The organism is Pedobacter aquatilis (assembly GCF_032678425.1).
Classification (GTDB): domain Bacteria; phylum Bacteroidota; class Bacteroidia; order Sphingobacteriales; family Sphingobacteriaceae; genus Pedobacter; species Pedobacter aquatilis_B.
Genome location: NZ_JAVTSG010000001.1, coordinates 230,687 through 346,029 on the forward strand (window position 1 = coordinate 230,687; position 115,343 = coordinate 346,029).

At 37.5% G+C, this 115,343-nt stretch carries 97 protein-coding genes, 1 tRNA gene and 1 pseudogene (2 of these 99 running past the window's edge); 39 read left to right on the forward strand and 60 right to left on the reverse strand.

Features of this window, described 5'->3' with window-relative positions; genetic code table 11:
- From R2Q16_RS00885 to R2Q16_RS00930, 10 genes and pseudogenes are all read right to left on the reverse strand, one after another.
- Window positions 1-70: the start of a cyclopropane-fatty-acyl-phospholipid synthase family protein gene (locus tag R2Q16_RS00885; protein WP_316734591.1), read on the reverse strand. 1,169 nt of this gene lie to the left of the window's left edge; the window shows 70 of its 1,239 coding nt (coding positions 1-70); it begins with the start codon at window positions 68-70; its stop codon lies beyond the left edge, outside the window.
- Between the two features lie 19 nt (window positions 71-89).
- Window positions 90-893, reverse strand: coding sequence for a DUF1365 domain-containing protein (locus R2Q16_RS00890; protein WP_316734593.1), 804 nt, complete (start codon window positions 891-893; stop codon window positions 90-92).
- A gap of 692 nt (window positions 894-1,585) precedes the next feature.
- Window positions 1,586-2,830 carry an NAD(P)/FAD-dependent oxidoreductase gene (locus R2Q16_RS00895; protein ID WP_316734594.1) on the reverse strand — a complete coding sequence of 415 codons (1,245 nt, stop codon included), beginning with the start codon at window positions 2,828-2,830 and terminating at the stop codon, window positions 1,586-1,588.
- A 64-nt stretch (window positions 2,831-2,894) separates the two neighbouring features.
- Window positions 2,895-3,926: an SAM-dependent methyltransferase gene (locus tag R2Q16_RS00900; protein WP_316734595.1), complete on the reverse strand. Its 1,032-nt coding sequence runs from the start codon at window positions 3,924-3,926 to the stop codon at window positions 2,895-2,897.
- 101 nt (window positions 3,927-4,027) lie between these two features.
- Window positions 4,028-4,825: a DUF1295 domain-containing protein gene (locus R2Q16_RS00905; RefSeq protein WP_316734596.1), complete on the reverse strand. Its 798-nt coding sequence runs from the start codon at window positions 4,823-4,825 to the stop codon at window positions 4,028-4,030.
- Window positions 4,826-4,897: 72 nt separating this feature from the next.
- Window positions 4,898-5,230, reverse strand: a pseudogene (locus tag R2Q16_RS00910) (DUF1475 family protein); the annotation flags it as partial.
- Window positions 5,231-5,546: 316 nt separating this feature from the next.
- Window positions 5,547-6,275, reverse strand: coding sequence for an acyl-CoA desaturase (locus R2Q16_RS00915; protein WP_316734597.1), 729 nt, complete (start codon window positions 6,273-6,275; stop codon window positions 5,547-5,549).
- Window positions 6,276-6,395: 120 nt separating this feature from the next.
- Window positions 6,396-6,893: a phosphoheptose isomerase gene (locus R2Q16_RS00920; RefSeq protein ID WP_316734599.1), complete on the reverse strand. Its 498-nt coding sequence runs from the start codon at window positions 6,891-6,893 to the stop codon at window positions 6,396-6,398.
- Between the two features lie 73 nt (window positions 6,894-6,966).
- Window positions 6,967-7,521 carry a hypothetical protein gene (locus R2Q16_RS00925; protein ID WP_316734600.1) on the reverse strand — a complete coding sequence of 185 codons (555 nt, stop codon included), beginning with the start codon at window positions 7,519-7,521 and terminating at the stop codon, window positions 6,967-6,969.
- Window positions 7,522-7,627: 106 nt separating this feature from the next.
- Window positions 7,628-7,861 (reverse strand): hypothetical protein, encoded by a 234-nt coding sequence (locus tag R2Q16_RS00930; RefSeq protein WP_316734601.1) that lies wholly within the window; start codon window positions 7,859-7,861, stop codon window positions 7,628-7,630.
- A 230-nt stretch (window positions 7,862-8,091) separates the two neighbouring features.
- On the opposite strand from R2Q16_RS00930, the gene R2Q16_RS00935 reads away from it, so the two are divergent.
- On the forward strand, window positions 8,092-8,469 hold the full coding sequence (locus R2Q16_RS00935) for a hypothetical protein (protein ID WP_316734602.1): 378 nt from the start codon (window positions 8,092-8,094) through the stop codon (window positions 8,467-8,469).
- Between the two features lie 15 nt (window positions 8,470-8,484).
- On the opposite strand, the gene R2Q16_RS00940 is transcribed toward R2Q16_RS00935, so the two are convergent.
- The 4 genes from R2Q16_RS00940 to R2Q16_RS00955 form a co-directional block, all read right to left on the reverse strand.
- Window positions 8,485-8,724, reverse strand: a complete 240-nt coding sequence (locus R2Q16_RS00940; RefSeq protein ID WP_316734604.1) for a hypothetical protein — start codon at window positions 8,722-8,724, stop codon at window positions 8,485-8,487.
- Between the two features lie 166 nt (window positions 8,725-8,890).
- Complete coding sequence (locus tag R2Q16_RS00945; RefSeq protein ID WP_316734606.1) at window positions 8,891-9,958, reverse strand: phytase; 1,068 nt, start codon at window positions 9,956-9,958, stop codon at window positions 8,891-8,893.
- Between the two features lie 130 nt (window positions 9,959-10,088).
- The gene (locus R2Q16_RS00950) at window positions 10,089-11,720 is read right to left on the reverse strand and encodes a tetratricopeptide repeat protein (protein WP_316734607.1); all 1,632 of its coding nucleotides are present in this window, start codon (window positions 11,718-11,720) and stop codon (window positions 10,089-10,091) included.
- A 45-nt stretch (window positions 11,721-11,765) separates the two neighbouring features.
- Window positions 11,766-14,582, reverse strand: a complete 2,817-nt coding sequence (locus R2Q16_RS00955) for a TonB-dependent receptor (protein ID WP_316734608.1) — start codon at window positions 14,580-14,582, stop codon at window positions 11,766-11,768.
- Window positions 14,583-14,995: 413 nt separating this feature from the next.
- Between R2Q16_RS00955 and R2Q16_RS00960 the strand changes: the two genes are divergently transcribed.
- A complete protein-coding gene (locus tag R2Q16_RS00960; protein WP_316734609.1) occupies window positions 14,996-15,778 on the forward strand; it encodes a S1/P1 nuclease in 783 nt (260 codons plus the stop codon).
- A 106-nt stretch (window positions 15,779-15,884) separates the two neighbouring features.
- On the opposite strand, the gene R2Q16_RS00965 is transcribed toward R2Q16_RS00960, so the two are convergent.
- The 11 genes from R2Q16_RS00965 to R2Q16_RS01015 form a co-directional block, all read right to left on the reverse strand.
- Window positions 15,885-17,114 carry an alkaline phosphatase family protein gene (locus tag R2Q16_RS00965; RefSeq protein WP_316734611.1) on the reverse strand — a complete coding sequence of 410 codons (1,230 nt, stop codon included), beginning with the start codon at window positions 17,112-17,114 and terminating at the stop codon, window positions 15,885-15,887.
- A 131-nt stretch (window positions 17,115-17,245) separates the two neighbouring features.
- Window positions 17,246-18,703 (reverse strand): SusD/RagB family nutrient-binding outer membrane lipoprotein, encoded by a 1,458-nt coding sequence (locus tag R2Q16_RS00970; RefSeq protein ID WP_316734612.1) that lies wholly within the window; start codon window positions 18,701-18,703, stop codon window positions 17,246-17,248.
- Between the two features lie 11 nt (window positions 18,704-18,714).
- Window positions 18,715-22,140, reverse strand: a complete 3,426-nt coding sequence (locus R2Q16_RS00975; protein ID WP_316734614.1) for a SusC/RagA family TonB-linked outer membrane protein — start codon at window positions 22,138-22,140, stop codon at window positions 18,715-18,717.
- 127 nt (window positions 22,141-22,267) lie between these two features.
- A complete protein-coding gene (locus tag R2Q16_RS00980; RefSeq protein ID WP_316734617.1) occupies window positions 22,268-23,263 on the reverse strand; it encodes a FecR family protein in 996 nt (331 codons plus the stop codon).
- Window positions 23,264-23,363: 100 nt separating this feature from the next.
- Window positions 23,364-23,930, reverse strand: a complete 567-nt coding sequence (locus R2Q16_RS00985; protein WP_316734618.1) for an RNA polymerase sigma-70 factor — start codon at window positions 23,928-23,930, stop codon at window positions 23,364-23,366.
- A gap of 121 nt (window positions 23,931-24,051) precedes the next feature.
- Window positions 24,052-25,539: a glycosyltransferase family 39 protein gene (locus R2Q16_RS00990; protein WP_316734619.1), complete on the reverse strand. Its 1,488-nt coding sequence runs from the start codon at window positions 25,537-25,539 to the stop codon at window positions 24,052-24,054.
- A 46-nt stretch (window positions 25,540-25,585) separates the two neighbouring features.
- A complete protein-coding gene (locus R2Q16_RS00995) occupies window positions 25,586-26,380 on the reverse strand; it encodes a phosphatase PAP2 family protein (RefSeq protein WP_316734621.1) in 795 nt (264 codons plus the stop codon).
- A 1-nt stretch (window position 26,381) separates the two neighbouring features.
- Window positions 26,382-26,789, reverse strand: coding sequence for a hypothetical protein (locus R2Q16_RS01000; RefSeq protein ID WP_316734622.1), 408 nt, complete (start codon window positions 26,787-26,789; stop codon window positions 26,382-26,384).
- A 62-nt stretch (window positions 26,790-26,851) separates the two neighbouring features.
- Window positions 26,852-28,102: a HAMP domain-containing sensor histidine kinase gene (locus tag R2Q16_RS01005; protein ID WP_316734623.1), complete on the reverse strand. Its 1,251-nt coding sequence runs from the start codon at window positions 28,100-28,102 to the stop codon at window positions 26,852-26,854.
- Window positions 28,099-28,776, reverse strand: coding sequence for a response regulator transcription factor (locus tag R2Q16_RS01010; RefSeq protein WP_316734624.1), 678 nt, complete (start codon window positions 28,774-28,776; stop codon window positions 28,099-28,101). The genes R2Q16_RS01005 and R2Q16_RS01010 overlap by 4 nt, the downstream gene beginning before the upstream one ends.
- Window positions 28,777-28,804: 28 nt before the next feature.
- Complete coding sequence (locus tag R2Q16_RS01015) at window positions 28,805-29,485, reverse strand: HD domain-containing protein (protein ID WP_316734625.1); 681 nt, start codon at window positions 29,483-29,485, stop codon at window positions 28,805-28,807.
- A 74-nt stretch (window positions 29,486-29,559) separates the two neighbouring features.
- On the opposite strand from R2Q16_RS01015, the gene R2Q16_RS01020 reads away from it, so the two are divergent.
- Window positions 29,560-30,702, forward strand: coding sequence for a PepSY-associated TM helix domain-containing protein (locus R2Q16_RS01020; RefSeq protein WP_316734626.1), 1,143 nt, complete (start codon window positions 29,560-29,562; stop codon window positions 30,700-30,702).
- Window positions 30,703-30,752: 50 nt separating this feature from the next.
- Here the strand turns inward: R2Q16_RS01020 and R2Q16_RS01025 are convergent, their stop codons facing one another.
- Entirely contained in the window at window positions 30,753-33,146 is a 2,394-nt protein-coding gene (locus tag R2Q16_RS01025; protein ID WP_316734627.1) for a TonB-dependent receptor, read from the reverse strand.
- Between the two features lie 96 nt (window positions 33,147-33,242).
- A complete protein-coding gene (locus R2Q16_RS01030; RefSeq protein WP_316734629.1) occupies window positions 33,243-33,983 on the reverse strand; it encodes a hypothetical protein in 741 nt (246 codons plus the stop codon).
- 144 nt (window positions 33,984-34,127) lie between these two features.
- Here R2Q16_RS01030 and R2Q16_RS01035 point away from each other — a divergent pair, with 144 nt between their 5' ends.
- From R2Q16_RS01035 to R2Q16_RS01055, 5 genes are all read left to right on the forward strand, one after another.
- A complete protein-coding gene (locus tag R2Q16_RS01035; RefSeq protein ID WP_316734631.1) occupies window positions 34,128-36,596 on the forward strand; it encodes an outer membrane beta-barrel family protein in 2,469 nt (822 codons plus the stop codon).
- Between the two features lie 142 nt (window positions 36,597-36,738).
- Window positions 36,739-37,038 carry a hypothetical protein gene (locus tag R2Q16_RS01040; protein ID WP_316734632.1) on the forward strand — a complete coding sequence of 100 codons (300 nt, stop codon included), beginning with the start codon at window positions 36,739-36,741 and terminating at the stop codon, window positions 37,036-37,038.
- A 16-nt stretch (window positions 37,039-37,054) separates the two neighbouring features.
- Complete coding sequence (locus tag R2Q16_RS01045) at window positions 37,055-37,609, forward strand: hypothetical protein (RefSeq protein ID WP_316734633.1); 555 nt, start codon at window positions 37,055-37,057, stop codon at window positions 37,607-37,609.
- A 34-nt stretch (window positions 37,610-37,643) separates the two neighbouring features.
- Complete coding sequence (locus tag R2Q16_RS01050; protein ID WP_316734634.1) at window positions 37,644-38,231, forward strand: GDSL-type esterase/lipase family protein; 588 nt, start codon at window positions 37,644-37,646, stop codon at window positions 38,229-38,231.
- Between the two features lie 61 nt (window positions 38,232-38,292).
- Complete coding sequence (locus R2Q16_RS01055) at window positions 38,293-39,021, forward strand: esterase family protein (RefSeq protein ID WP_316734635.1); 729 nt, start codon at window positions 38,293-38,295, stop codon at window positions 39,019-39,021.
- A gap of 5 nt (window positions 39,022-39,026) precedes the next feature.
- Here R2Q16_RS01055 and R2Q16_RS01060 read toward each other — a convergent pair whose 3' ends face one another.
- Window positions 39,027-39,260: a hypothetical protein gene (locus R2Q16_RS01060; RefSeq protein ID WP_316734636.1), complete on the reverse strand. Its 234-nt coding sequence runs from the start codon at window positions 39,258-39,260 to the stop codon at window positions 39,027-39,029.
- A gap of 238 nt (window positions 39,261-39,498) precedes the next feature.
- Between R2Q16_RS01060 and R2Q16_RS01065 the strand changes: the two genes are divergently transcribed.
- On the forward strand, window positions 39,499-40,173 hold the full coding sequence (locus tag R2Q16_RS01065; RefSeq protein ID WP_316734638.1) for a phosphatase PAP2 family protein: 675 nt from the start codon (window positions 39,499-39,501) through the stop codon (window positions 40,171-40,173).
- Complete coding sequence (locus R2Q16_RS01070; protein ID WP_316734639.1) at window positions 40,173-41,699, forward strand: glycosyltransferase family 39 protein; 1,527 nt, start codon at window positions 40,173-40,175, stop codon at window positions 41,697-41,699. Before R2Q16_RS01065 ends, R2Q16_RS01070 begins: the two co-directional genes overlap by 1 nt.
- Window positions 41,700-41,728: 29 nt before the next feature.
- On the opposite strand, the gene R2Q16_RS01075 is transcribed toward R2Q16_RS01070, so the two are convergent.
- On the reverse strand, window positions 41,729-42,250 hold the full coding sequence (locus tag R2Q16_RS01075) for a hypothetical protein (RefSeq protein ID WP_316734640.1): 522 nt from the start codon (window positions 42,248-42,250) through the stop codon (window positions 41,729-41,731).
- A 262-nt stretch (window positions 42,251-42,512) separates the two neighbouring features.
- Between R2Q16_RS01075 and R2Q16_RS01080 the strand changes: the two genes are divergently transcribed.
- The gene (locus tag R2Q16_RS01080; protein ID WP_316734642.1) at window positions 42,513-43,784 is read left to right on the forward strand and encodes an ectonucleotide pyrophosphatase/phosphodiesterase; all 1,272 of its coding nucleotides are present in this window, start codon (window positions 42,513-42,515) and stop codon (window positions 43,782-43,784) included.
- A 422-nt stretch (window positions 43,785-44,206) separates the two neighbouring features.
- Here R2Q16_RS01080 and R2Q16_RS01085 read toward each other — a convergent pair whose 3' ends face one another.
- The 4 genes from R2Q16_RS01085 to R2Q16_RS01100 all read right to left on the reverse strand — a co-directional run bounded on the left by R2Q16_RS01085 (window position 44,207) and on the right by R2Q16_RS01100 (window position 47,117).
- Window positions 44,207-44,650 carry a Rieske 2Fe-2S domain-containing protein gene (locus R2Q16_RS01085; protein WP_316734643.1) on the reverse strand — a complete coding sequence of 148 codons (444 nt, stop codon included), beginning with the start codon at window positions 44,648-44,650 and terminating at the stop codon, window positions 44,207-44,209.
- Window positions 44,651-44,661: 11 nt separating this feature from the next.
- The gene (locus R2Q16_RS01090) at window positions 44,662-45,600 is read right to left on the reverse strand and encodes a DUF5777 family beta-barrel protein (RefSeq protein ID WP_316734644.1); all 939 of its coding nucleotides are present in this window, start codon (window positions 45,598-45,600) and stop codon (window positions 44,662-44,664) included.
- A 3-nt stretch (window positions 45,601-45,603) separates the two neighbouring features.
- A complete protein-coding gene (locus tag R2Q16_RS01095) occupies window positions 45,604-46,164 on the reverse strand; it encodes a YceI family protein (RefSeq protein WP_316734646.1) in 561 nt (186 codons plus the stop codon).
- 104 nt (window positions 46,165-46,268) lie between these two features.
- The gene (locus R2Q16_RS01100) at window positions 46,269-47,117 is read right to left on the reverse strand and encodes a hypothetical protein (RefSeq protein ID WP_316734647.1); all 849 of its coding nucleotides are present in this window, start codon (window positions 47,115-47,117) and stop codon (window positions 46,269-46,271) included.
- A 157-nt stretch (window positions 47,118-47,274) separates the two neighbouring features.
- Between R2Q16_RS01100 and R2Q16_RS01105 the strand changes: the two genes are divergently transcribed.
- The 12 genes from R2Q16_RS01105 to R2Q16_RS01160 all read left to right on the forward strand — a co-directional run bounded on the left by R2Q16_RS01105 (window position 47,275) and on the right by R2Q16_RS01160 (window position 63,662).
- Complete coding sequence (locus tag R2Q16_RS01105) at window positions 47,275-47,910, forward strand: sigma-70 family RNA polymerase sigma factor (RefSeq protein WP_316734648.1); 636 nt, start codon at window positions 47,275-47,277, stop codon at window positions 47,908-47,910.
- The gene (locus R2Q16_RS01110; RefSeq protein WP_316734649.1) at window positions 47,910-49,091 is read left to right on the forward strand and encodes a hypothetical protein; all 1,182 of its coding nucleotides are present in this window, start codon (window positions 47,910-47,912) and stop codon (window positions 49,089-49,091) included. Before R2Q16_RS01105 ends, R2Q16_RS01110 begins: the two co-directional genes overlap by 1 nt.
- A gap of 103 nt (window positions 49,092-49,194) precedes the next feature.
- A complete protein-coding gene (locus R2Q16_RS01115; protein ID WP_316734650.1) occupies window positions 49,195-49,755 on the forward strand; it encodes a sigma-70 family RNA polymerase sigma factor in 561 nt (186 codons plus the stop codon).
- A 60-nt stretch (window positions 49,756-49,815) separates the two neighbouring features.
- Window positions 49,816-50,802 (forward strand): FecR family protein, encoded by a 987-nt coding sequence (locus R2Q16_RS01120; protein ID WP_316734651.1) that lies wholly within the window; start codon window positions 49,816-49,818, stop codon window positions 50,800-50,802.
- 82 nt (window positions 50,803-50,884) lie between these two features.
- Window positions 50,885-53,980 carry a TonB-dependent receptor gene (locus R2Q16_RS01125; RefSeq protein ID WP_316734652.1) on the forward strand — a complete coding sequence of 1,032 codons (3,096 nt, stop codon included), beginning with the start codon at window positions 50,885-50,887 and terminating at the stop codon, window positions 53,978-53,980.
- Window positions 53,981-53,986: 6 nt separating this feature from the next.
- On the forward strand, window positions 53,987-55,264 hold the full coding sequence (locus R2Q16_RS01130; RefSeq protein ID WP_316734653.1) for a metallophosphoesterase family protein: 1,278 nt from the start codon (window positions 53,987-53,989) through the stop codon (window positions 55,262-55,264).
- Between the two features lie 227 nt (window positions 55,265-55,491).
- Complete coding sequence (locus R2Q16_RS01135; RefSeq protein WP_316734654.1) at window positions 55,492-56,067, forward strand: sigma-70 family RNA polymerase sigma factor; 576 nt, start codon at window positions 55,492-55,494, stop codon at window positions 56,065-56,067.
- An 86-nt stretch (window positions 56,068-56,153) separates the two neighbouring features.
- Window positions 56,154-57,197 carry a FecR family protein gene (locus R2Q16_RS01140; protein WP_316734655.1) on the forward strand — a complete coding sequence of 348 codons (1,044 nt, stop codon included), beginning with the start codon at window positions 56,154-56,156 and terminating at the stop codon, window positions 57,195-57,197.
- Window positions 57,198-57,203: 6 nt separating this feature from the next.
- On the forward strand, window positions 57,204-60,449 hold the full coding sequence (locus tag R2Q16_RS01145; RefSeq protein ID WP_316734656.1) for a SusC/RagA family TonB-linked outer membrane protein: 3,246 nt from the start codon (window positions 57,204-57,206) through the stop codon (window positions 60,447-60,449).
- A 9-nt stretch (window positions 60,450-60,458) separates the two neighbouring features.
- A complete protein-coding gene (locus R2Q16_RS01150) occupies window positions 60,459-61,880 on the forward strand; it encodes a RagB/SusD family nutrient uptake outer membrane protein (protein WP_316734658.1) in 1,422 nt (473 codons plus the stop codon).
- Window positions 61,881-61,902: 22 nt separating this feature from the next.
- Window positions 61,903-62,517, forward strand: coding sequence for a hypothetical protein (locus R2Q16_RS01155; RefSeq protein WP_316734659.1), 615 nt, complete (start codon window positions 61,903-61,905; stop codon window positions 62,515-62,517).
- Window positions 62,517-63,662, forward strand: coding sequence for a cytochrome-c peroxidase (locus R2Q16_RS01160; protein WP_316734661.1), 1,146 nt, complete (start codon window positions 62,517-62,519; stop codon window positions 63,660-63,662). The genes R2Q16_RS01155 and R2Q16_RS01160 overlap by 1 nt, the downstream gene beginning before the upstream one ends.
- A 71-nt stretch (window positions 63,663-63,733) precedes the next feature.
- On the opposite strand, the gene R2Q16_RS01165 is transcribed toward R2Q16_RS01160, so the two are convergent.
- The 12 genes from R2Q16_RS01165 to R2Q16_RS01220 form a co-directional block, all read right to left on the reverse strand.
- Complete coding sequence (locus R2Q16_RS01165) at window positions 63,734-64,966, reverse strand: DUF4374 domain-containing protein (protein ID WP_316734662.1); 1,233 nt, start codon at window positions 64,964-64,966, stop codon at window positions 63,734-63,736.
- A gap of 25 nt (window positions 64,967-64,991) precedes the next feature.
- On the reverse strand, window positions 64,992-67,334 hold the full coding sequence (locus R2Q16_RS01170; RefSeq protein WP_316734664.1) for a TonB-dependent receptor: 2,343 nt from the start codon (window positions 67,332-67,334) through the stop codon (window positions 64,992-64,994).
- Between the two features lie 152 nt (window positions 67,335-67,486).
- Complete coding sequence (locus R2Q16_RS01175) at window positions 67,487-68,668, reverse strand: PepSY-associated TM helix domain-containing protein (protein ID WP_316734666.1); 1,182 nt, start codon at window positions 68,666-68,668, stop codon at window positions 67,487-67,489.
- A 175-nt stretch (window positions 68,669-68,843) separates the two neighbouring features.
- On the reverse strand, window positions 68,844-69,068 hold the full coding sequence (locus tag R2Q16_RS01180; RefSeq protein ID WP_316734667.1) for a hypothetical protein: 225 nt from the start codon (window positions 69,066-69,068) through the stop codon (window positions 68,844-68,846).
- Window positions 69,069-69,474: 406 nt separating this feature from the next.
- A complete protein-coding gene (locus R2Q16_RS01185; protein ID WP_316734668.1) occupies window positions 69,475-71,292 on the reverse strand; it encodes a glycoside hydrolase family 2 protein in 1,818 nt (605 codons plus the stop codon).
- Between the two features lie 761 nt (window positions 71,293-72,053).
- Window positions 72,054-72,752, reverse strand: a complete 699-nt coding sequence (locus R2Q16_RS01190; protein ID WP_316734669.1) for a DUF1826 domain-containing protein — start codon at window positions 72,750-72,752, stop codon at window positions 72,054-72,056.
- A 4-nt stretch (window positions 72,753-72,756) separates the two neighbouring features.
- On the reverse strand, window positions 72,757-73,164 hold the full coding sequence (locus R2Q16_RS01195) for an antibiotic biosynthesis monooxygenase family protein (RefSeq protein ID WP_316734671.1): 408 nt from the start codon (window positions 73,162-73,164) through the stop codon (window positions 72,757-72,759).
- Between the two features lie 251 nt (window positions 73,165-73,415).
- Window positions 73,416-75,887 (reverse strand): TonB-dependent siderophore receptor, encoded by a 2,472-nt coding sequence (locus R2Q16_RS01200; RefSeq protein WP_316734673.1) that lies wholly within the window; start codon window positions 75,885-75,887, stop codon window positions 73,416-73,418.
- A 54-nt stretch (window positions 75,888-75,941) separates the two neighbouring features.
- Window positions 75,942-77,315 (reverse strand): ABC transporter permease, encoded by a 1,374-nt coding sequence (locus tag R2Q16_RS01205; protein ID WP_316734674.1) that lies wholly within the window; start codon window positions 77,313-77,315, stop codon window positions 75,942-75,944.
- Window positions 77,312-78,733 (reverse strand): DUF3526 domain-containing protein, encoded by a 1,422-nt coding sequence (locus R2Q16_RS01210; RefSeq protein WP_316734675.1) that lies wholly within the window; start codon window positions 78,731-78,733, stop codon window positions 77,312-77,314. The genes R2Q16_RS01205 and R2Q16_RS01210 overlap by 4 nt, the downstream gene beginning before the upstream one ends.
- Before the next feature lie 2 nt (window positions 78,734-78,735).
- On the reverse strand, window positions 78,736-79,446 hold the full coding sequence (locus tag R2Q16_RS01215) for an ATP-binding cassette domain-containing protein (protein ID WP_316734676.1): 711 nt from the start codon (window positions 79,444-79,446) through the stop codon (window positions 78,736-78,738).
- Between the two features lie 95 nt (window positions 79,447-79,541).
- Window positions 79,542-79,886 (reverse strand): hypothetical protein, encoded by a 345-nt coding sequence (locus R2Q16_RS01220; RefSeq protein ID WP_316734677.1) that lies wholly within the window; start codon window positions 79,884-79,886, stop codon window positions 79,542-79,544.
- Window positions 79,887-80,132: 246 nt separating this feature from the next.
- Between R2Q16_RS01220 and R2Q16_RS01225 the strand changes: the two genes are divergently transcribed.
- Entirely contained in the window at window positions 80,133-80,462 is a 330-nt protein-coding gene (locus R2Q16_RS01225) for a hypothetical protein (protein ID WP_316734679.1), read from the forward strand.
- Window positions 80,446-82,215 (forward strand): mechanosensitive ion channel family protein, encoded by a 1,770-nt coding sequence (locus R2Q16_RS01230; RefSeq protein WP_316734681.1) that lies wholly within the window; start codon window positions 80,446-80,448, stop codon window positions 82,213-82,215. Before R2Q16_RS01225 ends, R2Q16_RS01230 begins: the two co-directional genes overlap by 17 nt.
- Before the next feature lie 5 nt (window positions 82,216-82,220).
- On the opposite strand, the gene R2Q16_RS01235 is transcribed toward R2Q16_RS01230, so the two are convergent.
- The gene (locus R2Q16_RS01235) at window positions 82,221-82,607 is read right to left on the reverse strand and encodes a VOC family protein (protein WP_316734682.1); all 387 of its coding nucleotides are present in this window, start codon (window positions 82,605-82,607) and stop codon (window positions 82,221-82,223) included.
- A gap of 19 nt (window positions 82,608-82,626) precedes the next feature.
- Window positions 82,627-83,103: a DinB family protein gene (locus R2Q16_RS01240; protein ID WP_316734683.1), complete on the reverse strand. Its 477-nt coding sequence runs from the start codon at window positions 83,101-83,103 to the stop codon at window positions 82,627-82,629.
- A gap of 112 nt (window positions 83,104-83,215) precedes the next feature.
- Between R2Q16_RS01240 and R2Q16_RS01245 the strand changes: the two genes are divergently transcribed.
- The gene (locus R2Q16_RS01245; RefSeq protein WP_316734684.1) at window positions 83,216-84,286 is read left to right on the forward strand and encodes an aminotransferase class V-fold PLP-dependent enzyme; all 1,071 of its coding nucleotides are present in this window, start codon (window positions 83,216-83,218) and stop codon (window positions 84,284-84,286) included.
- Here the strand turns inward: R2Q16_RS01245 and egtD are convergent.
- The 5 genes from egtD to R2Q16_RS01270 are packed head-to-tail and all read right to left on the reverse strand — an operon-like array spanning window position 84,283 to window position 90,317.
- A complete protein-coding gene (gene egtD / locus R2Q16_RS01250; RefSeq protein WP_316734685.1) occupies window positions 84,283-85,254 on the reverse strand; it encodes an L-histidine N(alpha)-methyltransferase in 972 nt (323 codons plus the stop codon). The genes R2Q16_RS01245 and egtD overlap by 4 nt on opposite strands.
- Before the next feature lie 6 nt (window positions 85,255-85,260).
- Window positions 85,261-86,412 (reverse strand): ergothioneine biosynthesis protein EgtB, encoded by a 1,152-nt coding sequence (gene egtB, locus R2Q16_RS01255; protein WP_316734686.1) that lies wholly within the window; start codon window positions 86,410-86,412, stop codon window positions 85,261-85,263.
- The gene (locus R2Q16_RS01260; RefSeq protein ID WP_316734688.1) at window positions 86,412-87,980 is read right to left on the reverse strand and encodes an ABC transporter permease/substrate-binding protein; all 1,569 of its coding nucleotides are present in this window, start codon (window positions 87,978-87,980) and stop codon (window positions 86,412-86,414) included. Before R2Q16_RS01260 ends, egtB begins: the two co-directional genes overlap by 1 nt.
- Window positions 87,973-88,932: an ABC transporter ATP-binding protein gene (locus tag R2Q16_RS01265; RefSeq protein ID WP_316734689.1), complete on the reverse strand. Its 960-nt coding sequence runs from the start codon at window positions 88,930-88,932 to the stop codon at window positions 87,973-87,975. The genes R2Q16_RS01260 and R2Q16_RS01265 overlap by 8 nt, the downstream gene beginning before the upstream one ends.
- Complete coding sequence (locus R2Q16_RS01270; protein WP_316734690.1) at window positions 88,932-90,317, reverse strand: mercuric reductase; 1,386 nt, start codon at window positions 90,315-90,317, stop codon at window positions 88,932-88,934. The genes R2Q16_RS01265 and R2Q16_RS01270 overlap by 1 nt, the downstream gene beginning before the upstream one ends.
- Before the next feature lie 341 nt (window positions 90,318-90,658).
- Here R2Q16_RS01270 and R2Q16_RS01275 point away from each other — a divergent pair, with 341 nt between their 5' ends.
- From R2Q16_RS01275 to R2Q16_RS01300, 6 genes are all read left to right on the forward strand, one after another.
- A complete protein-coding gene (locus tag R2Q16_RS01275) occupies window positions 90,659-91,726 on the forward strand; it encodes a DUF6588 family protein (protein WP_316734691.1) in 1,068 nt (355 codons plus the stop codon).
- Window positions 91,727-92,233: 507 nt separating this feature from the next.
- On the forward strand, window positions 92,234-95,386 hold the full coding sequence (locus R2Q16_RS01280; protein ID WP_316734693.1) for a SusC/RagA family TonB-linked outer membrane protein: 3,153 nt from the start codon (window positions 92,234-92,236) through the stop codon (window positions 95,384-95,386).
- A 24-nt stretch (window positions 95,387-95,410) separates the two neighbouring features.
- Window positions 95,411-96,922, forward strand: coding sequence for a SusD/RagB family nutrient-binding outer membrane lipoprotein (locus R2Q16_RS01285; protein WP_316734695.1), 1,512 nt, complete (start codon window positions 95,411-95,413; stop codon window positions 96,920-96,922).
- A 70-nt stretch (window positions 96,923-96,992) separates the two neighbouring features.
- Window positions 96,993-98,168 carry a PepSY-associated TM helix domain-containing protein gene (locus tag R2Q16_RS01290; RefSeq protein WP_316734696.1) on the forward strand — a complete coding sequence of 392 codons (1,176 nt, stop codon included), beginning with the start codon at window positions 96,993-96,995 and terminating at the stop codon, window positions 98,166-98,168.
- Between the two features lie 11 nt (window positions 98,169-98,179).
- Window positions 98,180-98,875, forward strand: a complete 696-nt coding sequence (locus R2Q16_RS01295) for a LytTR family DNA-binding domain-containing protein (protein WP_316734698.1) — start codon at window positions 98,180-98,182, stop codon at window positions 98,873-98,875.
- 3 nt (window positions 98,876-98,878) lie between these two features.
- The gene (locus R2Q16_RS01300) at window positions 98,879-99,943 is read left to right on the forward strand and encodes a sensor histidine kinase (protein WP_316734700.1); all 1,065 of its coding nucleotides are present in this window, start codon (window positions 98,879-98,881) and stop codon (window positions 99,941-99,943) included.
- Window positions 99,944-100,343: 400 nt separating this feature from the next.
- Here R2Q16_RS01300 and R2Q16_RS01305 read toward each other — a convergent pair whose 3' ends face one another.
- Complete coding sequence (locus R2Q16_RS01305) at window positions 100,344-101,594, reverse strand: HAMP domain-containing sensor histidine kinase (RefSeq protein ID WP_316734701.1); 1,251 nt, start codon at window positions 101,592-101,594, stop codon at window positions 100,344-100,346.
- On the reverse strand, window positions 101,594-102,268 hold the full coding sequence (locus tag R2Q16_RS01310) for a response regulator transcription factor (protein WP_316734703.1): 675 nt from the start codon (window positions 102,266-102,268) through the stop codon (window positions 101,594-101,596). Before R2Q16_RS01310 ends, R2Q16_RS01305 begins: the two co-directional genes overlap by 1 nt.
- Before the next feature lie 137 nt (window positions 102,269-102,405).
- Here R2Q16_RS01310 and R2Q16_RS01315 point away from each other — a divergent pair, with 137 nt between their 5' ends.
- The 4 genes from R2Q16_RS01315 to R2Q16_RS01330 all read left to right on the forward strand — a co-directional run bounded on the left by R2Q16_RS01315 (window position 102,406) and on the right by R2Q16_RS01330 (window position 108,570).
- Window positions 102,406-103,578 carry a DUF4856 domain-containing protein gene (locus R2Q16_RS01315; RefSeq protein ID WP_316734704.1) on the forward strand — a complete coding sequence of 391 codons (1,173 nt, stop codon included), beginning with the start codon at window positions 102,406-102,408 and terminating at the stop codon, window positions 103,576-103,578.
- A 74-nt stretch (window positions 103,579-103,652) separates the two neighbouring features.
- Window positions 103,653-104,804: an imelysin family protein gene (locus R2Q16_RS01320; RefSeq protein ID WP_316734705.1), complete on the forward strand. Its 1,152-nt coding sequence runs from the start codon at window positions 103,653-103,655 to the stop codon at window positions 104,802-104,804.
- A 12-nt stretch (window positions 104,805-104,816) separates the two neighbouring features.
- The gene (locus R2Q16_RS01325; protein ID WP_316734706.1) at window positions 104,817-106,169 is read left to right on the forward strand and encodes an HTTM domain-containing protein; all 1,353 of its coding nucleotides are present in this window, start codon (window positions 104,817-104,819) and stop codon (window positions 106,167-106,169) included.
- A complete protein-coding gene (locus R2Q16_RS01330) occupies window positions 106,150-108,570 on the forward strand; it encodes a TonB-dependent receptor domain-containing protein (protein ID WP_316734707.1) in 2,421 nt (806 codons plus the stop codon). The genes R2Q16_RS01325 and R2Q16_RS01330 overlap by 20 nt, the downstream gene beginning before the upstream one ends.
- Window positions 108,571-108,879: 309 nt before the next feature.
- Here the strand turns inward: R2Q16_RS01330 and R2Q16_RS01335 are convergent.
- From R2Q16_RS01335 to R2Q16_RS01350, 4 genes are all read right to left on the reverse strand, one after another.
- Window positions 108,880-108,956 (reverse strand) — tRNA-Ala (locus R2Q16_RS01335).
- A gap of 98 nt (window positions 108,957-109,054) precedes the next feature.
- The gene (locus tag R2Q16_RS01340) at window positions 109,055-109,261 is read right to left on the reverse strand and encodes a hypothetical protein (protein ID WP_316734708.1); all 207 of its coding nucleotides are present in this window, start codon (window positions 109,259-109,261) and stop codon (window positions 109,055-109,057) included.
- 34 nt (window positions 109,262-109,295) lie between these two features.
- Window positions 109,296-109,937, reverse strand: a complete 642-nt coding sequence (locus R2Q16_RS01345; protein ID WP_316734709.1) for a chloramphenicol acetyltransferase — start codon at window positions 109,935-109,937, stop codon at window positions 109,296-109,298.
- Window positions 109,934-110,629, reverse strand: coding sequence for an HAD family hydrolase (locus R2Q16_RS01350; protein ID WP_316734710.1), 696 nt, complete (start codon window positions 110,627-110,629; stop codon window positions 109,934-109,936). Before R2Q16_RS01350 ends, R2Q16_RS01345 begins: the two co-directional genes overlap by 4 nt.
- A gap of 75 nt (window positions 110,630-110,704) precedes the next feature.
- On the opposite strand from R2Q16_RS01350, the gene R2Q16_RS01355 reads away from it, so the two are divergent.
- Both R2Q16_RS01355 and R2Q16_RS01360 read left to right on the forward strand, forming a co-directional pair.
- The gene (locus tag R2Q16_RS01355) at window positions 110,705-111,322 is read left to right on the forward strand and encodes a Crp/Fnr family transcriptional regulator (protein ID WP_316734711.1); all 618 of its coding nucleotides are present in this window, start codon (window positions 110,705-110,707) and stop codon (window positions 111,320-111,322) included.
- 150 nt (window positions 111,323-111,472) lie between these two features.
- Complete coding sequence (locus tag R2Q16_RS01360) at window positions 111,473-112,099, forward strand: carbonic anhydrase (protein ID WP_316734713.1); 627 nt, start codon at window positions 111,473-111,475, stop codon at window positions 112,097-112,099.
- A gap of 248 nt (window positions 112,100-112,347) precedes the next feature.
- Here R2Q16_RS01360 and R2Q16_RS01365 read toward each other — a convergent pair whose 3' ends face one another.
- Window positions 112,348-113,115, reverse strand: a complete 768-nt coding sequence (locus R2Q16_RS01365; protein WP_316734714.1) for an SDR family NAD(P)-dependent oxidoreductase — start codon at window positions 113,113-113,115, stop codon at window positions 112,348-112,350.
- Window positions 113,116-113,143: 28 nt separating this feature from the next.
- Entirely contained in the window at window positions 113,144-113,983 is an 840-nt protein-coding gene (kduI, locus tag R2Q16_RS01370; RefSeq protein WP_316734715.1) for a 5-dehydro-4-deoxy-D-glucuronate isomerase, read from the reverse strand.
- 227 nt (window positions 113,984-114,210) lie between these two features.
- Between kduI and R2Q16_RS01375 the strand changes: the two genes are divergently transcribed.
- A protein-coding gene (locus R2Q16_RS01375; protein ID WP_316734716.1) for a M23 family metallopeptidase crosses the window boundary here: on the forward strand, window positions 114,211-115,343 show its 5' portion. 190 nt of this gene lie beyond the right edge of the window; the window shows 1,133 of its 1,323 coding nt (coding positions 1-1,133); its start codon is at window positions 114,211-114,213; the stop codon falls past the right edge of the window.

Sequence of the window (115,343 nt, forward strand, 5' to 3'; positions counted from 1 at the left end):
TTGAAAGCGCATTAAGCACTATTTTATCAAAAAAGCCGTGTGATGTTTTTGTTGCAACTAAGGTATTCATAATTATATGAGCGTTTATTTTATGGTTTATAGGGTTTATATACGTTGCGTTGCAACTCAGGGTTTTCGGCTTTTGGGTGAAAAGGTATTTTTTTTAGCCAAAGTTTAAAAGCTTGCCAATGTATCATGCCCATTATTTGCAATGGAATTAACGGAATCGATAGAAAACACCTTAACATACTCTTATTTGATAATGTTTTCTTATCACCATGTAAAGTACTTATAAAAAAGCGATTACCATGCTTATCAATATCATCAATTTTGATTTCTAATTTATCATTCGGAATTTTCAAATTAAAATCAAATGAATCATCATGATCAATAAATGGCGAAACATAAAAATATTTTGTGGTGATTTTTTTAAAGACATTTCCATCTAATTCATCTTTTCCAAAGAAAAAAAGTTTCATTTCCCGATAGGTATTGCTGATTTCGGCAACGCAACAAATTGGTTCATCGTTTTCATTAAAGCAATAATAAAACGAAACTGGATTAAAATTATAACCCAAAACATTGAGGTTTGTAAGCAATTTAATTTTCAATTTGGTTCCATCAACGCCGTAACCTTTCAGGTAATCTTCCAAATGTTGGCGTGTATTTTTAGCCCTATTAGGATTATCTTTTGGCAATTGTAAATGTTCTGCATCTCTAAAAGAAAACAGATTAAACTTATTCCGACTAAACCAACGCAGTTTTTTTGCCAAATCATCAATTTCATCTAAATCAATATAAAACATATACACATTGTACCAAAAAGAATGCTTTTTTGGCGCAAAGCGATAGTGCATCACTTTCGCAGTATATATGGATGATTCGATTTGCATTTACTTTAACAATTTACAAAATTTATTTTATCCGTCGGCTGAAGCACGACGGCAATGAATTTGAACTTTGGCTATATAATCCAGCTTGGCCTAAGCTCTACTTCTACGTTCTACTTTAATCCGGCCTAACAAATTTTTCGGGAAAGCTTGTTATGGCCAAACCACTAACTTTAAAAGAAAAATTTTCAGCCGGCAATTTTGTTTCTTTTGTTGTCAAAAGAAAAAAGCCCGTCCGGCCAGGACAAATAAATTGCTTCGTGCCCCGCAATGACGAATTGGCTATATAATCCAGCTTGGCCTAAGCTCTACTTCTACTTTAATCCGGCCTAACAAATTTTTCGGGATAGCTTGTCATGGCCAAACCATTAACTTTAAAAGAAAAATTTTCAGCCGGCAATTTTGTTTCTTTTGTTGTCAAAAGAAAAAAGCCCGTCCGGCCAGGACAAATAAATTGCTTCGTGCCCCGCAATGACGAATTGGCTATATAATCCAGCTTGGCCTAAGCTCTACTTCTACGTTCTACTTTAATCCGGCCTAACAAATTTTTCGGGATAGCTTGTCATGGCCAAACCATTGACTTTAAAAGAAAAATTTTCAGCCGGCAATTTTGTTTCTTTTGTTGTCAAAAGAAAAAAGCCTGTCCGGCCAGGACAAATAGATTTCTCCACTACGGTCGAAATGACGACAAGAGACTAAAGCCCCTTGCACAAATCTACCGCACTCTTATAAGCATCCTCATGGAAACCATATTTAAAATAACTGCCACAATAATAAATCGGACCAGTTTCGTTTAGCTTGTATAATTCTTTTTGTGCTTGCATTGCAGGAACATCAAATAACGGATGGTGATAATCAATCTCCTTCACAATTTTGGAAGGATCTAAAGTTTCTGTTGGATTAATCGACACAAAATAATTGGTCTTTTTAGAAACACCTTGCAAGCTGTTCATCCAATAAATGGTACTTGGCAAAAGTTTTTCGCCCTTTTTTTCTACCCGATAATTCCAACTGCTCCAGGCTAATTTGGCTTTGGGCATTTGTGCTTCATCTGTATGCACAACTGCTTTATTTAACTGGTATTTAAATTTTGAAAGCAATTCAATTTCCTGCGCTGTCTTATCTTTTACAATTTCAAAAGTTTGGTCGGCATGGCTAGCCATAATTACCTTATCAAATTCAAATTTTTCCGCGTTGGAATTCTCAACCTCAACCTTGCCGTTTGCTAATCTTTTAACAGAAACAATTTTGTTATTGATTTTAATTCTATCGCGAAAAGGTGCAATTAGTTTTTCTCGGTAAGCCTGACTTCCATTTTGTAGAGTGTACCATTGATGCTGTGTATCTAAACCTAAAAAGCCATGATTTTTAAAAAACCTAATCAAAGTAACTGCCGGAAAATCTAGAATCTGCTCCATCGGTGCGCTCCAAACTGCAGCACTCATCGGAATTAAGTACTGCCAAAGCATATCATCGCTGTAGCCAAATTCCTTAAAAAACCGCCCGATAGAATAATCCTGATACTCAGGTTTGTCTAAAATTTCTATGCTTTGTTTATTAAAACGGTTAATCTGCATTAACATTCTTAAATAAGAAATATTAAATAAATTCTTCCGCTGTGCGAATAAATGATTTAAACTCGAACCGCTGTATTCTAATTTTTTAGGCAAAAACTGAACACTAAACGACATATCCGTTTTAATAACAGGCGCTTCAATTTCTGCAAACATTTCTGTTAAATTTGGATAGGTTTCATAGTTAAAAACCATAAAACCTGTATCCAGATAAATGGGTTTTCCATCTTCTTCAAGCGTAATGGTATTGGTATGGCCACCAATATAATCTGCTTCCTCGAAAACCGTTATGTCGTATTTATGTTGCAGTTTATGAGCACAACCCATTCCTGCTATACCAGAGCCAATAATGGCAAGTTTTTGCATTTTTTAAGATTAAAATTAAATATTTCGCTTTGGTCTTTCAGCTTTTTCCTTTAAGCTTTACAAGCTACGCTCTTTTTTCAAACAAATAATGACAAACCATCCACTCGTTCCCCTTATTGTAATTAAACAATTCTGCGCAACTCATATAAAATAATCGCCAGTAAACCCACCATTTAACAGCTTGATCTTTACCATAGGTTTGCTCGAAAATTGGCATAATTTCTTTTTTATGCTTATCCATATTGCTCAACCAAGCTTCTGATGTTTTGCCGTAATTAGTTCCGTTAACCACCCAATGTTTGTTAATTTTTAAATCATCATTAAAATAGAAAAACAGGTGATTAGACGGCATAATTCCGCCCGTAAAAAAGTATTTACTCATCCAATCGGTTTCATCAATTACCTCAAATTTGTAAGCTAGAGTTTTATGTGTAAAAATGTGGACGAACAATTTCCCATCAGGTTTTAAGAAACCAGCAACCTTGTTTAATAAAAATTTATAGTTACGCATGTGTTCAAACATCTCTACAGAAACAATTCTATCAAAACTATCAGCAATCGTAAATGTATTCATATCAGCGGTTAAAACGGTAAGGTTTTGAATGCCTCTTTGCTTCGCTGTTTCATCAATAAAAACTTTCTGCGTTGCTGAATTAGAAACCACCGTAAATCTGCTGTTCGGGAACTTGGCAGACATATAAAGCGACAAAGAGCCCCAACCGCAGCCCAATTCCAACACGTTTTGTCCATTCTGCAAATCGGCCCTCTTACAAGTTAATGCCAACATATCATCTTCCGAAGTATCAATATCTTTAACACCTGGCTTCCAATAGCCGCTACTGTATTTAAGGTTCTTACCCAAGCAATATTGAAAAAACTGAGTAGGCAATTCGTAATGTTGTTCATTGGCTTCACTGGTATTTACGGCAATTGGCGATTGCTTTAATTCCTCCACCAAATCCATAAATTTTTCTTGCTGCAACTCCTCATTCCCTAAAGTTTCATCATCTAATCGCTGCTTGCAAAGTTTTCTAATCCCCATACGCAAAGCGGTATCGGGAAGTTTATCGTTTTCTAAAAGTTTATCGTACCACATGTTGATGTATAATGTAAGATGGAATATGTATGATGGAAAATGAATAATTTACGATGGAAAGGAACTTATGGATTTGTCCTTCGTCCATATTACATTCTCCTTTATCCTTCCCTTTTCCCCCAAGGAAAAAAGGATGAAGTTGTTTGTTGGTATTTTTTATAAGCCACAGGCTTGCTCCTTAAATTTTGTTCTTCATTATTCGGAACGCCTGTAACTTTGGTTAATAAGTATAGAATAATTGCAGGGCTGATAATCGCCAGAATGCCCCATGGAGAGGCTAACGCAAAAACGAAGTATGCCATCCACGTTAACCATTCAAAGAAATAATTGGGGTGGCGGCTGTAATGCCACAAACCTGTATCACATACCTTTCCTTTATTTTTAGGGTCTTTTTTAAATGCCGCAAGCTGTCTGTCTGCAATCATTTCACCAAAAAAGGCTATTATCCAGATGCCAATTCCAACAAATTCCCAAATACTTAGCTCTTTTGATGGATTTGCAGTGATAATAAAGAAAGGAATCGCTAATAATACATTTGAAATGGCTTGAAATTGAAAAAAGACGAAGAAATTTCGTTCTGCTTTATCGCCCCATTCTTTACGCAATTGTTCGTAACGCCCCTCTTCTTCATCTAAATGACCTATAACACGCTGCCACAAATGCAAGCCCAATCGCAATTCAGCAACCAGAAACATGCCACAAATCAGAAGCTTACGGGTTTCAAATCCATCAGATAAAAAGAAAGTAATAATGGTAATAACAGGGAAGTTTAATGCCCAGAATACATCAACAATACCAGCGTTTTTAATCTTTTTGGCCCACAGCCAAACCAAAAACATTATGGTGCAACAAGCAATTAACGAAATTAGAGCAATAAAAAGTAGATGTTTGACGTCCATTTTAAGGTTTAGGGTTTAAGGCCAAAGGTTTAAGAAAAATGTGTATTGCCTTTAAGCTTTACCTTTCGCCTGTTACCTCTTTACCAGCAATTCATTAACACCTTCGCCATCTTTTAGTTTAAATAATTTAACCAAAATATAACCCAGAGTACCAATGCTACCTAAACATACGAATAAAATAACAATAGAGATTTTAAGAATAATGCTTTTTTCTTTATAAAACATCCACAAGGTGATGATGAAAATATTGGCATAAAAATCCCAAAGTGTAGCCCTCATCCAGGGAATACTGCCCAGGAAATCCCATTGCTCAAAAAGGTTGCTTTCTAACGATGTAGCAATAACCTTATAGCACATAAAAACAAAAAATGCGGAGAAAATGAATTTAAGAAAGTTTATCATATGGGGAGATTTATTTTCATTTGGAAAGCAAGTTACTGTTTATATCGGTTACGAAAGCCCCGCCATTCGCTTTACATCGTTACACTCCGTGCTCGCTGCTGTCGGGTTTAATTTACAAAAAACAGTGTAAGAAAAGCACCGTCAAACCTCCCAGCGCTATAATATTTCTAACCCCCGTCATTGCGAGGCACGAAGCAATCTCTTAGCAAAATAGATTGCTTCGTGCCTCGCAATGACGACTCAAACAAAGCATCTTAATCCTCATCACCAAAAACTTGATACCTGATACTAAATACTTGCTACTCGATACTAAATACCTTTAAACCTTCCTAATCTTAATAATCCTCATCCAATGCAAAACCTTCATAACCGGATAAGTTGGGTCAAACTCCCACCATTTAGTTGCAAAATTCGGACTATTCGGTTTTTTATGGTGATTATTTTGAAACAATTCGCCCATTAAAAGAAAATCCCATGGTAAAGAATTTTTGCTATGGTCATCATTGTCGTGGTTTGAATAACCATATTTATGGCCACACCAATTTACAATTGCACCATGCAATGGCCCCATCAAAAAGTGAATTGGCAATAAAAGGTACATCCACCAATAATTGGCGTACATAACGTAAAAGCCAATATAAAATAAACCACATCCAATTCTCCAAAACCACGAATCGCCAATTCTATCAACTAAAGGCCATTCCGGATAATTACCCCTAAACGCTGGCTCTGGCTCAATTTTGAAGTGTAAGTAGTTCATGTACATGTTCTTCGTTGCAATCATCATCCCGAAAACATCCTTAAAAAAATGAGGAGAATGTGGGTCTTTTTCCGTATCGCTATACGCATGGTGCATACGATGCAAAATGGCATAAGCCCTTGGGTTTAAAAAAGATGAACCTTGAGAAATTAGCAGTATGAGATAGAAAAATTTCTCCCAAAAAGGTTCCATTTTAAACATCTTATGAGATGAATAACGATGTAGAAAAAATGTTTGACTGAATAGAGATAAAAACCAGTGACAAAGAAAAAATATTAGAATAGCCATTTAATGTGTGTATGCTGTATTAACGAAATTTTGAATGTTTTAGTTTTATACAGCTTTTGGACTTACATTCAAAAAAGAGGAAAATCCTGCTCAGGGTTATGAGCAGGATGTAAAAGTATTTTATCTACCGAAATCGTCTTGAACTCTTACGATATCGCTTTCATCAGATGGATTTGAAGCATCAGTATGTTGCCAAATTTCTGCAACAACGCCCCAATCTTCCAAACCAATTAAACGGTGGCGTTCGCCCTGTTGTAATTTAATCTGATCTTTTGGTGCATAGCTTTTCACTTCACCTTCTTCATCAGTCTGGCTGGTTTTAATGCCAACTGTACCAGTTACCACTTGCCAGATTTCAGCTCTGCGGTGGTGATATTGCCAAGATAAACGGGTATTTGGAGCTACTATTAATATTTTCGGACTTAACTTACCACCTATTTTTAAGCTTTCAACATCTAAGCCATCAAAATAAGTATCGGCAAACTGTTGTGCTTGTGCTTCATCAATCACAAAAAAACCACCCCAAGGACGAGTTTCGTCGCGGTTTACTACATTAAAACCTTCAATTTTTAAACGTTGTGCTACGTTATCGAATATTTCTTTTTTGTCGTTTTCCATAATTGCCGTAAAAATAGTGCTTTGAAATTAAAAAAGCCCTTTCGGGCCTTTTATTTTTCAATTAATCAAAATCTTATTTTATTTCCGACATAACAATATCGGTTGCTTGCCCCGTACTCTGAATAATTAGCGGAAATGCAGCATTATTTAATATCCACAATTCTTGCGAAGCGTTATCATTTACGACGTGGAAAACATCAACTTCCTTCCCATTTACTTTTATCGCCGCACTTGCAGGTGTTTTAATTTTAAAATTATTTCCATTGTAAGTAAAGGCTTTTTTATCTACCAAAGTTTTAAAAACATCCTTTGAAATCACTGCAAATGTTTGTACATCGCTTAATTTGGTTACACCTAAAGCTGGCTGGGTTACCTGAACCAATTCAGTTCCGCTAGTAAATGCCTTTTCGCTCATTTCAAATGTGCCTTCGCCATAGCCATCTACAGCCCAACCTATACTGTAAGGTGCAGTAGCACTCACAATTTTTAAAGCTAAAGGAAACTCTTGCCCTCCAACTATGGCAGTAGCCGTAATTTGAGAACCAGTTTTAATTTCTGGTACGAATTTCTGCGCCTTAGCCAGATAAAACGATGTTGTTAAACAGATAATGGAGATGATTTTTTTCATGATGTTAAGTTTTATTGAAGATAAGGGTTTTTCTTGAGTAAATATTACTGCATAAAAAAAGCCTTCTGTGTTTAATCAGAAGGCTTTGTAAGATTTATAAATATTTTTAATTTTCTAAAATGTTTTCTAAAACACTCTCAATAAAAATTGATTTGCCGTTATTCCAGGTGGAGGGTGAAGACATATCTTCAATAATATGGTTAATTCTGGAGTCAGAAACGTTACCAAAGCTTTTGAATTCTGCAGCTAAACTATAAGAATTCATATCACCGTAACCCCTTAACTGTTTAACTTTGAACAGAAAAGAACTGAGAGCTGTTTTTCTATTTAGATTTTCCATATCACAAAATTAAAATTTAAGCTAATTAATAATACAGTATTTTTACCCTTTCTGTAAATTAAAATTGATTTTAGTCAAGTTAGTAGCCTAAAAACTATAAAATCGGCGATTTCGAAAACCCTCACCCCTAATTGTATCTAAAATATTACCTTAAACCTTGATTTCTAATCAGATAGAATTATTTGTAGCGTTTTAGATAAGCCAATCGTTATGTTGAAAAACCTACTCTAATGAGAAAGCTCATATTATTATTTGGCATTACATTTTCAATAATTCATTTCTCGTGCAAAAAATTAGCCAGTGACGGCCCGGGAGAAATTTATGGCAAGTGGAAACTTACAGAAACCTTAATGGATCCGGGCGATGGAAGCGGAAAATATAAAAAAGTTAAAGAGAACTTATTTCTAACTTTCGACAAATCTGGTAATGTAAATGGTGATGCTGCTCCTGAATTGCAAAAATTTAAAATCCTGGACAGTGTAAGTATCGAATTTACCTCAAAAAATTATTCAATACCACTTACCTATCGCTACAAGGTAACTGAAAGAACGCTAACCCTAAACCCACCTTGTATCGAAGGCTGTGGTTTAAAATTTATAAGGCAGTAAAAAAGCCAGGAATAACTATTTGATAAAGTCACCCACTTTTTTAACCATATCCTCCAAAATATTATATTTTAGATAAACCCAGTTTTGCCTGGTTGGCTCACTATTCAATAGTAATTTTATTCTTGGGGTTTGCAATTGAGGTGTACTTCTTAAAACGCCATAAATATCTTTGAGGTTTTCAGGCTCATAAACTACAAGCGTTTCAATCCTCATTACAAGGTTTTGTAATGATTCAAGGATAGTCTGATTTTTCATGGTTAATAGGTTTAATCAAAAATAAATCATTAACTAAAACCCCGATGCCGTAAAAACACCCTTTTTTAAATAGGGATAATACTACAGATTTAAAAAAAATTAACACAAAAAAAATGCCTGCTATGCAGACATTTTTTTTATGTTTTCGAATTGAACCTTTTAGGCCCTACTTTTTCACAGCGGCTTTAATTTTAGCTTCAACAGCTCTCCAATCATAAAAGTGAAAAGTTCTGTCAGTACTCATGGCTACGAACATACCTTTTGGAAAATTAGCTCCTAAGTTAACCGCCGTAGCATCAGCTCCGTCTGTTTCTAATGCTTTAACAGGTATTTCAGCTAACAACGGATAAACATTTGAATTTTCCAAACTTCCCTCTCTAGGGTAAACCATAAAAGTTTGCGAACCCTGGTTTGAAACCAAAATATAACCGGTTTTGGTGCCTGTTTTATAGATTGCGATACCTTCGTGGTCGGCAGAGAATCCACTTTCTCCAAAAATTGCCAATTGTTCATCATTCTTAGCATCAGGATCTGCAACATATTTTCGAACACCCGTTTGTTCATCAGAATAATAAATAAAGCCTGATTCATTGTCAACGGCAATGGCTTCAATTTCTTTTTTGCCGCTATATTTTCCAAACTTGCGTACCAGCTTTCCAGATATCACACCATTTCCAGCATCCGTTAATTGATATTGCCACAAATAACCTTCTGTTGGGCCAGATTTACGTCCAACAATCGCAAAAATTGCATTGTCTGATGAACGGGTGTACATTGCTATCCCCATCGGACCACGTTCTTGCTCGCCAACAAAAACTTCTAATCCACCATTATCAACCGCGATTAAATCAGGTAGTGTAAATATTCTTAATTTATTGGTTTCGCGTTCGGTTGTGATGGCAATATCAACCTTTTTACCGTTCAGCATAAAGCCGTAAGCAATATCAACATTATTAGGTCGCTGGATATTATCCACACGCTTAACCACTTTACCATTCAAATCAAAAGCGTACAAACCACCGTCTTTATCTTTATCCGTACCGATAATTAAACTTTTACTCGCATCAGCAGGATTAATCCAAATGGCCGGATCATCACTATCGTGCCCTACTTTTTCCGTAATAATGCTTGGCGATAAAACATCAGGGCCTTTATGTTTACTGATTAATTTTGTATTGCATGCGGTTAGGCAAGCGATTGCCACTAGTAGAAAAATATGTGTTATTCTATTCATTGAATTATTTTTTTTGTTCGTAACAAATTTCATTTTAAAGCCTTTGCAGACCAAATATTAAGCGTTACAAAAGGTTAACAAGCCTCAATTTGCCGTAATCAAATAAGCAACAGATGGCTCTGAATAAATTTTAAAGGGATTGAATGAATGCAGTTAGACTTGCACCTTGTTCTAACTTGAGTTTTTTCCTTAAACGGTACCTGGAAACACGAAGACTATCAATTGAAACACCTAATAATGCAGAAATATCTGGTGTGTTCATATTCAATTTAATCAGGGAGATAAATTTGATATCAGTAGGCGAAAGCCCCGGGTTAATTTGTTGTAATTGATGAAAGAAATCCTGATTTATCTCTTCGAAAATTCTTCTGAAATCGTCCCAGTAAGCATCTTTATTAAAGTTCTGGTTAATTTTATTTAACAAACTACGCAATTCTTTCTTATAGCTTCTTCCATCACTTTTAATCATTTCTGTCAATGCGGCTCTTATATCTTCAAGCAATTGATTTTTTTGAATGGTTTGAAGTGTATGTGCTGTGATTTCTTTAGCCTTTGTATGTAAATTTTCCTGCAACTTATCTTCCTGTAGCTTCTTATTTTGCAGTTCAGCTTCCATAAGTTGTTGCTCTGCTTCTAATATCCGTTTCTCTTTCGCCCCAATTTCTCTATCTCTTTTAATACTTTGGCGTTGGTTACGAATCACAACAAAGGCAATGGAAATTAATAGAACCGCAACAATTCCTGTAGAAATATATAACACGGTTGAAATTTTTTCCTGACGCTCCATTTCAGCAATTTGCATGTCTTTTCTATCCAAACCATAAATGACTTTTAATAAAGCTTCCTGGTTTCTGCTTTCTTCTGAATAAGAACTCAAAAAATAAGTTCTGCTCAATTCCAGATAATGAAAAGTACTATCAGTATTTTTTAGAAAATTGTAGGTTTTCCCTAAGTCGCGGTAAGCGCTACTCAGCCTGCTATAAGCTTTCGTTTTCTTTGATAATTGTTCTGCTTTTCTGGTGAATTTTAGCGCATCCTGATATTTCCCTTTCTTGCGATAAACATCGCCCAGATTGTTGTAAGTATCGATAAGCATTTCTGCATTACCAGCCATCTCAAACCAATCTAAAGCTTTATGAAAATGAAAAAAGGCTTTCTCAAATTGCTCTTTATCTTCGTAAATACTACCCAGGTTTATGTTTACAAGCGCAACGCCTTCTTCATCGCCAATGGATTCAAAAACCTCCATAGCTTTCTTTTGATAAAAATAGGCACTGTCATAATTCAACGTCTTCTCATAAAAATGCCCAATATTGGCAAAGTTTTTTGCAAGTCCTTTTTTGTTAGAAAAACGCTGATAAATTGAAAGCCCTTTAAATAGCGATTGCTTTGCATCTTGCTCTTGCTTGGTAATCAGGAAGATTAGAGCAAGTTCATTCAGGTTATTGGCTTTGAGTAATTCATCCTTACCTGCCATAAACAAGCCATTAGCTTTAATATGATAATTTAAGGATTGCGTAAAAAGCCCCATCTGGTAACAAAGCTGCCCCATTTTTTGAAGTGCTTTTGCCTGACCCATTTCATCGCCAGCAGCTTTTGCCTGTTTGTAAGCTTGATTTTGCTGAAGAAAAAGCGCATCAGAAGGCCTTGATGAGATATGCTCCAGATGATCATTTATCTCCTCAACATCAGTAATATTTTGTGCACTAAGTTTCCAAAGTGCACAAAATACCATTAAGCATATTAAAGCGGTTTTCTTCAATTTTATTATTAGCAGTTATTTGCTTGTAAATATCACAATTAGGGATTAAAAATCGAATTTAACACCGATATTATATCTTGGGCGATAATATTCTGCCTGTCTGGTTTGATTAACAAAACCTTGATAATACCTCAGCGGCTGATTGGTTAAATTCGTTGCTTCAGCAAATACTCTCGCAACTTTAGAAACTTTAACCGAAGCATTTGCATCTAAAAAGAACTGTTTATCATAATACACATCCCCAAAATTGTCAGAACCTAACTCATCTATGTAAGATGCAGTGTAATTAGCAGAAAGTCTGGCAGTGAAACGACTATTTTCCCATGATAATGAACCATTTAACATATGTGGTGCTGTACCTGGAAGCGTTACACCATCCCTGATTTCACCATCACTATTGGTGACACCTTTAGCATATGATTTTGTGAAAGTATAATTTGCATAAATTCCAAAGCCTTTAAGAAATTTACCCGGCAAGAAATCCAGCTGACGTTGAACAGCAACCTCAAAACCTAAAACATCTACACTTTCGCCATTTCTATTTTGAGTAAATGCCCATTGTTCTCCGGCAGGAATTGGATTCGCTAAACCAGGAAAATCAGCAGCAAACTTAGTGTTGGTGTAAGCTCTATCGCTGTATGTATAAATGAAATTTTTAAGCTTTTTGTAAAATGCACCACCAGAAATAATACCTACAGATTTAAAATACTGCTCTGCCATTAAATCGAAGTTGTAAGAATAAGTTGCATCCAAATCAGGATTACCTGCCGAAATTTCTTCATCGCCTGCAACCGTACCAACAAATGGTGTTAATGCATAATAGTTCGGTCTGGCTAAAGCTGTTGTAGCGGCAGCTCTTAAAACTAAATCATCATTTGCCTGATATTTAAAACTAACACTTGGCAACCAATCTGTATAAGCATTTCTCGAATTACGAACACCTGTTAAATCTTCTTCATCTTGAATAATATTTCCGGTGTAATTAATGCTGGTACGTTCCATACGTAAACCTGCAATCATCGAAAGTTTAGCGTTAAAATCTTGGTCGAAACGTAAGTAACCAGCATAAATATTTTCTTTTGCATGATAATTAAGCGCTAAATATTCGCTTGCAGCATCTTCAGCCGCAAACAATGCCGGGTTGCTCAAATTTAAGCCCGCAAGGTAAGAACGACCTGCAAATAAGCCCGGCGTATATTGAGAACCTGCCTGAAAATTATTTCCGGCATAAAAAACATTTGGAACCTGCCCTAAATTCGGCATTAAATCTTCATTTAATGGTTCGTATTCAGTAAAGCTATTATTTCTGTCTTTATCCTTAATTCTCACCCGACCACCAAAACGTAATCTACCTTTTTGTCCATCAATTATTGATAACGGAACCCTGAAGTTTAATTTAGCACCAAATTCTGATTCTTTAGTTAAATCGGTATTTTCTGAAATGGTATTTAAACCTGCATTACCAGTATTGTAAGTTGTAGTAAAATTTGGAAACTCGCTTGTTCCGGTAAAAGTTAATGGTCTTCCACCTTGTCTGAAAAGCATATAACGTTCATTCGGACGAAATTCTCTGGCTGTAGAATAACTCGCCGACCAGTCCATATCCAAACCCGAGCTAATTAAATGCTCCCCACGTAACGAATAGTTTTGAACACGTTGGTCTTCTAACCTGGTCATTTTATTTCTATCGTTATCTACACCACCTTTAGTCTGCATTCCTAAACGCCCGGTGTAACCTGTAATCGCATTGCTTGCATTGTAAATTGGTTCGATATCATCCATACGCAAACGGTATCTGTTTTCTCTATCATCACGCCAGTTATACATCGCATTGGCGAAGATGGTATTGTTATTATCAATTTTAAAATCGAATGCTGCCGCAACACTTCTTCTCACCCTTTGTACATCGTATTTACGAATGTCCATTTCCTCAACATAAGTATTTCCAAAATCATCTTTTGTCCAAACGGCTTCTACGTTATCAGAGCCATAGTTTTGATTGTTGTATGAACCACTTAGTACCATACCAATGGCATTATTCGCAAAGCGATTTCCATAAACGAAACTTCCGGTGTATAAAGCTTTATCTCGGATTGGGTTATAACCTGATGATAAAGTAGCCGAAATTCGTTCTCCATTTGGCGATGCCCTGGTTACCAAATTTACTGAACCGCCAATCGCATCGGCATCCATATCTGGTGTTAATGTTTTGTTTACTTCGATGCTCGAAATCATATCAGATGGAATTAAATCCATTTGTACTCTTCTGTTATCGCCTTCGGCAGATGGAATTCTGTCGCCATTTAACATTACAGAGTTAAGTTCTGGAGCCAAACCTCTGATGATGATGTTTCTGGCTTCGCCCTGGTCATTCTGCATTGTAATACCTGGTACACGTCTTAAAGCTTCACCAATATTCGCATCCGGAAAACGGCCAACTTGGTCAGAAGAAATAATATTGGTAATGTTGGCTTTACTTTTTTGCTGATTCAAAGCTCTTGCTTGTCCACGTAAGCGATCGCCCATTACAACAACTTGGTTCATTGTGATTGCACTATCTTCCAATGAAAAATTAACCGCAGCATTTGTACCCGATTTTACCACAACGGTTTGCTTTTGGTTTCTGTAGCCCATGTAAATAACCTCAATTTCGTAGGTTCCTTCGGGCACTTTTAAAAATTCATAATCGCCTAGCTGGCTAGAAATCGTATATCGGTTTCCATTACTAAGCTTAATGGTTGCTCCGGGTAACGAAGCTTTCGTGATTTTCTCAATTACTTTTCCCGTAATTACGCCAGTGCCTTGAGCCTGACATAGGATTACAGATAAAAATAAAATGACTGAGGTAAAGAGTGTTTTCATTTTTGGTTTTAATTGTTTGTTTTCGGATAATAATTTTTACCGCCACGAAGTTGAAAATTCTAATCCCCTTGGTTGTAGCTGAGGCCGTTACAAAAAGGAAACTGCCATAAACACACCATTAACAGAACAGCAACAACAGAAACAAAAACAAAATCAATACACTGAAAAACAATCATTTACAATGATATAAAATATCCATTAACCTTATGTTTCCTCAATAAAAACTTAATATTAACACGAATAAATTACGGCAATGTAACGCTGGAATTTTAAGGATAGCACCATAGAAGAACACAAAATTTATGTATCTAACTCAACAGGTAACAGCGAAAATACTCATCAACCACCTAGCTTAACACTTCGTTAACATTACCTTTACCTTTGGTTAAGAAATTTGAAGAAAAATAAAACACATGATAAAAAAAATACTTTTGCCATCATTAATCATCACTCTTTCATTGTTTCTAATGTCATGGGGTGTGGTTGGACACCGGGCCATCGGTCAGATTGCCGAGAATCACCTTTCTAAGAAAGCTAAAAAAGCGGTAAAGGAAATTCTTGGAAGTGAAAGCCTTGCTATGGTAAGCACCTATCCTGATGAGGTTCGTCCGTACCCTGCATTTTCTTATACTGCGCCTTGGCATTACGTTAACTTACCAGAGGGATTGAATTATGAAGCCTTCAGTACTCAGCTTAAAGCGATGGATAAGCCAAATGTTTACAAAGCGATGCTGAATTGTATAGCCGATTTGAAAGATGCTAATAAATCAAAAGCTGAGAAAGTGTTTGCACTTAAATTCCTTGTTCATTTAGTTGGAGATTTACATCAACCCATGCACACAGGTCATGCAGAAGATTCTGGTGGTAATGGCGTAAAAATTAAACTGATGAGAAGAGAAAACAACCTACACGGACTTTGGGATAGCGGATTAATTGATTACGCAGGCTTAACTTATAAAGAGCTGGCTAAAGAATGCGACCAAATTGAAAAGAGTGAAAGCAAAAGCTGGCAAAAAGATGATATGACACTTTGGGTTTTCGAATCGTATGAAATAAGCAAACAACTTTATGCTGAAGCCGCTAAGAACCCCGATTTTGATTATGATTATTACCCAAATCATGCCGACATAGTTAAAAAACGTTTAGCACAGGCAGGCATCCGTTTAGCCGCAGTATTAAACGAAATTTATAAATAAAAAAGTTTTTCGAGCTGTTCTATAAACAGCTCGAAAAAATTTACTGACAACTAACCACTGTCAACTGGTTACTGTCAACTGACGACTAATCACTGATCACTAATCCCTAATTCAAAACCACCCAACGATTGAGTACATTGTTTTTAGCCTCCAAAACTATCTTATAAAATTTAGAAGGATATTTTTCTACGTTAACCAACGCATGATTATCGCCAACCGGCACTTCTGCTAAAAGCTGATAATCATCAGCTTGACCAACCTTAAAATTATTTGTTGGGGTAACCCATAATTTAACCGTTCCTGTATTTTCTAGCGATTTCCAGCTCACATCAAGATTACCCTGAATGTAATTTGCCTGGATATCAGCTATCGAAACCTCGCCAATTAATGGAACACCATCCACTTCGTAAAGGTTAGCTTTGGGAACATCAACAGACATAAATCTTGCTATTGTTGGCATAATATCCACAATTGCAGGGTGATAATATTTGCTGTAAGTGTTAAGTTTTGGATAATTGCTTACCATCCAGGTGCTGCGTTGCCTCACTGATTGACCGCCATGATTTTTACCCGTTTTCTCATCCCGACCATGATCGGTTGTTACAACCATTAACCACTCTTCGTTAAAGCTCTTTTTACGGTAATTTATGGCATCATATACCTTCCCTAGTTGTACATCCAGTTTTTTAATGGCGGCCGTAAATTCCGGACTATCGCCGTGCATATGCCCCATATCATCGGTGTACTCCAGGTAAATCCACGATAAATCAGGTGCATCCTTTTTTAAAGTTGTAACCGCCTCGCTGATGACCTTTTCATCTATCCTACCCATAAACTCGCGGGCTTTATCGTGTTTGAAGTTTACCGTATCTAATTCATAACCATCAAAATATTGATCTACTTTTAGATTGCCTGCGGCAGGCAAATTATGGCCAAGCAATTTGGTTCTGTTATCTAACCAGCTAGAAAATATAGCGGTCTTTTTTGTTGGATATTGGCTTTTAAAGAACCTGAAAATATTCTGGTAATTGTAATTCGGGTCTTTAATATCGTTATCGGGAATATTATGCTTGTTAAACCATACACCGGTTAACAAACTGTTGTAGCCAACGGCAGAAATAGTTGGTGTTTGACTGTAACCGCCTTTTTCGCCACCAACACTCATTCTGGTATAACTACCATCTTTAATTATTCTTTTGATGTTTGGTAAATCCAGACGCTCAATCAAATCAGCCGGAATACCATCAGCAATAATAAAAACTGTCTTTTTTGTCTTTTGCGCTACTGCATTCATCGAAATGGCAAGCAAAAGCAGTATTATAGATTTTCTAATCATTTCTTTTATTTTAATCTAAAAGACTATATAATAAGTTAAAATTTGTCACATTGAGCCTGTCGAAATGCCTTTAAAAGATTCTTCGACAAGCTCAGAATGACAAAATACTAATAATGATATAGGTTTTTTAATTACGGTTTAAGTAACCACATTACCTGATTAATATCATCGCCCTGCGGATATTGCCTTGAAATTGCCACCGAAACATTTTGTTGGTTCAAACGCAACTCTGATTCAGGATACATCCAACGCTTAGGAATGCGTTTTTCATTTAACATACCTGCGCCACTTGTATCAAAAACAGGGAAACCCGTTCTACGTTGCTCATAAAATGGTTGCCATCCGCCATTCATAAATGAGGCAATATATTTTTGAGTAATGATGTTAGAAATAGGGCCAGATGCAGAAGCCAATTGCACCACAGGCTGTGCCAGATAAGTGTTAATTGTACTTTCATCGATGCCGTAGAATTGCATAGAAGCTCTTATACCTTTCTGATAAAAATCGTTTGCACTTCCGGTAATCCAACCCCTTTGCACCCCTTCTGCCAAAATAAATTGCAATTCTGCATAACCTAAAGCAATACTTGGCTCATTGGTTGGGTTATTGTAATAACGTGGTTTGATTTTCGAAACCTCGCCCGCAACAGTTCTTGCATTGTTTTCATTAACAGGGGCACTACCTTTTGCACCACCGTAAGCATTAAAATCGTTTACTAGTAGAGCAGAGAATTTAGTTGCTTTATCCGCAAAGTTAAATAAACGCACATCTCTTAATGATTTCAATAGATTTACAAAGGTTTCTTCCATGTAGTTAGTCGTTTGTATATCGTTATTATTGAAATAAGGATAACGATTTCCAGCCAAATCATAGAATTTTAATTGTGCATTATCAGCATTGCCTGTTAATACTGGATATTCTGTCGGATTACCAACAATTTCAGCAAAGCGTTTTTTAACCTCAAATCTCGTATCATTTTCCTTGATGGATAAACTCATCAAAACCCTTAATGATAAAGTATTGATTACACGTTTCCATTGTTGCATATTGCCGTTGAAAACAATATCACCCTGAATATTTGCTGTGTTGGTGGTAATTAATCCGTTTGCAGCTTTCAAATCATTTAAAATGTTCAAATAAATATCTTCCTGTTTATCATAAACTGGAGCAGATACATTTTCATCACCTTTTAAAGCCTGACTGTAAGGAATATCACCAAACATCTGAGTCAATTGCAAGAAATACCATGCCCTGAAAAACTTGGCAATTGGCAAGTATTCTGGTTTGCTTTGACTCGTTGCCGCCTGCTCCATTTTCATAACCTGGCGCAAGTTGTTAAAATTACCATAGCTACCCCTGTTCCAGCCATAATACTGGTTCAAAGAAACCGCATCGGTATAAACCATTTGGCGGGAAGCGAAAGCCACAGTAATATCGGTAGTTTGAAAAGCGGTTTGTTCTACCGTGTTCAATAATAAATCTGGTGTTGCAATTGTCGATTTATTGGGGTCTGTCTGGAATTCGCTGAATTTCTTGCAACCTACCTGTGTAAGTGCAGTAAATAATATCAGATATAATGTCTTTTTCATATTCGTGCAGATTAAAACTTAAGGTTTACATTAAAGCCAAATGAACGGGTTGATGGCGTTTGAAGATTATCTGTAGCCGGATCTGGATCTACGTTTGGCATTTTAGAGAATAGAAGCAGGTTACGTCCTACAACAGAGAAATCAAGTCCTTTGATAAAAGATTTACCTAACAACTTGCTCGGCACTTGCCAGCCAATGGTAACCTCTCTTAATTTTAAGAAAGTTTGAGAGAAGTAATTATAGTTATTGTAAGCCCCATTACTTGTATTCGTCATGTAATCGATATAGTTTACAGCTCTTGTATTAGGTGCAAAAACACGGGTATCGCTGGTGATGTTTCCATTTGCATCATAAGTAGCTGCGCCACTTACCACAACCACACCATCACCAATAAATGTAGATCTGCCTGCATTTGCATCTACACGATATTGGTTAAGTGTACCTGGATTGGTTCCACCCCACCACATTTTCTGATTGGTAGTAGAATACATCATGCCACCTAAACGTCCATCAACCAAAAACTTTAAAGTAAAAGCCTTGTAATTGAAGGTATTTTCGATACCGTAAGTCCAGTCTGGAGATTGATAACCTAAAAATCTTGAGAAAGTATCATTTAATGGGAAGCCATTGCTGCCATAAATTACTTGCCCTTGATTGTTGGTTTGATACACCGACGTAAAGATTTTATCGGTACGGTCGCCAACTCTTAAAAAGTTTAGCGTTTCTGCTCCACCATAAATTTCTTTCAGGTATCTGCGGTATTTACTTAAGTTAACAGCCATATTCCAGCTAAAATCGCTGCTTTTTAACACAGTTCCGGAAAGCACAAACTCAAAACCTTTACGTTGGAAAACGTTACCGTTGGCCAACTGGCTGTTGTAAGCACTGGTTATTGATGTTGGAATAGAAACAATATTATTAAAATCGCGTGTAGAATAATAGGTCGCCTCTAAACTTAATCTGTTGTTAAAAAATTTAGTATCTAAACCAACCTCCCAGCTATCAGATGTTTGCGGGGTAAGGTTCCCGTTTAATAAGGCATCTCCAAAGGTTAAAGATGGAACACTATTCCAAATTGTACCCTTATTAAATGATGGCAGATAACTATAAGTATAAGCGTTATCATTCAGCGTTGCACTCGAAACCCTCGACCATGAACCACGGGCTTTCAAATAACTAAACCATTTCGGTAATCTGGTCAATTGAGAAACCACTACTGAAGTACTTACCGATGGATAGAAAAAGCTGTTATTAGCCGTTGGCAAGGTCGAAATCACGTCATTCCTTCCGGTTGCAGTTAAATAAATTGCATTTAAAAACTCCAAGTCTAAAACTGCATATAAACTACTTGTACGTCTTTCTTCTACAAAGTTATTACCCTGAATCGGATTTGCCGAATTGCTAAGATTATAGAATCCCGGAATGGTTAAACCATCTGTGCTGGTCGAACCGTATTTATGGTTTCTGTAATAGTTTGCAGCACCAACCTGTGCGTGTAATTTAAATTTATCGGTAAAGGTATGGTTGTAATCACCAATTAAATCTGATACTAAATCAAAATAATTACCCGTTGCTACAGTAAATTGTCCTCTCGATTTATTACCGTAACCGATATAACTCATCGGCTCCTTGTAGGTACGGTTTAAGCCATAACCATTAAAACCATTTCTAAACTGAACACTAAAAGATGGACTTATCTTATAATTAAGATTTAATGAACCAAAAGTATTGTCTTTATCATAACCTCTTAAATACTCATAAGCCTGAAAGTATGGATTGTTATAGTAAGATGTATTGTAATTACGTTGTTGAATACCTTCTTTACCAGGCACCCAATAATCTCTTAAATCTTCTACGCTCACATCGGCACCAGTCCATAAAATTAAGTTATAAAGGTAATTTGTTGGCCCGTAACCCGTTTCAGGAAAGTTCTTTGTATACTGACGGTTGTAATTTAATCTTGCATCAACAGTGAAGTTTTCAGATAACTTATAATTACCTGAGATGTTGAAAGAACTGTTTTGCAAATCGGTGTTTGGTACAATACCGCGTTGATAAATGTGTGAAGCTGATGCCCTGAAAGAGCCCTTATCTCCACTTTGTGTAATGCTGATGTTGTTACTGGTTATTAAACCGGTTTGAAAGAAATCTTTAACATTGTTTTTTCCTCTTGATAAAAAAGGAAGTGGAACCAATTGACCAGTAACCGGATTTCTTGGGCTATTGAACTGCGGTGTTTCAAAAAAACCACTTGGCGTACTTGGGTCTGGTTGGTCTAATTTTGGTCCCCAAATCCAGCCCGAACCTTCTGGTCCACCACCTGAACCATCTACATAAGTATATTTACCTTTAAAACCTGCTCCATATTCTGTTTGTACTTCAGGGATTCTGATAAAACTAGGTTGAATTTGTGTTGAGCTATTTACATCAATGCTCAAATCCTTACCCTTACCACGTTTGGTGGTAATCATAATCGCACCGTTTTGCCCAATCGAACCATACAATGCAGAAGCATTTGCACCTTTTAAAACCGTTACCGATTCTACGTCATCCGCATTTACGCGGTATAAATCTGCCGATTGATCTGGAATACCATCAATAACAACCAACGGTTTTCTACCCCTCAATGAAATGCCCGGCTCTTGAAAAAGGTCGGTTGAGTTGGTAATGTTTAAACCAGCCACACGACCTGTAAGTGAGTTAATAATATTTGGTTCTCTGGCCTTCACTAAATTTTCGCCCTGAACTTCCTGAACAACGTAACCCAATTTAGCACGTTCCTTTTTAATACCTAATGCCGTAACCACCACTTCTGATAAGGCCTTACTATCTTCAAGCAATTCAATTTTATAGGCGTTTGCATCATCAACAGAAACTTCTTTAACCTGATAACCAATGCTTTTAAATATAAGCACTGCACCATTATCGGCTTTAATCGAGAAATCACCATCCTGGTTGGTTACTGTACCGGCGTTAGTTCCCTTTACCAATACAGAAACACCCGGAATACCCTGGTTATCTTTATCGGTAACATGACCTTTGATAATTCTCGGCGCCTCAACGCTTGTTAACTTCTCTACAGGTTTTAAAATGATTTTGTTGCTCAGCTTTGTGTAAGTAAATGGCACAGCCGATGAAATTTTCTTTAGCACTTGCTCCAAGTTGCTGTTGGTTTCATTCAAACTGATTTGTTTTTGCATAAAACCATTGCGGTCTACGCATACAAAGTTGAAGTTGGTTTGCTTCTGAATAACGTTAAAAACATTTTCCAAAGACTGGTTGTTCATCTTGATAGAGCATTTTACCTCAGCAAGACTATTTTCCGCATTCCCTTCAGGACGGGCAAAAGCAGTGTTGAAAATCGTCAACAATAGACAGGCTATTGTAAAACCTCTTTTCAACGAAATTAAAGACGTGTTGTAGATCTTTTTTTTCATAAATTAGCAAATTCGTTAGTTAAATTTTAGTGTTTATTTGGCGATTAATAGCCGGCATCTCGACCATGCCGGTTTCTTTTTCATATAACTATGCCTGGCATAGTTTGAATACTTCTTTTCTATTTCATTATTTGGCGTTTATATAAATTTTGTTTCCTTGTTTACGATAGTCTAAATTTCCGGGTGTGCAAATAATGATTAACACATCCTCCAGTTTATCGCCTTTAAATTGTGCGTAAATACGCGTATCAGCAGTAGCTTGGTCGGCAAATATTATTTTTACCCCATACATATTTTCTATTTTAACCGCTGCATCACTCAGTTTATCGTTGCTAAAAACAAGTGTTTTGCTCATCCAGCCTAACACATTTACACTGTCTAAACTGCGTTGAAATACCCGAAGGCTGTTTCTGTCAAAAGAAAGCTCCTGACCAGGTTTGAGCAAGTAAGCATCTTCTTTATCATCGTTAAGATTAACCTCAACTTTACCTTCAAGCAGGGATACGGTTGTTAAAACCTGATTTTTTTTAGCATTTACATTAAAATGCGTACCCAATACTTTTACAATTAAATCGGCTGTTTTAACGTGGAAGGGTTTGTGTGGATTTTTGCTCACCTCAAAATAAGCTTCACCATCTAATTCTATATTTCTTTCATTTCCATTAAACACAGCCGGATAACGCAAAATACTTTTTGGCCCTACCGATATTTTAGTTCCATCGGTTAAGGTTATATTTTTCATTTCGCCAGAACGTGTGCTTACCATGTGCATTTCTGTTGAAGTGGCATTAAATGGGCTAAGAAAATAATATGCGCCAAATGCGACGATTAATATTGCAGCTACACTGGCTGTGATAATCCTCCATTTAAAAGGAAATAGCCCTTTGATTACGGTGCCTTCCTCCTCCTCAGATTTTATTCTGGATTTTAACCTTGCAAGTGCATCTGCACTTTCATCAGTTTTAGGTAAGGCTGTATATTGCCAGGTGAGTTTAATCTCCTCAAAAGTTTGCTCGTTCTTTGCAGAGTCTGTAATCCAATCTGCCAGAATTTCGTTTTCTTCTGTAGTAGTTTGCTTTTGCAGGTATCGTGTAATTAATAAATAAATTTCTCTTTCTTCCAAAATCTGTGGTATTTATAAGGAAGACGAAAAAGGATAATCACATCCTTACAATATTAATTACATTTAACAAAAAGGTAATATGATTAACAATTACTTAACACTAAGAAGGAGAATTGTAATGACGAAAGTTTTCTTTCAGGAATTTTAAAGCACGATACATATGGGTTTTTACCGAGTTTAAAGAAATGCCGAGCATTTTAGAAATTTCTTCATAAGAAAGATGGTCGTGTCTGTTCATGCGAAAAACCAACTCCGTTCTTTCAGGCAACAAGGCTATCATTTGATGAATATCCAGATGCAACTCTTTGTACATCAACACCTCATCAGGAATCTGATAACTATCAATCGGTTTATCTTCAATTAAATCTACCTGAACAAAAGCACGAATCTTGTGTTTACGGAAATGATCGTAAACCTTGTTTTTAACTGAAGTGTATAAAAAAGAATTAAGCGCAGTGTGCACTGAAAGCATTTTTCGACCTTGCCAAAGCTTAAAAAAAACGTCCTGAACTAAATCCTCTGCATCGCAATCAGATGAGTGAAGCAGTGATTTGCAAAAGCGGATTAAGCCAGGATAATATTTCGTAAACAATTGATCAAATGCCTTTTCATCATCATTACTCAATTGCAATAAAAGCTCAAAATCTTCAGTTTGGTTCATGCTCATAGTTAAAACAAAGCTAAAGGTCACCTGTTAAAGTGTGATTAAAATAAAGTTAAAAAAAATAGTGATGCAAACAAGCAATGTAAAATGGAGCAGTTTAGCTTAGGACATCCATTAGTAACCTCTATTTTTTATGAAATTTATAACCCTTACACAAATACACATAAAACTTACGTACCGGACGAGAATTCTGATTAATGATGATTGGATTTAATTGTGTTACAGAATTGAAATAAGGTTTCAGTATATCACTAGCGACAGTTTCCTTTTCTCCGTTTTTAAATCCCGGGTCAGAATCTATAAAGATGGCAGCTTTTCCCTTTAATGCCGATAAATCTGTACCTATAAAATCAAAATGCAAAGCCTGCTGTCCGATAACGTTCTGGCCATAAATAAAAGAATTATTGTAGAGATTCAATTCTGCGGTTGTTTTATAGCCATCAGCAGAAAAAATAAAATCGGCCTTATATTTACTTTTAAGTGAATTTGCCTTTTCTGAAAGCGATTTCCATCCTACCCATGTGTCATCAGATTTTATTGGAAGTGGATAAAAAGCTAACTCCACTAACAAACCAATATGTACAATAAAAGAAAGGATAATTTGTATTTTAATCCACCTTTTATCAATCATACTTCCAGCCAATATTATTCCGGTGATGTATGATGGCATCATCCAGTTAATTTTAATCCAATAGATTGGAGATAACAGTAGAAAAATTAAGAATATTGGAAGAAAAAACGACAGTAAAAAAATACCTGAAGCAGTAATTTCGCTTTGCTTTGAGGCATAGTTTCTAATCAATTTAATAATAGAAAATATGATTACAATAAAAAGTACTGGCATCAATAATGCTAGTTGATGCCCTAAAAATCCAACAAATAATTGTGGTTTAAAGTTTAATGCAGCTGCATCTTGCATCCGTTTACTACTTTGAAAAGCGAAAGAGGCAAAATGGTTTTGTATGTTCCAGATGATTACCGGAGAAGACACCAAAACCATAATTAAACCACTTAGCCAGGGCCAGAATGTTAAAAGGTATTTACGATGAGCAGAAGATAAAAGCAAAAAGAGGAGCATACCTGCCGGGAGGAAAACAGCGGTATATTTACTGTCGAAAGCTAAACCCATCAAAACTCCGGCAATGAGCCAATATTTGCGCTTATGGTTAAATATTGCTTCGTAGAGTGCAATTAAAGAAACTGTCCAGAAAAAAAGTAATGGCGTATCTGGAGTAGACACCAAAGAAAGTATGCTCACCATTAACGTACTTAAAAAAAGGACCATTACCTTTTCAGTTTCATCTTTAGGAAAAATGCGGATACTTAACTTGTAAACCGCAATACAGGTTAATGCCGCTAAAAAGGAATCAGCCAATTTAATTGCAAATACATTTTTACCCAAAACGGTAGTAAATAACCATAAAAGGTATGCAATTGCCGGAGGATGATCGAAATAGGAAAGACTTGGATGCTGCGAATAAAAGAAATAGTAGGCATCCTGAGGCATTGGTCCCATTATCCAAATGGAAATAAAACGGATTAGCATAATGCCAATCAGCATATAAAATGAGCTTTTTCCAATTGAAGATTGGAGCCTGTTAAAGATATTCATCTATTGAGATTTATTTATGATGAAAACGCTGAAAATATAACACGCATTAAAGCCTGCCAGATAGCATTAAACCTGCACCACCAGGTTGATAATAAGGCATCAATGTGAATTTTGAAGTGTGTTTTTGATTAAAAACCTGTTTGATGTATGGATAAACCAGATAAGCAATTTTTGTTGAGGCTATGCCAAATCCGGCTCCGGCTACAACATCGCTAAACCAGTGTTTATTGTTGTACATTCTTAAGGTTCCAGTTGCGGTAGCCACGAAATAACCTGCATAACCAATCCAGGGATTAACATCTTTATATTCCTGATGCAAGAACTCCGCAGCCATAAAAGCAGAAGCCGTGTGACCAGAAGGAAATGAATTGTTTCCACTTTCATTTGGCCGCATTCTACCAACCCCTTGCTTAACAAAATGCGTTGATAAGCCCATTACTGCTGCTGATGTAGCGTAAAGCATAGTCGCATCGAAAAGATTGTGCTTGCCTTTGATACCAGATAAATTTAAAGCATAAACCGCCGCTGCCGGAGCAAATTGCATGTAATCATCTACATGCGCTGCAAACAATGGATGATCTTCCTGCAATTCAGCCTTTGTACTCATATCAAGCTGATGAAGTGCGCCTTTATCATAAACCGCAGCAAAACCATAACCAGCCAAAACCGCTGGCGCAATAAACGAAACAACATTAAACTTCTTTTTTTGCACAACATGCCCGGCGTACCAATTGCCAGTTGTATCAACGGTTGTTGTATTTTTTAAAGAATCAGCTTCTTGTGCTTTTGAAGATAATGTTGCCGCAAAAAGCAGCAAGATTAAGGGGACGATTTTAAGCATATTAAGGCTTTACAGGATTACCCTTGGCATCAAATAATAAATCCTTTCCTTTTACCTCCGCTTCATACTGTACCGTTCCATCAGCTTTCGTAATCTTTGCCCCTTCAGAAATTTTCACTCCTTTTAATTTGGCCATTACTGCTGCAGGAAATTCTGACGGTTTAATTGAAACTTCAGTCTCCACAAGAGAACCAGATGCTACATAAACTTCTGAAGTTTCGATACCTTTTAAGATAAATTCTGCTTCGTAGTTCTGCTTTTCCATTTCCCATTTTGCTTTTACGCCAGGATGATTTTTTGTGAAAGCAGTTTTAACTGCAGCAGGCACTTTTGCATCTGCAATTTTTTGGGCGAATGAAATGCCTACAACGCCACCCATAAGTAGAAAAACTCCAAAAATCTTTTTCATAGTCTTAATTTTTAATCAAAACTATAAGGCAAATATGTAGTAATTCTGAAGTTGAGACCTTTTTAAAAAAGAATCTTAAAAATATGTAAATCTGCTTCTTTCGAGTAAACAATCTGATAACCATACAGGTTACATACTTGCTTAGAAATCGCCAAGCCAAGGCCCATTCCTTCAGATTCGCCTGATTTAGAAAACCTATCAAAAAGCCTGTCTTTTATGTTATTGTCTTTTCCGTTGTTAGAAATGATGAGCGCAGCCTCAGTTAATTCAATGATTATTTTACCATTTGGAATGTTATGCCTTACCGCATTGCTGAAAAGATTATTTAAAAGTATATCAGCCAGGTAACGACTCATCACAACAGTTTTGTTTTCCAGTTTGGATTCAACCTTTAATCCATCCCGCTCGAAAAGCTCTTGAAATTGTCTTTTTTTCGATTCCAGAAGCTCTTTTAAATCTACTTCCTGTACATCAGGTATTAAATTATTCTCAATTTTCGCCAATAATAATAAGGATTGATGAAGCCTTGAAAGCCTACCAGTTGCCTGATAAATATCTTCTAAAAGCTGCCCCTGTTGTTCCGTAAATGCATCTGTTTGCAATAATGAATCGAGTTTAGAATTGATAACAGCCAATGGGGTCATCATTTCATGCGAAGCATTATCTGTAAAACTCTTCAACTCCTTATAATCTTTCTTTACACGCTCGGCCATTGCATTAACCGATTGATTAAGCTCAATAAATTCATCAATATTGGTTGGCTCTTGCTTAATATTTTCCATCCTGCTTACCTCAAAAGTTTTCATATGCTTAAGCACTTGGTAAAATGGTTGCCAAAGTCGGTTTAAAACAAATCGGTTTATTAAAAAAAGCGACCCAAGTAAAATTGCGGTAACGCCTAAAGTGATAAGTAAAATAACCCTCAATAAATCTTCTGATTCTACTTTAGACTTGGTAATTGTAACTTCAACAACCTGCTTATTTAAGCGAAGCGAGGTCACCAACCTACGCCCGGGTTCCAATTCATTTTCTTTTGAGTTGAGGTATTCGATGTCACTAAATTCTCTTTTTACAATGGACGCGGCAGTTAAATGCCGATATGAAATTTGCTGTTCGAGAAAAATTCCCGGAAGCGGTAGTTCTTTAAAATTCTGGGTGTATTGCTTAATCTCATTCTCCTCAACTTCCAAATCCTTATCCAGCTTATTTGTTAGAATTAAATGAATCACCAGGTAATAAATAATGCCCGTAATAATCAACACAACTACCGAAGCCGTAATATTTACCCGATTATATTTTGAGGCTAATTTCATATCGCAATAAATTTGTACCCAATACCATAAACCGACTTAACGTAATCCTTTGCGCCTGCTTCGGCCAGCTTTTTCTTTAAGTTTTTTACATGCGTGTAAATGAAATCAAAATCATCAGATAAATCCATTTCATCTCCCCAAAGGTGCTCGGCCATTGCATTCTTAGTAACCACTTTGTTTTTATTCGATAAGAAATAAACAAGCAAATCGTATTCTTTTTTTGTTAGGATAACTGGTTTTTCATTTACGGTAACCTTCATCGCGGATACATCTACGTTAATTTCTTGAAAGCGGATGATGTTGTCGCCATCAAAGTTTTTACGCCTAACAATAGCACTAACCCTGGCTTTTAATTCTGAAAGATGAAAGGGTTTAATAAGATAATCATCAGCACCCAAATCAAGTCCCGAAAGTCTGTCATCTAAAGAATGACGGGCAGAAATAATAAGCACACCATCGCGTTTATTCAGTTTCTTTAATCTGGTTAACAATTCCAATCCTTCTCCACCCGGCAATCCTAGGTCTAGCAAGATGCAATCGTAGCTGTACAGCTCGATTTTTTCACTCGCCGAATGAAAATCTGCAGCATGTTCACACAAATTTCCTTCGCCGGTAAAATAAGCTAAAATACTTTCGTATAAGGCCTGCTCATCTTCTATCACCAAAATTTTCATAATGTAAAATAGTAATTCTGTGGTTAACTTAACCTATTCTGCTCGCAAGTTTCGCTATATTTTTATCTTTATTCTTTTGAAGTACGCCTTGCCCAAACGCAGTGAAATAACTGTGACTTTCAAGAAATTTAAGGTTCAAAGCATCCCATTCTTTACTACTGAAAACTTTATCGAGCTTTAGTTCCCATTCCTGCTTAAGCTTTAATGCAAAAGCGGGATAATCAATCAATGAAAAATGATAAAAATCTGCATCACAAATTACTTGCTCCATTAAATTCTTTGGCCGTTGTGGAAATCTGGTAGCCAAAATGCAATCGATAACAACCTTTATTTTTTCCTCAGATAATCCGTTATTAGCTAAAAAATCTTTGGCTATTTCGGCACTCAACTCTTCGTGACCAATGTATTTTTCTGTGTAACCAACATCATGCAAAAAAGCGGCAAGTATGAGCAAAAATCTTCCTTCGACAGTCAAACCTGCGTCCCGCCCAATAAGCTGAACAGCCTCTACAACCAGCAAAGTATGTTCAAGATTATGAAAATGCATATCATTACCCAGGCTTTCAAAACGCTTTACAACGAAATCTTCCACTTTAGTTAACAATACATCCGAATACGCTTGCATATCAATATTTTCTACAATATTAAAAGCTAATTCTGAAGAAAAACTGTAGATGGCGATATCCAATACTAACGAACTAAGTATCACTTTCGTTATTTTAATTTATTTTAAATAAAGCTACTTTTGTTTCGATATTTATCCTGCAAATTTAAACAAACCCAGTGCCACCAAAATCTATTCCCGATAAAAAGAAAAAAGGTCAATCTACAATTAAAAAAATATTGGCATTTCTACACCTTTGGCTTGGTTTGGCTGCTGGCGCCGTGTTAATTGTTGTTGCCTTAACGGGAAGCATTTTATCTTTTGAAGATGAAATTGAAGCCATCGTTTACAAAAGGGAATTCCAGGTTAAACCCGAAGGCAATCTTTTACCGATAGATTCATTAGTTACAATTGCAAAAATGAGTTATCCAAAGAAAAAAATCTTTAGGATGATGATTTCGAAAAGCCCTGAAAGCAGTGTTAAAGCTACATTTGGCACCAAAAAGAAAGGTTACGATTATGTTTACCTGAATCCATATTCTGGGGAAATTATTTCAAAAGGAAAAGAGAGCAAACGCTTTTTTGCAATTGTGCTTAATCTTCACCGATATTTGTTGGCGGGCGATACTGGTAAAGCCATCACCGGAATTTCTTGTGCCATTACGCTTTTTATGGCGCTAAGTGGTTTGTATTTGTGGTGGCCAAAAAATAAAAACATCTTAAAACAACGCCTTGTTGTAAAATCTGGTGCATCATTTAAACGCACCAATTGGGATTTACATGCCGTTGGTGGCTTTTACTCTATGATTTTTTTGGTAGTAATTACCCTTACAGGCTTGGTTTGGAGTTATGATGCCGTTGAAAATCTAATGCTCGTTACTTTTGATGGTAAGGTTTCAAAACCTGAAGTGATTAAGCAAACCGCAGGAAAATTAAAGAAAGCAAAAGGTATTTACTCAAAAATTGTAGCCAAAACAGATAGTATCTACCCCTATAATGGCGGCATTACCCTGAATTTTCCTGATAAAAAAGATAAACCAGTTTTGGTTTCAAAAGAGAATGAAAGCGAAATCGTTAGCACTGTAAATCAGCTTTATTTTGATAACCGTACAGGAAATTTAATTACAGAGCGCACATTTGGTTCTTTAAGTACAGGAAATCAGGTTCGGAAACTAAACAAATCCATTCATACCGGAAGTATTTTTGGTTGGCCAAGCAAGTTACTGATGTTTATTGTTGCGCTGTTAACTGCATCATTCCCGATTACAGGTTTGTTAATTTATCTTGGTAAAGGAAAAAAGAAGAAAAAAGACACAATTTAAACATTAAAAAAAGGGTATTTCGTTCATCTCGAAATACCCTCTTTTATTCCTTAGAATCTCAATATAAAGTTTCCGGTGAATCTGGCTGGAGATTGTGGTGTCAACCTTACCGACCATGCTTTTTCACTGGTTAAGTTATCAACTTTAAAACCAATTCTGAATTTAGAATGGTCATAAAATATACTGGCATCAAATATTTGATAAGCCGGAATAATAAACTTTGAATTGTAAGTATTTGTATGATAAGATTTATCACCTGAATTACCTCCAAAACCTGCGCCCAAACCTTTCAGTTTCCCTTGCGGAAAACGGTAACTTACCCAAAAGTTAATCGTATTCGGCGGACCTGATTGCCCCGGACGAAGTCCGTTATTTCTGATATCACTTGCATCAGTTACTTTACTATCGTTGTAGGCATATCCGGCCACAATGTTTAACCCTGCAAAAGGATTAGCAGTTAATTCTACTTCCAGTCCTCGGCTTAATTGTGAACCATCCTGAATACTGTAGTTTGCATCAACCGGGTCAGGGCGTAAAATATTTTTTACCTTGATGTCATAGTAGCTAATTGTTCCAACAAGTTTATGGTTAAAAATATCGGCTTTTGCGCCAAATTCTAACTGATCTGCATATTCCGCTTCAAAGCCACTTCCATCTCTCTTGATACCACTTTTGTTAAAGAAACCATTCATATAGTTACCAAATAATGAAACTCTATCTTTCAAAACCTCGTAAACTAAACCAAATTTCGGCGAAAGACTGGTTTGGCTATAAGGTCCTGCCTGCACACCGCCAACACCTAAACCACCAGAAGTTAAACCTGTAGAAATGTTGTAAACGCCTTTATATTGATAACGGTTAATTCTTAAACTAGCCATTGCCGTTAACTGGTCTGTAATATTGAATACGTTTGATGCATAAGCCGCGTAAGTATTATCTCTATTGGTTTCCTTACGAAGTGTTCCTCTGGAAGTTAATGAATCTACCTTAAACTGGCTTACGCGATAACTCGCCGGAGTATTAACAAAATCAACATCCGGAAGGTTAACCGTAACACGGTCGAAATCATTAAAATTATTGTAATAATCTAAACCAACAACTAATCTGTTTCTATGTCCGGCAATCTTAAAATCGCCAATAAAATTTTGTTGTAAATCGGTCGCGATAAACTGCGTGTAACCAACAATAACATTCGGACGAATTGTGGTTTCGCTTCTACCGTTTAATGCGGTAATATCTCCGCTGATAGATGAACGTGCCCTTGATAAAATGGTTTGTGAAGTCCATTCATCAGATATTTTGTAATTGATTTGACCAAAGATATTCATCATTTGGGTTTTATAAGTCAAATCGTTGCTTAAAAAGGTTTTGTTGTAGGGGAAATTAATATCTGCAATTGAGCGTTCTACACTGGTTTGTCCGGCTGGTACAGCTACGTAAGGGTTCAAACGCACAACAGATGTTCCTTTTGCCTGACCAAATTCTACATCTAGTAACAGAGATAATCTATCAGTAATCTGATAAGAAAAACTTGGTGCAGCGCTCATGCTGTTGGTGTACCCTAAATCCTGAAAACTATGTTCCCAGGTTGTTGCACCATTTAAACGAAAAAGTGCAGTTCTATCTTCATTAATCGGGGTATTAACATCTACCGTTAATCTGTTTAAATTCCAGCTTCCTGTTGTAAAACCCACTTCGCCACCAAAACCATTATAAGGTTTTTTAGTAACACGATTGTACAAACCGCCATAACTACTGGCAATACTGTTGCCGAAAAGCGTAGCTGATGGACCCTTAATGGCTTCAATACGTTCTAAATTGGCTGGGTCGATAAAAGAAAATGCAGCTCCTGCAACACCATTTCTGGCGTTTGGCTCGGTATCGAAACCACGAGAACGGAAAGTAACCCTGCCCTGGTTGGCAATCATTGGTATGCCCGCTCCAGGTACATTTTTAGCAATGCTACCCAAATCCACAGCCATTTGCTCTTGAAATAGGGCTTTCGGAACAGAATTATAAACCTGAGGATTTTCTAAATTTTTTAAAGGCAAACGAGCGATGTAAACACTCTCCTTCTGCGTAAATTTATTCGTTGTACCTGCAACCGTTACCTCTTGCAAAGCTTGTACGTTTTCTTTTTCCAGTTTGTAATCAAGTTTCGCTGTTTCGCCTTGCGATACCGTTACAGTTAAATCTTTCTGTGGATTACCCAATAACTGAAAGCGAATGGTGTATTTGCCGGGTGCAACATTATTGAAAATGTAAGTTCCGTCTTCATCAGTTAAGGTTGATTTTCCGGTTTCCAAAACCGAAACGGATGCAGATGCGTAAGGCTGACCATCCACCAGCGTAACCTTTCCCGAAATCTTACCAGGACCTTGGGCAAAGCCAGAAATGCCCACCATAAGCAAGCATAAAGTAAATAATAAGTATAAGTGTTTCATTAAACGATTTTTTAGGATTTCTAAATATTGGCGGCAAATATAGAAACTTAATTTATAATTAGTCTAAATTAGCGCAATACACCTAAAATTTAACACTTACTCTATGAAAACGCAGTTGTTGCACCTATGGCGGATGCTTTTGTAATTTACACCTAGATAATTACCGGCCTTATTTTCTACCCAATCTAATCGGATGTTATACATTCCATCCTTATTCCCTAGAAAACTAGCCGCACCATTTTTGTCCAAAACTAATTCACGCTCCCAGTTCTCCGGATTAAAAACCCTTATTTTTGTGCCTTGATTTTCGGCAGTTCCATTGCGAAAAGCGGTAAAAGAAATTTTATTATCGTTTCTTACTGAAATAATATCCAGAAACTGCTGTGGTTTTTGCTTTAAATTAGAATCATCACCAATCTGGTATGCTCCGCAGAGGTAATCAATCGGTAAAACATTTTCACCGCCTGTAGCCGAGCGATCAACAACCGGATGTGTATCATTAATGCCAAAAATTCTATAGCTGCCGTTTTGATTTGGTGTAAAATAGGCTTCCCAACAATCTTCTTTTTTCACAAGCTTAAGTTTTTCATTTTTCCCATTGGGATAAAGAATAGAAAAGCGAAAATCACCAGCCAAATCAAGCTCTTTTCCCTTATGCCTATGCCTAATGCCAGCATCATCTATGTTGCCATAAATAACCCGTACGGTAACCTGTTCGTTTATCTTGTTCGTCCCTTTTATTTCCATCCAGTAAGCAGCAGCATTAGCCAAAAACGGACAAATAATAAGGTTTATGAACAAGCAAATTTTTAAGGCGTTAAACAGGGATGTTTTCATTTTTCAAATCTAAGCAGATAATGTGGCAAAATAAATTGACATGTAACCATCGTATACAATTATTATTAAAGTCATCAATCTCGTGTATCTTCAGAATTGCAACAGAATCTCCCGGCATCTTCGTGTTATTATTAAATAAATTTCATGAGATACATATTTTTTCTGCTATTCATCCTCACCATTAATTACACAGCAAAGGCACAAACCAGTGCAGGTAAATACAAAATAACCGGAACGGTAATAGATGCAACCACTAAAACACCTGTTGATTTTGCAACTGTAACCGTTTTTAAACCCGGTACAAAAACGGTTGTTAACGGCATTAGCTCTGATGAGAAAGGGAATTTTATCATCACAGGATTAGCATCAGGTACTTATCGAGTTACGGTTGATTTTATCGGTTACAAACAAAAAGCCTTTGAACCGGTGAACATTACAACTTCGCAAATAAATTTGGGCACTATTTTATTAGAATCTTCAGTAGATCAGTTGCAATCGGTTACGATAACGGCTAAAACACCTGTTATCGAAAATAAAATTGATAAAACTATTTACAATGCGGCCAACGACCTTACCGCACAAAATGGAGTGGCACTCGATGTACTTAAAAAAGTCCCGATGGTAAGTGTTGATATTGATGGAAACGTAGAGTTGCAAGGCAGCGGAAGCGTTCGCTTTTTAATCAATGGAAAGCCTTCGAGCATTTTTGGCGCAAGTTTGGCCGATGCACTACAGTCTATTCCAGCAAGCCAGATTAAAAGCGTTGAAGTAATTACAAGTCCGGGGGCAAAATACGATGCGAATGGCACGGGTGGTATTATCAACATCGTTTTAAAAGACAATAAATTACAGGGAATTAATTCAAATATTAATTACTCAATAGGCACAAGAATACAGAATGGTTCGGCTAGTTTAAATGTAAAGAAAGGAAATTTTGGTGCGGGTGTATTTTTTAGCGGAAACCAGCAATTTAACACCATAACGCAGAGTTCTTCGGAAAGGCTTTCGTATAATAACCGTAGAGATACCATTAATAAATTTTTTCAGGATGGCGTGAACCCACAGAAAAGAAGCAGTTATCAAGCCGGATTAAACCTAAACTGGAGCATTACACCTAAAGATGAAATTACGGCAACATTGGGTTATAATCACTTTAATAATAATACACTTGGTACAACAAATCAAATCCAGCAATACCTGTTAGTGGCGTCCGGAAATTTGATTTCCGATGTGAGAAACCAAAGGAACTCAATCAGCAATTTTAACGCAAATTCTACCGATGTGAGCCTCGCTTACAAAAAAACTTTCGCAAAAGAAGGTCACGAATTAGACTTCTTATACAACGGTAGTTTTGGAAACAACCTCGTTAATGCTTCACAGGTTTCTAATTATTTATCGGGAAATTTCCCGAATACAGGGTTAAACAGCACCAATCCAGGTAAAGAAAATGAAACCGAAATCTCTGTAAATTACACGCTTCCGATTACAGAGAAATTCACTTTAGAAAGTGGTGCAAAAGCGCTTATCGACAACCTGAACAATACTGTTATAACCGATACTTTATTGGCAAACGGCAATTACATCAACAATGCCAACCAAACTTATGGTTTCAATTACAAGCGAAATGTTTATGCGGCTTACCTCTCGGCTTCTTTTTCACTTTTTAAAGATTTTATCACCGGAAAAGCTGGTTTACGCTATGAGAGAACCGGAAAGGTTGAAAATTTCTCTGGTGCATCAATTGCAGGCTACAATACTTTTGCACCATCATTTACTCTACAGCATAAATTAGGCAACAATCAATCCATCAAACTGGCTTATACCTACCGTATTGAAAGACCCGATTACGGTGATTTGAATCCATTTTACAACATCAGCGACCCGCATAACATTAGTACAGGAAATCCATTACTGAAACCCGAAATAGGCAATAATTTTGAACTTGGCTACAGCAAAACTTTTGAAAAAGGCGCAAATATTTATTTCGCTGGATATTACAGACGAAATACAGATGATATGCAACAACTCACCACTTATTATGATGTACTCAACATTAATGGTGTAGAATATTCGGCTGTAGCATTAACGCAAAGGATGAACCTTGGTTCGCAAACCAGTATCGGCGCAAGTTTGTTTGCCTCGGTTCCGGTTACAGAAAAACTTAACCTGCGCACCAATATTCAAGCTGGTAATAGAAGCAACGTTGCTCCCGGACTTGCAAGCGTTAGCACTTTCGCTTACCGGGCAAATTTAAATGCCAGTTATCAATTTGGAGGAAATTTATTGGCAGAGGTATTTGGAAACTATAACTCACAACAAAGAAATTTTAGAAGCACCAGACCAGCCGTTTTTAACTATAGTTTAGCCATTAGAAAGCAATTTTGGAATAAAAATGCAAGCATTGGCTTAACCGCAGCAAATCCTTTTAACCGTTACCTCACTCAAACCCAAAGCAGTTTCGGTCCAAACTTTAACCAAACGAATATCAGAATGATTCCTGTACAATCCTTTGGCTTAAGTTTATCTTATAAATTCGGCAAACTCCAATTTAAAAAGGATACGAAAGAGGATAACGCTCCGCAATTACCAGATGTTGGCGGCGGCGGAAAATAAACAGAAACCCATTAACAATTAAACAACACAAGCTTAACTTCAAGAAAATACGTCATTACTAACTTGTATCAGCACTTGTCTAAGTTATTTTTTTAAAGATGACCAGACAATAAAAGATTTATTGATTTTAAAACATCAAGTTATGCGAAATCCAAAAGATTCGATAATAAAAACAATAACGACTAAATTAGATAATCTTGTTGATTTTGATTTCAGTCGTTTCAAGCTGCCGAGTTTGGTTACTAAACTTAAGCCATTGCTTTTTAAAAATAAAAATTGCTATTACGCTATACTTCCAATGGCCGATGTAGACAATATCGAAGGTTTTGGCCAATCACCTGAAGATGCTTTAATTGACTGGAATGACAGAATTAGTGCGCATTTACTTAACTCATCATCAGCTTTGCGTAATAAACTGATGGGAAATGAACCTGAACGGTAGCAAACAGAAAACGTTAATGAATCATCAATTATTTCCCGCTATAGCTATCCCTCATCATTTTGCTGCATCACATTCGATGATGGCATGCAGATTTGTGGTCAAAACACCGGCAGAATGTATGCTTTCGGAGTTATTTTATTTTTTCCTTTTGGTGAAAAAAGGCGGCAAGGTTTCAACTCAAGAGTTAACTCAAAAAATATACGGTTGCCAGCTACTTGCCTTTTGTTATCTGGGGGATAAACTGGTGGGCATTTCTGCCATCAAAATGCCAAGTAGGGCCTACATTTTACAAGTTCATGCCAAAGCTGGCATTACCCGCAATATAAATAACTATAGCTTTGAGCTTGGATATTCGTTTACTGAACCGGAGTTAAGGCAAATGGGCATCAGCAGAACCTTAAAGGAAATGCTTCAAAATAAGATTAAGCACCTGCAAGGCACAATATTTTCAACTACCGCAGTACCAACAAGTCAGCGCTACTTATTATCCCAAGGTTTTATCCCCTGCGGAAATCCTTATAATGGTATTTTTGATGATGGAATTGTATATTTTGAAAAACAGCTTTCCTGAAAAAACCAATTTTGTAACTGATATTTGAACCGGTATGTATTGGTACGAAGCTGAAGTAAAACATTTAGAGCAAATTCCTCAGGTAAGAAAAGAAATATCGAAAACCATTTTTTATGGAAGCTCGACGATAAGATTATGGCATACGTTGGAAAATGATTTCCCCGAAAGAAAGTTAATTAACCTTGCCTTTGGCGGTTCGACACTGGCGGCCTGCGTATGGTTTTTTGATAGAATTATGACTGGTTATACACCAGATTGCTTCGTTTTTTATGCTGGCGATAACGATCTTGGTGATGGCCGGCATCCCGAGGAAATATTTATTTTCTTTCTCCAATTAATGGAAAAAGTAGAATTGCGCTTTGGCTCAATCCCTTGTTACTTTATTTCGCTTAAACCCAGCATATCCCGGTGGCACATGGCAGAGCAATTTAAGTACACCAATAATTTAATCGAAAGCGAGATAATTAAACGCAATGCCAACTGGCAGTTTATTAATGTTTTCAAGAAAATGTTAGATAAATCTGGCAACCCAAATCCTAATTACTATGACCATGACGGATTACACCTTAGCAACGATGGTTACAGGCTTTGGCAAAGCATTGTTCACGAAAAATTAGGATAATCATTATCATTTCTTAATATTTAAATAACAGAGCCTAAGTAACTTCCGTAAAGTTTTTAACATGCAAAGGGAGTACCACAAGTGGTTTAGCAACCAATTACAACGTGATATGGAATTGCTCATATTTGGGCATGGAGGAAGGGCGGTTATCATGTTTCCAACCCGGATGGCGAGATTTTTCGACTATGAAAATTGGGGCATTGTAAACACGCTTTCCAATCAAATTGAAAATGGAACCTTGCAGCTCTTCTGTGTTGATAGCGTTGATGGAGAAAGCTTTTACAATCAATCTGTTTTTCCATCAGTACGTATAGACAGGCATTTGCAATATGAAAGCTACATCATTGATGAGGTGATGCCTTTAATCCGCAAAAAAAATAATTCGGATTGGATAGAAACCGCGGGCTTTAGCATGGGCGCTTATCACGCCATAAATCTATCCATGAAATATCCTCAATATTTTAAAAAAACGGTTGGTATTAGCGGCAGGTACGACCTTACCGATGCTCCGGCACCTTTTACCGACCTGCTAAATGGTTTTAGAAATGAGCTTGTGTATTACAACATGCCAGCACAATATGTACCTAATTTGCAAGATGAAAACATTATTTCAAAAATTAAGGACATGGAAATTATTCTTGCCGTTGGAGAAACCGATCCATTTCTGGATAGCAATAAAAACCTGAGCAACCAGCTTTGGGAAAAAGGAATAAGCAACCACTTTTATACCTGGGATAGTAATGCACACCGCCCCCATTACTGGCGAAAAATGGCACCGCTTTATATCTAAGATTGCTATCGCCCAATACGAAAATGCTTATTTAGGGAAGCAATATCTTCATTTCTTAAAAGATTAGGGTCTTTAAACTGCTTTTCGAGCACATCTCTCGAGACCATTAAATATCCGGTTGTTGTATTGATTAAGATTTCATCTTCTTGCTCGTTCACCGAAATAAAATCTCCAATATTGGGCACAAATTCTGTTAAACGAATGAGGATTTCGTAGTAGATATAATGAGGGAATTTCATAATGCAAAATTAAGGAATGGTTAATTACATATTAAATTATCAATACATTAAAGTTAATTAAACAATTTAACATAATCTTAACTTTAATTCGGTTAAGCAATTGATAACCAAATCATTCAAAATCAGCATCAATTATTAACAGAAAATGTTCGAAAAAGAAAGGCGAGTGACAATAAAATGACACATTCTTAACTTTCTGATTAACTTACTAAAATACATTTGCAAAAAACCAATGCAAATGTTTAAGCGAATAAAGCGTTTACGCCTTTACTTCTTTAGCCTTTTAATGATTTTGACTTGCGCCACCATTTTTCTATTCAGTACAGAAAAGGTGAACGGATTTATATTGCTCAACATTTATCACACGAAGATTTTAGATGTGTTTTTCAATATCGTAACCAATTTAGGCGATGGTATTTTAAGTCTTTTGCTTGGTATTGTATTAATAGTATTAAGAAAAAAAAAGAAAGCATCTTGTCTGCTGCTGGCTTATGCATCATCAAGTTTAATTGCGCAAATCGCAAAGCGGATATTTAATTTGCCAAGACCAAGATTACTGCTTGAGCAGTTAAATATTGCTTATGCTAATTTTGTCACGGGTGTAACGCTTCACGATCATCATTCCTTTCCTTCAGGCCATACAACATCTGCATTTGCAATGGCAACGGTATTGGTATTGGTTTTTAAAAAAAACAAAATATCTACTGCATGTATTTTATTGGCGATTGTAGTGGGTTATTCACGCATTTACCTCGCACAGCATTTTCTGCTTGATGTTTTGGCAGGTGCAATTTTAGGTACAACTTGTGCGCTACTGAGTTATCACCAGGTTTACGATTTAAAACTATTCAGATCTAGAAAAGTGGCAAAACGACTGAAGAAATTACGTGTTGCTACGGCTAATTCCAATTGATGTTAAAAGCATTCCCCAAAAAATTATGGCTCTTTGTGCTTGCAATGGCCATCGTAAAAGTGATTATTGCGGCAAGTATTGGCTTAGGCAATGATGAAGTTTATTACTGGACCTACGCACTAAAACCGGAATGGAATTATTTCGATCATCCACCGTTTATCGCGTGGCTCATCCGGGCAACCACTTTAAACCTTTCAATCCATCAGGAACTAGCAGTAAGATTCGGCGCCATCTGCTCCTCCTCGCTCTGTACTTTTATTATTTTCAAAATCGGACAAATTATTGGTAATAACCGCGTAGCCTGGTACGCTGCATTGCTCTATACTGCTTCTTTTTACTGTAGCATTATTGCCGGAACTTTTATATTGCCAGATGGTCCTCAAATGGTATTTTGGCTTTGGGCCATTTATCTGTTCATTAAGCTAAACAAATCGGTAAGCAAAGGCAGTAAACCTTTAAAAATCTGGTTATGTTTTGGAGTGGCTGTAGGCTTGTGTATGCTTTGCAAAATACACGGACTGTTTTTATGGTTTGCAGTATTATCATTTGCATTGGTAAATCGCCCAAAAATCTTACTGGACAAAGGTTTATACATCGCCATTGGAATAACCATAATTCTTTTCTCTCCGGTATTAATCTGGAATTTTCAACATCATTTTATAAGCTATACTTACCACAGCGAGCGGGTTAACCTGATTCACCCAAGCTTAAATTTACTAAGTTTATCAAGGGAAGTTGCAGGCTCACTGTTTTACAACAACCCTGTTGTTTTTATATTGATTTGGCTTTCAGTATTGAGCCCCTTTCGTAGTAAGACTTATATTCAGAGGCAAGAACGACAAATTCTGCTCTACTTTGGCTTGCCATTGGTACTTACACTGCTTTTAGTTTCCTTATTTCGCGATACACTCCCACACTGGTCTGGACCAGGCTATGCTTGCTTAATCTTACTTGCCGCCTTAAAATTGGAAGAATGGACAATGAAAAATGCCAGGCTTTGGCTGAAGATTGCATTATTTCTGTTTTTTGCTATAATTACCGCAGGTATGTTAATTATCAATTTTTACCCAGGAAGTTTATCAGCAGAAAAAAGAACCTTATTTCATGGAAAAAACGACCCGACATTGGATATGTACGGTTGGAAAGAAACTGGAAGAATTGTTGATTCTGTCTACAGGCACAATAAATGGGCTGACGAAAAAATCAGTACCATCGTTGTAAACAAATGGTTTCCGGCCGCACATCTGGATTTTAATGTCGCTCAACAAGCTGACCTCCATACGTATGGAATCGGTGAAATATTCGATTTGCACCAATATACCTTTACAAATGCGGGAAAACACAGACCAGAAAAAGGCGAAAGCTGCATTTACATAGTTCCTTCAAACCTTTTTGATGATGAAGATTTTAAGAAAATAAGCGCACATTTTGTTAATTACAACCAACCGCTGATTATCCCAATATTACGCAGGAAAGAAGTTTGTAAAAACATCTTGATTTTTAAGCTCAATGGATTCAAAAATTAAACCCATCAAGCTTAAAAAGCGAAAAAACATTATTGGTTTGCAGGCAAATAATATTGTTTTATTTTTAATGGCAAACTAAATTTAGGGTCGGCTGGCGAACCAACAACCAAATCAGCTTCAACCAACCAATTATCAGGTTTTCCATTACCTTGTGATACTCTTTTGCCTACAATTTTACCATCAACCGGAACAATGCCAATTGAATAGCAAGCAGCACAATTGTTTCTTAATTTAACCAAACCTGCGTCAAAGCTTTCTTTACCCATCACAAAACTATTCCCAGCCATTGGCGCCATTATATATAACGAATAAGAAGTTTCCTTGATACCTGTATTCGCCCAAAAAACACGATACTGCCCTTTACTCAACAACAACTGAAAACCATCCATCCCCGAATTATCGGCATAAAAATAGTTACACATTGCTCCGCCCGGACATACAGTTAAGTCTTTATCGTCGATAATAACTTCTTCAACTGAAGCGTCTTTTTTACATCCTGCAACAGAGATAAGCAGAAATATAACAATTAGAGGTTTTAGATATAGTTTCATGATTTAAATTTTATTCAAAAACGAATTGAGATGAATAAGCGCTACATATCACAATGTTATCATTATGTTAACAAGCATCCAAACAACCAATGGCTCATTTATTTAAAAAAGTCACGTTAATGATACCGTTAATTAACATTTCGATAATCTTTTATTGCCAACGCTTTCATGATATTTGCAGCAACTAAATAATTATTTAAAAAATTCAATAGAAACTATAATCCGGGTAATAAATTGGATTATTATTTTTCTAATCCTTACAATGAATAAATTTACTTTTGGTGTTGCAATATTATTAAGCCTTTCTTTTTTGTCTGTTTTCAATCCCGTTTTTGCACAAACAGATAACCTCGAGCATATTGTAAAGGGTAGAACAAACTCAGCCACACAGCAGCAAAAACCATACTTAATCTTAATTTCTGCAGATGGTTTCAGACACGATTACGCCACCAAATACCAGACCGCAAATTTGCTTAATCTTGGTAAAAAAGGTGTAATTGCAAAATCAATGATACCCAGTTTTCCCTCACTTACTTTCCCTAATCATTATAGCATCGTAACCGGAATGTACCCTTCCCATCATGGCTTAGTAAACAATAGTTTTTTGGATGAGAAAAGTGGAGAAAGATATACAATGGGTGCTAAAGCCAAGGTTAAACAAGGCAAATGGTATGGTGGCACACCGCTTTGGGTATTGGCAGAAAAGCAACAAATGATTGCGGCAAGTTTATTTTGGGTAGGCTCAGAAGCTGATATCCAAGGCATCCGCCCAACGCGTTATTTTGATTACACTGAAAAAATTTCTGTTGATAAAAGAATAGCGATTGTTAAAGATTGGTTAAGCTTACCAGAAGCTGAAAGACCACATTTTATTACTTTTTACCTCTCAGAACCTGACCACGCCAGTCATAGCTTTGGTCCTGATGCCACAGAAACTAGAGATGCTGTACAAATGGTAGATTCTGCAATTTACAAACTTACCGAAGCCATTAAGCCTTTGGGTTTACCAGTAAACTATATTTTTGTTTCAGACCACGGTATGACTGCTGTTGACCAAGAACATCCCATTAAAACACCAAAGGAAATTGATACGGCAAAATACATCATCGCTGCGTCTGGAACCATGATGGATATTCATGCTAAAAACAAGGCCGATGTGATGCCTTTGTATGAAAAATTAAAAGATCAGAACCAAGGTTACAAGGCTTACTTGAAAAGTAATATGCCCGAATATCTTCATTACAATACCAGTGATGATAAAATGAACCGCATTGGCGATATTTTACTTATACCTGAATGGCCAAGAGTATTTTCAAACCGCAAGCCAGGCATTGGCCATCACGGTTTCGACCCTCGTAAGGTAAAAGATATGCATGCAACATTTATGGCTTGGGGACCCGCATTCAAAGAAAATCAACAAATTGATTCCTTTGAAAATGTAAACATTTATCCATTAATCGCCAAAATCCTCAACCTAACTTATGATGATCAAATTGACGGAAAATTGGAGGTACTATCCGGTATTTTAAAATAATGAATCTTTTTGTACAAAATTAGCTGTATATTTAATAAATCGGTGCAAAAACTATTGCGCATCACTTTCCTCAGCCATCTTGCCTAAAAAAGAATTTCATTCTTAAAGTCCACCACAAGTCCACCTCTTATCCACCTTTAATCGACCCCCTATAGTCATTTCATTGCACCTTATAAGGACCTTTAACGGAGCTTGTTCGAGAAATGGTGCATTTTTTCGAACAAGGTGCGAACAAGGTCCGGACATGCTGCGATAAAGATAACTTTCTTGCCTTCATAAAACCTTTTTTTAGCTTAGTCTCTATATGCCAGTTCTGGGTTTTCATAAATTTAAACATTTGCTATTCCATACAAAAGCCTGATATTCAAACCAGGCTTTTATAATGCTGTTTGAGTCTGCAACAATTGCAGAAAAATGGATTATCAGCTTGCCGTTAAAGTGCTGCCATTAATGCTTAGTGCATAAACTTTTAAAGCACTGGTTGTACCGCCATCATTCGGTTGTGCAAGAATTGCTCCTCCGGTTGTATATCTGGCACTGTGCAAACTACATTGAATGTAATTACTGGCCTGTATAAAACCAAGTGAACCACCCTGATGCGGGCAAACGGCCTGAGTGGCCGCAAAGGAAGTTGCAGCATTACCAGTTGCAGTGCGGATAAATAATATTCCACTAACCACAAGTGATGCCCCAACGGTTAACAATTGGGTAGACAGGTTAACAGTAGCACCTCCGGCGGGTGGATTTCCGCCAGGAGGAGGTGGTTGCGGGTCATCACCTTTACTACCGCAGCCTGCGAAACAACTGCCCGTGCAAACCAGGGCAACCCCTAAGCCAAGGGATTTGATAAATTCGTTACGTTCCATTTTGTTAAGTTTTAGTATATGTTAGATTGGATATTTTTATCTTTTGATTTATAGAGGGTAAAGTTTCTGGATATGGTAAAGCCAAAGCGTACGCCACCATGTTTCCATGATTTTTTAGTATCAGGAATGAAGCTATTTTCTGTGATGTATTCCGAATTCATAAAATTGAGCGAGAAAACGTGCCCACCTGTTTCGATTTCAAGACCAACACCTAAAGGATTATAAAATTGCTGTGTTAATGTTGCCGGACGGTTCAAGCCATTAACCAAAGTATAATCTGCAACGAATGATAAACGCTTCGTGAGCTTCACGCGTCCGGCAAAACCCAAACTGAAGAGGTTATCCGGGTCATTTGCTTCTGTTGTTTTTCTCCGCATTAATAGTGACGGCGCAACCTGAAGCGAAATCCGGTCTGTTATTCTACGCGAAATCAGGGGTTGCAAAAAATAGCTGAAACGATTGCCATAAGATGCAAATTCATTGGTCGCAAATGGTTTCCGTGTTATCCATGCCATTTGAGCAAGGAAAGTAACATTTAGAGGAAAGCTACGCCCGGCTTCTTCATTCTGTTCGAAAATTTTATACTTTAAAAAACCATTATAAAGTTCATCATGTTTGCTCCTCCCAATGCTGATGGTTAGTTTGTCGGTAATACCATAGTCAAAGCCAATAAACAAATCTGAGGCAACATCAAGACCATAAAGCGTATGCCCACTGCCAAATTCGCCGCCAATGTCTCCAAAATGGTGGCGGATGCGCATATCCAAATCATGCGCTTTTTGTGTTTCAGTTGAATGCGATAATACAATACGGGTAGATTTAAAGGTTGGGTTATGTGCCTTCACGGCAGCAGTATCAACCATTGTGTTCAGCAGGGAATCTGCCGATTGGGCAAACAGCAGCTTGCAAACAACCAGAAGCAATGCGGTTAGGGTAAATCTTTTAAACATATTTTAGGGTTTTTGGTTAAGGGTTCCGCTAACTTTTACATTAATCACCTTTGCAATTTTTGTAAAAACCAGCGTTGGGATTTCAATATTATGGTCAGCGCAGGCCACATCGAAATTTGCTGCAAGGCTAAGCTGTTTGTTTTTTACAGTGATTTTGACAGGCACTGTTCTTGCCCTGCTCTGCCCATGAATCGTAAGTGTGCCTTTGGCGCTTGTACTATATTCCCCGTCGGTAGTCCAGTTAATATTGGGTTCGATTTTACCCTTGAAAGAGGCAACAGGGTATTTATCGCTTTCCAGATAATTTTCATTAAAATGCTCCTGCATGAGTTTCTTCTCAAACTCAAAGCTTTTTATTGGTACCTGAAAAGCAAATTCGCCGCTGCTGGAAACCACTACCGCAGTGGTTTTAGAACTGGAGGCTTTAATATCTTCTATTGGTGTTTTGGAATAAAATGAGGCTATTACATTTGATGCGCTATAGCTTTGTGCATTTACGGACAGGCACCGCAATACAATAAAAGCCAGCACAAGTGCTGCGATGATGAGTTTATTGGCTTTCATGCTGTTTGTTAATTTATATGCTTAAGGATGAGAAAGGAAAAGAATGGGATGGGAAGTCATAAACGGAGTTTGCCGACCTCCCTCCCATTTACCTAACCCCTATTTTATGGTGCAGGCGCTGTGGATGTGGTTAATGTAAGCACAGGCCAGAAACCTGGCGCAGCACCCACGCTTACCCCCTTGTTTTCACCTCTGTTTAAATCCTGCCCGAAGTAGTAAAGCGGCCAGCCTTTATAAGTCATTTGTTTTTTTCCAAACACATCAGTAACCCCAATTAAATCTTTTGTCAGAATTGAAGGCAGACTTTTTAATTCGCCTTCATAAACTGGCCAAATGGTATTATTGCTTAAATCGGCCCTTGTAAAAGTGTTCTTATTATTTTTATCTGGCGAAAAGGCATAAAGTGTTCTGCCAGCAGCATCGGTAAAATACCTGGTTAAACCTGTTCCTTCAACATAAGCCGAGGTGTACATTTTTCCATTTAAGCCAACAAGCTGCGCATTCGCCAGCATCAAGGAATAATCTGGCTTGGCCACAAACCAGATTCCGCCAACGCCATCGCCTTTTACATCTTTGGCATTAAGGTCGCTTGCATAATAGTAAAGCGGATAACCTTTGTAAGTGCTTTGTTTTCTGCCATCGGGTCTTGTAATTTCACTCACTTGCGTCTTATCGAGACCCATATCAGTACTGGCATCTGCCGAATAATAAAGTGGCCAAACGGCTTCGCAGCCTCCTGTACAGTTGGCTGTTCCGGCAGCATCCGAAGCAAAAAAGTAAAGACTTTTTCCATCCTTATCTGTTAAGATGCTTCCAAACTTGGCATCGGTTGCCAATTGTATACCCTTTTTATCTGCAACGGGTTCTTCGCTTCCTGATTTTTTACAGGCGGAGGCAAAAATTAACAACATGCAGCTTAGGATGATTAGATTTTTTTTAAGGTGGTTTATCATAAGGTTCTAGTTTAGAGATTAGTAATTATATTTGAAGGCATTACGCTAAACCAACAGCCACGGTTGCCTTAACCACGAAAGATTTTGCAGAAAAATATTTTTATTAAAAAAGATGATTGTTCAGGCAACCTTTGTATAAAACCTATCGTAATGAATATTGAAAGGAGAATCAGTGGGCATCAAGCTTGATAGCGAACACTTAGTTGAGAAGTACATAGCCGGTTGTATTAGAAATGAAAGAGATAGTCAGAAAGCGCTATATCAACACTTCTATAGCTTTGCTATGGGTATTTGTTTGCGTTACGCAAATGACAAGCTTGATGCAGCTGGAATATTAAATGAGGGCTTTTTCAAAGTCTTTAAAAACATTGCTAATTATGAGCCAGATAAAGCTTTCCTTCCTTGGCTTGGCAGAATCATAACGAACACAGCAATTGATTTCTATCGGGTAAATCTGAAGTTTTCGAACCATGTTGATTTAGATTCTACGGATGTCACGCATCCGGTGAGTACCACTCATGATAAACTTGCCTATGAAGACCTCTTAAAGATGGTACAACAGCTCAGCCCGGCCTATCGCACAGTCTTCAACTTATTTGCCATTGACGGTTTTTCGCATGAGGAAATTGCGCAGATGCTGCAAATTTCGGTGGGCACATCTAAATCAAATTTATTTAAGGCAAGGATAAAATTACAGGAACTGCTTAAAGCAAATGAGGCGCAGGAAAGGTTAAGTCGGCCTGCCGACAACAGCTCACCCGTAATGCAGGTTAGGTTAAACACAAATATTTAATGAAAGCGGAAAAAGATATAGATAAATTATTCAAAGCAGGACTTGAAAACCCTGATGTACCATTTAATGAAATGGATTGGGCCGCTATGGATAAAAAGTTGGATAGAGCTGATAAACGCCGCATAATTCCTTTCTACTGGATAAGTGCAGCTGCCGGAATTGCTGCAATGCTGGTTATTGCATTTTTAATATTTAAGCCTGCTCAAAAACCAGCTCCGCAGATTAGCTATCAAAATAAATCAAAATCAAATGGCAAAGTAGACACTATAGAACTTGCAAAATCATCAGATAAGGCAGAACCAAACAATAAACAGAACACGATTGATAATACGATTCCATCAATAGCTAAAAATAATTTAATACCCCTGAAAGAAAAACCACAGCCGCGTTTTTCTGCAGCTGCTTTTTCAACGAATTCAGAAATCAACTCAGCTAGCCAAAATTTATTGGCCAATGCCTACAGCCAGAAACTTACGGAGCTTAATCAGAATAAAGTAGATTTTGAAAAAACACAGTTAAATACTAAAATCAATTTTAAAGCCCTACCAATCCCTACGGAGGCAATTAAAAGGTCTTCAAATAAACCGATGCTATCCTTGGGTTTTACGGCTGCACCTGATTTAACCAGCGTACAAGGCTCTGGGCAAAGCAGCTTGAGCGGTGGTTTAGGCTTGGAACTTACACTTTCAGTTAGTAAAAAACTGAGCATAACCACAGGTGCGGCTTATGCTAAAAAACTATACGATTCAGATTTCAGCCGCTATAACCCAAATTCGAGTTATGTATTTAGAAATCAACCAATAAATATTCATGCCAATTGCGATGTGCTGGATATCCCGATAAATGTAAATTATAAACTACTTGGAAATAGCCGGAACAGCTTAATCCTAACTACAGGATTATCCAGCTACCTGATGCTGAGGGAAAAATATGACTATACTTACCAAAATCCTGATGTAAGCGGACCGACAACTTACCAGGTTCGGAACCAAAACCAGCACCTGCTTGGTGTTGCAAATATCGGGGTAACCTTTCAGCACAAAATCAACAATAAATTCGCGGTAGGCATCAGCCCTTTTATGAAAATCCCGCTAACCGAAATTGGTTACGGCAATTCTAAATTGTCTTCTACTGGCGTGGCCGTTACGGTAAGCATGACTGATTTGTTCAGAAAGAAATAAAGCAAGACGAATAATTACCAGCTCGGTAAAACATTCTATAGCATAACATTTTGTTAATATGCTATTAATATCTTCTTGCATACTTTGGGCAGATTAAAATCAGTTGGAAACGCTTATCAAAATTGAAAAGGAAAAACGCTTTGAGCAAAGCTACAACAGCGTAGAACTGCTTTATAAGAGATGGGCTTCTATTCTAAAAAACTATGCAAACTATTTTTTAAATGATGATGAAACCTCATCAAGCATAGTTAACGACATTTTCATGCGGCTTTGGGATAAGGATCAGGAAATTGAAAACCCGAAGGCATACCTTTTCAAATCGGTAAAAAATGCTTCTGTGAACCATATAACAAGCCAAAGCAAAAAAGCAATGGTTTATTATGATGCGCATGACCTGACAACACTTTCCGATTCAATACAACCCAATGAATTTTTAGGCGAAGAATCTGCCCAATTGATTTTCTTACAGAAACTAATTTCCATGCTTCCGGAAAAGAGGCAGCTTGTTTTCAGGATGCACCGCATAGAGGGATTCAGCTATTCCGAAATTGCAGAATTACTGCAAATTTCAACCCGCACCGTAGAAGATCATTTAGCCAAAAGCATGAAATTCATTCACGAAAACTGCGGTCAATTTTTTAATCAACAGTTAACCAAACCTTAACTTAGGCAGCCCGTATTTTCTCCTATCAGATATGTCTTTAATACTGAAGACTACATCTACATGAAAGAAGAAATTTGGAATCATATTATTAAACGCCTTACCCAAACTGAAACAGCCATTTCAAAATCTGAATTGGACAATTGGCTTTTGGAAAGTAGCGGTAATCAAAAAAAATACGAGGAATGTGCGCTGCTTTGGCAGCTTACCGGAAAGTTAAAACCCGACGAAGCACTTGATATACCAAAACTTAAGCCTGAAATAAAATCAATAAATCCCAGACCAAAATTAAACCTGTATTGGTATGGTGGCATTGCCGCTGCTTGCTTAGTTGTCATTTTTGTTTTAGTGTTCAATTTCAGCAAAAACAATACAGCACCTGCTACCGAATGGATTAGCAAAACTGCTGGTCGTGGTAAAATGTTATCGGTAACCTTGCCAGATAGCTCGAATGTAATGCTCAACTCCGGAACAAGCATTCGGTACCAGAAGGATTTTGCAAAAAAAGAAACCAGAACCATTCAGTTATCGGGCGAAGCCTTCTTTGAGGTTACACATCGCGAAAAGCAACCATTTGTTGTAGAAAGCGGACGTGTTAAAACAGTGGTTTATGGTACAAGTTTTAATGTAAGGGCTTACAAAAACGAACGACATATACAGGTTAATGTTAAATCGGGTAAGGTTGGCGTTCTGAAAACTGCTGATAAAGCTCAACCCATATTTTTATTGCCAAATAAGCGCTTAACGTTTGATACAAGTACCAACGCATTTTCGCCAATAGCAAGCACAACAAATGCTGCTGATAATTGGAAAAGCGGCACAATGATATTTGAGCAAACGCCAATAATGGAGGTGCTGGAAGCGCTTTCGAGAAGATTCGATGTAAAATTCGACACCTCAGATTACCATAATTCTTCATGTAAGCTAACCGCCAGATTTGAGCGAAAAGATTTACCCGCAATTTTAAAAACGATACAAACCGTGATGAACATTGAGATAAACCAAATTAATCAAACTATTTATCTAAAAGGAGGAAACACATGTAAATAAAACTAAAAAGCCGATCCCAAAATCGGAAACGGCCTTAATAGGATTAATCGTTAGCTGCGAACTCTCGATTAATCAGAGAAATATGAATAAATACGAACATTTAAACACACCCAAATTTATGAAAAATTTTAATGGGGCTAGCCGCCTTATAAAAATAATTATGCGAATAAGCTTTATTTACGCCATCACTTCTATCCTGTTCCTGAACCTTTTGCAAGCATCTGAAGCAAATGGGCAAACCGGATTAGACATCAAAATTAGCCTTAAACTAACAAACGTTCCGCTGAAGGATGTTTTGAAGCAAATTGAACAAAAAACAGGCGTTGGCTTTGTATACACCAACACCGAAAACACCAGTAAAAAAGTATCGGTTAATGATTATGCAAAATCTGCAAGAACCATTTTAACCCCACTTTTAAACCAGAATCAGTTGATAATGATTGAAGAAAACGGAATCATTATCATTAAAAACAAACCAATTGTAATCAAGAAAGCCAAACCAGGTTCTATAGTTGGTTACGTTAAAGACAAGGAAAACAATAAAACACTGCCTTATGCAACCGTAATTTTAAAAGAAACCAACCGCAAATTTATTACAGATGTAAACGGTTATTTTATTATCGACAACGTAGCAATTGGCAAGGCTACCGTTATCGTGAACTACATTGGCTACAACAGCAGCCAATACACCGTTACTATTGAAGATGGCAAAACCACCAATGTTGATTTTAAAATTTCGAGTTTAAGTACCGACATCAAAGGCATCACGGTTAACGGGATAAGACGTGGTGAAGCAGTTGCCTTAAGTAATATGCGCAATGCGGATAACATTAAATATGTACTTTCTGAGGAGCAAATCGAACGTTTTCCGGATGCAACCGTTGGTGAGGCCATGCAGCGTGTACCAGGTATTGCAATGGATTACAGTTATGGATTGCCAAGAAACATCATCATAAGAGGTTTAGACCAATCGATGGGTTCGGTTACCTTAAATGGAAACAGATTACCCTCTACCTCTACCAGTTCGAGAGAGATTGATTTGAACGGAATTTTATCTTCAACAGTTGAGGCCATTGAAGTAAATAAAACCTTAACGCCTGATATGGATGCAGACGGAACGTCTGGTTCAGTCAACATCATTTCTAAAACACCAAAGCCGGGTCAGCAACAGCTTCAGGTAAAGGGTGCATTCGGTCATAACTTTTTAGTGGATAAACAAAACATGGATGGTTCCATTACCTATGGAAAACGCCATGACAAGTGGGCATACCTCTTCGGCGTAAATTATAGTAAAAGCTTTAGAGGCGAAGACCGTGTTCAGAAAGATTATGGCACTTATACCATTAATGGCGTAGAAAGAGTATTGTTATCAAATTTAGAACTGGAAGGAACAGATTTAAGACGTGAAAATTTAGGCTTGCAAACAGAACTAAGCTACTTCCCGAACGAGAAAAGCCAGCTATATTTCAGAGGTTCATTCAATAAATTCTATGAACTTCAAACCAGGGGAACAAAAAGCTACAGCATTGGCAACTACACCGATATCAACACCGTTACAGGCGTAAGCATCGGTTCGAGTGGTACACCAAGAAACTATAACCGCGATTTAACAACTTTCTCTTTGGGTTATAAAACAGAATTTAACAACTGGAAAGCCAACGTAGATTTTACCTATTCTACCGGTTTATATGACCAACCGCTATATTTTGACGGCTACTTCACCAATACTGGTTTATCAGCTGCTTTAGATGTTTCCAATCCACGTGCACCTCAGTTTAATTTTGGTAGTGTAGACTCGGATAATGCGGCAAATTACACAACAAATTACTACACCAATCGCCACCAGATTGCCCATGATAGAGATGGACAAGCATCTGCTAATCTGGAACGTACTTTTGATTTAAGCGAGAAAAACAAATTACTAATCAAATTCGGAGGCCGTTATAAATACAAGGAAGATGATCATACCCGCAGTTATTATCAATACACTTTAAGAACTGGTCGATTATCCTTAACAAACTTTTTAGGCAACTACGAACGTAAAGAGTATTTCGATGGCAATTACAACTTATCTGGTGCCATTTCTGACGGTTATTTAATGGAGCAATACTATCAGAACAACAAATCGCTCTTTGTTGACAATACCACCTATATCCGCCAGAATACCGATCCGGATTCTTACAACGGAAATGAATCTTTAACAGCGGCTTATGGAATGGGAAAACTTACCTTAAACAAACTCGACATTATAACGGGTTTGAGGTATGAACGTACAGGTTTTAACTATAACGGAAACATTGTAAACTTCGACAATACCGGCAATTATGTAAGCACGAATAAAGTGAATACAAAATCTTCGTTCGAAGGTTTCTTCCCAAGTTTAAACCTGAAATATGCGCTAAACCCTCGTACAAACTTCAGAGCAGCTGTAACCAGATCGCTTTCACGTCCGGGCTACTATAGTTTGGTGCCATGGCAGGAAGTTGAACCACGACGCAGACGTATGAAGATTGGAAATCCTTATTTAGACCAGGCTACTTCAACAAATGTTGATTTATTATTTGAGCACTACTTAAAATCTTTAGGTTTAATTTCTGGAGGTGTGTTCTACAAAAACATAGAAAATTATATATATGAAAGCATTTATACACAGGTTGGTGGCAACTTCAACGGTTATCAGGTTACACAAACGGTAAATGGTGCAAATGCACACGTATATGGTTACGAAGTTGCCTGGCAACAACAACTCACCTTTTTACCGGGTTTCTTAAACGGATTTGGTATTTATGGTAATTTCACTCAAATCCAATCGAAATTTAAGGTACCCGGATTGGTAAGCGAGCGTACGGTTAGGTTGCCATCTATGCGTCCTAAGGTTGGTAATGCTTCACTGTCATACGAAAAATATGGTTTTTCAGGACGTATTTCCATAAACTTCTACGATACCTTTATTTCTGAGCTGGCAGATGTGGAAGCAAACGATTTGATGGAAAAAGGACGTACACAGTTAGATTTTTCTGCATCTCAAAAGATCAGCAAAAGCTTCTCCATTTTTATGGGCATTAACAACATCAACAATGCTCAAATCATTTTAGATTATGGAGATGGAAGACCAAATGATCATAAATATTATTCATCATGGGCGAACATCGGCTTTAAATACACCCCATTTCAATAAACTATTATGAAGAAAAATTTCTTAAAATTAGGTATCGCAACGCTGCTTTTAATCACTTCAACAGGTGGTTTTGCACAATCTTTCAAGGCAACGCCAATTCCCGATCGCATTATATTAACCTGGTCAGCAGACCCAACCACTACGCAATCGGTTACCTGGCGCACAGATTCTACGGCAAATCAAGGTTTCGGACAGATATTGGTCGAAAGTAGTTCGCCAAAATTAGAGAAACCAGAATCTAATGAGTTTAAGGCAACAACATCTGTCTTGAAAGGCAAGGAATATGAATCCGCAAATTACCACAGCATCACCTTCACCGATTTAAAACCGGATAAAATTTACACTTATCGGGTTGGTGATGGTACCAACTGGAGCGAGTGGTTTCAGTTCAAAACCGCACCGGGCAATGATAAACCATTTTCTTTTATCTATTTGGGCGATGCTCAAAATGACATCCGGTCGAAATGGTCGCGGGTAATCAGAAGAGCTTTTGCAACACATGGCGATGCCCGGTTTATTGTACATGCAGGCGATTTAATCAATCGCTCAAACAATGATAATGAATGGGGAGAATGGCATTTTGGCGGTGGTTTTATCAATGGCATGATTCCAAGCATCCCATCATCTGGTAACCATGAATATTTTCGTGATGAGCAAAAAGCTTTAACCCTCGACCCGCACTGGAAAGCGCAATACACTTTACCAGAAAACGGACCTGAAGGATTAAAGGAATCGGTTTATTATGTGGATTATGCTAATGTTAGGGTAATATCGCTGAACTCTCAAATGATTGTTCTGGATAGTAACTCATTAAAAATCCAGGCGAAGTGGCTGGAAGATGTCCTTAAAAACAACCCTAAAAAGTGGACGATGATTACCTATCACCACCCTATTTATTCAACTGCAAAAGGCAGAGACAATAAGGAATTCAGAGAAATCTTTAAACCTCTATTTGACAAGTACCATGTCGATTTATTGATGCAGGGGCATGACCACACTTACAGTCGTGGACAAAATCTACCAACAGGTACATCCGGAAAAGTTGGCGGACCGATGTATGTGGTATCCGTAGCCGGACCAAAAATGTATAAGGTTGATGTTAATCCAAAATGGATGGATGTATTTGCAGAAGATACGCAGTTGTTTCAAATTATCTCTGTTAATGGCGATGAATTGAATTACACCGCTTACAAAGCATCAGGCGAAGTATTCGATAGTTTCAAACTGCTAAAGAAATCGAAAGATAAGGCCGCAGTTTTTACAGATACTAGGGCAAAAAAATAATGTTTATCAAACGTTGGTATCACTAAAAAAAAGTGATACCAACTTTATAGCAAAAAATCCTTTTCGGAAAGGCTAAGCATCTCGCAGACTTAATTGCGCCACCAATTATTGCAATAAAAAATGTGATGTAAACTGGAACTCAACAGCGAACCATCAAGTCAATATCCTGATTTATTATTTTTATTTAAAATCATTCTAAATAAATTCTATCTTTGCCAGGGTAGAAAATGGAATCCTCAAACTGGCATAAAATTAAACTTGGTGATAAAGCCGCCTTCATGGAAATGTACGATTCCCATTACCAGGTGCTTTATGCTTTTGGTTTACGTGTTCGGCAGGAACGTGAACTGGTTAAAGATGCCATCCATGAAATGTTTTGCGAGGTATGGGAAAATCGGGAGAAACTTCCTGATGTATTGAATGAAAAAGCCTACCTTTTTACTTATCTCAAAAGAAAAATTTTAAAAAGTCTATCGGCAGAAGAATACCTCGTTAAAGGTGTAGAATTTGGTGAAGGCGAATCCGTACCCTCATTTGAAAGCCTGCTAATTTCCAACCAAACCAAAGAAGAATCACTCAAAATACTTCAAAATCTTTTAGAACGCATAAGCCCAACGCAAAGGGAAATTATTGAATATAAATATTTCCTGGGCATGGATTATGAAAAAATCTCGGCAAAGCTCGGAATAAGCCAGCGTACGGTTTATAATCAGGTGTATGAAGCCCTAAAAACCATGCGGGCAAACCTAAAATTCCTGCGCATAACCTTTATACTTTTTGCACAGTTTTTACTGTTGAAGTAACATTTCGAAAGCGATTTTAAAAAAAATAAAAAAAACCCGGTAAAAAAATATGTTTTCTTGCACAGGTAGGTATATCAAGCTTACCAATGGAAAACAAAATATACAGTCCTGAAGAACTTGCCTCAAATGAATCTTTCATTGCGTACTACCTACGTAATGATAAGGCGGCAATTGCATACTGGGAAAAATGGGTATCATTAAACCCGCATCAGATAGATACTTTAGAAACAGCTAAAAACCTTTTAGATGTTTTATACCAGCGCCTTCCCGAACATGAATTTGAACAGGAACGCCAGAAAATGGAATTTTTTCTTTCTAAAACTGAAAATACAGATTCAGAAAAACTTCCGGTCCAAACAGTGCTTCGTCCAAACAGGTACAAGACCGTATTCGCAATAGCAGCAACTATAGCCATATTGGCAACTGTAACATTCACTGTACTGCGGTATAATCAATATGATGAAGCAAAAAGTGAAGTTGCAGAAGAATGGACAAGTTTTACTTCGCCTATCTCACAAAGAAGTATTATTACTTTAAGTGATAGTTCAAAAGTTGTGCTCAATTCAGGAAGCCGGCTGGATTATCCGAAGGCTTTTAAAGGTAATAATCGGTTTGTAAAACTGGTTGGTCAGGCTTTTTTCGAAGTTGCTCATGATAAAGCACACCCCTTCATTGTAAAAAGTGGAAATACAAGTACAAAGGTTTTAGGCACAAGCTTCAACTTAACCAATGAAAAAAGCACAGGAAACGTTTCTGTTGCATTGCTTACCGGTAAGGTGAAATTTGAAATTGCCGGCAAGCCAGATAAAAACCTGGTACTAGCTCCCGGACAAATGGCTAGTTATACAGCTGGCAACAAATCGGTATCAGTGAAAGATTTTGACCCGCAAACCATAACCGCATGGAAAAATGGGATTACAAGATTTAGCACTGCAGATTTTAAAACCATTGCCGCCACACTCGAACAGAACTATGGATATCATCTTATCGATAAATCGGGTATTAAAGACCTAAAATATACAGGTGAATTTAAGAACCAATCGGCTATGAGTGTGATAGATGCGGTTTGCTATTCCTTAAACCTAAAATATACCCTTGAAAACAAAACAGTTACGGTTTTCAAAAAATAAATATAAATGACTATAAATTTTACCAATTGCTTTAAGTACGCTTTCCTTTTTGCTATCATTTTTACCTTCAACTTTGTTGCAAATGCTCAGAAAAAGCAGGTAGATGTTAATCTTCCGGCTGCAAATATTCAAAGTATTTTTTCCGCTATTGAAAAACAAACCGGCTATACATTTAACTATAATGCAGCAGCCCTAAACCTTAAAACAAAATATCGTTTTGTTTACAAGGGAAATATTGAGGGTGCACTAAACAGCTTGGCTAACCTCGCAATGTTAGAATTGAAACAGAACGGCCAGAACATTCTGGTACGCGTTCTTCCATCCAGAATGGTTAAGGGATTAATTACCGATGACAAGGGCAATCCCGTTCCTGGCGTAATTGTACAACTAAAGAATGGGGCTTATTTAACCACATCCGATGGTAATGGAAACTATTCTACAATGGTTAGTGGAGATGACATCGCAACGGCAAGGCTTTTATTTAAGATGATTGGTATGGTTACGCTGACCAGTGAGCCATTGGGCGATAAGAGAACGGTAAACGTCACCATGTCTGAAGATGTAACCTCAATGCAGGAAGTTGTGATAACAAGTTCTTATACAAAACCTGTTAAGCGTGAAGAAGTGGTTGGCAGTATCACACAAATTAATGCCGCACAGCTCCAAGTAGATAGACCAATAGAAAGTGTTGATAAATTACTTGAAGGATTAGCGGCTGGTGTTTATGTAGAGGGAAGCACCGAACTTGGCACGCCTGTTAAAATCAACATCCGCGGACAAGGTTCTTTAATACCTGTTAGTTCGCTGCAAAGAACAACCAGTTCGCAACCGCTTATTGTAATTGATGGGATTCCGGTGCAGGAACAGTTAAGCCCCGATGCCGTGTCTGCTTTCAATGCTGAAACACTTTTAAATCCGCTTGCGGGTATAAATCCTAATAATATAGAATCTATTTCGGTGCTTAAAGATGCAGCAGCATCAACAATTTATGGTTCCAATGCCGCAAATGGCGTAATTATTATCACCACAAAATCGGGCAGTGCGGGCGCAACAAAGGCTAATATTAAGTATTCGAGGGGCGTTTCGACATTTATTAACGAATTAAAGCTTTTAAGCGGACCAGAATATTACCTGTTGAAGAAAGAACTGTTGATGAATGAAGGGGCAACAGAACTCAGCGCCGCACAACAGGCCGGAAGCAGTACCATCAATACGGATTGGTTAAGCCTGATATCAAGAAATGCGAGCTATAATAACTTAAACCTTGATTTTTCAGGTGGAAAAGGAAGCTCTACCTACTATGTATCTGCAGGTTATCGCGACCAACAGGCAAGTTCGCTCAAAAACGATATTAAAAACTTCTATTTAAGCTTGAAACTGAATAATGAAATCAGTAAAAAACTTAAGTTAAGCATTACGCTTTCACCAACTTATGGAACTAAAAACGGAATTAGCACATTTGGTTCAAATACTTATCTGCCGCCAAATATTGCGCCAACCGACAATGAAACGCTGAATACTTTCGCAGGTATCGACAACCCGGTGAACATTATTGAGCAAAATGAAAATAGCAGCAGATCCTTAACCTTTAACGGTAATGCAAATTTAAGATATACAATTAGTCCTGAGTTTTATGTATCGGGAACAATCGGCGCTAACATGTTCTACAACAAACAGCGCATCTACCAATCGGCCGATAATTACACGGGAAGAACGGTTTCGGGTAGATTAAGAATAATTGACAGAAGCACATATAACTGGTTAGGATTTTTGCAGGCCGGATACGATAAAAAGCTTGGCAAACATTCAATCGGCGCTATTGTGGGTTACGAGGCGAAAGAAGATTTCGAAGATCAGTTAATGGCGATAGGTAATGGTTTTACCTATGATAAAATCCGTGAAGTATCGCAGGCCAGAAACAAGAGCATTTTTTCTTCGAGACAATCGACCGGAACAATTTCTTATTACACGCAGATAGGTTATGATTATGAAAAGAAATATTTTGTTACGGGAAGTGCCAGAATGGATGAATCCTCAATTTTTGGAGGCGACAAACAAAGGGCAATAAATTCTGCGGTTGGTTTGGCATGGATTCTTACCAAAGAGAACTTTCTTCAACCCGGAAAAGTATTGAGCATGCTGAAGTTAAGGGCAAGTTATGGTACAACAGGTAATTCCAGAATTGGAAGCTACGCATCAAGAGGACTTTATGATTTCAGCTCTGAAAATTATACAGGCGATGCCGCTGCAGTTCCACTTTCGAGCGCTGCCCCAAATCCGCAACTTGGATGGGAAAAGAACCGCAAGCTAAACTTCGGATTAGATTTTAGCTTGTTTAACAGAATAAACATAACTGCAGAATACTACAACAACACCATACGCGATTTAATTAGTAATGTTGATGTCCCACTGGAAACAGGTTATTCGAGCATCCCTTTCAATACTGCAACCATGCGAAATCAGGGTTTTGAATTAAACATTGATGCCGCCATTATAAACGGTGAGCATTTCAAATGGAGAACTTCCCTAAATCTTGGTACAAATAAAAATGGTATTGTAAGTCTGAATAATACTTTCACTGAAGTTTATGGCTCGTCTGAAAGGGCAACAGCTTTAAAAGCTGGTTATAGTAGCACCGCCATCTGGGGTGTGAGATGGGCGGGCATTAATCCGCAAACTGGCGCAGAACAATTTTACGACCCTAGCGGGAATATTGTAAACAGAGCAGCAATTGTGGCGCTTGGCAATAAGTCATGGCAGGTTATTGGAGATAGACTTCCGAAGTTTCAGGGAGGCTCGGTTAATACTTTTCAATATAAAGACTTTGCCCTGACCTTAAATTTCCAATATTCTTACGGAGCTGATTACTTATTATCAAACAGATATTATGCGGATGGAAACCGCCTGATTGGTTCAAATATGAGCGTAAACCTGCTTGATAGATGGCAAAAACCGGGCGATGTAACCGAAGTAGCCAAATTATCTAGGTCAGCTATTCAAATACAAAATTCTGACCGGTACATATACGATTTATCCTACATCAAACTATCCAATGCAGCTTTAAGTTACAACTTACCCGAAAAGTTTGCAGGTAAAATTATGATGAGAACCCTATCGCTGTACGTCAACGCAACCAATATTTTCTACTGGTATAAAGACAGTGCTCCGGAAAACAGAAATGGTATCAGAGAATTTAGATACACCTACCCCGAACTAAGAACCATATCCTTCGGTGTAAACTTTGGCTTTTAATATGACACAATGAAAATAAGATATATTTTAATCCTGCTATGCTTTCTTAATTTAAGCTGTCAGAAAATACTGGATAAAGACCCGCAAAATCAGTTATCCCTTGAAGAAACCTTTTCTACTTTCGCGGGAACAAAGTCGGCAATGCTTGGTGCATACAATTCGCTTTTTGAAACCTCCTACTACAATGGTTTGCGCATGGCCTATCCCGAAGTTAAGGGTGGAAATACAAAGTATTCTCAACGGAGTTTAAATCATCTTCTGGCGGAATATGATTTAACGTCTACTGCCGTGGCAAGCGAAATGAATGCAACTTACGCCACGATTTATCAGGTGCTGAACAACTTAAATAATGTGCTGAAATATACGCCTGCTTTACCAGATGCGACAACAGCGCAGAAAAACAGGTTACTGGCGGAGGCTAAAACCATTCGGGCACTTGCACATTTCGATTTGTTACAATTATATGCGCAACCATATACTTTTACTACTGATGCCAGCCATTTAGGTATTGTACTTGCATTAGAGCCAATAGTTGCGAACAAGAGTGAGATTAAAAGATCAACCGTTGCTGTAGGCTACCAGGCTGTATTGGCAGACCTCAAAGAAGCCATTACGCTGTTTGCAAGTAGTGAGCGTGTATTTACTTCAGGAAACAAGGCCAATTATGCCACAAGCGAAATGGCAGAAGCGCTGCTTGCAAGAGCATATCTAAACATGGGAAGCTGGCAAAATGCCTATACTTCGGCGGGTAAATTAATCGATGGAAAATCCTTCACACTTTTCACCAACGGAAATTATGTTAACGCCTGGACGTTAAAAAACACAAGCGAATCGATATTTGAAATTGCACCACCAACCAATTTTTCGGGCAATAGCTATGGCAATTATTTTGATGTTGTAAATGGTGGAAATTACCTTCAGTATGCTGCAACTGATGATTTGTTAAATCTATATTCTTCAACAGACATCAGGAGAAAAGATAACTTCTACAAAACCAAGGTTACGGCAGGTGTAACCTATTATTACACGGCTAAATATCCAACATCTAGTATTTATGCAACTGGCATCAAGGTTCTGCGTATCTCAGAAATGTATTTAATCCGGGCGGAGGCTGCCGCAGAACTAGGGCTATTAGCTCAGGCCAATGCCGACCTTAACATCATCCGCCAGCGTGCAGATTTAATGGCTCCAACACCAGCTTTAGCAAGTAAAGATGCGCTTATTCAGGCCATATTATTAGAAAGACGAAAAGAACTTAACTATGAAGGTTTCCTGCTTTTTGATCTCGCTCGCAGAAAGCAGAACATTGTGCGTAACGATTGCCAGTCGCTAGAATGCGGACTGAATTATCCATCGGCAAGATACATTTTACCTATCCCGGAAGCATCCGTTATTTCTAATCCTTTAATGATACAAAACCCAGAATATTAATATCCACATAAATAAAAATAGCATGAAAATTAAAAACACACTCTTTCTTATTGCAATCACTTCAATTACATTATTTGGCTGTAAAAAAACAGCGACTACGCCGGAAGAGGAAGTTAAAACAGAAGCGAAAGCATCTGCTGGTCCTTTAGCCGTTTTTCAAAAATCAACAGCCAGCTACCAGCTTTATGTTTACAGATACGATGAAACTACTGCAACCTGGACCAGAAGAATAGGTTCTCATTTTTCAACCGTTAGCGATGCAACGCCTACAGCAATGGGCTTTACAAATCCTTATGTTGAAGATAGTGGTGTAAATATGTTTCAGATGGTAACCCTTTACACCGACCAATTGGGTACAAATAATATCAAAGAAGCGAAAATAAATGCCCCGGCTGTTTTAGAATTTTATCCATCAGCAGAAAATGCAACAAAAGGAATTGTAAAAGTAATTAAGCAGGATGTAACCTTAACCGTTAAAGCCGGTGGAAGCTTCAAAATCGGAATCAGTGGCGAGGGAACTTATGACGAAACAACCAAATTGATTGATTTGGTGGTAAAATTTAATGAAACTGCAATTGGAGGCGCTTCGGAAGTTAAGCGTACTTACAAACTTAGTGTAGACGCACTTACGTTATAATGCAAAAAGCTAGAACAAGCATAATTCTTATTGGTATTATCCTTTTCACCTTCATCTGCGCATTTGTAGGTGACGGTGAAGAGGTGTATACATTAGAACAATTGCGGGAAATCTATTCCTCGGGAAAACCCGATACCTGGCCTAAACCTGATTTGGATGAAGAACCTGCAAAATCTTTCAGGGATATTGGCAAGCTCGACACCATGAGGTTTCCCGAATCAAATAAATATTCGAAAGAAAAGGCATTACTGGGCAAAACCCTATTTTATGACCCCCGACTTTCCGTTTCAAAACAAATCGCCTGTGCCTCTTGTCATGATCCTGAACTTGCCTGGGGCGATGGTAAACGGGTAGCTTTTGGCCATAATCGGCAAACCGGAAAACGTAATTCCATGACGATGATTAACGTGGGCTATTACCAAAGTTTGTTTTGGGATGGCCGGGCAAAAACGTTGGAAGAACAGGTGCATTTCCCGGTAGAAGACCCGGCAGAAATGGCCAACGACCTAAAATCAATGGTTAGAAACGTCAAGAAAATTAAGGGTTACCGTGATTTTTTTAAATCTGCTTTTGGTACTTCCGAAGTTTCACTACAAAGAATACAATATGCGATTGCAACTTTTGAGCGCACGATAACCAGCAGAAATACCAGGTTTGACAGATTTGTTTCTGGGAATAGTAAAGCAATGAATGATGAAGAGGTTAGAGGGCTTCATTTGTTCCGCACAAAGGCAAGATGCATAAATTGCCACAACACGCCTTTATTTTCTGACGACAAATTTCATAATGATGGTCAGGCGTTGTTTGGATTAAAAGGGCAAGATTTAGGTAGGTATGCGATAACCGGAGATAAAAAGGATATTGGTGCATTTAAAACACCTTCATTAAGGGAAACCAAGATAACAGGGCCTTGGATGCATCATGGAAATTTTGCTTCCTTACGGGATGTCATCCAGTTTTACAATGGCGGTAATCCATCAAGAATACCAAAAAGTGTTGTGGTAGATGAAGCCATGCGACCTGTAACCTCTCCTATTTTGAGAAAACTGAAACTAACCAAAGAAGAAAATCAGCAGTTGGAGGCATTTTTGGGTGCAATAAGTACAACATCGCAAAAATTATCCCCACCGAAACTTCCTGATTAGATTAGATTTTCATAAAAAAAGCTCAGGCAGAATATTCTGCCTGAGCTTTTTTTATTTAAGATAAGTATTATCTATTTTAATCTGGCAATACCACCAACAAATGTACCCTGAACGGTAGCACCTTTTGTAGCAGTTGCAGTAGCAATATCTGTTTGATAAATGTTAGTAACACCACCAACTGTAAGCGCAGTATATACTTTACCTTCATCAACCAATGCAGCAAAACTTCTTCCACCATTTCCAGCAAAACCGGGAGCATTTGTAACTGGTGTAATCGTTTTAGCAGCAAGATCAACAATCGCTAATCTTAAGTTTGCATCGCTCCATCTATCAGCCAATGTAGGTACTTTGGTTGTAATGGCAACAAATAATTTATTACTACCGATGTAGATTGCATGAGCAATTTTACCACCATTAGTAGCTGCATCTGTATTAAAGAAATAAGTTGCATCAAATTCAGTAGCACCCGAAGCAATTTTTAAGATACCCGCAGGTTTAGTAGACTGGCTATAACCGTTGTTAAAGCTGGTGTTCGAAACCGCATAAAGGTCTCCACCTTCAGTTTTGAATAAACCTGATCTGGTATTGAATGCGCCTGAAGGACCAGTACGTGCGTCTTTAATTACTTTCTGAAGCACAAAACCAGGATAGCTATAAATGGCTACATAGTTATTATCTGTGTTTTTTGTAGCATAAGTTGTTGCATCAACAGGATAGAAAGTCTGGAAAACCTGACTTCCACGAACTTGGATACCAGTATGGAAGAACCAATCGTCAGTGCTTGGATAAACACTCGTCATTGGAACATCAACTTTGTTTCCAACGGTATTGTTCGCAACATCAACTGTATAAAATTTAGCATTTAAACCAACGGCTGGTGCTGTTGGTAAAGATACACCAACTAAAGTTTTACCTGTACCATCGATATCAACAAGGTCGTTATTAGCCAAATCAAATGTTAAGCCTGTTTTAGTTGTTAATTTGCTCGAAGCATCTAATGAAAGTGTGTTCACATCGTTAACTCCTAAACCACCAACACTGAAAAACTTACCACCCGCAGCAGCATAATCGCGGTAACCATCTTGCAAAATACCATTTCCGGTAACCGAAATTGTACCAGTCATTAAATCGCTGCTTTGTAGTACGTAATTTGAATTTCCAGAAGCAGTTGTAACACCAATACCTAAAGCATAAACTTTAGCTCCGGTTGGTTCTGGTTCTGTAGTTGATGATTTTTTGCAGGAAACAGCAGCAATAGCAAGACCTGAAAAAAGCGTTACTTTTAATAAGTGTTTAATATTCATGTGATTTTATTTTTATGGTTATTATTTATTTTGAGATAAAATATCTGAGTTTTACAAAGAAAGAGCGACCAGGCTTCTGCAAAAGGTAATTATCGAAAAGCGCATTATCAGCAAGGTTTCTACATTCCAAGCCAACATTGTATTTGCCGCCTTTTAGAATCAAGTTGGCCATTAAGTTATGTGCAAACTGACGTGGAATAATATCCTGGTTATTTAAACCCAGCTGATTTGGCGTTAGGTAATATTCTTCCACAAAATTCAAGCTGTAAGAGATATCTAAGGTATTTTTTTCAGTGCCCAGGTTATTGAAGCTATAACCTAAATCAGCATTTCCGAACAAGAAAGGCATATTAGGAATTTTATATCCGTAACCTAAATTTGGAGAAGTAATTGTTCCCTGAAAATTTGTGCTCGAAATAAATTCCTGCTTATCAATAATGTTTTGATAAGTCATATTAACACCAGCACGAAATTTATTTTTGAAGTTATATTTGATTTCTCCTTCTACACCATTGGTTTGTACATCGCCAATATTAATGTACTGTCTATCAATTGGCTGACTTTGAGCCTGATCAAGCCTGATAAAATCATGCGCATTTCTGAATATATAATTTGCCTCTACACTGATGTTGTGCTTTTCCTTAAAGCTTGTGGTATAAATAGCGCCTAAGTTAAAATTATCACTCTGTTCTGGTTTCAATGCAGAGTTTCTTCGGGTAAATAGCCCATCGCCCAACAATTCAGTTGCTTCAGGCAGGCGGTAAGTATGCTCGTAAGAGGCTTTTGCTTGTAGCGCCGGCGTGATAAAATAAGCACCCGCAGCACCATAGCCTAGTTTACTGGTATTTTGGGTAGATTCCCGATAAGTAGCAACGCCGGTTCCATTACTTACAGATTCAAAAGACTTTGCATTAAGCAAATATAATTTTGAAAATACGGTCGCCGTAAAGTTGTTGTATTTTTCCTGCCAGGCCAAACCTAAAACTTGTTTATTCAGCTTTTGCGGATAAAGAAAAGTTACATTATTTGGGTCTTCAACATCGCTCGATTGGCGTTTAAAGCCCGTCATAACATAATTAAAGGATACAGAATGGTTATCATTTAAATTATAGGCAAGATTAGCGGTAACCAGGCCTTCATCATCATTGTTTTTTAATTGTGTACGGCGAAATTCGGCTGTAGAAGCTGGCACAGTTTGTTGTAACCAATTATACCTTAACCTTGTGGTATCAATAAAATTATTCCGGGTGATGTTGTAAGCAGCATACACATTAAGGTTCAATCCATCAACCAGAAGGTTACTTTTCTTGTATTTTAAGGTTGGAATAACCGATGATGAGTTTGATGTGCGGGCGCCAAAAACCTGATCCATAATTACACCGGTTTGAATGTCTTTACGGTTTCCCGAAGCAATTAAGCCGATTAATAATTTATCCGCATATTTTTTATTCGTTACACCGGCTTCAATTTGAGCTGTTGCAGATTCATAACCATCGTGGAAACGCTCTACCTCCTGTTTAGCTAATTTCTGGCCAGTGCTAAAATCAATCGGTTGAACGCTTACCTTATAATTATTATCAGAATAATTGAAAAAAGCATTTGTTCGAACGGTAAAACCTGTTTTTGCATTGGTATAGGCATGATTTACAGATGCCTTATGGGTATTGAAAGAACCATATCCATAGGATACATCAAGGTAATTTGGATTGCTACGGGTAACAATATTTACCGCTCCGCCAAGTGCATCGGCACCCAGGCTAATCGGTAAAACGCCCTTATAAATTTCTACCCGCTCTGCCATGTTTACCGGGAAATTGTTTAATGCCAGAGAGGAACCGAAATTATCCATCGGTATTCCATCTAAGAAAAACTTAACCTGTCTGCCCGTAAATCCGTTTAAAGAAAAAGAAAAATTAGAGCCTACACCTCCATCCTCTCTAACCCTGACACCTGAAGTTTTATTGAGTGCCTGATTTAAATCTGCAGAACTATTGTAAAGCTGTTTAGTTTCTAACACATTAACATTGAAAGCTTGTTCCTTTACGGTTTTAGCAACAGTTTTCCCCTGTATACTCACATCCTTCATGTTCCTGCCCGAAGCCGATAACGTTGTTTGTATGCTTAATTCTTTGTCAGCGAAAACTTCAATACGTTTTTCCTGAGCAGAAAATCCAACCCTCGAAATAACTAAAGTATATTTCCCGGCCGGTACTTGAAATGAATAATTTCCATTCTCATCAGATTCTGCCCTGTAAGATGTTCCTTTTAATGTAACCTGAGCGGTTGAAACCGGCTCATTGTTATCGCTGGTAATACGACCCTTAATTATGGTGTATGTTTGTGCATTTGCATCGAAACCCAATATCAAAAAAGAAAGGATTGTCAGACAAGCAAAAAACGATTTAGTACGAAGCATTTGTCAATAATAATATCGACAAAGTTACAATTCAATTTAGACTAATTATAAATAATTAAAACATTTTTTAAAAAACCCTGTTCAAAACCGTAAAAATACTTCAGCTATGCCATCTTACTGGGAGCAGAACTGGTCTTTTTCCCTTTATTTAACCAGATGATAAACCCTGTTATTGGTAAGCTGGCTGAGATAATGCAAATGATAAAAGCGATAATTTTGCCCAGCATGCCACCCGCGGCCCCGGTGTGTAAATCATAATTCATACTCGAAAGTTGATCTGCAAATTTTGCATCTTTATATATACTTCCGGGTTGTGCTAAAGGCTTAAGTGTATAACGATCGTAAAAATACTCGTTGTGGTCGTAATAAGAATCCTGATGGTGATAAACAACTATCTCAATCGGGTCATCCGCATCTTGCAGAATCGGGGTCATGTACATACCCTGAACGGATGAATCCTTTTTTAAGGTTAAATACCAGGCTTTATCCAGTGCGGAAATCTGATTAACTGAAACACTATCAGATTGAATTTTTGAATGAGGATGCTCCTCAACACGCTTACTTTCACCACCTGAAGTCACAAAATATAAAGCATTATCAAACCAACCAAAACTCCATACTAAACCCGTAATGGCAATAATTGCGGCCAGAATAAGACTGTAAAAACCCATAACGTTATGCAAGTCGTAATTTACCCGCTTAAATTTTGCTTTCCACTTAATCTTAAAACTTGCATCTATATTATGTTTGTTCCAACGCTTTGGCCACCACATAATCAATCCGCTAATCAATAAGAACAGAAAGACAAGTGTAGCAATACCAACAATTGGTCGCCCTATCGCATACGGTAACCATATAGCCCGGTGGCCATTAAGTATAAATTGGAAAAAATCAAATTCTTCGCCACCAATTGTGGTTTGCTTTTTTAAGAAACTGCCATCGTATGGATTAAGAAAAACGACACTGAAGCTACGTTTGCCATTTTCGTTGCCTTGATAACCAACCGCTGCAGCACCCTTTCTGTGGCTGTAGGTTAAACCAGTTGGTTTCAAAGCGGGCATATGTTTCGCAGCAGAATCTAAAATGATGCTCGGCGGCACAAAAGATTTATTCTGATTTTCCACAAACCTCCAGGGTTCCATGGCATCCTTTATCTCCTTTTGGAAAGTGTAAATTGCACCGGTTATACTGACCACAAAAACAATAATTCCAGAAATAATTCCCAACCAAAGGTGAAGCCAATCGTTCAACTTTCTTAACTGACTTTTTTGATTTTTCTTTTTCACCCTGTTAAAATTACTGTGCCGGATATAATTTAACCATCATTTTGATGTTTGGCGAAGATAAATATTTTAAATGCTATGTAAGAATCAAGTTTTTTATGATATGAAATGACATCCTCAGCTAAAACAAAAAAGCCTGTCATTTTAGTGACAGGCTTTTATGGTTCTAATGATTTTCTTAATTATAAACGACTTCAAAACTTCCATACATGGCCATTTCTGCGCTATGAGAAACCGCCAATTTTAACTTAAGCCTTTCAATTAACTCGTTAGCATAAGTTATACTTCTGTTTAAGTCTTTAATACCTCTGATTTCTATTCCGCGAGAAAGCATTTTAAATTTAGAGGGCTCGAATTTTTCGATAAATTTATCAAGATCGGCTGTTGGTGTCATTTTATTCATAGAGGTTTTAATTTTCTAAACAAACCGCTCAGACCAACATTTGTTTGCGAGTTAGGTAAAGAAGATATTAACAAATCAACAATACTTAACATCTCCAAATTATGTTTAATTCAATCTGTATTTGCAACAATAATGAAACCAGCGGGATAGCACATATATGCTTCATAGCCCATTGGTAGATCAAGCATATATGAAGGCATGATGATCCATAGTTGATTGCATGTTGGCTTTTGGAACATTCAACACATTAGCCCAAATGTCATTAACTTAAAGAAAAAACATTGTCACCTTGAGCGAAGTCGAAGGGACTAATGTTTTTTCCTTTCCACTAGAAATGGTCTTCGACAAGCTCTGACTGACAACTGATCTAATTTAAGTTAATGACATTGACTTCAGCCCTCAATTATTATCGGTTTAACTTTTTGCCTTCCTCAATAATAATCCGGTTGATTTCACTTACCCGTTTAACATCCATCTTCTCAATTGCCCGGTCGTAAGTGAGTAATCCATTTACTTCATGCTCTACATCAGTGGTTTGCGTGTAAACAGAAACGCTCAATCCTTTATATTTCATCAATTGCTCTATCTGATTCATCATTAATACATATCGCTCGGTCAGCCTTTCGCTACTTGGTTCGTAAGCATAAGCGTTGTTCTCAACCGGCCACATATGCCCTCTTACAAAAAGGCCAACGCCACCATATTCTCCAAGCGATGCTGCCCGATTTTTATCAGGCTTAGAAGCGCCATACGGACCAACATAAATATGGGTATCCACGAAATCACCATTTCCAGGGTCGCCGGCAGCTTTTTGATAACCCGGGTTATTATTAAAGCCTGAATTTCCATTCACTAATCTCGATGGGTCGTATTTCTTAACCCAATCGGTAATCTCTGGAACGTCAAATGCACCCCAGTTTTCATTAAAGGGTACCCAGGCAATAATTGAAGGCGAATTGTAATGCTCATCCATCATTGCTTTCATTTCCTTGCGAAAAGCCGTACGTACAGTTGCGGTATCTTCATGCTGATACCATATGGCGGGCATATCCTGCCAAAGCAGAATACCCATTTTATCCGCCCAATAATAAAAGCGTTTAGGCTCAGTTTTCATATGCTTGCGAATAAGATTAAAGCCTGCCTTCTTCGTAAATTCAACATCAAACTTAAGCGCTTCATCCGTCGGAGCCGTTAAAATACCATCAGGCCAGTAGCCTTGGTCGAGCAAGCCAACCTGCATCACAAACTTTCCATTGAGCAAAGGTCGCACAACATCGGCCACCTTACCGAGTTTAACATCCCGCATTCCAAAATAGCTGACAACCTCATCTGTGGTTTTCCCATTGGCAGCTTTTAATGTGATTTTCAAATCATATAAAAACGGGTCTTCCGGCGACCATAGCCTGGCATTTGCCATTGGCAAATAAAAAGTTTTACCCGCATTGCTTTCTGCTTGAGATACCACCTTTTTCCCATCTAATGCTACAGCCGTTATCACTGCTGCTGGTGCATTAACCGTAATTTGAAGCCTGTTGTTCGCCAGGTCTGGCAACAAACGAATGTTTTTGATGTAGTCTTTACTAACAGGCTCCAGCCACACACTCTGCCAGATACCCGAACTGTAAGTATAATCTCCGCGTGGCCCATTCTTTCCTGAAGGCATACGACCATCATTAGGGTCATACGCCGCAACTATAATTTCATTATCTCCTGTTCTCAGCAGCGTAGTAATATCAAACGAAAAAGCATTATACCCCCCAGAATGTGAACCAGCCTTTTTGCCATTCACGAATACTGTTGCCTGATAATCTACGGCTTCAAAATTTAACAGAATATTTTTGCCATTCCAATCTTTAGGTATATCGAATTTTCTACGGTACCACAAATTAATTTCTTGCTTACGTTCAATACCAGACAACACCGATTCAGGACAATAAGGTACTAGAATTTGTTCTGCATGCCCATTAAAATCGATTGGAATCTTAGGGTTCAATGCACTCAGCTTTTCCTTTCCACCAATATAATCCCATTTACCATTCAACGATTTCCATGCATCACGAACCAGTTGAGGACGCGGGTATTCAGGAAAAGGTGCTGCACTTCGCATGGCCTCTGCGGTCCATTTTGTTGGCAGCTTTGGTATTTGTGCAAATAGATTTCCACTGTTATTGAACTGTATAAGCACAGTCAAAAATGAAAAGATTAGTAGTCTGGTTTTTCTCATTAGGTTTATATGATTTGGTATGAAAAGCAAGATACTAATTTAAAGTCTTTACTAAATCGATTTATTATTTGTTTCATAAAAATTACCTGCCAATGTATAGTCATATTTGAAGCAAAACAAACGGGCATGTATTATGAAGATTTGTTAACCCTTTGGTGCGGATGTGTTATTACTAAGATGCAGATTTGTTAACCCATTGTTAACCCTTTCTCTACCCTTTGTTAACCCATTCATTACCCATTGTTAATCCTCTGCTTACCCTATTGGTTAATAAAGGGTTAACAAACACTCATAAATCACCGAAGAATGGTATAACCCTAACACTATCAATTTTATCCAAACCCTTATCGATATATTATTCGGTATGGGTAGATGCTAAATTTTAATGAGCTAAATAATTAGATTGATGTAATATACCTGCTACAAAAACTTAACATTACGGAATTGATAATAATTATAGTTTTGTGAAATTGAAAATCTCTTATAAACATAATGCAGTTGACGATGTAAGGCGGCCAAGCGATGGTAGCGCAATGGAATCTAGTCGCTCCAATTGTGTCCCAAAGCATATCCAACACCAACATAAGGCCGAACAATGTAAAATGATAAAGCTTTTGAGTTCTAAACGATGTAAAGAAAAGAGTTTTTATAAATTTGTTCGGTTACACCTATTGGAAATTGCATCGCTAACCATACTGTTGATGATTTCGATTGCCTGCAATATTATTTTGTTAAATCCCGATAGCGACCTTTTATAATCCTTAACAGATTAAAAGCAATCTGCATTCATCTTTATTTTCCTTTGGTGCCCGATGCACGCAAGGCATCACCTCCTGGTCAGGATGATCTACAGCTAATTTCCAAAGATGGCCAACACCTAAATTTGTGTGCTTGGCTTCAGGTTTAGCCTGATAATGTAAATCGAAGAAATATTCCTCTAAAAAAGCCTCAAATTCGGCTTCTGGCCCGTCATGTAAGTCTTTAAGCTTTTGCCTGATTTCAGGAATTAAAATCTTCTGTTCAACCTGGTTGTTGGGCAAAATATCACTCGAAGCCCCACGATAGGTACATAAAAAAGTATCTGTTCCAATAGATGAACGGTCTACATGATATGAATATACATCTGTTGAGATGAAGTCAAATTCTTCATCACGCTCGTAATTTTTTAATAAATTGAGGCTGGGTAAGGCACCTAAATCTGTAAGCGATTTCAAGTCGTTCATGATAATATCCCTTGCTAAATTTCCTGCTGCCGATAATTGTAAGCTCAACAGCTCATCAATAGAAATATCGGTCACATTTTCTTTTAACTGAAGCTTGGAAAGCACTTCTTCAAAATCACCAATCAAATTTCTGTGCCAGCAAATTGCATTTACATCGCCCTCGAATTTTGTATTGATAAGTGCTTCAAATGTTGAAACTACCTTGACTTGCTTATTACCAGAAAATGTATCATGCATAAAATTACTGCTTCTTTAAAAGTGCAGGCTTAATTTGAATACTGATTGGTTCAACCTCCACAAGCTCAAGTGCCTTTACCATTTTCAATGTTCCGTTTTTATACTTTAAAAAATGTGGGGTTTTTAAATGAGTTTGATATGCTGATTCACTTGCATAAACCTCGAAAACGGTTACATTCGTTGGAACTTTCTTATCAAATACGGCTTGCAAACTCAGCACGCCCGGCTCAACCTTTACGGCCACTTCTGCATGTTCTTTAAGTGCCTGTTTATATTGCTCCAGATATTCTGGATGGATTTCCAGTTTGGCAATCCGGTATTTCGTTGTTTCCTGCGCCATAACATCTTTTGTATTCAACAAAGATATAAGGATGGTAACCAATAATATTGAAGCCGTTTGAAAAAATCTCATGACTGCAAGTTACAAATTTGCTGCGTTTTTTAGGTACTTGCGAAACTCAGTAATTAACCTAAAAAAGACGCAATTCTTCCGGAGCTTCTAATAGTTGCGAAGAAGGTAATTTTTTGAAAAAGAATACTAATGTAATTTACGACAAGGGTTTAGCAAAAATTTCGAACAAATTAAAATGCCTTTTAGGTTTTACTAAAAGGCATTTCAATGATTACACGATGTTAGACAAAAAGCTCATTTATAATTTCTTTCTAAAAAATCTTCATCAGCGAAAACATGATGTTTCTAGGCTCTCCAGGAAAGATACGGGTGTAATTATAACCTGCTATCCAATATTTCTGATTGAACACATTATTAAAATTCATAGATAACCTAATGCGCTGAAAAGTATAGTATGCGGCAACATCAACTGTTGAATAAGCAGGGAGTTGAAGACTCAAAATCTCTGTATTACGTTTAGAACTATAATTTAATCCACCTCCAAAGCCTAAACCAGCAAGGTCTCCATTATAAATATCATATTTTAACCAAAGATTAGAAAGGTGTTTTGGCGCATTTGCCTTTTGCATACCTTCTTCAGCTGGCAAACCCTGCACAATAGTTGCTTCATTGTAGGCATAATTTGCATTTACAGAGAGATTTGGTAAAATATTGCCTATAAGTTCTACTTCAAAACCGCTCGATTGCTCTTCACCGCGTTGTCTTAATAAATCGGTATTAATCGGGTCATTTGCACTAACCAACACATTTTTCTGCTTGATTTTATAAACGGATATGTTAGCAGCCAAGCGCTCTTCAAACAAACTTGCTTTGGCTCCAAATTCGATCATGTTACTGGTAGATGGCGAAAATGGTCCGCCGTTATTAGGATTGCTAAATGTTGAGGCACTTTGAGGCTGATAGCCTTCCGTATAAGTTCCATAAACATTAATTTGTGGATGCAAAGTATAAGTTAAGCCTAACCTCGGAATAAAGGCCCGTTGAATAACCTTAGTCTCATTGCTTTCATTATGGTTGGTGTAATCTGCATAAAACTCCTGTCTTAAGCCCAATAGCACTTGTAATTTTCCAATGCTCATCTGGTCTTGAGCGTACACGGCATTAATAGCATATTTACTTGCTGCATAATTGGTTGCTGTAAAGAAATAACCATTTGTATTCCTTATCGGATATTGCACATTAACCAAATCAAAGTGAGCCACATTCGGCACCGGATTCCCATTAGCGTCTAATAAGTAATCACTTTTTTTCGCAGGGTTATAACTGGTTATGATGCCTGTATTCGCTGCATTTCTGTAGCCTCTTGCAACATTTTGGGTACTACCAACTGGCCTAATCTGTTGAATATAATCATACCCCAACAGTATTGAATGCTTAAATTGGCCGTGCTTTACCTTGTACCTGAAAAATGCATTTAAATTATCAGATGATAAGCGCTGTAACCGGTCGAAAACCTGCATGGCAACCTTTGAAGGTATTTCTTTTCCATTACCATCAACGGCGAATGTGTTGCTAGTGCGATGTTCGAGTAACTTTTCATCCCATCCAAATTTCATGTAAGAGGCATTGAAAGACAGATTTTCATTAAAATCATGTGTTAATCCCAGGTTTAGTTGCAGGTTTTTCACCTTATAAAAATCATTCGGTGCACCAATGGCCAGGGCAATTGGTGTTGCATAAATATCACTTGCCGAACTCGCACCAAATACGGGCTGCCCTCTATCTATTTTACTATTACTCTGGTTGTAAACCAAATCGACATTAATTCTTGTTTTTTCTGATGGTAAGAAACTAAAAGACGGTGCAATTACATAATTTTCTCCACCCTGCAAATTCCTGAAACTTTGTGCATTGCTGTAAGCAGCATTAAAGCGGTAAAGTATGGTGCTATCTTTATTTATCGGCCCCGTAAAGTCTGCTGCACCACGAAAGGTGTTAAAACTGCCACCCGTAAAATTCAGTCCATATCGGTTTTCGGCGAGTGGCTTTTTGGTTACAAAGTTAATGGTACCGCCTGGAACTGCGTTTCCAAAAAGCGCAGAAGCAGGTCCTTTTACTACTTCAATTCTTTCGAGGTTTGCGGTTACAGGCTGGTCAAAGTATCCAAATGCAGCCCGCAATCCATTAATTAATCTGGGTTGATTTTCGCCACTTCTAAAACCCCTTATCACAATATCATTATAGTTTGAATAACGATTTACGCCACTCATCATCTTCGTTGCGTCCCATGCCCGTTCAATTTGCCTGTCGGTGATGAGTTCTTTGGTGATTATACTAACCGACTGCGGAATATCCTTTAAATAAGTTGCTGTTTTGGTTGCTCCAAAGCTGTAATCCGTTTTATACGATGTTGATTTTCGACCCAATATTTCAACCTGTTGAAGTGCTTGAGATGAAGATTTTAAAGTAAAAGAAAAACGATTTTCAGAACCCTCCCGGATTTCTAAGTTTTGCTTTAATTGTTCGTATCCAACAGAAGAAATTTGAATGTTAAATTTACCTGAACGTTTAAGTACAATTTTGAAAGCACCCGCATCATCCGTTTTCACATTCTGAGATTCGACCCTAACTGTTGCGCCTTGTATGGCCGACCCCATTGAATTGGATACTATTCCAGCCAGAACGGTCTCGGCAGATTGTGCCGAAACCTCTGAAGGTATAGCATAAATAAAAAATATAAGCAACGCCAAAAGCGGCTGAAGCTTTGATATTAAAGTGTTCATTTGTTTGGTTAAAAAATTGAAATTTGTTAGAAAAATTGCCCTCTAAAAAACCTTTTATTTGACTGATTTAAAGATGACGAACCCTAACCCTGTTACAATGAAGGTACTTAGCAGAATGGCAATTGCGCTATGATTAACCTGCTTCCAATCTGTTTTTGCTAAATATTCAAACTGCGGCTCTTTGCTAAAATCATCGTGTAAAAAGGCTTCATCCTTAAATAAAAAAGGGTAATAAAATGCTTTCAAGCGCTCGTGATATTTTTTGGTTTCGAGCATAAAATCAAGCTGCGCTGTATAGTTTGTTGCAGATATACTGTTCATTGCCTGTTGCAACTTTGCCGCCGGAGATAAAACATTTAAACTACTTGCGAGCGCTGCCCTTTTATTAAGCTTCTGAATATAGGTTTGAAATATAGGCTCGACCGCAGCATCTCCAAGTTCCTGAAAGGCAAAGTACCATTTCCACTTGAATGCACCCTCTACCGAAGCGGTATCCTTTAATTCCGGATGGCGGGCAAAAAAGCGTTGCATGGTTCTACCACGTGGTTTGTCCCAGCCACCATGTACTTCCTGGCGTTGTATTAAACTTAACTTTAATCCATCATCAACCGGTATTTTGATTTCACTAACCGTATTAACCAAAACCGGAATTATAATCACAATCAGCAGCCAAATCCCTAATAAACTTACCGCATTAAATGCTGAATTTCTTTTTAAAGCGATGATGCAAAAACTGATCGCAAACCAAAAAAGCACATATAAAATGGTTAGGGAAAGCCAAGCTATTGCCCTGCCATCTATTTCTGCCCTGATCCAAAGCCAGCCAATAACAGAAAGTGTAAACACCAGCATCAAGACCAACAAAAAACGAAAAATAAATTTCGCTAACAGAAAGGTTTGCAGTTTTAAAGGAAAGGAAAGTAATAAGGCTAATGTACCCTGCTCTTTTTCTTGCGAAAGCACGTTAAAACTTATCGCCACAATAAATAGAGGAAACAGAAAAACAAAAACGAATGATAAATCGAAACTGCCAACTGATAATTTATACGGATTAGTATTCTCTGCCGCATAAAGCTGATTCTGAACAGCAAGTAACCTAATCTTTAAATAAGACGGACTAATATCTCTCTGGCCAATTGACAACATCGCCCAATTGTCAGGCTTATTTTTGGCATACACAGAATGATAATATCCAATATCGCCTGCATCTGCGGAGTCGGGATATTTCGATTTCATCTCCTTAATGTTGTCTTGATATAAGCCATCAAGCGCTGCTATTCTTTTACGTTCGGCAGTAATTTGCGAATGCCCAGAAAATATCCCGTATAATCCAGCCGAAAAAATAACAAGCATAAAAAGCATCAGGCCTTTTTCGGCTTTGAAATTAAGCCACTCGAAATAAATTAATGTACGAAGTTGCTTTATCATATCGTCGAAATGTTTTTTAGAATGAAAAGGGTTATGAAATAGATAGAAGCAGCCCAAAAGAATATGGCTATCAGCGGAACGATTACAGTTCCTAAAGCCTCTAGAAAGCCTGGAACCTGGTAAATAAATTCAGGATAAGCGCTATATTCTGATTTATCTAATCGGGTATCTTTTGGTTTATTACCCAACTTATAAGCTTGCAGGTGATTTAAATGTTGTGCTAGTTTAAAACGATAATTTTCCGCTGCGCTGATGAAAGTAACGTAGTGATGAAAATCAGAACCAGACATCGCCATCGAAATGTTTCGAATAGATTGATAAGGGTCGACAAAGCCAGACCAGATAGAAATATTGTTTTGCTTCTGGTAAACATCAATTAAATTATCAAAATGCGTTTGATAAAGTTTACTACTAAAAGCCTCTCCTTCTGCCATAACCAATCCACCCAGGTTTACCGGCAACTGACTTACAGAATCAACCTTATATTTTTTAAGCAGCTTTTTGGTAAATTCCTTCGTTCTTTTATCCTCAGGATTGTGTCCATTGATTCCATTTTTTGCTTCATGATGAACAGTTGCATCCATAACAGCTTTAGATGGCGCATCATAAACAGCATCTGCAAAGCTTACCGTAACCTTTGGCAATACAACGCAACTAAAAATCCAACAGGCTAATAAAATAATGAGCGCCGTTTTAGATTGTTTACACAATGCAGAAACCAATACGGCGATTACGATGAAAATAAAAAAGTAAAGGGTATAGCTTAACAGCAGAATTATCAGCCGGAGAAAAATATCGATGCTAAAAGCCTCTCCACTTGTAAATATTGCAAAAACAGCGGCAAGCAAAAATACAGGCAGCACAATACAGGCAATTAAAATACTGAAACCTAAAATTTTACCCTTGGCAATTTTTGTAAGTGATATTCCCTGGCTTAATAAAAGTTTAAGTGTGTTATCTTCTCGCTCCTGCGTGAATGCATTAAAACATAAAAAGATTATTAGCAGCGGTAAAAGCCACTGCATTACAAAGGCCATGCTCATTTCTCCAAGCCTGATGGTAGAACCCGATTGTTGTGCCTGACTAAAATTAGCACTATTTTGCTGGTGAGCTTCCAGATACACCATCGTTCCGGTAAATGGGTCTAAGCCTGCATCCAAAAAACTTAGGGCTGATTTAGGTCGGAAAGCATAAGAACCATAATGTGCCACCCGGTGTGGATGTCTGTCTGGCTGGTTATGAAAATCTTCTTCGGCGTGATGTTGGGCAACGCTACGTTCATTTTGCAGTAAACTGTAACTCTTATAACCTGTAAAAACTGAGGTTAGTAAAAGTATGCCGATAACAGCGCTAATAACCAGGAAACGTTTATCTCTAAGTGCAGAATAAAACTCCTTTTGTGCAATTGTTCTGATCATAATTAATTCCTCATATAGTCCAGATACAATAACTCGATTTCGTTTGCTGATAAACTTGAATGGTCTAAAACATCTATCAATTTACCCGATTTCATAATTCCAATACGGTTACTAATTTCTGTAGCACGAAAAATATCATGTGTTGCCATAAAAATCGTTGTGCCATTCTCGCTCTGTTTTTTAAGCAATTCAGAAAATTCATTACTTGCTTTTGGGTCTAAACCTGATGTAGGTTCATCTAATAAAAGTACCCTAGCTTCTCTGGCAACGGCCGCAGCGATACCTACTTTTTGGCGCATGCCCTTTGAATAGCTTCCAACCGGGCGACTCATTGCATCAGCTTGCAAGCCTGCTTCTATCAATAGTTTTTCCAGGGTTTCACTATTGTAATTAAATCCTGCCAAACTACTTAGCAACGAAAGGTTTTCCTTCCCTGTTAAGTTTTGATAAAGCGTTACATTTTCTGGAATGTAAGCAAGGTATTTCTTAGAAAGCACAGCATCTTGCTCAACATTGATGTCATAAATGTAAGCCTGACCAGCGGTTGGCTTAATAAAGCCTAAAAACAAATTAATCGTTGTCGATTTCCCTGCGCCATTTGGACCTAGAAGACTAAAAATCTCCCCTTTTTTGAGTTGCAGGTCTAAAGATTTCAAGCCATTATTTTGACCATAATCCTTAGATAGCCCTACAGCTTCTAACACGAATTGCATATTGAAAAAATAAAAAATAAGAAATATCAATCTGGTCATCAGACTGAATGAATTACAGGCTTATTGCACAAATGCGCAAAACCTTTCAAAGAAATTTAAGCTTGACTGGGTGGCCCTTTGTTTACGAAAGAATAGCAATTATTGCTAATCACTTTTTCATTATAAGTCCAATACTGAACAGAACGAGGTTCAGTATAATTCAGCTTTACAGGAACTTCAACTATATCAAACTGTTGGTATTGATGATTGGAAATACCGGTACAGATTTCGCAGTTTTTTTGATATTTATGAAGTGAAACTGAATTACTATCCTTTTGAACAGAAATAGTTGTTTCATCAGAAACATGGTGATGCAACGATTCGATTAACCCAATACCAAAAAACAACACAAGAAGTGCAAAAGATATTGGTAAAGAAAGTTTTCGTCGGATGAACTGCATTTCTATTTCGCAACAAAGTTGCAGTAATTTTTTCTAATATGAAAATTAGATTTTAATTAGCTTGGGCATTGGCAATATATTACAAACAAAGTCCTTGTTCTTATATAAAAATTTAAGTCGCCCTGCGGAAGACTTAAACTAGAGGGCATAATAAGGAGAAACGGCAGTCGCTTTTAGGCTAAAACATTATTGAAGCCTAAAATTTGTTTAAACTAAACAATTTAAGTATTAACTTGTAGGTATATTATGGAAAACAATATTTTATCTGCTACTATAATTACGGATGCTGAAATTGCCGGTTTGATTTTAATTTCATTTGGATGCTTAACGATTGCTTTGGCCATCCATCGTAAAAGAATAAGAGCACGTATGAATGGTTTGAAAAAATTTGTGGCAACCGATCGGGCTGCTTTTGGTAAAAAAACTGAATCTATAATACAGCAGATAGGGCTTATCCTATTTATTGGCGGTTTGCTTACCTTTACACTTTCTGCCCTTTATAACCATCAACCCGAAGCAAATAATACGCTTTTAAAATTATCCAGCGAAAATAAAGTCTATGTTGAGAAGGTTTAGTTTTTTGTTCTTTTTAATCTGTATCTCGCTAAAACTTGCTGCGCAAACCTTGGCGACTGATAGCGTAAGTAAAGAAAACCTCACCATTAACGAAGTAACCCTAATCAAAGATCAGCAGCAAAAACAAATTGATTCTTTGGTTAGCATACAGTTGAAAAAGCAATTATCCGCTGCTCAGGGTGATCAGGCAAAAACCCGCGAACTGGAAGCAAAACTTAAAGAGATTAGCCGAAATGATTCCCTGCGGACAATACAGCAAACTGCTGAGATTAAAAAGTTAAAGCAACATGCTGTAGGGTATCCGGTTGTGCTTAATCAGGATACACTGTTCACCATATTTACCCGAACAGGTTCATTCAGTGCCAAAGAACGTGCAGCTGGCATTTCCAAAAAAATTCAGACCCTTTATGAAGATGCATTTTATGCGCCTGATTCTTTGCAAATCAGGTCTACTGCCGATAATTTTGATTTGGTTTATAAAAATGAAGAAATCATTCTTAGTGTATCTAACTTAGATGGACTGTGGTTTGGAAAAAATAATGCACAGCTCAGCAGTGATTATCTGGCAAAAATCCGCAATGCGATAAAGGCAGAAAGAGCGGCACACAGTTTAACCAACTGGTTAAAACGTATTGGTTTTTGCGTACTGATATTAATTGCATTGTACCTTCTGGTAAGCGCCATTTCCTGGTTATTTTCTAAGAGCAGAACCTATATACAGATGCGCTCCCGCAGAATTATTAATGGGCTTAAACTTGGAAAACTCAAAATAATTGCCGCAAAAGACCTCGAAATGGTTTTCGTGAAGCTTAACAACTTCCTGCAAATTGTAACCACTTTACTTATTATTTACCTATCGCTGCCTTTACTATTCAGTGTTTTTCCTGAAACGGAAAGCTGGACAAATACTTTATTAAATTGGATACTTGCGCCATTAAGGGCCGCATTTTCAGGCATTCTTGCCTATCTGCCTAATTTATTTACGATAGGCGTAATCTACCTTATTTTTAAATTTGCCTTAAAGGCTGTCAGGTATTTTTTTATCGAAATTGGAAAAGGCAATATACAGTTAAATGGCTTTCATGCCGATTGGGCCATCCCGACCTTTAACATATTAAGGTTCATACTCTATGCTTTTATGCTGGTGATAATTTTTCCCTACCTTCCGGGTTCGGGCTCTGCAGCCTTCCAAGGCGTTTCTGTATTTTTAGGTATATTAATCTCGCTAGGTTCTTCAAGTGCAATTACAAATATTGTTGCCGGACTCGTGATTACCTATATGCGTCCATTTAAGAGAGGAGACAGGGTAAAAATCGGCGAAGTAACTGGAGATATTATTGAAAAAACAATGCTGGTTACGCGCATCAGGACCATAAAAAACGAAGATGTTACTGTACCTAATTCTATGGTACTCTCCTCAAGCACGGTAAATTATTCTGCACAAGCTGGGCCATTGGGTTTGATTTTACATTACGAAGTAACGCTTGGATACGATGTAGATTGGAAAAAAGCATACGAACTGCTTATCAGCGCAGCATTAAAAACTGAGTACATATTAAACGACCCCGCACCTTTTGTATTACAAACGCGGCTTGACGATTATTATGTTTCTTATGAGATAAATGCCTATACCAGGGAAGCCGGGAAGCAGGCGCTGATTTACAGTAAGCTTCTGGAAAACATCCAGGATGAAATTGCTGCAGCCGGAATAGAACTACTGTCGCCAGCCTACAATGTTATCCGGAAAGAATAAAATGATTACTCTTCCATTTCGAGTACGGATAAAATATTGCCCGAAGGGTCTGTAAACCAGGCAATGCTTGGCCCACCGTTGCCACGGGAAATCCCTTTTTCGTCCGTTTTTAGATATTCCGAATCGTATTGCTCAAACTTTATCCCTTTTGCGGTTAATTCATCAACCGTTTTCTCAATATCCTGAACCGGAAAATTTAACACGGTAAAGGTTGCAGGCTCATGATCAGGCTTCGGGTAAACCATAACATTTGTTGTACCAGGTACTTCGATTTCTATAATACCCATTGGATTATCTTTAACGCTTAACCCTAAAATGTTGCGGTAAAAATCTGCTGCTTTGCCGATATCTTTTACCGCAAAAGAGCTAAAGGCTTGTGATTCTTTTAACATGATATTTGTATTTTAATGTTTATGATGATTTCCAGATGCCCAGCAAACGTCGGATAACGATAATTTCGGCGGTATGATAAGCATTATGATCTGCAATTTGTAAGGCCTCACGAAGTATACTTTGACCGCTACCATGTGGGATGCGTTCAAATAAATCTTTGGAGTCAAGCAAATCAATAAATGCTTTCAAATCATTTTCTATTTGATTTATACAGTTCTCCCAATCCATTTCGCTTTTGGGTTCAGCATCTTTTGCCCAATATTCATCTGGCCATTTTGGTGAAACATGGTTGGTATCCTTACTAAATTCAAGCATATCCCATTGGGCTATCCTGATGTGGTCGGTAAGTTGCCAAATGCTATAAGGTAAACCATGCGGTTTTTGTCCGAGCAATTCAAAAGGTATATCTGCCACCGCATCTTTCAATCCGGTATGTGCAGTGCCACCATTCAGCAAATTCTTAAGTTCGGTAATCAGCAGGCCTTTACTTTCCATATAATATCTGATAAACAAGCATATAACAAACCATATCGGTTTAGGTTTGTAAAAATGACATGAAACGTTGGGTGTTGGCTTTGCTTGTATCTGGATTTCATTATTTTTGAGGATGACCTACACGGAACTATTCCCAATCCTGAAAAACTACACTTATCTAAATACGGCAAACTCTGGCTTGCTTTCTACTGAAATCGCAGCATGGCGTCGCAAACATGATGAGGAATTTATACAGGAGGGCAGTAACTTCAGGGCAAACAGCCTGGCAATAATGGAAACGCTACGGACAAATCTGTCGGAAACTTTCCATGTCAAAAGGGAGCATACATTTTTAAGTCCGAATTTCTCTAGCGGGTTTAATTCAATATTGAATGGTTTAGACAAAAAACATCGAATTTTGCTCTTGAAAGAAGATTATCCATCGTTAACTTATCCGATTATGAGTTATGGATTTGAATCATGTGAAGTACAAATTAATGCGAAACTAGAAGAAAATATCCTGCAATCTATAGAGCAGTTTAAGCCTACAATTTTTGCGTTCAGTATGGTGCAATACATCAGCGGACTTAGAATGCAGAGCGACTTTATCCGCTTGTTAAAAACCAATTACCCCAATTTGATTTTGATTGGTGATGCCACCCAATTTCTGGGAACTTCCACCTTTAATTTTGAACAATCGGGGCTGGATGTTTTAATTGGCAGTGGCTATAAATGGCTTTTAGGCGGATATGGAAACGGTTATATTTTTCTATCTACTGCCGCTAAAGAAAGCATTTATCGAAACAGAAAGGATTCAAACGCCCCAATTTCGCCTTTATTAACTGGCCGTGATTATTTATCCCTTACCTTAGAACCTGGTCATTTAGATAGCCTCAACTTTGGAACATTGAACCAAGGCATCAAATATTTAAATACTGTTGGCTTTGATAATATTGAAAACAACATCGGGGAATTGACGAAGAAAGCAAGAACCAAATTGCATAAGAAAGGCTTGCTTTTGGATTGGATGTTGGAGCGGAAGGAACAATCTTCTATCATCAGTTTACCACTCCAAGAAGAACAGATTAATCGGTTAAAGGACGCTAATATTCTGGTTTCGCCAAGAGGAACGGGTACCAGAATATCGTTCCATTTCTACAATACAGAAGAAGATTTAAACCGTTTGCTGGAAGTTTTGGATTAGCTTACTTTCCATACCGCATCTACAAAATATTGATTTGTATCGGTAAAATATCGTGCTACTTTAAAGCCAGAACTTGCTGCAAGTTCTTCAATTTCTGGTTTTGCATACTTCTGTGAAATTTCCATCAAAATGTATTCATCCTTATCAAAATGAAATGTAGCATTCCCAATGGATACCTGTTGATTTAGCAAGCTGATGATGTAACTCTTGCATTCTCCCGTTTCGGGGTTGTAACTTGCATAATGTTCGAAGGCATCTAAATCAAAGTTGCCATCAAGTTCCCGATTTATTCTTTTCAATAAATTTAAATTGAAAGCTTTGGTTATACCAGCTTCATCGTTATAGGCACTTAGTATTTTCCTGGGGTTTTTCTTTAAATCGAAACCAATAATCAGGATATCTTGCGGAGCTAAGAATTGTTTTAAATGAATACAGAAAGCCTGGGCTTCATCAACAGTCATATTCCCAATATTAGCCCCCATAAACAGCACTACCTTTCGCCTGTTAGAAATTTCTGCTGCTCTTTTCAGCATTTCGAAATAATCGCCATTTAAACCTTCGAAATTAAGGTTTGGTAAACTTACAGGTAAGTTTAACTCTAATTCTGAGATAACATGAGCGGAAATATCAATCGGGAAATATTTAAAACTGCACTGTTTTTGCATTAAGGCATTTAATAAATGGATTGATTTTGTCGCATCGCCCGCACCAAGCTCAATCAAATCGAATCCGCTTCCATCACCTTCAATATTGTCTGCAATCTCGTCGGCCTGAAACTTCATAATTTCCATTTCCGCATTGGTCAGGTAATATTCTTCCATCTCCATAATCTGCTGAAAAATCTGATCTCCAGCTTCATCATAGAAATATTTAGAATGCATACGCTTGGGCATTTCTGCTAAACCTTGAAGGGTTTCTTCAAGAAACTGCTCATTCTTTACGCTCACTTTTTCGGTCAATATCATCATAAAATTCTACTTAGCCAGGCGGATACCTGTATACTGCCATCTTAAATGGGAATGAAAAAAATTTCGGTAACTCAAGCGACTGTGCCCAATTGGAGTGGCAACCGATGCCCCACGCAGCACCTTTTGATTAACCATAAACTTACCATTATATTCGCCAATGGCACCGGGGACTTTATTAAATCCAGGATATGGAAGGTAGGCACTTTCCGTCCACTCCCATCGCTCACCCCAGTTAAAATTTTGTGCGGCAACCTCCCACTCAAATTCGGTTGGCAACCGCAAACCTTTCCAGTTCGCAAAGGCGTAAGCTTCATAATAACTTACATGCGTAACAGGCTGTTGCGGAGCTATCTCTTTTAATCCCTGTAAGGTATAATTAAACCAGGTTCCATCAACTAGGTGCCAATACATGGGTGCATTAATTTGATTTGTTTTTACCCAATCCCAACCCTCTGCATGCCAGAAGTTAAAATTCTGATAACCTCCGTCCGTGATAAATTCCAGATATTCCTGATTAGTTACCAGTGTACTGCTGATTGAAAATTCGTTCAGGTAAACTTTGTGTCGGCCCAACTCGTTATCAAAACTAAAATCCGCTCCGTTAAAGCCAATATCGTAAATCCCTGCCGGGATGTTTATCCTTTCAGAACCAGTTACTGCCGCACTTGAAACCTCCGTTTTGCTTTCATGATAGGCCGGAAATAATGGATTATTGCCCAAAATATATTTAATATCAGTTTGCAAAAGTTCTTGGTGCTGCTGCTCATGGTTAAAACCAAGCATTAATAAATCATAAACTTCTGCATTTACTTCCGTTGATAAGAAATTCACCATTGCCTCATCAACATAAGCCCTATATTGGTAAACCTCATTAACGCTTGGCCTGCTTAAATTTCCTCTGTCCGTTCGAATAACCCGGTTACCAATTGTTTCGTAATAACTGTTAAAAACAAAGTTGTAATCTTCGTGGTATAACTGATAATCAAAGGAAAAAGGCTTTAAAATAAAGGTTTCAAAAAACCAGGTTGTATGGCCTAGATGCCATTTCGGAGGACTTACATCTGCAACCGGCTGAACAACATAATCTTCGGTTTGTAAAGGCTCGCAAAGTTGCTCAGAGTACTTTCGAATGCTCAGGTATTTTTCAGCAAGATTCATTAATGTTTATCGAGATGGTGCTTAAGGTCTGTTATGCTATTAACATTTAGTTCGGCCGATTGTTTTTGCCGCATCATTAAAGCATAAGAATTATTAAAGCCAATTGGCTTTAACCACTTGATTTTATATTTCCGAATAAATTCATCACTAACATATTTATAAGTCTGCTCTTTATCGGTTGAAATTCTGGAAACTAATTTTGCATCAGGTTTTAAAATGGCCAGTAATCCTGTTCCGGTGTACTCAGGATAAAAGTCAATTTGTTTATTCGCCAAGGCATCAAAGCAGATTTTTGTACCGCCCAACCCAGTTTTGGTTTGTACTTCATAATCTGTATTTCCGCTGATAAGCATGGCATAAATTTCGGCAAGGATATATTGTTCTCCAAAAATCTTTGACCCGATTTTGACGGTTCCGGCATGACCATTTTTTGCACTTTTATACAAACCATTTTTGATCAGAAAATCTTTCGCAACCCGTGCTGGTGTTTGGTGGAGGTAGTCTGTCCGGTAATTCAAATCTGTCATGATGGAATCTGTAATTTTTCCGGCAAGGAGATTTAAGGTTTTTTCCAGTTCAGGAAATTTTTCCAATGCAGTAAGTGATACTATCGGTGCTGCATAATATGGAGGAAATATGCCTTTATCGTCTTTTAATATTTTTAAACCAAATGCTTTTAGTCTTCCATCTGTAGAATAGCCGCTGATAACATCCAGTTCTTTTGAAAATGCAGCTTTGTACATAACGGCATCACTAATTACAACCGTTTTTATTTTTAAGCCATAGGCTGATTTAAGACCTAAATCTCCATCTTGCCTCCCCATAAACTCGGGCGTAAACCCAGCTTTGAGGCTGACACCTTGTGCAGATGGCAGGATATAAAAAACTGTCATGATAACAATCACTATCGGAAACGCCACTAAAACCTTTCTGAGTTTTTTAAAGTTCAATTTTTGAGTGACGGACAGTAAGGCATCTAATATAACGGCCAATAAAGCGGCAGGAATAGCGCCTGCCAAAATCATATTGGTATTGTTCAAAGAAATTCCGCCGAAAATAAATTCGCCCAAACCACCTGCAGCAATATAAGAAGCCAGCGTTGCCACACCTACATTTATTACGGTGGCGGTACGGATGCCAGCCAGTATTATTGGCATGGCCAGTGGAATTTCAATCTTAAAGAGTATTTGACTATTATTCATCCCCAAAGCCTTTGCGGCTTCTCTAACGTGCTTATCGATACCGATAATACCAGTATAAGTGTTACGGATGATGGGCAGCAAAGCATAAATAAGCAGCGCAACAATCGCTGGTTTTGCGCCAATACCCAGAACAGGAATCATGAACCCCAACAGCGCAATACTTGGTACAGTTTGTAAAACGCCCGCAATACCCAATACTGTTCCCGATAACTTACGTTTTCTGGCGATTAAAATGCCCAATGGGAGACCAATCGCAATGGCCAAAAGTAGAGAGATAAAGGTAAGCCCGATGTGCTGTAGCGTCTGATTAAGTAGTTTATCAGATTCCATCGACATGAACTGCCACAAAGTTTGTTGTTCATTCATAGTCGTTGGATATTTTATACTGATTGAAAGCTTTGGTCAGGTCTTCAAAGCTGGCTATTTTCTTTTCGCCTGCATCATTGTGAAAACTTAGGCTACTGCCATCTATCGAGCGAAGTTTTTCCATCGCCTCCCAAATGCTCCATTCAGCAGTTACACTTTTACTATCGCTTTCCTGACCATCAGGTAAGCCAGACCAGACATCCTTAATTTGAATAACCTGAAAAGCTAATGCCAACCGCTGACCATCTAAAAACTTCCTGGAGAAATCGTTCTCGGGTTTAAAAAGCAACTCTTTTGCAGTGCCTATCTGCATAATTTCGCCCTTATCCATTAGGCAAATCCTGTCTGCAAGTGTAAAAGCCTCCAATACATCATGCGTTACCATCACAATTGTTTTTTTCTTTAGCGCTTCCAGGTTTTTAAATTCTTGTTGAATGCTGGTTCTTGTTACGTTATCGAGTGCCCCAAAAGGTTCATCCATTAATAAAATTGATGGGTCTGCAACTAAAGCTCTGGCAAGACCTACCCTTTGCTGTTGCCCACCACTAAGCTCATCCGGAAAGCTTTTTAAAATACTAGCAGGCAAATGTAGTTTCTCAATTATTTCGTGAATCCGTTCGCTGATTTTTTGTTTATCCCAGTTCAGCAATTTAGGCACAACAGCCATATTTTCTTCGATGGAGTAATGTGGAAACAGTCCGATATTTTGCATAACATAGCCGATGCCTCTCCTCAGATTTTCGGGTTTTTGCTGCTTTACTTCATCTCCGTTAATTATAATCTGACCTTCATCAGGCGCTATCAAACGGTTAATCATTTTAAGCGTTGTTGTTTTACCGCAGCCACTTGTACCCAGTATCACCAGAGTTTCACCTGCCTCTACCTTAAAAGAAACCTGATTTACGGCAACTTTGTCGCCATAACTTTTACTAACGTTTTTTAGCTCAATCATTAATCTTCAATCTTCATAAAAAGATTATTTAACGACTCGGAATAAGTTGGATGTGCAAAAACACAATAACGGATTCGGTCGTAAGTTATTCCACCTTCCATTGCCATCTGCAATACAGACATGACCTCTCCACCCTCCGATGCCAAAATTGCCGCCCCGAGTATTTTCTTACTTTTTACATCAACAATTGCTTTCATCAGTCCAAGGGTTTCGCCAGTTTCTATCCCCCTTGCAACGGAAGACATTGGCAATACTGCCACTTTATAATTCAGATTTTCTGCCCTGGCTTCTTTTTCCGACATACCTATTCTGCCAAGTTGAGGGTCGGTGAACATACAATAAGGAAGCGGCCTGTCTTTAATATTATAGTTTTCGCCTTCCATTAAATTTCGATAAACAATCGTGTAATCGTTGTATGCAATATGCGTAAAGGCAGGCCCGGCTTTAACATCGCCAAGCGCATAGATTCCTTTTACATTTGTTTCCAGTTTGTCATTCACCACAATATACCCTTTTTCATCCGTTTTGATGCCACCGAGCGCCAGATTCAGTCTTTCAGTTTGAGGCGTTCTTCCGGCAGCAACCAAAATATGACTTGCCTTTAAATGTTTTATATTTTTACCCGATTTAACCTGAACTTCAAGTTCCTGCTTATTCTTTGAAGAAACACTTTGTATCTGGGCTTTTGTAATGATTTCAATTTTTTCTGCCTCGAGTATTTCTGTCATTGTTTTTGAGACATCTTCATCTTCCTTAGCTAATATTGTTGCAGATTTTTCGAGAACGGTTACCCTGCTCCCAAAACGACTGAACATCTGGCCAAACTCTAAACCAATGTAATTACCGCCAATAACAACAAGATGTTCGGGTACTTTTTCCAATTCGAGGATAGAGGTTGAGGTTAGGAAGTCTGTTTCGGATAACCCTTCAATATCGGGAATGGCTGTTTTTGCACCTGTGTTGATAAAAATCCAATCGGCTGTTATCACCTTTTCACCACCTTCATTTAATAAAATGGTGATTTCTTTTTCAGCGCTAAAGCTGGCCTCGCCCATAAAACACTTTAAACCCGCAGTTTCTAGAATACCCTTTTCTGCTGAACTTCTGAATTGCTCAACGATTTTATCTTTTCTTTTTTTAATTTTCTTAAAATCAATTTTGATGCTACCGATTTCGATACCAAGCGCCGCAGCTTGGCTGGCCTGAAAGGCTTGTTTCGCAGAAGCAATTATCGCTTTCGTTGGCGTACAGCCATCATTAATACAAGTTCCACCTATTAAGCGCTTTTCGATAATTGCAGTTTTTTTACCAGCCAAAGCGAGTTTTTTAGCAAGTGGAACGCCGGCCTGTCCTGCGCCAATAATTATTGCATCAAAATGTGTCATGGTATTTTAGTGATTTGTATCCTCAGTATTTGAAGAACAACAATAAAACCTCAATTATGTTCAGGGAAGAAGCGTAGATGTTGGTGAGCATAAAGATGCCCGAATGGTTTTTTATCTCTCAGACTTTTGTTTGAAGAATTACAAATTCTTATTATTATCAGCTCGAGATGCTCTTTGAAACATTTCGAACAGCTTGGTTAATAAGCAGACCATTATACCCCCAATAGCTAAAATTTAAATGCATTTGAGTCAGATAGTTGTTATAATATAAATACGGAAAACATTCTTCGGTATTAAGGGTTGAATTAAATCAAAGAGTCAAATACTATCGTTGCAAAATAATGAACAAAGCTTTCGCCCTACTTTTTACCCTTATTGGATTTTTTACACAGCGTGCGCATGCACAACTCAATTTTGAGCAGCTTATACAGGCTGGCCCTCAGGATGCTGAAAAGCTTATCAACGCTTATACCCGTCCCCTATTTTATGGGTTTGGCTTAGGCATGAACAGTGGATGGACAAATACAGCGCAAACTTTGGGGCCTTTACATTTCGACATTCGGGTAGTTGGCACTGGTTCTTTGGTACCATCGTCCAGGCAATCTTTCGATATCACAAAGATTGGACTTTCAAACAGCCTCCGTCCGGCCGACCCTTTACGAACAATATCCCCAACATTTACGGGCGACATTAATACAAACGGTCCATTGGTTGATCTTTTTGATGGCAACAACAATAAACTTGTTTCTTTTGAGCTTCCAAGGGCCATTATAAGAAATTTTGTGCCTACTCCACAGCTTCAATTAACGGTTGGCTTTTTCGGCAACACTGAATTTATGATACGTGCAGCTCCAAAAATCAGGTTGGGTGAATATTTCGGTTCTATCTCACTTTTAGGATTTGGCGTGAAACATAATATTGTCAGGGATTTCGTTGATAAGGATATCAAGAAAACACCATTTGATTTTTCAGTTCTTGCAGGTTTTACAAGGTTAAAATACAGCATGAATCTTGACTTGCAACCTTTGAACGGAATGATACCAGAAACACCAGAGGAAGCGAAAGACTTTACAACCCAACAAGTTTATGCAACTTTCGACAATTATATATTTCAGGCTACCCTATCTAAACAAATTTCTTTCTTTACTCCCTTTATTTCTGCCGGATATAGTATCTCCGGCGCCAATCTGGCTTTGAAAGGGAATTTTCCTATCGTGAATAGCATCCGGGATAATCAATTGGCCTACATCACCTATACAAATCCGTTTGAACTTAAACGAACCTATCTAAAAACCTTTAGGGGAGACCTTGGCTTCCAACTGAAATTTCCTATTTTGAGGATTTACGGCGCCTACGGTTTCTCCAGTGGTTACGGTATGCTCAGCGGTGGAATTGGTATTGGAATATAATTCCCCTCGCCAGCGCAAGCGTGTCGCGTATGCATTACAATTTCAATATCAATCAAAATGGCTAATATCAATTCACTTCTTGCATATAATTACACTGTGCATAACTTTAACGGCCTACTTAATGAATAGATGGAGCATAGATCAAGTAGGGATAAAGCATAGATAGAGTACTGTCAAAACTGATTTTCTCATAACAACCTATTTATCAGGAAATTTAAAATTGATGCAACGAGGTCAAATTAATCGGTTTTTCCAGTTAGATGGATAAACCAAAGTACTTGACCCCTATTAGCCAATTTAATAACCCCAAGAAATCAAAAATTAACAAAAATCACATTTCCGGTGACATGGATCAATCCACTCTGATTTATCCATTTAGATCGTTAACTCAAATTTAAAATGACGAATTGAACTTGTCATTTACAGCGTATTAAGCACCCTTGAAAATTAGCTAGAATAATTCTAAATAACTTCTTTTGCAGCAATTTATAACTAGTCTTAATTAATATGAGGAAAATTTTACAATTCCTCTTGCTGGTTGGAGTATTTGCACTACAACAAAACTTACAAGCGCAAGAGCGAAAATTAAATGGAATAGTAACCGAGGAAGGTACAAATGTCCCTTTACCTGGAGTAACCATTAAAGTTAGCGGAAAACCATTTACAACGGTTACTAATGAAAACGGTATTTTTAATATTAAAGCTCATCCAGGCGATTTAATTATGTTTTATTATGTTGGCTACCAAACCGTTGAGCATAGATTAACTGACAAGGAAAGTCAATTAAACATCAAGCTATCTGAGGTAGCACAATCTTTGGCAGATGTTCAGATTACTGGTGCGTTAGGCATTACCAGAAAATCGAAAGAACTTGGTGTAGCGGTTTCAACCGTTAAAGGCAGTGATGTTACCCAAACTCAAGTAGTCAATCCATTAAATGGATTACAATCTAAAGTAGCTGGATTGCAGGTTAATATGTACGATTCGGGTGTTAACCCACAAGTTAGAGTTACGCTTCGCGGTGCAAGGAATATTAATGACGCCAAAAACGAGCCGCTTTTTGTAGTTGATGGTGTTCCTTTAGCTACGGTAAGCTACTATAATCCACAGGCTGGTGGCACAAAGAGAGAAGCTTCAGCAATTTCAATGCTAAACCCAAATGATATTGAGGATATCACCGTATTAAAGGGGGCAAATGCAGCCGCAGTTTATGGTTCTCAAGGCGTTAATGGCGTTATTATTATCACTACAAAAAAAGGAAAAAGTGGTCAGGGTGCTATTAATTTCACACATGCAACCACCTTTGATAAAATTGCATGGTTACCAGAACTACAAGATACTTATGGTTCTGGTTTCGATGGGGTATTCTTACCGTACGAAAATCGTTCTTGGGGACCTAAGTATGATGGCAGTTTAGTAAAAGTTGGGCCTATTTTACCCAATGGTACACAATGGACTTTGCCTTATTCGCCAATCAAAAATCAAAAAAGAGATTTTTTCGATACCGGGCTTACCAATCAGGAGAATATTTCGTTTTCTGGCGGGGATGATAAATCAACTTATTTTTTATCAGGTCAATACCTGAATAAAACTGGTGTAATACCGAAAGATAAAAGTGATAAGGCGAGCTTACGCTTTAATGGCAGCAGAAAGTTTGGAAAGCTAAACACATCCTACGCCTTCAATTATATCCAAACCAATACATCTACCACAACATCAGAACCTTGGGTAAACGTACGTTCAATGCCATTGTTTATCCCTTTGGATGAATTAAAGGACTATAAAAACGTAGATTTTGCTAAGCCAGAATATTATTTTTCAAGCACCACACTTAATCCTTATTGGGCAATTGATAACCAGCGACAAGATGTTAAGCAGCAAAACCTGAATGGAAACGTTAGTTTTGATTATCAGATTACAGATTGGTTCAAAGCGACTTATCGCCTCGGTTTAACCAGTGTAAATACTGGATACAAAAGTTTTAGCAATAAATTTGATAATGCGGCTATTCCTTATACCTATTTAGGTGCTAATGGCAATACGTTAACGGCTACCAGGAGAAGTAGTAGTTACGGCGGAACGGCGGCAGGCATGGTGAGCGACCAATCGATAGAAAACCAGCAATTGAACAGTGATTTTTTACTACAGTTTAATAAGGATTTCGGAAAATTCAGCTCCCGATTATTGTTGGGGCAAAATTACCAGGATATTCGTTACAAATTTGTACAGGTTGGTGCTGCCGCATTAAATTTCCCTGACTTATATAATGAAAGTAATTTAACAGGAAACCTAAACGGAGGTTCATCTATACAACATCAGCGCCGCTATTCTTACTTTGGAGAGCTGACCTTAGGTTATGATGATTACTTATTTGCAACCTTGAATGGACGTAGAGAATCGGTATCCTTATTAGCTGCCGATAACCGAAACTACTTCTATCCCGGCGCAAATGTGTCTTTTATCTTTACAAAAGCCATACCAGCGCTTGCTAACAGCAATATTCTATCTTTTGGAAAGCTATATGTATCAGCAGCAAAAAGTGGTAATGTAACCGTAGAACCTTATGCTTTACAAAATGTATACAATAACGTAGAAGGTTTTCCTTTCGGAAGTTTATCAGGTGCTGCAATTAATGCACAAAACCTAAATAGTAACCTTAAACCAGAATTCGTGTATTCTTATGAAGGAGGTATTCAATTAGGTTTATTTAAGGATAGAGTACAGTTTGAAGCGACCTATGCTTATGCTGATAGCCGTGACCAGATTTTAGATATTTCTACATCCTTTGCGTCGGGTTTTGGTTCATCAAAAACTAATGCCGCGAGAATGAAAAGTAAATCTATAGAACTAAGTTTAAATGGTGATATCGTAAAAACTAGAAATTTTAGATGGTCGGCTGGTGTAAATTATACGCATAATGACAATACAGTGGTGAGCCTCGCAGGTGGTGTGGGCAACCTTGCGCAATGGAAAGGTCTATACCTTACTGCAGGAGAGCGCTATCCAACCTATTTATTGCCCGATTATATACGCGACCCACAAGGACGTGTGGTTATAAATAGCACCACAGGTTTACCAACGCAAGCTTCTGCATTAACGGATAAGGGAACCTCTCAACCTGTTCATATGTTAGGCTTCAATACCTCTGTACGTTACAAACAATTTTCTTTAAGTGCACAAATTGATGCACGCTGGGGCAGTATGTATTATACCGCTGGCGCCGAACATATTATTACAGCAGGTTTATTACCAATAAGCGCAGGCGAAGATTATGGAAGAGGCAACTTCATATATCCAAACTCAGTAATTGAAACTGCGCCTGGCGTATTTACAGAAAATACTACCGTAACAACAAAAGGCGATTTCAACTTTTGGAATACCTACAAGAATGTGTTTGCAAACAATGCCTTCGATGCGCACTTTGTTAAACTAAGAGAGGTTGCGCTTAATTACGAACTCCCAATGCAATTATTAGGAAAACAGAAAGCCATTAAAAACATAAACATCTCATTATATGGACGTAACCTGATAAACCTAAGATCTAAAGACAATATTTTTGGTGAAACCGAATTTATTTATTTGAGTGGTGTTGGATTTAGTGGTTTCAGAAATATTCCTGCAACCCGCAGTTATGGTTTTACTATCGGACTTGGCATATAAGTCTTCATCATCAAAAATTACATCATGAAAAAAATATTTTTCTATACAATTATCCTCACGGTTTTACTTTCAGGCATTTCCTGTAAGAAGATTCTTGACATTAACGATAATCCAAATGCATCTACTACAGTAACCAATGATATGTTACTTGCAGGTTCTTTATTGAGTACCACACGTTTACAAACCAACACCATTAACGAACTAGGCAATTTCTGGGCGGGTTACTGGGGCAAAGCCTATGATATTTCCAGCGCAACCACTGGTGCGGCAGGTACTTCTCTAGACTTGATTGCCAATTATAACATCATCGATAATTTTGCAACCAACATTTGGGAGCAATCTTACACCAGCATTTATAATTACACCTTATTGCAGCAGCAAGCCCAATCAACAGCCCCATTTTACTCGGGCATCGCTAAAATTATCAAAGGTTTACATTTCCTTCAACTGGTAGATCATTACAATAATGTTCCTTTTAGCCAGGCTGCTAATCCTAATAATACACAACCAATATACGATAACGGCGAACAGGTTTATGCTGGTGCAATTGATATGATTTCTTCAGGCATAGCCGATATTAAAAATGCGGGTTCCATAACTATTCCATCTACTGCTGATATTTTCTTTAGAGGGAATGCAGCATCCTGGATTAAATTTGGAAACACCATTAAATTACGTGCTTTACTGCGTCAAAGTGAGTTAAGCGGAAAAACCGCATATATTACCAGCGAAATTCAAAAAATAAATGCAGAGGGAAGTGGTTTTGTAACTGCCGATGTATTATCCAACCCGGGTTTTACAACCCAAGCGGATAATCAGCAAAACCCATTTTACACCACCTATTATAGAAATAGCCAGGGTGTAGCATCTGGAATGTTTAATGCAGTAAGGCCAACCCGTTATTTATTGAGTATTTATGATGCAACAGCCGACCCTAGAAAAGCAGCAATTTATGCTGAAGCAACAAATGGTGGTGGCTACAGAGGTGTATTATTGGGACAAAATACTGCTGATGCAACGCAAAATGCAACCGCAACATCAGCATTTAGAGGTCCATCTGGAGGCATTATCAAAACGGCAACAAGTGGTGCATTAATTTTCTCTGCCGCAGAATCTTATTTTCTTCAGGCAGAAGCAGCACAACGCGGCTGGATTAGTGGCGCAGCAAAAACTTATTACGAAAATGGCATTAGAGCATCGTTCACCTACATTGGGGTAGCGGCAACGGCCTTTACAAATTATAATGCGCAAGCGGCAGTTGCTTTTGATGATTCTTCGGCAAGTAATAAAATAGAACGCATTATTAGCCAGAAATGGCTGGCATTAAACAGCATTGATGGTCTGGAAGCCTGGAGCGATTTCCGAAGATTAGGATTCCCTAGAAATATGCCTAGTTCGGTTTCAGCATCAGCTGGAGGAACTGTATTTCCGAAACGCCTGCGCTACCCAAGCTCCGAAGTAAGTAGCAATAGTGCCGAAGTAAGCAAGCAAGGAAACATTAACGGTATAGTAAATAAAGTTTTCTGGCAACCATAGAAATTTAAAAAATCACATCCATCAGGCGATCGTAAGTTAATTTTTGCGATCGCCTTTAACATTTAAAATCATGAAGAACTTTTGGCGAAACATTCACTTATGGCTCGGATTAGCAGCTGGATTAATCTTTTTTATCGAATGCCTGAGTGGTACATTACTCGTTTTCGAAGATGAAATTACCTTTCTGCTCCATAAAGAACGGTATCAGGTGCCTGAAATAGGTAAAATGCTCCCACTGGATGAATTGATTAAATCAGTAAAAACAAAACACTCAAATGCGATTATTAAAGGTGTTAAGGTAAATAGCGAATTAAACAAAACCGTAGAGTTTAGCATCGGCATAAAAGAAAAAAAAGAACTGAATGTAGCAATTCCAACAAAAGTAAAAGGTGCGGAAAATCAACGAAGAGCACCCGGGAAACTTATCTTTGTTAACCCATATACTGGTATGGTAACTGCCGAGCTTGACCCGCAAGCTAAAACCTTCTTTACTTTCATGCTCCGTGTTCACCAAAGTTTGCTTGCTGATAAAGTAGGGAAATCTATTTTAGGCATTTCTACTTTCGTTGTATTTATCATACTTATAACGGGCATCATTTTATGGTTTCCTAAAAAAAGAAAGCAGCTAAAAGCAAAACTTAAAATAAAGACAGATGGTAGCTGGAAAAGATTAAACCATGATTTACATATAGTTTTAGGCTTTTATTGCACTATTTTTATTGTTATATTATTAGTTACAAGTTTGGCTTGGTCATTCAAATGGGCAAATGATGCATTGTATATAATCACAGGTTCAAAGCCTGGTTTTCCTGAAAAGCCAAAATCAACGGTTTTGCCTGAAAAACAAAAAACAATCAGCTATGCTTTTGCCTTAAAAAAGGCCAAAGAGAAATTCCCCGATGCACCATATTGGAGCATTTCTATCCCAAAAGCAGCAGATGAGGCAGTAGCCGTTACCATGGGTAGTAATGATGCATTACATAATAATGGCTTCGATAATTTAAGCCTTGATAAATATACCGGTGCAGTATTACTAAGTACACGTTTAAAAGATATGCCAGGAGGTTGGCAATTACGGAGATATATGAAACCAATACACACCGGAGCAATTGGTGGTCTATCTACTAAGTTATTGGCTTTTTTTGTTAGTTTAGTCAGTGCGGGTTTCCCAATTACGGGTGTAATTTTATGGTTAAACCGGATTCGCAAAAAAGCGCCAAAACAGAAAGTAACTACAACTCAATAATAATAAACTGAATGATTAACTGCTTAATTGTTGATGATGAAAGAGAAGCGCACTATGTACTTAAAAACTACATCAGCAGACACTCCGCTCTTCATTTAGCGGCACAATGTTATACTGCTGCAGAAGCCATTGATTGGCTAAATGAAAATGCAGTTGATTTAATTTTTCTCGACATTAACATGCCTGAAAAAGATGGCTTTTCATTAATTGCTGATTTAGTTAAACCACCGCTAATTATTTTAACAACAGCCTATTCGGATTTTGCACTTAAAGCTTTTGATTATGGAGTACTCGATTACCTGGTGAAACCTATTCCATACGAAAGATTTGAACAAGCTGTAGCATTGTGTACAGAAGTTTTTGTAGGTCGGCCTAAAGTATCGCATAAAATTGATGAATCTATATCCTTAAAAGTCGATCATGATATGATCGAATTCCGACTGAATGAAATTATTTACATTCAGAGTTATGGTAACTACATAAAAATCTACACAGAGGAAAAAGTCTATTTATGTTCTGCCACCACATCCGAACTGGAAAAAAAACTCCCGCCCTCATTGTTTACAAGGATTCACAAATCATATATTGTTTCATTAAATCATATTGGTATATATCAAAATGAAATGGTTTCTATGCAAATATTAAACGTTTTATTACCTGTTGGTATAACCTACAGAAGAAGCCTTAATGAAGTTCTAAATCCTTAATACATGCTTAAATTATTAAAGCACTTAGAAAATAAATGGGTTAGGGAAATTATTCTTTTTGTCATTCTGTTAATACTCACTACGCTTAATGATCGGGAAGATTTAATTCACCTGCACGAACTAAGAGACGGTTTTTTTGTTTTCATCATCTTATACATACATCTTCAGTTTCAACGCTTTTGGTTGCTACCTTTCCTTGTAAAGGGCAAAAATTTTATCTACTGGCCTTTAGCGATAGGCTTAGCGTTAGTATTTTCTATACTTGCTTACCAGATAGACCGATGGTTAGCGGTTGTTGGTTGGTACGATGAATTTAACGGCAACCATGGCCAACTTTTCCTGTACTATCTAGCCTGCTGTTTATTAAGCCTCCCGATTTTACTCCTAGCTTTTTTCATCGTTGCCTTTTATCGACAACAAAGAACAGAAACTGAAAACCAGCTAATTCTTAAAGAGATGGAAATGAAGCTTTTAAGAAATCAATTAGACCCTCACTTTTTGTTTAATTCTTTAAATAATTTGTATGGACTAAGTTTAGAAAAACCCGCAGAAGTACCTGAAAGGATAATGCAGATGTCGCAGATTATTCGATACCATTTGGAGTTATCTAAACAACCACAGGTATCGTTAAACGACGACCTTAATTTTATCGACCATTATATCGCTATTGAAACCAGTAGAATTGCTCACAAAGTAAGAATCGACTATAAAAAAAACATAGAAGTAACAGAACGGGCTATTTTCTATAGCATTGCGCCAATGATACTGATAACCTTTGTTGAAAATGCTTTTAAACATATTGGCTATCCACCCTCCAATCTACATGGAGAAATTCTTATTCAAGTCGGATTAACTGACAGTATCTTAACTTTTTCAGTTACAAACTCTACAGATAAGCAATTCTTTAACCCAAAGAAATCAACCAAAGTAGGCCTAAAAAACACGAAGAAAAGATTAAACCTCTTATACCCAAAGCATCATAATCTAGAAATCGTCAAACGTCATAATAGTTTCTTCATTGAGCTCATTTTAAAATTAGAAGAGGAAATTATTGTAAAAAATATATAAAGAAAATTAAAATTTATAGGATTTGCCATGGCATCCGAAGGGTATCGACTTGTATACCGTTAGAATCTCCAGTCTGCATATTTTGCCTGACAAAAGAGATGCTCAAGGAAGAAAACAAAGGAATTATGGAGAATAAACTCCTGCTCCTACCCATAATGCATTTTTATTATACTCCAACTTTACAATTATACATTTACTCTTGTTTTCTTGAATATATTTATTTAACTGTTAAAAGCTGGAGGCATTACGGAGAGAACTTTTGGGGAATTTATCTTTTGAGCTATTTACGCTCTCCTCGCAAAAGCTCTGCATAAATTTATCTGCAAAGTTTAGAATGCAATCTGATATATTGCAAATGAAATTAAATTTTTGAGTTAAGCTCAGTGCTAAACATTCTGTTTTAGATTTGGTTATGAAATTCTATATTGAAGTGATGCCAGCCATCATAATAATTATAGGTGATTTTCCATTTGTATAATTTACAAATTTCTTTGACTATTGCCAATCCAAGACCGTTACCTTTTGAGACTTTTATGTTTTTTTTAAAGCGATTAAATAGCTGGTCCCGTTCAAAGTTTAACCCGCTGCCTGTATTCGAAAACTGGAGTTGATTATAGTTCAATACTATCTTTCCTAATGCGCTCTCATCATTATGGTTAAGCATATTAGAAATCAGGTTTGAGACCAATATGTTTATAAGTGATGCGCTGGCATAAACTTTTTTTACATTAACGGTTACCTCCAGCTTAATATCTTTATGATTTATAATATCTTCAAGCAAGGAAACGTTATGGAGGATTGTTTGCTTTAAATCCACTTCAGCTTCATCTGGGAATACGCTGTTTTCGAGCTTAGCTAATAGCAGAAGCCCTTTATTGATACGACTAAGTCTGTTAACTGCTGTTTTTATATCAGCTAAATAAATACTTATATTTTCATCCAGCTGATGCTGACTAATGCGTTCGAGCCGGCCTTTTATTATAGCCAGTGGTGTCTGGATTTCATGCGATGCATTTTCAGTAAACTCACGTAATACTTTAAATTCTTTTCTGGCATCTGAACTGAAATTTTTAATCACCTCATTCAAATCCTTAAATTCATCAATGTTTGAGTCTATTAACTCAAGACTTTCTTCTCTTGAAACAGAGTAGTTTTTTATTGTATTTAAGTTTGCCGAAAATGGCTTCCATATTTTTTTATTGAGAAAATAATTGGCGACAGACCCAATAAATAAAAGCACTAATGCAATAAATCCAAAAATGTAGATTATGGTTTTATAATAACCCGACCAACCGATATGGGAAGTCATTACCGTTATCATATGAACTTTATCTTTGATTAATCGAGGTCTCCTTAGTAAGTAATAACCTTCCAGTTCTTTTTGTATCGGATCATAAATCAGGGTATCCTTAAAAACCGGGTCGGACATTAAATAAGCTCCAGAAACAACCTCTATTTTTACGAGTGGAAAATTAACTTTCCTATCCGCAATAATCTCATTGGAAATCATCTGTTCTTCCAGTTCCAGTTGCTCTTTTATCTCTGTAGATATCTCGACAAACAATAAGCCAAATAGCAAAAATGCCCCGGTACACAATACAGCTAAAGAAATCCAGAAATAATTTAGGCTGGTTCGTGTTAGCAGTCTCATTAACTCGTGAATTTATAGCCCATTCCGTAAATGGTTTTGATGTAATCTTTACCACTGGCTGCTATTAATTTTTTCCGAAGATTAACCATATGAACATAAATGGCATCAAAATTATCTGCTTCATCAAAGTTGTCGCCCCAGATGTGTTCGGCAATGGAAACCTTACCTAAAACACGATTTTTATTGATTACGAAATAAATTAATAACTGGTATTCTTTTTTGGTGAGTTTAAGTTCCCGCTTTTTGTAGGATAATAGTTTTGATTGGGTATCGATTGAAAAATCATCAAATGTAATGTACTCTATTCCTTTAAAGGCTTTTCTTCGGTGTAATGCATTTATTCTGGCATTTAGCTCTTCAAGGTAAAATGGTTTAGTCAGGTAATCATCAGCACCCAAATCCAAGCCTTTAATTTTATCGGTTAATGAATTCTTTGCCGAAAGGATCATAATTCCGGTATCGGTTTGACAAATCCGTATCTGCTTGATCAAATCCATTCCATTGCCATCAGGTAAGGTAACATCCAATACAATACCATCATAACTATAACTGTTGATTTTATCCATCGCCTGATCATAGTTTTGGGCCTGCTCACAAAGACAGCCCTGAGAAGAAAAATAGCTCAGCATTTCTTCCAGTAAAATTGGTTCGTCCTCGACAAATAGAAGTTTCATGGTTAGTTAAATAAAAAATCAAGAAAAAATATTTTTCTTAAGAATTTCTTAAGAATTGACTTGAATCTTTGCTGCAAGAATAAGACTTATTTAGACTTAATACAAATAAATATTTTTCAAACTATATTAATTTACAAATGGAAATCAAAAAATTTACACTTGCCCTAATGGTTGTAGCTGGTGCTTTTAGCTCTTGCAAAAAAGACAATTCCACTGAACCAGAAACTACTCTTCGAACAAAAATTGATTACGCAAAAATTACAGCAGACATTAAGTACGACAACACCAATATGCTATTCGTTGACGCATCAGGAAAGTCTACAGTGGATTTAACCAACGGAAACAATCGTTATAAAATGTTTCAGGCCATTAATGCTTACGCAGGAACTGGTACAACAGTTGCTTTAGATGCGAATGTTCTTAAAAATATGTTCAGCAATACCGGTACGCCATTTACAGGCACTTATGCAAGTTTAAACGGAACAACTGTACAGCTAAGAAATGTGGTGGCTTCTACACTTTCTGCTACAGAAAAGGCAACAGTTCTGGCTAAATTCGATGCAGACTTTACCAATATGGCCAATGCAAGTTTATCGTTTGCTGCAACAGCATCAAATGGAGTTGCTGGTAAATTAGGTACTCGTTTGGTTGATGCCAAAGGGCTGGAGGTTGCTCAAATTATCCAAAAAGGATTAATCGGTGCCTTACAAATTGATTACATCAGCAATGTTTTATTAAATACCGGCTTATCTGCTGATAATAAAACTGTTGTTGCCGGAAAAAATTATACTCAATTGGAGCAGAACTGGGATGAAGCTTATGGCTTATTAACCATTAATCCTAATTATTTGGCAGGTTCTACTGATGCGGTTAGAGGTACAACAGAATTTGCATTAGGTTCTTATCTATGGGAATATGGTCAGCCTGCGAGTAATGCAAATTTTAATTATACTAAAGTTTTAGGCGCTTTCCTGAAAGGTAGAGCAGCAATTGCCAATAATGATTTAACGGAGGTTAAGGCACAGGCTTTAATCATCAGAACAACTATCGAGCAATCTATCGCACGTGCGGCTATTGGTTATTTAACTAAATACGGTACCAGAACAACCGATGCTGATAGGGCTCATGATATTGGTGAAGGTGGTGGTTTTATCTACTCTTTACGTTTCTGCAAAATGAACGGAGCAGATGCGGCGTTTTCTGATGGCGTATTAACAGGCTTATTAGGCGCAAACGGCAATTTTTGGGAAATTACGCCAGCTAAAATTGCAACTGCTACAGCAGCAATCAAAGCTAAATTCAATATCTAGTACGATACAAATCATATTTATAACCGGATGGATTGTTCCTTTTAAGGAGCAATCCATTTTATCATTTCTAAACCATGGGCTATTTTAAAACTAAACAGATTTTTTCAGTACTGGTATTATTAACTTTTGGATTGTTGTATGCTTGCTCTAAAAATGGAGAAGGCCCCGCACCCGAGCCTACAGATAATAGTGCGAAAAACAGAAAAGAATTGTTAACCAATATTGCCGATAATATTGTTTTACCTGCTTACGCCAACTTTAAAGTAAAGTTAGATGCAATGGTAAGCAAATCAAATGCATTTACAACAACACCCACAGCCGCAACATTGACAGATTTTAGAGCTGCATGGGTTGATGCCTATATTGAATGGCAAAAAGTGGAGCTATTTGATTTCGGACCAGGACAAACAGAGGCCATCAGGACATATATTAATATATATCCGGCAAATGTAGCGGGTATTAACAGTAATATAGCTGCGGGGGCAAGTGCTAATTTAGAATTTACCTCATCCATTGCTACCCAGGGATTTCCCGCAATTGATTATTTAATTAATGGAACAGGCGTTAATGATGCCGATATCCTGAGCTATTTTACAACGACAACTGATGCCACCAAACGCAAAGACTACCTTAAAAGAGTTGTCGATCGCATTAACATCCTTTTTACAAAAGTAAATACCTCATGGTCAACCTACCGTGATCAGTTTGTGGCTGCATCAGGCTCAGATGCCAGTTCATCAATTTCTGTAATGGTTAACAGTTATGTGTTGAACTATGAAAGATTTATCCGTTCAGGCAAATTCGGTATTCCATCAGGGGCAATGATGAATGGTGTAGTTGCTGCCGATAAGGTTGAAGCGTTTTACAAAAAAGACATTTCACTCTCTCTGGCAAAGGCCGCTCAACAGGCTTCAATTGATTTTTTTAATGGTAAGAGTGTTAAAACAGGTACGGAAGGTGCATCATTTAAAACTTATCTGGATGCATTAGGTGCAAAAGATAGTAAAACAGGCACTAAACTTTCGCAGATTATTTTAGATCAGTTTGCTGCCAGTACTGCGAAATTGAATTTACTGAGCCAGAATTTCTTCAGCGAAGTTTCAACCAGTAATCAGAAAATGATTGATGTATACACCGAAATGCAAAAATCGGTTAGGATGCTTAAAGTAGATATGACTTCGGCAATGAGTATTACTATTACTTATACCGATAACGATGGCGATTAACTTTTAAAGATTTTGACGCAACGATATTTCGAAAGAACCACTTATTCAGCTCCCTTGGCAACCTATCGGGTGGCCATAGGGCTGATGCTTTTTATCAGTGTTTCAAGATTTATGCTTAAAGGATGGGTAGAAGTACTCTACATCAAACCCTTATATTTTTTCTCTTTTTATGGATTTGAGTTCATCAAACCCTTAGGGAATTATACTTATCTGCTGTTTGCTATCTGTGGCATTTGTGCCTTATTCATTGCAATTGGATTGTTTTACCGCATCTCAATTGTGCTTTTATTTTGCAGTTTCACTTACATAGAACTGATGGACAGGAGTACTTACCTAAACCATTATTATTTTATGAGTCTGGTTCTTTTTGTGATGATATTTCTGCCAGCACATCGATATTTCTCAGTAGATGCTTTCAGGAAACCAAAATTAAAGGCCGATAAAATCCCGAGCTGGACGATTGATTTGTTAAAAGTCCTGACCTTAATCCTTTATTTTTACGCAGGACTTGCTAAACTTAATAGCGATTGGTTAGTTAAAGCCATACCACTAAAAATATGGTTACCCTCAAAAAACGATTTGCCTATAATTGGTGGTTTGTTAAATTATCCACTTACAGCATTAATATTTAGCTGGTTTGGATGTATTTACGATTTAACAATTGTTTTTTTCCTTTGGAATAAGCATACAAGACCCTGGGCCTATCTAACAGTCGTGATTTTCCATATCAGCACAGCCATTCTTTTCCCTATCGGGATGTTTCCTTATGTAATGATAATTGCGGCTTTGATATTTTTCTCGCCAAAATTTCATTACCGAATTATCGGGAGGTTAAGCAAAATTTTCCGCTTGAAAAGAATGATTACAAAAGAGCCCGTTGTTTTCAAATATCATCCAACTACGCAAAGATTGCTACTCGCATTTTTTACGATTTTCCTTATCATTCAAATGCTGATGCCATTCAGGTATCTGTTGTATCCCGGAGAATTGTTTTGGACCGAGCAAGGTTACCGGTTTTCGTGGCGGGTAATGTTAATGGAAAAGGCAGGGTATGCACAATTTACAATAAAAGATAAGAACGGAAAATTTGCCATAGCAAACAACAACGAATTTCTAACCGTATTGCAGGAAAAAATGATGAGTACACAGCCTGATATGATTTTGCAATATGCTCATATGCTCAAAAAACATTACGAAAAAAAGGGCTTTGTTTCGCCACAAGTATACGTTGATTCTTACGTAGCACTCAATGGACGAATCGGGCAGGCTTTGGTTAATCCAAAGGTCGACCTAGCAAAAGAAGCAGACTCATTTTTACCCAAGACATGGATATTACCATTAAACGATGAAATTAAAGGTTTTTAACACAATTATTTTAAGCTTACTCTGTCTGGTTGCATTTGCACAGTCTAGCCTAACAGGTATTGTAAAATCAGCAACAGATAGTACAGTTATTGTAAACAGCAATATTTATTTAAGTGACGATCACAGTTCAGAAACCTCAAATAAAGATGGTGTCTTTGTTTTCGAAAATATAGCAAACGGACAGTACACGATACTGGTAAACTCAATAGGTTATAAAATTGAGCGGAAAACATTTGTGATAAAGAATACTGATGTAAAACTTGAAATTTACCTGCAACCTTCCACTGAACAATTAGATGAAGTTACCATAACAGATAAAAGAAATGATTTTGGCTTTTCTCATTTAAAAGCAGTAGAAAATTTAGGGATTTATGAAGGAAAAAAATCCGAGGTAATCCGGCCTGATCAACTGGTTGCAAATTTATCAACCAATAATGCCAGACAAGTTTATTCGAAGGTTGCCGGTTTAAACATTTGGGAGAGTGATGGTGCAGGAATCCAATTGAGCATAGGCGGCAGAGGATTGGACCCCAACAGAACTTCTAATTTCAATACCCGGCAAAACGGGTATGATATCAGTGCGGATGCTTTAGGTTATCCGGAAAGTTATTATACCCCACCAAATGAAGCTGTTGAACAAATTCAGCTCGTAAGAGGTGCAGCCTCATTGCAATATGGAACCCAGTTTGGCGGCCTATTGAATTTCATTATGAAAAAACCAAATCCAGGCAAGGCATTTGAGATTACCGCCCGTCAAACTTTAGGCTCTTACGGATTCTACAATACTTTTACCAGCGTAAGTGGAACTGTCAAAAAAATAAGTTATTATTCCTTCTTTCAATATAAAACCGGAAGTGGTTATAGGGGTAATTCTGATTTTAATACTTATACCGGATATGCAAATATTAACTATCAATTCAGTAACAGGACTAAACTAAGTTTCGAATATACCCTTCTTGATTATTTGGCACATCAACCCGGCGGCTTATCCGACGAGATGTTTAAAATTGACCCCACACAAAGTAATCGCGAAAGAAACTGGTTTAAGGTAAACTGGAATCTTTTTGCCTTAAACTTCGACCATGAATTTAATGCGAACAACAAGGTTAACATCAGGGTTTTTGGTTTAGATGCCAATAGGTACACAGTAGGTTTCAGACCAAACCGGGTAGCAACTACCGATTTTGGTACTGAACCTAGAGATTTGATTAAAGGTGATTTTAATAACTGGGGCATCGAAGGCAGATATTTGAAACGTTTCAAGGTGTTTAATAAACAATCAGTTTTACTATTGGGTACACGTTATTACCACGGTAGAAACCACAGCATACAAGGCCAGGGAACAAATGGAAAAGATGCTGATTTTAACTTTGTACAGCCCGAAATTTTCACGGCCAATGATTACGTTTTCCCCAACAGGAATACGGCCTTCTTTGCAGAAAACATTTTTAAATTGAGTGAAAAATTATCCATAATTCCTGGATTGAGGTATGAATTTATACACACTAAGGCTGAAGGGTACTATGGTACAGTTGCCTATGACCTTGCCGGGAATATAATTAACCACCAGGTTACGCCAGAAACCAGGGATAATAAGCGAAACTTTCTATTGGCTGGTTTAGGCTTAAGTTATAAACCGATAAATTCCATTAATCTATATGCAAACCTCTCACAAAACTACCGTTCAATTACCTTTAGCGATATGCGGGTATCGAACCCTTCTTCGGTAATAGACCCTAATTTACAGGATGAGAAAGGTTTTTCTTTTGATTTAGGAGTGAGGAGTGAAAATCAAAAATATGTGAACTACGATATCAGTGCTTTTTATCTGAATTATAATAACAGGATTGGAGAGGTACAATTTTACGATCAGAGTGACAGGATATTAAGGCTACGAACCAATATCGGTCAGGCGGTAATTATTGGTTTGGAATCTTATGGAGAAGCTGATTTAACCAAAATTGTTAATGATAACAGTAAATTAAGCACGGTTCTGTTTGTTAATGCCGCATATATTAAATCCGATTATCGAAAAAGTCAGATTCCCGGAGTAAAAGGTAATGAAGTTGAATTTGTACCTGCCCTAAATCTGAAAAGTGGCATCAGGCTAGGTTATGAGAAATGGAAAGCTTCCTTTCAATATACGCATTTATCAGATCAGTTTTCAGATGCATCAAACGCTGTTGATGGTGGACTCTCGGCTGTAGTGGGCTTAATTCCGGCTTATACCGTTATGGATTTTAGTGCATCTTATGAATACAAAAGATATAAAATAGAAGGTAGTATTAATAATTTGGCGAATGCTTATTATTTTACCCGAAGGGCAACCGGATACCCCGGGCCTGGAATCATTCCGTCTGACAATAGAACATTTTACCTGACCTTACAAGTTAAATTATAAAAGCAGAACTCATGACTTATTATACAGTTTCAGGGGCCATCTTCAGAAATGTTTATGGAAGTTAATTAAGGAACAGGCAAAACCGTAATTGAGAAAACGATTGCTGATTCCCGGGAAGATTTGGTGGTGAACTGGCTTCCAAAAAGTTACATTACCCTTTCTACATTATAAAAGCTTACCCGTAGATAAAATTTCTATAATATAACCCAACTAGATTGCCTACCCCTTCGCCGGCCATCAACAAACTTAGCAATTACTAAGGCATATTTTAATAGAAAAGCCGTTTCAAATAATTGAAACGGCTTTTGTTGGTGGAGAATATCGGATTCGAACCGATCACCTCTTCACTGCCAGCGAAGCGCTCTAGCCAAATGAGCTAATCCCCCATTTTTTTTTGAATAATCAAAAACAAAATTCAAATTATTCAATCTCTAATCGATTATGCAACAAAAATAGCAATTAGTTTCTCTAAAGCAAATCAAAATTAATCTTTAAAACGGAATGCAAACATTGCGATTATACAGCAAACAGAAAGTGCAGAAGGTAATGGATGGTTGATGAATAAGAACATCAGAAAGGTAAGTATTAAAAGCATGATGAAAAACATCAACGCTTTAAATACAGAATCCATAAAGCACATTGCAACAATGGCGAGGATATAAATCGGAACAATAACAACAAAGGCAAACATGCGGCGAAATTAATCGCGGCATATTAAATAAAGATTAAGCTGGTATTAACTCGGCTGTGCTTAACAATTTCTGGTAAGTATCTACGAATTGCGACACATGAAAACCATCCATAAGAGCATGGTGAGCATGAATGGAAACCGCCATTATTCTTCGCTCATTTTCTATCCGAACCTGTCCGAATGAAATTTTTGGACAACTATCCTGATGAGAGAAACTGCGGGCGTGCGACATTGATTTAAAGTTTAACCAAGGTAGCGCAGAATAATGAATCACATTATCTCCAGATGCAGAAGGAATTAAGCCTGTAGTGCTTTCTACTTTTGCAATTTCTGCAATTGCAGCTTCCCGGAATGCTAGAAAATCTTCATGGTAATCAATATAACCAAACCCGAAAGTGCCGTTTGGTCTGTTGATGGTTGCAGAGGCATTAATAACATCGTATTTCCACACATCATCGCCACTAATTCTATAGCTGAAATTTTCAATCGCATTTGCGGCAACTAATGATTTGTGCAAATAAAGCTGGAAAAAAGAAACGCCTGAAGTTTTTGCTTCGTGATAGGTTTCTGTACAATCCACATCAACCGTAACCCCAAAAAATGGTTCTTCAAAACGGTTAAAGAAATTGAAATGGTCTTTTCTAATCCAAGTGTTTATATCTATTTTTTCTTTCATACATTTAATTTAGACAGCACATCTGATAAACTTTCCATTTGGTAAAAATTATCGTGTTCTATCGTATGTTCTACATGCTCGTGTACCCAGGTGGTGTGGTACGGAATGTGAACGGCGCTTCCACCAATTTCCAAAACAGGTAACACATCCGATTTTAAAGAATTTCCAAGCATTAAAAATTCTTCGGGTTTGCAATCTAAATGTTTCAGCAACTTCTGGTAATCTTTGGGCTGCTTATCACTCATAATTTCGATGTGGTGGAAATAATGGTCCAGTCCAGATTTGGTCAACTTTCTTTGTTGGTCCAATAAATCACCTTTGGTGGCCACCACCAATTTATATTTTCCTTTCAAGGCTTTCAAAACATCTTCCACACCATCTAACAATTCGATGGGTTTATTCAGCATTTCCTGCCCTAATTGTATTGCCTTGCTAATAATTTCGGGATTAACTTTCCCTTCGGTAACCCGCATAATGGTTTCAATCATGCTCAGCATAAAACCTTTAATACCATAACCATAAAGCGGCAAATTGGCAATTTCAGTTTTATACAATTCTGCGACAACGCTATGATGCGGTAAAAAATCTTCTAATAAGCCTGCAAAAAGTGCTTCCGTTTCACGGAAATAAGGTTCGTTTACCCAAAGTGTATCATCAGCATCAAAAGCGATTACGCTAATCTTATTGTTCATGGTTATGCTTAAATTCGTAGCGCAAAGTTAAATCAACCCGCAAATAAAAGAAAGGACATTTGTCCTGATGGAAATATGTTACGAACCAACCTTACCCTTTTAACCTTTATCGAATCGTTGCTCAACGAACCTCAAACGCATCAAAATATTAAACTCAAAGATTTTCCTGCCGGATACAGACTTATTGAGCAGGGCGATAAAATCAACAATCTATATATCATTAAAGATGGCATTACCAAATGTTTCATTTCTGAAGAAAATGGTAAGGATTTTATTATTGAATTTTTGGGTAAGGGCGAAGTTGTTGGCGAACTCGAAGCTTTAAAAAAAATTGATTGCCTGTGCAATGTTGAGGCGATTAGCAAAATCAGTGCATTTGTTATTCCGCATCATTATTTTTTATCATTGATAGAAACCAATGTAAACTTCACAAAAATATTGCTTCAAGAGTTATCAACCAGAATTATTCAAACCAGTAGCCGGGCATCATTTCAACAATTATACACTTTAGAATACGGTTTAGCCAAATTATTAAAGCTACAAACCGAAGCAGATTTGGAAATTACAAAAGAAGATATGGCGGCATATTTGGGTATATCGGTAAGGAGCTTAAACCGAACATTGAAAACCCTTAAAAATAATATTGATGAAAATTCGGATGAGATTAAAATCCTATTAGAAAAACTGATTTAATTAAAATTTCCTCAACATTTAAGCACAACATTTGTTTAGCTTGCAGTAAAAATATAGAACAGCAATCTAAAAGAATACACAAATCTTTTTATAGTTTTATAACAGATTAAACACAAGGTAACCAATTGTATCATAAAAAATATTAGAAACATGAAAGTAGAAGACGTTTTTAAGAACAACGAGAAATGGATTTCAGATAAGCTATCAGTAGATGAAAATTATTTCACTGAGCTGGCTAAAGGGCAAACCCCCGAATTTTTATATATCGGCTGTTCAGATAGCCGCGTTACTGCCGAAGATTTAATGGGTATACAACCCGGACAAGCTTTTGTGCATCGTAATATTGCCAATCTGGTAAATAACGTAGATTTGAACGTAATGACGGTTTTAAATTACTCAGTTCGTCATTTAAAAGTGAAGCACGTAGTAGTTTGCGGCCATTACAATTGTGGTGGCGTTAAAGCCGCGATGCAACCTGCAGACATGGGTATTTTGAACCCTTGGTTGCGTAACATCCGCGATGTTTATCGTACACACAAAGATGAATTAAATGCTATTGAGGATGAGGCTAAACGTTACGACAGGTTAGTAGAGCTTAACGTTCAAGAACAATGTGTTAACCTACTAAAAACTGCAGCAATTCAACAAGCCATCACAGAAAGAGGTTTAACCGTTCATGGTTGGGTTTTCGATATCCGCACCGGAAAATTAATCGATTTAAACATCGACTTTGATGCAATTTTGAAAGACATTAAGGAGATTTATAACTTGTATTAATTTGCCGAGAGCATGGAGCTTGAAGATTAGGAAGTTCTTAGTCGGAAGATATAGTTTTATAAAAAAGTCCGAAGTTTTGTAAGCTTCGGACTTTTTTGTTAAAGAATTTACATTTTACAATAACCAATTATCAATGACCAATTATCAATGTTCAATTATCAAAATACAAAACCAATATTAATGTTCAGTAATCAATTTGCAATTACAGCATGCAAAACCAATGAACCAATGACAAATGAACTAATCCACTATCTCCCCATCCAACCACCATCTACGGTTAAAATCGTACCATGTACATAATCACTTGCACTTGAAGCCAAAAACAAGGTTGGCCCTTTAAAATCTTCTGGCGTTCCCCATCTTGCAGCCGGAATACGAGCTAAAATAGAAGTGCTTCTATCCTGATCTTCACGCAAAGCGGATGTATTATCTGTAGCGATATAACCTGGCGCAATTGCATTTACATTTACACCTTTACTTGCCCATTCGTTTGCAAAAGCTTTTGTTAAAGATGCAATAGCGCCCTTACTTGCCGCATAGCCCGGTACGGTAATGCCACCTTGAAAAGATAGTAATGAAGCCGTGAAAATCACTTTCCCACTACCACGCGCAACCATATCCCGACCGATTTCTCTGGTTAAAATAAATGGTGCAGTTTGGTTTACTGCAATTACTTCATCCCACATTTCATCAGGATGTTCGGCAATTGGTTTACGCAAAATTGTGCCGGCATTGTTAACCAGAATGTCAATAACGGGATGTTCTGCCTTAACCTTAGCAGCAAAACTTAAAGTAGCTTCGCGGTTACTAAAATCACACTGATAAGCAAAGAATTTTCTTCCTAAAGCAATTACTTCTTTTTCTATAGCGCTCTCGGTAAGTTCTAGATTTGCAGAAACACCAATTATATCCGCACCAGCCTCGGCTAAAGCTAAAGCCATAGCTTTACCGATTCCACGCTTACAACCGGTTACTAATGCAGTTTTACCTGCTAAATTGAATAGGTTTGATGACATCGTTTATTTTATTTTTTTTGAGCGTATATTATTTCAAATCGTTAATAGCGCAATGGTCCATATCGCCATAATCTAAATTTTCACCAGCCATCCCCCAAATGAATGTGTAATTACTGGTCCCGGCACCTGAGTGGATTGACCAGTTTGGAGAAATTACGGCCTGGTCGTTTTGCATCCAGATATGGCGGGTTTCTTGCGGCTGGCCCATAAAATGGCAAACACTCTGCCCCTGTGGAACTTCAAAATAGAAATATGCTTCCATTCTTCTATCGTGTGTATGTGCTGGCATTGTATTCCAAACACTTCCCGATTTTAATTCCGTCATGCCCATTTGCAACTGGCAGGTTGGCAATACGCTATTAACCAAAAGCTTATTTATTACCCTGTGATTAGCCGTTTCAGGTGTACCCAATTCTACAATTTCAGCATCAGCTTTGCTTACTTTTTTTGTTGGATAACTATGGTGCGCAGGCGCTGAATTAATGTATAGTTTTGTTGGTTGTTCAGCATCAACAGACTCGAAAGAAACTTCTTTTGTTCCCTTCCCAATATATAATGCTTCTTTATAGTCTAGTTCGAATTTCTCCCCATCAGCAGTAACAATTGCTTTTCCACCAACATTTATAATCCCCAATTCTCTACGTTCTAAAAAGTAGTTTGCTTTTAAATCGTCGGGATTTGGCAAATCCAATATTTTATTAACCGGCATTGCACCGCCAACAATATATCTGTCAAAATGAGATAAGGTTAAATTTACCTGGTTCGGCTCAAAAACATCTTCAATTAAAAAATTTTCCCGCAAGGCGGATGTATCCATTTGCTTAACTTCTGTAGGACTTTGAGCGTAGCGGCTTTCGAATTTATTCATTTCGTTAATGTTATAATTTGATTAGCAATTGGGCTTGCTGCCCAATCCTCACAAATATATTTATCCGAAAGGGATTTAAGGAATGAATCATCAATTTTATTAAAAAATTAATGTCACAATAACGATTATAAACAATCAACGCTGTTTTCGAACTTTAAAAGAATCATCAATCTTATTTAACAGAAACCTGAAAGCCTTAATTGTTGTTATCTAAGCAAATGTTAAATATGAAATTTTCTACACGCAATTTGTTTGCAATTTATGTCCTTGCAGTTTCTACAATTTTATCTTCATGTAAATCGGGCTCTGTTAATTTATTTAAAGCGGCAACACCGCATGAGCAATACCAGCGAAAATTAGCAGCTACCGGATTAGATAAAACTGCAATGGGAATATTGTGGCTTAATTCCGCATCACTTAGTTTAGATAAAGCATTAAGTATTACCATACCTTTTAAAGAAACTGGTTATTTTTCTGCTGAAAAGGCATCAGCAACAGCTTATAAATTCAACTCAACTAAAGGGCAAAAGCTAAACATATCTTTAAATAAAAAACCTTTAACTGGCGCTGCAATTTATGTTGATGTTTGGCAAATTAATGCAAACAACACAAAGTTAGTTGCTTCGGCAGATACACTTAACAGTAATATTTTGTTTGATATCGATGAAAGCGGAACCTTTCTGATTCGTTTGCAGCCAGAACTACTTCAAAGTATAGAATATAATTTAGAAATTACTTCTGGTCCTTCGCAAGGCTTTCCAACACGTACTGGCTTAAATAACATTAAAAGTTATTTTGGTGATGGTCGTGATGCAAACAGCCGGAAACATGAGGGTGTAGATATTTTCGGTAATTTCAGGAGTCCGGTGGTTGCAACTTCTGATGGCACAATTGTACGTGTTAACGAAAATAATCTGGGCGGAAAAGTGGTGTGGTTCAGGCCAAAAAATAAAGAGTACACACTCTATTATGCCCACCTTGATGAACAACTTGTTACCGCAGGACAAGAGGTTTTAGTTGGTGATACTTTGGGTTTAATGGGAAATACAGGTAACGCAAAAACTACACCGCCACACTTACATTTTGGTTTATATACTTCAAGCGGTGCGATTGACCCTTTGCCATTTATTAACCCAGCGATTAAAAAACCTGTAAATATAACTGCACCTACATCAAACCTGAACAGAACTTTAAGAACCAATCAGAATACGTTTTTGTACAGGTCGCCGGTAAATAGTGCAGAAAAATTAAAAGCACTTCAAAGTGGAACCATAATAATTGCAAATTCTGCATCTTCAAATTGGTATAAGGCGGAGCTTCCAGATGGAAGTATTGGTTTTATTCAAAGTAATAATCTCAT

What these genes read in the sequence shown, in the direction of transcription:
- R2Q16_RS00890 (WP_316734593.1), bottom strand. Translation starts at nt 893, where the DNA reads ATGCAAATCGAATCATCCATATATACTGCGAAAGTGATGCACTATCGC.
- R2Q16_RS00895 (WP_316734594.1), bottom strand. Translation starts at nt 2,830, where the DNA reads ATGCAAAAACTTGCCATTATTGGCTCTGGTATAGCAGGAATGGGTTGT.
- R2Q16_RS00900 (WP_316734595.1), bottom strand. Translation starts at nt 3,926, where the DNA reads ATGTGGTACGATAAACTTTTAGAAAACGATAAACTTCCCGATACCGCT.
- R2Q16_RS00905 (WP_316734596.1), bottom strand. Translation starts at nt 4,825, where the DNA reads ATGGACGTCAAACATCTACTTTTTATTGCTCTAATTTCGTTAATTGCT.
- R2Q16_RS00915 (WP_316734597.1), bottom strand. Translation starts at nt 6,275, where the DNA reads ATGGCTATTCTAATATTTTTTCTTTGTCACTGGTTTTTATCTCTATTC.
- R2Q16_RS00920 (WP_316734599.1), bottom strand. Translation starts at nt 6,893, where the DNA reads ATGGAAAACGACAAAAAAGAAATATTCGATAACGTAGCACAACGTTTA.
- R2Q16_RS00925 (WP_316734600.1), bottom strand. Translation starts at nt 7,521, where the DNA reads ATGAAAAAAATCATCTCCATTATCTGTTTAACAACATCGTTTTATCTG.
- R2Q16_RS00930 (WP_316734601.1), bottom strand. Translation starts at nt 7,861, where the DNA reads ATGGAAAATCTAAATAGAAAAACAGCTCTCAGTTCTTTTCTGTTCAAA.
- R2Q16_RS00935 (WP_316734602.1), top strand. Translation starts at nt 8,092, where the DNA reads ATGAGAAAGCTCATATTATTATTTGGCATTACATTTTCAATAATTCAT.
- R2Q16_RS00940 (WP_316734604.1), bottom strand. Translation starts at nt 8,724, where the DNA reads ATGAAAAATCAGACTATCCTTGAATCATTACAAAACCTTGTAATGAGG.
- R2Q16_RS00945 (WP_316734606.1), bottom strand. Translation starts at nt 9,958, where the DNA reads ATGAATAGAATAACACATATTTTTCTACTAGTGGCAATCGCTTGCCTA.
- R2Q16_RS00955 (WP_316734608.1), bottom strand. Translation starts at nt 14,582, where the DNA reads ATGAAAACACTCTTTACCTCAGTCATTTTATTTTTATCTGTAATCCTA.
- R2Q16_RS00960 (WP_316734609.1), top strand. Translation starts at nt 14,996, where the DNA reads ATGATAAAAAAAATACTTTTGCCATCATTAATCATCACTCTTTCATTG.
- R2Q16_RS00965 (WP_316734611.1), bottom strand. Translation starts at nt 17,114, where the DNA reads ATGATTAGAAAATCTATAATACTGCTTTTGCTTGCCATTTCGATGAAT.
- R2Q16_RS00970 (WP_316734612.1), bottom strand. Translation starts at nt 18,703, where the DNA reads ATGAAAAAGACATTATATCTGATATTATTTACTGCACTTACACAGGTA.
- R2Q16_RS00975 (WP_316734614.1), bottom strand. Translation starts at nt 22,140, where the DNA reads ATGAAAAAAAAGATCTACAACACGTCTTTAATTTCGTTGAAAAGAGGT.
- R2Q16_RS00985 (WP_316734618.1), bottom strand. Translation starts at nt 23,930, where the DNA reads ATGAGCATGAACCAAACTGAAGATTTTGAGCTTTTATTGCAATTGAGT.
- R2Q16_RS00990 (WP_316734619.1), bottom strand. Translation starts at nt 25,539, where the DNA reads ATGAATATCTTTAACAGGCTCCAATCTTCAATTGGAAAAAGCTCATTT.
- R2Q16_RS00995 (WP_316734621.1), bottom strand. Translation starts at nt 26,380, where the DNA reads ATGCTTAAAATCGTCCCCTTAATCTTGCTGCTTTTTGCGGCAACATTA.
- R2Q16_RS01000 (WP_316734622.1), bottom strand. Translation starts at nt 26,789, where the DNA reads ATGAAAAAGATTTTTGGAGTTTTTCTACTTATGGGTGGCGTTGTAGGC.
- R2Q16_RS01005 (WP_316734623.1), bottom strand. Translation starts at nt 28,102, where the DNA reads ATGAAATTAGCCTCAAAATATAATCGGGTAAATATTACGGCTTCGGTA.
- R2Q16_RS01010 (WP_316734624.1), bottom strand. Translation starts at nt 28,776, where the DNA reads ATGAAAATTTTGGTGATAGAAGATGAGCAGGCCTTATACGAAAGTATT.
- R2Q16_RS01025 (WP_316734627.1), bottom strand. Translation starts at nt 33,146, where the DNA reads ATGAAACACTTATACTTATTATTTACTTTATGCTTGCTTATGGTGGGC.
- R2Q16_RS01030 (WP_316734629.1), bottom strand. Translation starts at nt 33,983, where the DNA reads ATGAAAACATCCCTGTTTAACGCCTTAAAAATTTGCTTGTTCATAAAC.
- R2Q16_RS01035 (WP_316734631.1), top strand. Translation starts at nt 34,128, where the DNA reads ATGAGATACATATTTTTTCTGCTATTCATCCTCACCATTAATTACACA.
- R2Q16_RS01040 (WP_316734632.1), top strand. Translation starts at nt 36,739, where the DNA reads ATGCGAAATCCAAAAGATTCGATAATAAAAACAATAACGACTAAATTA.
- R2Q16_RS01045 (WP_316734633.1), top strand. Translation starts at nt 37,055, where the DNA reads ATGAATCATCAATTATTTCCCGCTATAGCTATCCCTCATCATTTTGCT.
- R2Q16_RS01050 (WP_316734634.1), top strand. Translation starts at nt 37,644, where the DNA reads ATGTATTGGTACGAAGCTGAAGTAAAACATTTAGAGCAAATTCCTCAG.
- R2Q16_RS01055 (WP_316734635.1), top strand. Translation starts at nt 38,293, where the DNA reads ATGCAAAGGGAGTACCACAAGTGGTTTAGCAACCAATTACAACGTGAT.
- R2Q16_RS01060 (WP_316734636.1), bottom strand. Translation starts at nt 39,260, where the DNA reads ATGAAATTCCCTCATTATATCTACTACGAAATCCTCATTCGTTTAACA.
- R2Q16_RS01065 (WP_316734638.1), top strand. Translation starts at nt 39,499, where the DNA reads ATGTTTAAGCGAATAAAGCGTTTACGCCTTTACTTCTTTAGCCTTTTA.
- R2Q16_RS01070 (WP_316734639.1), top strand. Translation starts at nt 40,173, where the DNA reads ATGTTAAAAGCATTCCCCAAAAAATTATGGCTCTTTGTGCTTGCAATG.
- R2Q16_RS01075 (WP_316734640.1), bottom strand. Translation starts at nt 42,250, where the DNA reads ATGAAACTATATCTAAAACCTCTAATTGTTATATTTCTGCTTATCTCT.
- R2Q16_RS01080 (WP_316734642.1), top strand. Translation starts at nt 42,513, where the DNA reads ATGAATAAATTTACTTTTGGTGTTGCAATATTATTAAGCCTTTCTTTT.
- R2Q16_RS01085 (WP_316734643.1), bottom strand. Translation starts at nt 44,650, where the DNA reads ATGGAACGTAACGAATTTATCAAATCCCTTGGCTTAGGGGTTGCCCTG.
- R2Q16_RS01090 (WP_316734644.1), bottom strand. Translation starts at nt 45,600, where the DNA reads ATGTTTAAAAGATTTACCCTAACCGCATTGCTTCTGGTTGTTTGCAAG.
- R2Q16_RS01095 (WP_316734646.1), bottom strand. Translation starts at nt 46,164, where the DNA reads ATGAAAGCCAATAAACTCATCATCGCAGCACTTGTGCTGGCTTTTATT.
- R2Q16_RS01100 (WP_316734647.1), bottom strand. Translation starts at nt 47,117, where the DNA reads ATGATAAACCACCTTAAAAAAAATCTAATCATCCTAAGCTGCATGTTG.
- R2Q16_RS01110 (WP_316734649.1), top strand. Translation starts at nt 47,910, where the DNA reads ATGAAAGCGGAAAAAGATATAGATAAATTATTCAAAGCAGGACTTGAA.
- R2Q16_RS01120 (WP_316734651.1), top strand. Translation starts at nt 49,816, where the DNA reads ATGAAAGAAGAAATTTGGAATCATATTATTAAACGCCTTACCCAAACT.
- R2Q16_RS01125 (WP_316734652.1), top strand. Translation starts at nt 50,885, where the DNA reads ATGAATAAATACGAACATTTAAACACACCCAAATTTATGAAAAATTTT.
- R2Q16_RS01130 (WP_316734653.1), top strand. Translation starts at nt 53,987, where the DNA reads ATGAAGAAAAATTTCTTAAAATTAGGTATCGCAACGCTGCTTTTAATC.
- R2Q16_RS01135 (WP_316734654.1), top strand. Translation starts at nt 55,492, where the DNA reads ATGGAATCCTCAAACTGGCATAAAATTAAACTTGGTGATAAAGCCGCC.
- R2Q16_RS01140 (WP_316734655.1), top strand. Translation starts at nt 56,154, where the DNA reads ATGGAAAACAAAATATACAGTCCTGAAGAACTTGCCTCAAATGAATCT.
- R2Q16_RS01145 (WP_316734656.1), top strand. Translation starts at nt 57,204, where the DNA reads ATGACTATAAATTTTACCAATTGCTTTAAGTACGCTTTCCTTTTTGCT.
- R2Q16_RS01150 (WP_316734658.1), top strand. Translation starts at nt 60,459, where the DNA reads ATGAAAATAAGATATATTTTAATCCTGCTATGCTTTCTTAATTTAAGC.
- R2Q16_RS01155 (WP_316734659.1), top strand. Translation starts at nt 61,903, where the DNA reads ATGAAAATTAAAAACACACTCTTTCTTATTGCAATCACTTCAATTACA.
- R2Q16_RS01160 (WP_316734661.1), top strand. Translation starts at nt 62,517, where the DNA reads ATGCAAAAAGCTAGAACAAGCATAATTCTTATTGGTATTATCCTTTTC.
- R2Q16_RS01165 (WP_316734662.1), bottom strand. Translation starts at nt 64,966, where the DNA reads ATGAATATTAAACACTTATTAAAAGTAACGCTTTTTTCAGGTCTTGCT.
- R2Q16_RS01180 (WP_316734667.1), bottom strand. Translation starts at nt 69,068, where the DNA reads ATGAATAAAATGACACCAACAGCCGATCTTGATAAATTTATCGAAAAA.
- R2Q16_RS01185 (WP_316734668.1), bottom strand. Translation starts at nt 71,292, where the DNA reads ATGAGAAAAACCAGACTACTAATCTTTTCATTTTTGACTGTGCTTATA.
- R2Q16_RS01190 (WP_316734669.1), bottom strand. Translation starts at nt 72,752, where the DNA reads ATGCATGATACATTTTCTGGTAATAAGCAAGTCAAGGTAGTTTCAACA.
- R2Q16_RS01195 (WP_316734671.1), bottom strand. Translation starts at nt 73,164, where the DNA reads ATGAGATTTTTTCAAACGGCTTCAATATTATTGGTTACCATCCTTATA.
- R2Q16_RS01200 (WP_316734673.1), bottom strand. Translation starts at nt 75,887, where the DNA reads ATGAACACTTTAATATCAAAGCTTCAGCCGCTTTTGGCGTTGCTTATA.
- R2Q16_RS01205 (WP_316734674.1), bottom strand. Translation starts at nt 77,315, where the DNA reads ATGATAAAGCAACTTCGTACATTAATTTATTTCGAGTGGCTTAATTTC.
- R2Q16_RS01210 (WP_316734675.1), bottom strand. Translation starts at nt 78,733, where the DNA reads ATGATCAGAACAATTGCACAAAAGGAGTTTTATTCTGCACTTAGAGAT.
- R2Q16_RS01215 (WP_316734676.1), bottom strand. Translation starts at nt 79,446, where the DNA reads ATGCAATTCGTGTTAGAAGCTGTAGGGCTATCTAAGGATTATGGTCAA.
- R2Q16_RS01220 (WP_316734677.1), bottom strand. Translation starts at nt 79,886, where the DNA reads ATGCAGTTCATCCGACGAAAACTTTCTTTACCAATATCTTTTGCACTT.
- R2Q16_RS01225 (WP_316734679.1), top strand. Translation starts at nt 80,133, where the DNA reads ATGGAAAACAATATTTTATCTGCTACTATAATTACGGATGCTGAAATT.
- R2Q16_RS01230 (WP_316734681.1), top strand. Translation starts at nt 80,446, where the DNA reads ATGTTGAGAAGGTTTAGTTTTTTGTTCTTTTTAATCTGTATCTCGCTA.
- R2Q16_RS01235 (WP_316734682.1), bottom strand. Translation starts at nt 82,607, where the DNA reads ATGTTAAAAGAATCACAAGCCTTTAGCTCTTTTGCGGTAAAAGATATC.
- R2Q16_RS01240 (WP_316734683.1), bottom strand. Translation starts at nt 83,103, where the DNA reads ATGGAAAGTAAAGGCCTGCTGATTACCGAACTTAAGAATTTGCTGAAT.
- R2Q16_RS01245 (WP_316734684.1), top strand. Translation starts at nt 83,216, where the DNA reads ATGACCTACACGGAACTATTCCCAATCCTGAAAAACTACACTTATCTA.
- egtD (WP_316734685.1), bottom strand. Translation starts at nt 85,254, where the DNA reads ATGATGATATTGACCGAAAAAGTGAGCGTAAAGAATGAGCAGTTTCTT.
- egtB (WP_316734686.1), bottom strand. Translation starts at nt 86,412, where the DNA reads ATGAATCTTGCTGAAAAATACCTGAGCATTCGAAAGTACTCTGAGCAA.
- R2Q16_RS01260 (WP_316734688.1), bottom strand. Translation starts at nt 87,980, where the DNA reads ATGAATGAACAACAAACTTTGTGGCAGTTCATGTCGATGGAATCTGAT.
- R2Q16_RS01265 (WP_316734689.1), bottom strand. Translation starts at nt 88,932, where the DNA reads ATGATTGAGCTAAAAAACGTTAGTAAAAGTTATGGCGACAAAGTTGCC.
- R2Q16_RS01270 (WP_316734690.1), bottom strand. Translation starts at nt 90,317, where the DNA reads ATGACACATTTTGATGCAATAATTATTGGCGCAGGACAGGCCGGCGTT.
- R2Q16_RS01275 (WP_316734691.1), top strand. Translation starts at nt 90,659, where the DNA reads ATGAACAAAGCTTTCGCCCTACTTTTTACCCTTATTGGATTTTTTACA.
- R2Q16_RS01280 (WP_316734693.1), top strand. Translation starts at nt 92,234, where the DNA reads ATGAGGAAAATTTTACAATTCCTCTTGCTGGTTGGAGTATTTGCACTA.
- R2Q16_RS01285 (WP_316734695.1), top strand. Translation starts at nt 95,411, where the DNA reads ATGAAAAAAATATTTTTCTATACAATTATCCTCACGGTTTTACTTTCA.
- R2Q16_RS01290 (WP_316734696.1), top strand. Translation starts at nt 96,993, where the DNA reads ATGAAGAACTTTTGGCGAAACATTCACTTATGGCTCGGATTAGCAGCT.
- R2Q16_RS01295 (WP_316734698.1), top strand. Translation starts at nt 98,180, where the DNA reads ATGATTAACTGCTTAATTGTTGATGATGAAAGAGAAGCGCACTATGTA.
- R2Q16_RS01300 (WP_316734700.1), top strand. Translation starts at nt 98,879, where the DNA reads ATGCTTAAATTATTAAAGCACTTAGAAAATAAATGGGTTAGGGAAATT.
- R2Q16_RS01305 (WP_316734701.1), bottom strand. Translation starts at nt 101,594, where the DNA reads ATGAGACTGCTAACACGAACCAGCCTAAATTATTTCTGGATTTCTTTA.
- R2Q16_RS01310 (WP_316734703.1), bottom strand. Translation starts at nt 102,268, where the DNA reads ATGAAACTTCTATTTGTCGAGGACGAACCAATTTTACTGGAAGAAATG.
- R2Q16_RS01315 (WP_316734704.1), top strand. Translation starts at nt 102,406, where the DNA reads ATGGAAATCAAAAAATTTACACTTGCCCTAATGGTTGTAGCTGGTGCT.
- R2Q16_RS01320 (WP_316734705.1), top strand. Translation starts at nt 103,653, where the DNA reads ATGGGCTATTTTAAAACTAAACAGATTTTTTCAGTACTGGTATTATTA.
- R2Q16_RS01330 (WP_316734707.1), top strand. Translation starts at nt 106,150, where the DNA reads ATGAAATTAAAGGTTTTTAACACAATTATTTTAAGCTTACTCTGTCTG.
- R2Q16_RS01340 (WP_316734708.1), bottom strand. Translation starts at nt 109,261, where the DNA reads ATGTTTGCCTTTGTTGTTATTGTTCCGATTTATATCCTCGCCATTGTT.
- R2Q16_RS01345 (WP_316734709.1), bottom strand. Translation starts at nt 109,937, where the DNA reads ATGAAAGAAAAAATAGATATAAACACTTGGATTAGAAAAGACCATTTC.
- R2Q16_RS01350 (WP_316734710.1), bottom strand. Translation starts at nt 110,629, where the DNA reads ATGAACAATAAGATTAGCGTAATCGCTTTTGATGCTGATGATACACTT.
- R2Q16_RS01355 (WP_316734711.1), top strand. Translation starts at nt 110,705, where the DNA reads ATGTTACGAACCAACCTTACCCTTTTAACCTTTATCGAATCGTTGCTC.
- R2Q16_RS01360 (WP_316734713.1), top strand. Translation starts at nt 111,473, where the DNA reads ATGAAAGTAGAAGACGTTTTTAAGAACAACGAGAAATGGATTTCAGAT.
- R2Q16_RS01365 (WP_316734714.1), bottom strand. Translation starts at nt 113,115, where the DNA reads ATGTCATCAAACCTATTCAATTTAGCAGGTAAAACTGCATTAGTAACC.
- kduI (WP_316734715.1), bottom strand. Translation starts at nt 113,983, where the DNA reads ATGAATAAATTCGAAAGCCGCTACGCTCAAAGTCCTACAGAAGTTAAG.